This window comes from Leucogemmata humicola (genome assembly GCF_055379415.1).
In genome coordinates, this window is sequence record NZ_AP040875.1 from 3,507,165 (window position 1) to 3,622,507 (window position 115,343).

The window sequence follows — 115,343 nt, forward strand, 5'->3', positions numbered from 1 at the left end:
GGCGCTGTTCTGGTTGGGCCAGAGCGACATCTCCACACGCGACTTCGCGGCACTGTACGAGCGGCTGGCGCCCTTCTCGCTGCGCGAGCACTTCACATTCGTGGTCTCGCAGCGGCACGATGATGAATCTCTCACGAAGCTGATCGACATCGCCCAGCACGATCACGACCCTCAGGTTCGCAAGCAGGCGATGTTCTGGCTTGGCCAGTCCAAGGACCCGCGCGTTACCAAGTTCTTCCGGGATGTGTTGACACCCTGAGCTCGAGGCAGAGACCATGAGACAGTACATGTGGCACGCGCTCGCGATGGCCGTGACTGTGGTCGCCCCGATCAGCGCTCAGAGCGTCGCGAAAAGTGTGACAAGCGCCGACGGTCTCGTTCAGGTCATTTATCCGAGCCGGCCGGCAGCCTGCGGCGACGGAGTGTCGTTCATCGGCAATATTCTCGATCGCAACCAGACCTACGTCGATGGCGGCGTGTACTCGCGCGGAGGCAAGTGGAATTCGCAGCCGTGTGTGCACGGTCCCGCGCGCGTGGTTGCAACCGTGATCAGCGGCGAGATCACACGCCTGCGCGTCTACGTGGGACCCGTGCCAGCTCCGTCGAGCGACGCGCGCACGGTCAATGCGACAGCACGCGATGCCGCCGCGTGGCTCGGTGAACTCGTCAGCGCGGCGCCAAGTCGTGTCGCGTCACAAGCGGTGCTGCCACTGGTGATCGCCGATGGGCCCGAGCCGTGGCCACTCCTTCTGAAAGTTGCCCGCGACGGCAGTCGACCGCGCGAGGTTGGCCGATCGGCAATGCAATGGCTGTCGATTGGCGTGACTCAGCACCTTGGACTCGAAGACGCAAACGCTCGCGATAGCGACGAGGACCAGATGCGGGAACAAGCCGTCTTCGTTCTCTCGCAACGGAAGAAGGACGACAGCGTTCCCGAACTGATTGACGTCGCGAAGAACTCGAAGCATCCCGCGGCGCGAAAGGCTGCGATCTTCTGGCTCGGCCAGACCGGCGATTCACGCGCCGTTGAGCTCTACGCCGAGCTGCTCAGCCAGAAGTGATTGGTTAGACCAACAGCAGGAACGCGTCGTAGAGCGCGTGAGTCCACGCGGTGATCCCAAACCCGCGCAGCAGATAAAGCCCGCTGAAGGCGAGTCCGCTCAGCATTCGAAAGGTGAATGACTGCAGCTGGAGCGGGTCGCCGTAGGGACCGATGTAGTGGAACGCCGAGAAGATGAACGCGCCCACAATCGCGGCGAGAATCCCAGCGCCGCGATTGCCCCAGCCGAAAACGGCGCGGGCTCCTGCTGCGAGACCACTCACGAGCAGCACGCGGAAGAACAGCTCCTCATAGAGTCCCGCTCCGAGCGACAGCATCAGGCGCGTAGTCCAAGCCATGTTGCTCAGCGGCGTCACGCTGAGTGCGTGGAGCGAACCGAGCAACTTGACGGTCGTCAGTCCAATGACGATCCCAAAACCAGCGGCCAGCGCGGCCGACTCGGCAAACATGCCGACGAACACGATTGGCCGCGGCCGGTCGCCTGTTTGACGCATGTCGCGAATGACGAGCCCGACGCCGAGGAGCGCCACCGCCCCCATGAAAATCGCCGGACCGTACTTCCCCGCCACCGCGCTGAACGCCGAGCGGAGAATCACATCCGCGCCATTTCGCAGTTCGTTCCGACCAGGATGTGACAGGAGCGCCGCCAGACCCTCGTAGGCGAGCAGCAACGGCAGCGCAAACAACACGCTGTATCGAGGCGCACGACTGATCGAGAAGTACGACGTGCGGCGAGTCAGGGCTTTGGTAAAGGACGGCATCGGATGACCCTACGTGGCTCGAGCACGAGAAGTTCTGTTCGGTGGCCGCAGCCGAGCTCGGAAAAACGCACCGAAAACGTTGCGGAACCTCGGTTCGAGCGATAGGGTAAGAGTGTCGGTCGCGATGCTCGCGACACTTGGTTATGTCGAACCCGAAACCGAGGAGGTGATCTCTTGTCCAACGGAACACGTAACGGCAGGATCGCCGGAAGTCGCTAAGCTCCTACTGCTTGGTACGCCGGAAGCCTGCTAGTTCCGGTCAATGATTTTGAAGGGCCGCCGTGGTACGCCACGGCGGCCCTTACCGTTTCCGGGTGCTAGTGTCCCGTGCTGCCGAACCCGCCCACACGGCTGGTCGACACCGACACGCTCCCCGACTCGATCTCCAGCACCTCGTACCGCGCAAGCACCATCTGCGCGATCCGCTCACCGTGCTCGATCCGGATGGGCGCCGGCATCGGGTTCTTGACGATCACCATCCATTCATCGGGATAGTCGGAGTCGATCGTCCCGGGGGCGTTTGGAATCTGCAGCCCCTTCTTGAAACTGGTTCCGCTACGCGGCCGAATCTGCGCCTCGATCCCGACGGGAATTCTGGCCTTGAAACCGAGCGGGATGAGCGCCGTTACGCCACTTTGGAGCACGAAGCCCGTGGATCCGCCGGCGGTTTCTGGGGCGGCTTCCCACGTGCGTTGGCCATCGGAGCATTTGACTGTTCGCGCCTCGAGATACGCGCACAGATCGTATCCGGCTGAACCTTCGGTGGCGCGACGCGGTGGTTGGGCGTCGGCGTGCAGCAACTCGACGATGAATGTCATGGCGACAATGTAGGCGGCCGTACTTGCTTCGCGTAGCTCGTTCGCGATAGCGTCCGACATGCATTCATTCACTCGCCTGGCCGCACGCGCCGCCGTCGTCGTCACCCTCGCCGCCGTTGCGACACCACCAACCGACCCGCTGCTCGGCCCCGGCGTCTCGCGCGAGCTCGCGACGCGGCGCTCCGCGCTCTTGAGCAACGTTCGATACGATATGCGGCTGTCCGTGGCTGCGGGCGACACGGCGCGAGGTACCATCGTCGTGCGCTTCGCCGCAAAGCGATCAGCCGACGTCATTCTCGATTTCCGCGGACCAACGCTCTGGCGGGTTGCGGTGAACGGTTCAACGGCCGCGACGACGTTCAACGGCGCGCATCTCAAGATTCCTGCTGCGGCCATTCGCGCCGGCGAGAATCGCGTCGAGGCTGAGTTCACCACGCCAATCGCGCCGGCGGGAGCGAGCATCATTCGCTTTCGCGATGACAAGGACGGCTCGAACTATCTCTACACGTTGCTCGTTCCGTCCGACGCGAACCTGCTCTTCCCCTGTTTCGATCAGCCGGACCTCAAGGCGCGGCTCACGCTCGCGCTCACCGTTCCACCGAACTGGGTCGCGATTGCCAACGGAAAAACCGAGGGCGTCGACAGCACCGCCGCGTCCAAGACATTTCGTTTTCACGAATCTGATCCGCTCCCAACGTACCTCTTCGCGTTCGCCGCTGGCCCATGGAAGAACGTTGCCGCGGCTGGAGCCCGCACAAATCTCTGGGTTCGTGCGTCTCGCGCTCGCGAAGTCGAAGTTGATTCGCTTCAAGCGCAGGTTGGATCGGCGCTCGCGTCCCTCGAGAACTACTTCGGCGTTCGATATCCGTTCCAGCAGTTCCAATACATGCTCTCGCCGGCGTTTCCATTCGGCGGAATGGAGCACCCGGGCGTCACGATGTTCAACGAGGAGTCATTCATCTATCGCGAACCTCCAACACTGAACCAACGGCTAGGACGCCGTGCGACGATCTACCATGAAGTCGCGCACCATTGGTTCGGCGACGATGTCACGATGCGTTGGTTCGACGACCTCTGGCTGAAAGAGGGGTTCGCCACGTACATGGCGGCGAAGATGCAGGACATCGAAGCGAAATCGGACCCAGCCCGCGCGAACGAACCCAGCCCGTGGATGTCGTTCTACCTCCGGAACAAACCCGCCGCGTACGACGTCGATCAGACTTCCGGCACGACGCCCGTCTGGCAGCAGCTCGCCAATCTCGATCAGGCCAAGAGCAATTACGGCGCAATCGTCTACAACAAGGCGCCCGGTATTCTCAAACAGCTCAACTACCTCGTTGGCGATACGGCGTTCCGCGCTGGCGTACACGATTTCCTCATCGCGCATGCGTACGGTAACGCCACGTGGCAAGATCTGCTCACGTCGATCGGCAAAGCCTCGCATCGCTCCCTTGCCGACTGGGGACGTCAGTACATCCTCCGTCCGGGAATGCCGGTACTCGAACAGCAGGTCGACGTCGCCAATGGTAAGGTGAAGCGCCTCGTACTGATCCAGCACGCGGCGCAGAAGCTCTCCGGCCAAGGCGTCTGGCCGATGCGCACCGAAGTCGCGCTCTGGGCGTATGGCAAACTCGCCAAGTCCATCCCGGTCGAAATTCAGGCCGAAACGACCGTCGTCGCTGCGGCAGCCGGCTTGCCTGCGCCTGATTTCGTGTTCGCCAACTACGGCGACAACGCCTACGGCCTCGTCATGCTCGACGCACGGAGCACGCAATGGCTCGGCGCGCACATCGGCGACGTGAACGACGCATTCCTTCGCGCAATCCTCTGGGGCGCAATGTGGGACCTCGTTCGCGACTCACGACTCGCACCTGCCGATTTCATCGCCACGGCAATGCGCGAGCTCCCCAAGGAGAAGGACGAACAGATCGCAGCGGGCATCGTCTCTCGTCTCACGCGCGCCGCATCCACATATCTTTCTGACGCGCAGCAGTCAGCAACGATCGGGCGAATCGAAGCGCTGTTGCTCACTGGCGCATCGAACGCGCAGAGCAGTTACGGACTCCGCAAGAATCAGCTCGACGCCTTCATCTCCCTCGCGCGTACGCCCGAGGGATCAGCGCGCCTCGTCTCGTGGCTCGACAGCACATCGACCGCCGGCCTTCCGCTCCGTCAGCCAACGCGTTGGTCGATCATCACGCGACTCGTCGAGCGTAGTTCGCCTAGCGCCGATGCGCTCGTCGCCACCGAAATCCGTCGCGACACGACCGCCAATGGACGACGCAGCGCGTTCGTCGCCGGAGCCGCGGCGCCCTCGGCCACGGTCAAGCGCACCTATTTCGCCCGCTACTTCGCCGATTCCACGCTAAATGAAGACTGGGCGACGGCGAGCCTCCGATCGTTCAATGCGTCGGAGCATAACGCGCTGACGCTGCCGTATCTCACGCCGGCACTCGACAGTCTCGTCTGGATTCAAAAGAATCGCCGAATCTTCTTCCTCGGCTCGTGGCTCGGCGGCTTCATCGGCGGTCAGCGCACACCAAAGGCACTCGAGGACATCGACACCTTTCTCGCGCGTCGGCCGACACTGCCGCTCGACCTTCGGCAGAAGATTCTACAGTCACGCGACGATCTCGAGCGGACGGTAAAGATCCGCGCGAAGTACGCGTCCTCCGCGGCGGCTACCTCGTCGAACTAATGACCGTCGCGCCTCCGCGCGCACGCAATACTCGATCGCTACCCGGCGATCGCGACTGGCTCGTGTACGTCGTATAGAACTGCTCCGCCGTTTCGAGATCGCTCGGCGCCACATACGCCGGTCCGAGTCGACGCGCGCCCTCGAGTCCCAGCTGAAACAGATCGCGCGACGTCCGCGCGATCGCGGTGTCATCGAGTCCGTCGACGCCCGCCGTGCGAAGCAACGCCCTACTGTCCGCGGCAAGGAATGCGGCCTCGCGCGCTGAGTGTGCATCGTAGACGAGGCCGGCGATCAACACGATAGGCACGGCGAGCCACTCGAGCGCGATCGCGTCGCACGAGCGCACCTCAAAGTGTGCGCGTGGCCGCACCTCGGGAAACAGGGTTGTGAGATGTGTCTGCCACGCACGCTCCCCCTCCGCGACGTCGCTCATGTTGTCGACGAATGGCTCGCCACTTCTCTCACCGTGAAGGATGTCGTTCGCATTCAGCGCGAAGCGTGTATACGCAGCCGCCGGATCATCATCATCGGCCGATACCCCGGTGCGCGACGGATCGAGTGCGCGCCAACAATGCGCGCGGAAGCTACGGTGCCCTGAGTCCGCACCGAGATAGTGTGGCGAGTTGGCAAACATCGCGATGAGGTATGGCGCGAGATCGTTCAGCAACCGCCATCGCGCCAGCGGCGCCGTTCCGTGGTCCACCGACAACTGAATGGCCGCGGTCTGGCGCATCATGCGGATGCCGAACGGCCCGATGCGATCGAAGTACGCGGTCATGCGCTCGTACCGATCGACGTTCAACTGCAGCGGAATGTCGCGCGCATCATTGTGCGGATCGATTCCGATCGCATCGAGGCGAACGCCCTGCGACGCAAGCGCGTCGCGAAGAGGCACGATGATGCCGCGAAGCGACGCAACCAACGACGAAGCGCTGGCACTTGGCGCGCTGCTGATTTCGAGCTGGCCACCCGGTTCAAAGCTGATCGTCGAGCCGTCAGCGATCTCGAAACGCGGCACATTGCCATACCATGCGCGCTCGATCCAGCCGGCGCGCGACGCATACCGCCGCAGCCGCGTAATCAACCCGCGCTCGTCGTCGAGCAGGCTGAGTGGCCGATCCGTGGCCTCATCGATGACCAGATACTCAACCTCGGCGCCGATTCGATTTGCATCGATAACGTCGGGGCGAAAGCAGGCCGCCTCGACCCCATCGCGGAGCGCATCGAATCGCGCGCGAGAGAGGTTCTTCACGCCTGTGGCTCGAGAACTGAGAGCGCGAACCGCGCGTGACGATCGGTAAACCACTTAGCGATCCCCAGCCGCGCCGCGCCAGCCAATGATTCAACCGCTGGACGATCGTACTTGTAGCTGACCTCCGTTCGAATCGTTTCTCCCTCGCGCAGCGCGAGCGCTGGGATTCCCGGGATGTGCACGAGTTGCGCGCTCGTCGAGCGAAGGTGCATCTCGATTCGATGGGCGGAGTCATTGTAGAACGCGACATGCTCGAAACGCTGGGGCACGAAGTCGGCGCCAAGTTCCGCATTGATCACTCGAAGCATGTTGCGATTGAATTCAGCGGTCACGCCGGCGGAATCGTCGTACGCGGCTTCGAGCGTCTCGCGATCCTTCCGCAAATCGGTGCCGAGGATGAACTGATCTCCGGCGTGCATCTGTCCGCGCACACGACGAAGCAAAGCGACAGCTTGCTCGCCGTCGAAGTTGCCAATCGTACTTCCGAGAAATGCAAAAGACATCGGTCCGTCGAGATGCGCCGGCAAGTCAAACGCCTCGGTCAGATCGGCCACCAGTGGCCGCACGCGCAATCCAGGCATCTCGTGCTCGAGTGCAATGCGCGTCTCATCGAGGAATTCCTCGCTGACGTCTACAGGCACGTACGTCACGCTCGAGACCCGCGCGCGCATGGCGTTGAGCAGCAACCGTGTCTTCGCCGCACTTCCCGCCCCCAGCTCGATCAACGTTCGATGTCCCGCTGCCGCGAGTTCGTTGGCACGCTCTGTCAGAATCTCGCGCTCGGCGCGCGTGAGATAGTACTCGGGCAGCGCCGTAATTCGCTCGAACAAACGGGAGCCGTGTTCGTCGTAGAAATACTTTGGAGACAGCTCGCGCGGCGTGCGCGCCAAACCATGGCGCACATCCTCGAGCATCGTGCGTTTGCGTCGCGCTTCGCCGTCTGAGCCTTGCGAGTCGCCGAGGATCGGTTGGCTAGTCATTCTTGGCGCAACGCAGCCCACTGAAGATTTGTCGTCGAATGGGATAATCCCAATTGCGGAAGCTGTTGCGAATCGCCCCTGGTCGAGTCGCCCAGGACCCACCGCGCAACACCTTGTATTCGTTGCCGAAGAATGTCTGCGAGTATTCGGGATACGGAAACATCTCGTAGCCAGGATACGATTCGAAGTCGCTCGACGTCCATTCCCACACGTCTCCGATCATGCCGTAGCAACCGAGCGGCGACCAGTTCTTCGCATACGATCCGATCGGCGCCGTTGAAAACGACAGCTGATCAATGTTGGCGTGCGACGGCGTTGCCGCCTCGTCGCCCCACGGAAAGAGACGCATGCGACTCGCCGAAGCATCCCACCCCGCGGCGACTTCCCACTCGCGCTCGGTTGGCAGTCGCTTACCCGCAAAGCGCGCGAAAGCCTCTGCCTCGTGGAAGGAGACGTGACAGACCGGCTCGTCAGCCGCAACCGGTTTCTCCGCATCCATCGACCGCACACACCACGCGTCGCCGTCACGACGCCAATACTTCGGCGCATCGACCTTCGACTCGGCCAGCCACTTCTCACCTGCTTCGGTCCACAGCTCGCGACGCTGATACCCCCCGTCGCGCATGAACTCCAGGAACTCGCCATTCGTGACTGGATAGACGTCGATCGAGAACGGAGCAACGGTGGCCTCGTGCACCGGTCGTTCGTTGTCGTACGCGGCCGACCGATCGTGTGTCCCCAGTTGCACAGTACCGCCGGGAAAGCGAACCATCGCGCCACGATCCGCCGGCTTCGATCGCTGTTCATTGGGAAATGCATACGCCCGCGGCGCGCGATACGGCGCGCCCTGCTTCAGTTGTAACGTCTGAAGCATCGTCTCGTTGTGCTGATACTCGTGCTGCAGCACCATGGCGTAGACGTAGCCATCGCGCAGCAGTGGATTGTCGTCGGAGGGGCTCACCCTCGACATACGCTCCAGCACCCGCGATCGGATCTCTCCCATCAACTTGCGACACTCGTCGAGCGGCAAGAGCGCGAGTTCGCCCCGCACTCGGCGCGGATGCTCGAATGGATTGTAGATGCCCGGCATTTCGCCGAACTCCACTGGCCCGTCGAGGTTGCGAACGAGCCATAGTTCCTCGAAGTGCGCAATGTGGCCCAAGTCCCACATGATGGGACTCATCAGTGGATCATGCTGCCGATGCAGGTCCTCGGCGCTGAGCGGCTCGACGAGGTGCAGCGTGCGCGCTCGAGCTTCTTGGAGCTGCTCGATAAGTCGTTCGCGATTCATGACCTGCCGGGTTGGATCGAACGTTCGACGATCGCCAGTCCGGCGTCGACGGCAATGGCGAGCAGCGCCGCAGGGATCGCTCCTGAAAGAATCATGCGCGTGTCCGAAAGGGCGAGGCCGGCCACGATCGGCTCGCCGAGACCGCCCGCGCCAATGAAGGCCGCAAGGGTGGCCGTGCCAACGTCGATGACTGCTGCCGTCCGGACACCAGCCATGATCACAGGTGCGGCGAGCGGCAGACGAACCTGGCGTAGCACCTGGCCGTCCGTCATACCCAGCGCGTGCGCGGCCGAAACAGCCGACGGATCGGCATCGCGCACCCCGGTATACGTGTTCCGAACGATCGGATAGAGTGAATAGAGCACGAGCGCGACGAGCGCCGGCACGACGCCGATACCGAGCAGCGGTATCATGAACGCGAGCAAGGCGATGCCGGGCAGGGTTTGGAGTACACCGACGGCGCGAATGACACCTTCTGCACTCTTCGAAACTCGTTCCAACCCAAGCCCGAGCGGAATCGCGATCACGATCGCCACGAGTAACGAAATCGCCACGAGCTGAATGTGGCGCCCAGTGAGTCGCGCGATGGTACCGCGTTGCTCCCGGAGATAGTCCACGAATCCCTGCTGGCGACCCGCGTCGTACGTCTTCGCGTTCGTGACGGCGCCAGTCAGTCCGAGGGCCGCCAACGCATCGCGAGCAACCACACCGACCGGCGTCGCGTTGAGTTCGATTCGCTCGTTGAGCTGACGCATTGTCTCCGCATCCAGGCGGCCGCTCAATTCACCCAACGCGGCAATCGCCCGCGGATTGTTCGCCGACAGGTTGGCGCTCACCAATGCGGCTGCCTCGTACGGCGGAAAGAAATGTCGATCGTCGTTCAACACGACGAGTTTGTATCGCGCGATCAATCCGTCCGTGGAATAGCCGTCGATGACGTCGACCTGCCCTCCGGCCAACGCTTGATACTTCACCGCCGGCCCGAGCGATCGCACATCGTGGAAGCGTAGACCATACGCGGCCTGAAGGCCTGGCAGTCCGTCACGCCGCCCGGTGAAATCCGGAGTGAGTCCGGCGCGCAACGATCCTCCGACACGCGCGAGATCACTCAACGTCACGAGATGCAGCGAGTCGGCCGTCGCCTTCCGTACAGCGATTGCATATGTATTCTCGAATCCGAGTGGCGGGAGCCAACGCACACCAAAGCGAGATTGGAACTCCTTGGATACGCGCTCGTACACCGCCTGATCACTCGGCAACGGCGCTTCGCCCAGGATCGCGATGAGACCTGTTCCCGTGTACTCCGGATAGACGTCGATCGCGCCCGAACGAAGCGCACGAAACGCCACTTCGGTCGCGCCGAGTCCTGGGCGACGATCGACCGGCACTCCGCGCGCTTCGAGCAGCTGAGCGAACATCTCGGCCAGCAAAAACGATTCACCGAACGGCTTTGACGCCACGACTACGGGACGTGACGGCGTTTGGCCTGCGGCGCTGGACGCGAACAGTAGCAGAGCTATGAGTTTTCTCATATTGCGTCACTCAGTTGCCCTACTCTCGCCCGCTGCAACAGCGTCCGCACATACTCCGTCGCCGGCTCGGCTATCAACCCCGCCGGCGTCGCCACCTGTTCGATCTTCCCGCGATGCATCACCGCCACATGCGTCGCGAGCATGACCGCCTCGTGGAGATCATGCGTCACCAGCACGCACGTCGTGCGGAGCCGCGACTGGATAGCGGCAAAGGCTTCCTGCAGTTCTGAGCGTGTGATCGCGTCGAGCGCGCCGAAGGGTTCATCGAGCAGCAGGACCGACGGTTCACCGGCGAGGGCACGCGCGATCGCGACGCGCTGTCGCTGGCCGCCAGACAATTCACGCGGCCATCGATCGGCAAAACGCGCCGGGTCGAGACCTACGAGTTCGAGCGTGCGAGCTGCCTTCGCTGCCGCATCGGGCACGTCGTTCAGACGCAGCACGAGTTCAACGTTCCGTTGAACACGCCAATGGGGCAACAATCCGCCGTCCTGCGGCACATACCCGATGCGCCGTCGCAGTTGCACGGCGTCGACCGTGGCAATGTCGATGTCATTCGCGCAGATCTTCCCGCTGTCGAGATCGATCAGGCGATTGAAGCAGCGAAGAAGCGTGCTCTTGCCCGATCCGCTCTCGCCCACGAGTGCGACGCACGAGCCAGCGGGCACCTCGAGCGAAACGCCATCGAGCGCAACGACGTCGGCGAAACGCTTTGACACGTCGCGCGCGCTGAGCGCCACCGTTCCCTCGATCGGACTCGGCATTCGCGGAAGATCGGGGGGTTGGCTCGCACCGGGAAGCCCGCGGGACGAAAAGAAAGGGCGTGCCGCGAACGGCACGCCCTTGATTGCACTATTTCGAGAACTATCGCGTCTGCGACCCGGTCGTGACCACGGCGCTGCTTGCCGGCTCCACATGCTCGGCGTCGCGTCGGCCAACCCACATCGGTTCGATCACACAACGATCGAAGTCTGCGCCACGACAGGACGATTTTGCGTTTTCCTGCACCTGACGCCGCACGACGTCCGGATAGCTATTGCAATTCGGCGTATTCGTTCCGTTCACACAGCCGTTGTAGCCGAGCAGCGCTTTGCGCCACGCTCCCTCGCGATCTTCACCGCGATCGACCGCGCGGCCCGTCACCCACCCCAAAATGAAGATTCCATATTTGAGGTTCGTTGAATCCGTATGAATGTTCGTTCCGAACTTGCGCCCCAGAGTGCCGGCCCAGTGCTTGGGATAAACCTGCATGAGCCCAACCGCGCCGACATGCGACTTCGCCGATGACTTGAGTTCGTCGTTCTCGGTGAGCATTACGCCCAGCACGAGCGCAGGCGGAATGCGGCGCATATAGGCTTCGCGCACCGCGACGTCGGCCAGGGACCACGCGCGCTTCACACTGACGTGCCCGGTACGAAGCAGGTCCATCGCGAAAAGTTCGCGGTCGAGCAGGAAGCGCGGCGTCTTGAGCGCTACCTCAGCCGTTCGATGCATCCACGGCGCGCGGAGCTCTGACGAGTCCACGTACGGATGCTCGATGAGCTGCGCGCCAATCGGCTCGTGGCTCACGTAGAAGGGCCGCGAGATGCGCGTAGCGACAACGATGGCCGCCAGACAGCCGACGGCAACCGCAATCTGCGACAAGACGGAGCTCTTCGACGGAATAAACAACCTCCAGAGTCGGAGCAGCGGGGGCGACGGCGGGCCACTCTAGAGAGCGACCCCGGCGGTCCAAAACGGACCTATCTTTCATAACCGGGCACAGCAGCGGCGTTCTTTCGCGCGCGCCCAGGATCAGCCCGTCATGCGGCTGGCAGTTCCCTGCAGGCTGAAGCTTAGCGCGAAGCCACCCCCCGGGCAACCTGAACCGTGACAATTTCCCCGGTCCTGGCGGCACTATTTTTGTGATTCAGACCGCTTCCAGCGCGATCGAACCACAAACATCTCGCGCCCTTTCAAAACACTTCGCACCCATGGGGAGTTCCGTTCCCGTCAATCCCGCAGCCGACGACGCGCCAGAAATCCCGCCGCCGCGCCCGCGCCGCCCCAAGCGGAAGCGACGCGTCCAGCCCGGCGTCCGCTATGCCGTGATCTTCGGCACGCTCCTCGTGCTCGCTGTCCTCGCTCAATTCGCAGTGCACATGGCTCGCACGGATCCGCGCGATACACGCGCCATCGCCGAACGCGAGTTGGAACTCAACACGCTTCAACCAGGCGAACGCGTCATTCGTTCGGTCTCGGTCTTCAAGCGTCCCGCGATTAGCTACTTTCGCGCGACGCGCGGTCTGCTCGTACTCACCAACCGTCGTCTCCTGTACCTCGGCCTCGAGCCGCGTGACCTCCTCGCCGCGCCCGATCTCCCACCGACGTTCGAAGAACGCGACTTCGCGCTCGACACGCTCGTCCGCGTTTCCGCGGGAAGAACATTCTTCGGTATCGCAAAAGCGATCGTCATCGAAACGCCCAACGAATCGCTTCGACTTGGCGTCCCCTCCGACGTCTGGCCGAAAGCGGATCTCGTGATCGTCGCGATGGACGCTCGTCGAGAACGCGCGGTTGCTCAGGGCGCGGTGCAGCGCGCGTTCCTCGCGAAGGCCGAGGCGCAACGAAAGACCGCCGAAGTCGATCGCCGCAAACCGAAGTACTACACCGTGAAGAGGGGCGACGCGCTCGCCAACATCGCGGTCATCTGGAACACCACGCCCGACAAGCTGCGCGAATGGAATCGCCTGGCCGACAATCGCATTCGTGTCGGACAAGTGCTCATGGTCCGTCCAGCGCTCTAGTGCCTAGCGAACGGTCAGGCGCGCCTCACCGTCGAACACCACGCGCAATACGAACGCATTAGAGATCGTATATAACCGATCGACGCGTGCGTCCGTCACGGCGCCCGACAGTTGCAGGCCCGGCGCAAGGTCCCGATTCAACAACTGACCGATCTGGACCTTCAAGCGATCGATCTGCTCTCCCACCGCCAATCGGCCGTGCCCAGTGGCGTCGTCGAGCGCGTGTCGAATCCGCGGCGCACCGAGCGTGGCTTTGATACTCGACATCTTGCTGCTGCTGGCCAGCGTGTATCGAAGATCGCCGATCAGCACGGAGCGCGACGGCACATCGTACCCGATCCGGCCGAGCAAGAAGAACGAACCGGACATGCGTCCTTCCACCCCGACCTTTACGACCACGGTGTCTCCGAGTCCCCATACGGAGACATCGCCGACCTTGATGCCCTTCCCCGCAATTTCTCCCGACATCAATGCCGTTGCGCGACGGCTGAGATCCTCGAACGGAATCTCGATCTCGAGCGGGAGATGAATTCCCGACGGCCTGTTCGATAGCGTGAGCGACGGCAGCGGGCGCGTGTCCGCCGCGGGCTTTGAACCCACGACGACGCGCGGCCGCGCTGTCAATACGATCGCTGTGTTGACCGACGCCCCAGTTCCACTCAGCGCGCCGAGACTCACCGTCGCCGGTGCCATGGTGAGCCACACGGTCGACGCGGAATCGATCGCCATCGGACGCTGCATGGTTCGCCACAGCGAGTCTGCCGCTGGTTTCAGATCGGCCACGGCAGGAATGATCGAATCGAATTGCTGGCGCAGACGCGTCAACTGCCCGTCGATCAGGCGTTTTATCGTTGGTGTTGCGTCGACGCGCAGCAGCGTGACCTGACACGGATCGAGAATGTCTGGCGCGAGTGACGTTGAGCGCGTCGCCAACCGCCAGTCGTTGCGCCAGTAGACGCTCGTGCTCATCCGGAATTCGGCGCGTCGCATTGTCTCTGGCTCGTAGCCACAGCTTGCGATTCCACCAACGCCAGGCAGCGCAACGCGTGCGCGAAAGCGCAAACGTGAGAAGAGCGATATGCGATCGCCCGTCATGGCCAGATCGAGACTGTCGCGGCGATACACGTATTGATGACACACGAAGCCGCCCAGCGCGCTGCATTTTGCTCGATCGAGACTATCCGTAGGCGGAAGTACCGAATCGAGCCGCGCGCGCAGCGACGACATCGCGATCGTGATCGGAAGCACGATCGTTGCCGCCTCGGCCGGTGGAACTGCGACAGCCGTTCCTGGTGCGAGCGATGGAGTCGGAACTTCGAAGTGGCGTGAGCACGCGACCATGACCACCGAGAACAGCCACGCGAAACGCTTCATTTCGTCAGCGCGGGGACGATTCGCCCAACGCACTCGCCAAACCCAATTCGCCGAAACCCTTCGCGCTCGCAGTAGCCCCGCAGCGTGACTTCATCTCCATCCTGCAAGAACGCACGCGTCTCGCCACTCGGCAGCTGGAGTGGCTCGCTGCCGCGCCATGCACGCTCGAGCAGACAGCCACGCGATTCCTTGGTCGGCCCCGACACGGTTCCACTCGCAAGCAAATCGCCGGGCTGCAGATCGCACCCATTGCTCGCGTGATGTGCCACAAGCTGCGCCACCGTCCAGTACATGTCGGTGAACGCGCCTTTACTCACCAGAAACGGCGGCAGTCCGCTCGCGCGCATCTGCGCGGTCGAGAGAAGTACCTCGAGTGAGATCGCGATGCCGCCGCGAGCCGTATTCTGTTCGGAATGCAGATACGGAAGTGGTGCCGGATCACCCGTCGGTCGTTCGAACGCCGCGACGCGAAACGGAGCCAGAGCATCGAGCGTGACCACCCACGGCGACACCGTCGTCGCGAAATTCTTCGCAAGGAACGGCCCGAGCGGCTGATATTCCCACGCCTGCATATCGCGCGCAGACCAGTCGTTGACCAGACACAGGCCAAAAATCGCACGCTCCGCTTCGTCGATCGAAATCGGAGTGCCGCGCGCATTGCCCTCGGCGATGAACGCGCCGACTTCGAGTTCGTAGTCGAGACGACGACTCGGCGCAAAGGTTGGAGCGCCTTCGGCGCCATCGCGCGTCTGTCCCCACGGTCGTCGCACATCCGTTCCACTCGGTACGATCGACGACGCGCGGCCGTGATAGCCAATCGGCACCCACTTGTAGTTCGGAAGCAGTGGATTGTCCGGACGAAACATGCTGCCGACGTTCTGCGCGTGATAAATCGACGCGTAGAAGTCCGTGTAGTCGCCGATTGTCGCCGGAACCGATAGCTCGCAATCGGCCATCGGAATGAGGATCTGCGACGCCGCGCGCTCTGCCCGGCCCGACTCCGACGATCCAGCCGTCATAATCCTGCTGACTGCCGATCGCAGCTGCGACGCGGCGCTACGACCGAGTCGCATCAGCGCATTCAGCGGACCGCCCCCGCACTCTGCAACAATCGCCGACGTCGTCGCATCGAACAGCCCCGCGCTGGCGCACGCAACGACGTCAATGATTTGATCGCCAATCGCGATACCAAGTCGCGCGCTTTCACTCGAGCCGCGCCGCTTGAACACACCGAACGGAAGATTTTGAATCGGGAAATCGGTTACGGCGTCGTTCGCCGATTCAACCCACGATCGCAACTGCGAATCGGTCGTGCTGTCGATCATCGTTAGGCCGTTGCAAGTGTGCGGAGCTCATCTACCGGCTCGCGGAATGAGCACGATCCGAAGGACAGCGCCACCTGCCGACGCATAGCCGCGGCCTGGTCGGCGCTCACAGTGTGGCCGCGCCACGAGATGCTGCCGTCGTGAATCGCGAATGCATTCGCATCACGCTCCTCGAGCACGCGTACGGCAGTCGCATCGTCCAGCCCCTGCGCCATGAGCGCGCTCGCCAGGAAGACGTTCAGGTATCCGTACATCACGCCGCTCGGCGCATTCGGCTCGTAGGACAACCGATACTCCGCGCGAAGCGGGTGATGGAGTCCTGCGGTCGCTTTGAACGACACGCCGCCGTCGAGACAGCAACGGATGAAGCGAATGATGTCCTGCGCCGCTGGAATGGCCGACGCCGTGACACCCCCAGTGCGGATCTTGGCGTGCACTCCTGCGCGAGCGATCGCGGCGATCAGCATTGGATCGCCACCGCTACTCGCGAGCTCGACGAAGACGTCGAAGTCGCCCGCAGCGGCACGACCGAGTCGCTCGATTTCGTCTGCCTGCGACAGTTTGACCTCGAGCGAATCGATGACCGAATCGTTGGCGTGCGCGCGATTGAACTCACGCGCTTGAATCAAGTCGTTGTCGAGATCTGCGCCGAGCAAGGCGGTGAGACGCCACACATCGCCGCCCTGCTGTAGCCCCGCGCGCGCGTCGACATATTCGCCCAGCCGCGCGACCGGTAGCACGAACCGGCCGAGCATCCAGGCGTCGGAGTCGAAACGGTACTCGGCGTAGTTGCGAACGGCCGCTGGCATATCGAGCGCCGCAGGCGGAAAGAGCCCCGCGTAGTCGACGATGCCACCGAGCAGCGCCCGCAGCGCGCTCATTTGCGCAGCTTCTTTCGCGTCTTCACGATCGTGCCGCGGCACTTTGGCGAACCGCAGTGACACGCGTAGAAACGCAGATCTTCTTCGGTGTAGTCGGCGTCGTCCTCATACTGATAGTCATACACCAGCTCCGTACCGGCCGGAATGCTGCGCAGTGCCTCGAGCCAGATATGGCCGCGGGTGATGACCGCCTCGCAATTCGGATCGCACGAGTGATTGAGGAAGCGCGACTCGTTGCCCTCGAACGCGGCATCGACACATGTGCGGTCGTTCAGGACGAACAGGAACGTGTGGTGCTTCCGCATCGCTTCGTCGTCGTATCGACGATCAGCCTCGGGGTTGCTGATCTTCTCGCCGACGTATTCGATCACGCGAGTTCCCTTCGGAATCTCCTGACGTGCGAATCCGCCAAGTCCGTGAATCGGCGAGCGGCGCAACTCCATCCACTCGTTGACCGGGCCGGGTTTTCCCGGCTTCGATGGGCGCGCGCGCTTGGCCGCCGCAGGCTTTTTGGCTGCAACCGCGCGGCGAGTGCCCGCGGTCTTCTTGCTCGAGGATTTCGTTTTCTTTTGCGTCGCCATCGGGAGAGTCGTGAGAAACGTGCCGCGAAAAATACTCAGACGGCACCCGTAAATGCGACACGGGCGCATCCTTTACGAATGCGCCCGCGGCGTTCTCTCCCTCAACATCGATTAGAAGTCGAAGCGCAGTCCGGCGCTCAAGGCCCAGTTGTGCGCCGTATTTCCGGAAATCCCGAGGCCGGTTGCATCCTGAAAGTTGAACTTGCCGATGTAGTCCTTCGCTAGAAAGCGGAGTGCGATCCCTCGACTCACGGTGTAGTCCGCGCCCACGCCGATATTGCCGGCAAAGTTGGTCGCCTGCGTGTTGATCACCGACTCGTTGATGTCATACCGGATTGCGCCAACGCCCGCCTGGATGAACGGTGCAATGGGCATCGACTTCTCCGTCTCCGAGCCGAAGTTGTACTCGAGTCCCGCGTCGTAGATCAACATCGAGCTATGCCCCACCGACACGCCGCCGAGAATCGGAATCCCGACTTTGATGTCCGACGCGGTGTAGCCAAGGTTGCCGACGAGCGACAACTGCGGCGCGAGCGAGAGATTGACCTGGGTTCCGTACATCGGGCCAGGCGCGTTGCTCAAACTCGTTCCGAGCGGCCCAGAGAGATATTTGCCGAAGATCATGTAGCCGACGTACGGCTCGACGTGAAGCACTGTGCCGGAACCTGGCGCCTGTGCAACCGCGGGTAACGCCGCTAAGAGGCTCGCGATGAATGAGGCGAGCGCGAAGTAGACTCCACGAAAGCTGCGCATGAGAGTGAGAGCTGAGTGTTGGCCTGCGAAACCGCCTGCACACGCTCACAAGGCACGGGAAAGACCACCCGGCCGCGGCCTGGGGAAGTCATTCTAATCGCTGGGGTTAGCTCTTCAGCCGCTCCTGCACGTCATTCGCGATCGTCCGCTCGAGGGGACGCTTCTCCGTCCTCGGATGTAGCCGACTGGTCTTCCGGTATGGTCTCTGCATTTACGGCAGGCAACACAGACCAATCGACGAGCGAGAAATGAGCAAACTGCTGCGCGGACTTGCCGCGGGTTACGGCGCGAAGAAAATGGGCGGCGGATGCTTCAGCACCGTTCTCATCTTCATCATTCTCTGGTGGCTGCTCGGCCACTTCGGAATCTTCAAGTAGCCTTTCGCGGCGGTTTGATCTTCCAGCCGAATCGCTTCAGAGATACGCGACCGGAGGCGTCGACCTCGACGCCTTCGCGCTGAAGACGAATTCGCTGAGTGAGCCCCGACGAACGGCCGGCGCGCTCCAGACTCAAACGCCCCTGCGCATTGATGACGCGGTGCCACGGCAGCGCAGTCCCATCGCGCAACGCGCTGAGTGCATACCCAACCAAGCGCGCCTGCCGATCCAAGCCAGCAAGGCGCGCGATGGTTCCGTACGTCGTGACTTTGCCGCGAGGAATCTTTCGCACGGCAGCATAGATCCGCTCGTGCGACGTACGCTCCGGACTCACGACCCGACGGCAGCCGCCTCGCGGGACGACTTCCCGAGCGATCGAATCGCCGGCTTCGACGCCAGCCGCTCACGAATCAACGCCCGAACTTCCGCCAGCTCGGCGCCGTCGAGCTCGAGGCGCGGAGGACGCACGACGGCGTTCCCCTGACCAACCTCAGTCTGAACGAGCTTGATCAGCTGCACGAACTTCGGAACGGTGTCCAAGCGAAGCAGCGGAAGGAACCACTCGTACAACCGGCGCGCATCGTCCCAGCGCCCTTCACGCGCTGCCTCGAACACTTCCACCGACTCCGCCGGAAGCGCGTTCACCAGACCGGCCACCCAGCCGCTCGCACCCATCGGCACGGACTCGACGATCATGTCGTCCATCCCCGCGAAGATCACCAAGCGATCGCCATTCGCTTCGCGCACCGCAGTCACGCGACGAACGTCGCCGCTCGATTCTTTCACCGCATGCAGGTTGGCGTGCCGCGACAGCTCGCGCATCTGCGCCGGCGTCACGTCGGTCCCGTAAGCGATCGGATTGTTGTACAGCATGCACGATAGCGGCGTCGCGCTGATCACCGCCTCGAAATGCGCCTTGCTCTCGCGCCAATCGCCCTTGTACACGTAGGGTGGCAGCACCATGAGCCCATCGCATCCCACAGCAGCCGCTCGCTTGGCCAACGCGACGCAGTCGGCGGTGCTCAACCCTGCGATTCCGGCAATGACCGGAATTCGGTGGCCGAGGGCCCGCTTGCATGTTTCGAGAATGCTGATCTTCTCATCAAACGACAGGGTCTGCGCCTCGCCAAGCGAGCCGAGCGCAACGATCGCATTACACCCGTTGTCCGCGAGCCAGACGACGTGTTTCGACAATCGCGCGTGGTCGACCGAAAGGTCCTCGAGGAACGGCGTGGTGATCGCCGGGAACACACCCTTCCAGTCGTGTTGCTGCATGTCGAAACGCCCCCAGTGCGTTGGCTCGGTTCAGTCGCCATTGCCCAGCATCGTCGAGAGCTGGGTTGGCTGAATGGGCGGGCGGACCGAATCTCCAGTCCAACCCATGATGGATTCTAATGCGGCACCGCAGATTCGGCCCTGACAGGGCCCCATACCGGCGCGGGTGTAGAGCTTGGCCTGACGCGCCGACCACGCGGGATTCAGTTCGCTAAGCCGGACGTCTTCGCAGCGACAAACGATCGTATCCGGCTTGGCGAGCGCAGTCACCTCTCGACGAAGCGAGAATGCGTCATCGAGCCGCCGCGCGTAGCCTCGCAAGGCACGTCGACGCGAGAGCAACTGCTCCGGAATCGGCGAGCCGGTTGCGGCTCGCCCCGCAATCTCCCCCTCGACCAGCGAGAGTTCCACACCACCAATTCCCGTCGGCTCCCCTGCGCAAAACACGTCTCGAACTGTCGTTGCCTGCCGATCGTTCACGCTCACGGTTCCGCCGGAGACAGCACACCCAATGAGCCGCGCAAGTTCGGTATTCGGAACCAGGCCGAACGCAGCGCAGACGACGTCGCACTCGATCTCACGAGTCGTCCGGCCGTCGGTGAGCACCGCGCGCTCGACTCCGGTATTTCCCGATACACTTTCAATCCACGTTCCCGTCGCGTAGCGCGTCCGCACGAACGCCGCGCGCAATCGAGCGGCATCTGCGAGCATCGACGGACTCCGCCACAGCGACAGCGCGAAGCGCACGACACGAATTGCCGGGGCTTGCTCCGCGACCAGCGCAATCTCGGCGCCCGCCTGGCGGAGCGATGCCGCGACCGGAAGTAGCAATGGGCCCGACCCTGCAATGACCACACGTCGTCCGCGAAACGACATTCCTGTTTTCAAAAACGCCTGCGCACCACCAATTCCGAACACGTTCGGCAGCGTCCACCCTGGGAAAGGGAGAAAACGCTCACGCGCGCCGGTCGCGAGAATCAAACGTCCCGCCGCGACGTGCAACGGCCCATCCTTGCCGCTCGCCGTGACGACAAATCCGGCGCCGTCGGACGAGTGGACGTCGACCACGGACGTCCCAGTCAATATCTCCGCACCACTCGCGCTGAGTCGATCGTTCCAGCGACGCGCTTGCGCCGGCGGCGCCTTGGACACGCTCGGCCGCCAAATCTGACCGCCCGGTCGCGTTCCCTCGTCCACCATCAGTACGCGCGCACCCTGCTCCGCCGCACCACTCGCGGCGGCAATCCCCGCAGGCCCGCCGCCAACGACGAGAACGTCAACACGGAGACGGTCCTGAGTCATGGCGCCTCGGATCGAATTGCCGTGGTGTCGACCTTCATTCCCGGCACGACAGTCGTCAGACACGCGCGTTGATGCGCCGTCCCGTCGATGGTCACCCGACACTCGTAGCATACGCCCATTCCGCACAGCGGAGCGCGCGCTTCTCCAGTCTCCGATCGGCGGAATCCAACGATTTCCGCGTTGAGAAGTACGCTCGCAACGGATGCGCCGGCCATTGCAGCAACGCGGCGATCATCTACGACGATCTCGACGGTCTCGGCGGTCATGCGCTCTCCTCTGACGCGTGCTCAGCGAGCGCGCGCGACGGCCAGAATGGCGACGGATCAATCGCGGGTACGCGACCGCCAACCTGATCGGCGATCAACTGCGCCGTCGCAAGCGACGTCGTGATTCCGAGACCCTCGTGTCCGGCGGCGACCCAGAGTCCAGGCACGCCTTCCCACGGACCAATCAATGGAAGTTTGTCAGACGTGGCCGGCCGAAATCCCGTCCATGAGCGCAGGATTGAGAGATCTCGCAATCCGGGAAGAAACTCCACCGCGCGCGCGAGCATTCGCCGCAGAATGTCGTGATTGATCGACCCGTTCCAACCAACCAACTCGCGTGAAGAACCGATGAGCACCTGCCCAGTCGAACGTGGCTGCACGTTGAACGCGACAGATTCGTTGGTCATTACGTGCGCACTCGTGAGATAGCCGAGCTCGACGAGTTGATGCCGGCAGAAACGCGGATATCGATCCGTGATCGCGAGATGCCCCTTCCGCGGTACGATCGGCAGCCCAGGCGTGAGCAATCCTGCCGACGGGCCTGCGGCGTTCACGACGACATCCGCATGCAGCGTTTCTCCGTTGCACCGAACGCCGTTAGCGAGGATCTCGCGCACCTCGACGCCTTCCCTGAGCTTCGCGCCGCGGGCAATAGCAAGCTCGATCAAGCGGACCGTCACACCTGGCGGATACACGACGCTGTCGCCCGGCACGCGAAGCGCGCCGACGAGACCCTTTCGCAGACTCGGCTCGGCATTGCCGAGAGCATGCTCATCGAGAAGCTCCGTTTCGATTCCCGCCGAGGCGTATACACGCTGCTTGTCGCGCACGGCGTCGAGTTGCGCCGTGTCTTCGGCGACCCACAGCGTGCCACACGCGTCGATTTCTGCGCGTCGATCGAGTTGGGAGCGCAGCTCAGCCCAGAGCTTGGCGGAATACGCGGTGAGTGCGAGCTGCTCGGGCGAGTCATCCATCGCAACGACGTGGCCCATTCCCACAGACGTCGTCCCGGCGCTGGCGAACGACCGTTCGAGAATCGTTACGTGCCAACCGTCGTTGGCGAGAGCCGCCGCGCACGCCGCACCAACGATCCCCGCTCCGACGACAATCGCCTCGGAGCGTCCGTGCGCAGTCACGACCGGCCGATGCCCAGTCGAAATGGATCAGCAGGATCGAAACGGAGTGTCGCCTCGCCCGTCACGAATGCCTGTCCGCGAATGTGCGGAATGAGGTCGCCGTTCGCCCCCTCAGTCAGCCAGCCGACGAAGCGGCTGCCCGTAATGCTTTCCTGCCGCCACTCTTCGCCAACGCTGAGACGCTTTCGTGCGTGCAGCACCGCCATGACCGCCGACGTTCCCGTTCCGCACGGCGAGCGGTCATATTCGCCCCCCGAGCATAGCACGAAGTTTTTCGCGTCGGCGTCGGAGCGCGTCGCCGGGCCGGACACTTCGATGTGGTCGATCGGAACACCGCCCGCCGGCTTGGTGGCCGTGATGGCATTCTGAATGGCCTGCGTGATCCGCGTCAATTCGCCGACATGAGACATCTCTAACGGAGAATCCAGGTGCGTCACGAAAAACCAGTTGCCGCCGTATCCAACGTCGCCCACGACTCGACCCAAGCCAGGCACATCCACAGCGACGTCGAGCGCATGACACCGCGCCGCGACATTCTCGATCGTCACCGAACCGTCGGCGTTCAACTCGGCAGACACCGTCCCGACCGGCGTGTCGAAGCGCGCCACTCCGGCGGACATCTGACCGAGATGCGCCAGCGTGCGCACCACGCCAATCAGGCCGTGGCCACACATGCCCAGATACGTCTCGTTGTTGAAAAAAATTACGCCCGTGAGCGAATCAGCATTCACCGGCGGCGTGAGCAGCGCGCCGACGATCGCCGCGTGCCCGCGCGGTTCGCACACGACCGCTTGACGGAGATGATCGTGTCGCCGGCGCAGATCCTCGCGACGCTCTTCCATCGTCGCGCCGGCCGGCTGCGGCCACCCGTCGACGACCACGCGAGTCGGCTCGCCTTCGGTGTGCGAATCAACCACACGAATGGTCGTCGGCGTTTCGCTCATGGGTTGATCTGTACGGTCCTGATCTCAGTGTAGAACTCGCGCGCAGCCGGCCCCTGCTCGCGGCTGCCTGAACTCGAGCCCTTGACTCCACCAAACGGCGCGTGCGGATCGACGCCGGTCGTGTCACCATTCACGCGCACCATTCCCGCATCGATGCGATCGATGTACCGCAGCGCGCTCGCGAGGTCGCGAGTGAACAACGCCGCGCTGAGTCCGTATGGCGTCGAGTTGGCAATCGCGATCGCCTCGTCGAGATCATCCGCAACGAACGACGCCAGCACCGGACCGAATAGCTCGCGCTGCGCGATGGCCGAATCGTGTGACGCACCTCGCACGATCGTTGGCGGGACGAAGAAGCCGCGCGCGAACGCATCGGTCTTTGGCACTTCGCCAACGTAAATGCACTCGGCTTCCATCTCATCGAGCGCGCGTTTGATCGACGACCGCGAACTGTCGCTGATCACCGGACCGATCGCTGCCGTCGCGTCCGTGACGGGTCCGATCGGCAACGCCGCAACCTGCGCGCGCAACTCCGCGAGGAACGCGTCTTCGATCTGGCGCGCAACGACGACTCTGCTCGTCGCCGTGCACTTCTGTCCGGCGTAGCGCATTGCGCCACCCGCTGCGAGGGCCGCGGCTTGGCGAAGATCGGCATCCGGCATCACGATCGCGACGTTCTTGCCGCCCATCTCAGTCTGATACCGAATGTTGCGCGCGGCCGCCGCCGCAGCGACGCTCGCGCCAACCCGACCTGAACCGGTGAAGCTCACCGCACGAACTGCATCCGCTCCGATGAGCGCCGAACCGACGTTGGCCCCCGCGCCGAGAACAACGTTGAATACCCCGCGAGGAAGGCCCGCCGCCTGCGCGCATTCAGCAAGCACGATCGCCGACTGCGGAGACATCTCCGACGGCTTGAGGACCACCGTGTTGCCGAATGCGATCGCTGGAGCCGCCTTCCACAGTGGAATTGCCACTGGAAAATTCCACGGCGTGATCAGCGCCACGACGCCGAGCGGCTGGTGTGAGCTGAATTGCAACGCGCCCGCAACCTGCGCCGGGATCACATCGCCAATTCCGCGAACTGCTTCGCCCGCGTAGTACCGAAGAATCACTACGCACCGCCCCACTTCGCCGCGCGCTTCAGCGATCGGCTTTCCGACTTCGCGCGTCAGTAGCTGCGCCAACTCCTCCGAACGCGCGGCGATTGCGCCAGCCCACTTGTGCAGGAACTCCGCGCGAGCAGGACCGGTGGTCGCGCGCCACGTAGGATACGCAGCGCTGGCTGCCGCTACAGCTGCGGCAACATCGTCGATGGTACCCGCGGGGACGTGCGCGAGCACATCCTCCGAGTCCGATGGATTGACGTCAGCGATCCACGAATCGGACTCGCTGGCTCGCCAATCTCCGTCGACGAAATGTTTGAGACGAGCGGGGGCGCTCACCGGGTGGTGAGCGGCGGAGCCGCGGCGGCACCGCGCTGCTGCTGCAGCAGGCCGAGAAGAGAGCTACCCGCCCCGAGGATATGCGTGCGCATCAACGACGACGCCGAGGCCGCATCCTTTTCGCGAACGGCATTCGCGATCGCGCGGTGCTCGTCGTTGGCGCGTTGACCACCATGTGTGAGCAGCACCTGCATTCGGAAATATCGATCGCTGTGCTGATGCAGTTTCTGCAGAACACCCATTGTCAGATTTCGATTCGCTGGCGCATAGAGCGCCGCATGAAAGTGCCAGTTCAACGGACCCCAGCGCGTCGCCTCGCCGGTGAGCAACGCGTCCTCGAATTCGTCGAGAACATCCACAGCGCGATCGAGCTGCTCCGCGGTCATCTTCGGGATGGCTCGCGCCAATAGGTCGCACTCGATTTCCGCGCGCAAATCGAAGAGCTCGTCGATTTCATCGAGGGACAAACTCGACACGACGGCACCGCGATGCGGACTGAACGTGACGAGTCCCTCCGCCTCGAGCTGTCGAAGCGCCTCACGAACCGGAATTCGACTCACGCCGAGATCGTCGGCAAGCGCGTCCTGGCGGAGTGGCTCACCCTCGGGGTAACTACCACGAAGGATCCTCTCACGCAGCGCCTCGACGGTCATGCTCGCGATGGTCTGCCGCTGAATCGGCGTCACGCCTGCGCGCGAGCTGGACGGTGTCATCGAAAAAACTGGTGTTGCTGGGGCGTCGGGGGCCAAACGGCGGGTCATCCTACTCCACGATTGATGTCGAGGATACGGCCGGATACAGTATCCTCGACGTTATACACTAGCAAGCTCAAAAAGGATGTTCTTTACACGCGCCACGCCCTATCCAAGGCACGGTTCCCGTGGCATCGTGTACACTGGTCCGACACACGTCGCTCGTGCTCTCTCCCTGCCTCCCTTCCTTCCCCTCACCGGACAACCATGCAGGCACCTTCGGACGCCACTGGCTTTAGCATCGCTGCACTTGGCGCACGCGACTGGCTGTTCATTGCGCTCGGCCTCGCTACCGCAGGCTACCTGGCGGTGCTGGCCCGCGCCTACAAAGCGCTGCCCGTCTCCGTCATCGCCTTTATCTCGAACTTCTTCGACACACTTGGCATCGGGTCGTTCGCAACGACGACGTCTGCCGTCCGCTACTTCAAGCTAATCCCGGATGAGCTCATTCCTGGCACCCTCAACGTTGGATACGTCGTTCCAACGGTGGTCCAGGCGTACATCTACACCCAGCTCGTTCCAGTCGAATCCAAGACGCTGATCTCGCTGATCGCGGCCGCCGTCCTCGGCGCATGGCTCGGTGCCGGCGTCGTTTCGTCGTGGCCGCGCCGGAACATTCAGCTCGTCATGGGTATCGCGCTGATCATCTTCGCCACGATCATGCTGCTCGGTCAGCCGCAGATCGGCCTGCTCCCCGTCGGCGGCGACGCGCTCGCTCTGACTGGTGGAAAGCTCGCGCTCGGCGTGCTCGGCAACTTCGTGCTCGGCGCTCTGATGCCGGCAGGAATCGGCTTGTACGGCCCGTGCATGATCCTCATCTATCTGCTGGGAATGAAGCCCACTGCGGCATTCCCGATCATGATGGGTTCGTGCGCGTTCCTCATGCCGCTCGCCAGCGTCCGCTTCATTCGTGCGGGCACCTACGCCAAGAACGCTGTCATCGGCATGTTGATCGCCGGAATTCCCGCCGTCTTCGTCGCCGCACTCATCGTGAAGTCGCTCGACCTCGCCACGGTGAAGTGGCTCGTCGTCGCCGTCGTCGCATATGCTGCCATCAGCCTGCTTCGCGCTGCTCGTCGAGAGAAGGACGTCGCCAGTCGCGCGACGTCCGCGGAGGCACAGCCGGCGGTCTAGGCCCGATGCATCACTCGGTTGATCGCCAGTAGAACGCGATCGAAGTCCGAGATCTCCTGCCCGAGTTGTTTCCGACCGGACGCCGTCAGCGTGTAGTACCGCGCTCGGCGTCCGGTTGGCGTTTGTCCCCACTCGGACGTCACCCAGCCTTTTTGTAGCAGACGTTCGAGCGCCGGATAGAGCGATCCCTGCTCTACCTGCAACACTTCGTCGGACAGCTTCTCGATGTGTTGCGCGATCGCATAGCCGTGCAACGCGCCAAGTGTGAGTGTGTGCAGCACGAGCATGTCCAGCGTGCCTGGAAGCAGATCACTGCGCGATGAGCCCTTGGGCATGTTTAGTCTCCTCTCATCGCGATAGTTGGGTCGAGACGCGTCGCGCGTCTGGCAGGAAAGAACGACGCTGCCATCGCTACCGCCGTGAGCAGCACGATCGTCGCACCGTACGCCAGCGGATCCGTCTGCGCCGTGTCGAACAGCAAGCCTTTGATCAACCGGCCGCCGGCCCACGCGCCAAAGCACCCGAGCGCCAAGCCGAATCCGGCAAGAGTCAACGACTCGCGAACGACCAGCGATGCGATCATCTGGTCGGTCGCCCCGAGCGCCTTTCGCACACCCATTTCGCGAGTGCGCTGAGAGACGCCGTACGCGATCACTCCATACATGCCGATGGCCGCGAGCACGAGTGCACAACCCGCGAACACTCCAATCAGCGTCATCGACAATCGGCGCGGGGCGAGCGTGCCGGAGATGAGATCTTCAACGAGCCCAAAGTCGCGCGCACCCTCTGCTCCGCTGCGCACCAGACGCGGATCGATCGCCATGATCGCCTTCTGCAATTGCGGAACTGATCGCGCGCCATCCCGAGTGCGTATCACGAACGATCCCCACGGCCACGTCTCGAGCGTATACGGCACGTACACTTCGGGGCTTGGCGGCGTATCCTGACTCGTTTGATGAACGTCACCCACGACGCCCACCACAATGCCCGGAAGTGGTTGCCCAAAATCCGCTCGTGCCTGCGATGATCGGCGCACGGTGATCCGGTGACCGACTGCATTCTCGCCGGGCCAATAGAGCTTGGCCATCGACGCGTTGATCACGAAGCTTCCGCCGGGTGATCGCATGTCGTCATCGGTGAACCAACGCCCGCCGACCATCGACATCTTCATTGTCGGGAGATAGCTCGCAGAGACGGTTCGATAGAACACCTGTCGCGATGCCGTGTCAGTGCCCGTACGTCCTTCAACCTCGACCGGGGTCGGCATTGCTGCTGCGCCAAACGGAAAGTGCTGGATGAACCCTGCGTTCACCACGCCAGGCACTGTTCGCGTAGCATCCATGATGCGCGTGTACAGCGCTGCCGCGTCAGCCGGCGTCTTGTACACGCCCGACGGCGCCGTGATCATCACGGAAATGAGATCGTGCGGATCAAATCCAACATCGACCGCCGCTGCACGACGAAAGCTCTGCAGCAATAGCCCCGCGCCGACCAACAGCATCAGTGCGAGCGCAAACTGAATCGTCACCAGCACTCGGCGCAGTCGCGACTCTGAACGAAGACCCACAGAACCGAACGAGCCCGCGCGAAGCGTCTCGCCGCCAGTCGGTCTCGTCGCCCGCAACGCCGGCCAGACTCCGCAGAGCAGCGCGGTGAACAGCGACGCGACGGCCGCCACGAGCAGCACGCGATGGTCGATGCTCAACTCTTCGGCCCGCGGCAACCGACCTGCGGGCAGTTTCTTGGCAAAGCTCACCGCTACCGTAGCGATCACTGTTCCGAGGCCACCTCCGACTATCGCGAGGATCAGACTCTCCGTGAGCAACTGACGAACGATCCGTCCTCGGGATGCGCCGAGTGCGCTCCGCACCGCCAGTTCGCGTGTGCGGCCAGCGACGCGCGCGAGTAGAAGATTCGCGACGTTGGCGCATGCAAGCAGCAAGACCGCGGCGGCCGCACCGGCGAGTGTAAGCAGCATCGGCTTGATGTTGCCAATGATCTCGTCGCGCACCGAGTACAGCGCCGGCGCCCATCGCGCTTGCTCGGTCGGATACGCCGATCCTAGTTGCGCCGCGATCGTTGCCGACATGGCAACGGCGCGCGCCGAGTCGATGCCCGGTCGAAAACGTGCGAGCGTCCGGCTGTCGACGTGCAAGCCGCGCCGCGTGAGTATTTCCTTATGCCTGTACTGTGACAGTGGGCGCCAGAGCGCCGCGAATCCTGGATACTGCGCGCCGGCGGGAAGCACGCCAACCACGGTGGTTGGAATGCTGTCGATTGCCACGAGACGGCCAACGATGTTGGGATCGCCGCCGAAACGCTGTTGCCACAGGCCATACGCCATCACGACCGCCGGCGGCGCACCATCGCGCTGATCCTCCGCGGTGAGAACCCGCCCAAGGATGGGGCGCACAGCGAGCAGCGGGAAGAACGACGAGTCGACGAAGCCCGCCAGCGCCCGCTCGGTCTTGTCACCGACAGCGATCGCCACGCCGTCGCCTCGCACGAACGACAGGCCCTCGAACGCTTTCTGCATGCCAGGGTCGCGCTGCCAATCTGCGACCGTCGGATACGACGGCGGTCGAAAGCCGCCGCGATCGTCGCGCTCGAGCATCACAGCGAGTGCGCCGGCATCGCGGAACGGCAGCGCGTGAACTAACACATGGTCGACGACGCTAAGCACGGCAGTCGTTGTCCCAATGCCGAGTGCAAGCGTGGCAATCGCCACTATGGCGAAGCCGGGCGACCTGCGAAGCGATCGGAAGAGATGCGTCGCGTCGCCACGGAGCGCGTCCAATCCGCCGAGTCCAGCCGCCTGGCGCGTCTCCTCGCGAAGATACGTCGCGTTCCCAAAGCGGCGCCTCGCGGCCCCTTCGGCGTCGGGATGCATGGCTCGGTTCTGCTGAGTCGCGTCCAGCTCGACGTGGAAACGCATTTCGTCCTCGAGCGCGCGATCGTATTCCGTGCGTCGAGTCCACACTCTCAACCGGTGGCGAATTCCGTCGATCAGTGACATCGGAGGCTCGGGAAGGACGTATATGTCGACTGCCTACCTATTATAGGTAGACTGTCGACATATGCGCAAGAGAGCGCGCGTTACCCGAGTTCGCCCTCGGGATCCTTAGTGGCAGAACGTTTTGACCTGGTCGGCCACGTATGGCCGGAGCTTGGCGAGATAGTCCAGATACTGCTTCGCGGCGTCGGGCGCTGCGGCGCCCCCGCTCACCAGGTTGATCTCCGCCTCGGTCAGCGAAGAGTCCGCCAGCTTCGAGAGCTCGCAGCTCTTCGTGGTCGGCGCCTCGGTCGCGGCAGACTGCCCCACTGACAGCGCCGACGCCCCCAGAAGGAAGCGCGCCTCGGCGGTCGGGGCGAGGCGTGCGGCCAATGCGAGAAATCTCATCGCGCGCTGGAACTCGTCGCGCTTTTGCGACGCCGTCGCGGACTTGAACAACGCGTTTCCGCGAGCCAACGCGAACTGCGCCGCCGTGGCAGGATCCTCGCCGTGCGACGGCGCGCTCTCGATCGCCACGAACGCACTGTCGACCTGGCCCGCGTCCATTTCGAGCTGAGCGAGTTGCAGAAAACCGTGCGGAAGGCGCGGGTTGGCGACGAGTGCACGCTTCGTTTCGGCCAAGGCGGCAGCAGCGTTCCCAGAACTCTTGAACGCCTGCGCCGCCATCACGTGTATCTCCGGACTGTCAGGAAACGACGCCAGGCCCCGCGGGAGCGCTGCGTCGCTCTCGCTGCGAAGCATTTGCAGATACGCCACGTACAACGGCGCGTCCTTTGGAAACTTTGCCACACCGACTGCTGCCGTCGCCAGCGCGCGCGACGGCTGACTATCGGCCCGATACGCATTCGACAACCGCGCGTAGAACTCCGGTTCGGCCTGAGTTGCCGCATCGCGACTGAGCAGTTGCTCACCAACGAGTACGGCGCCCTTCCAATCGGACGTGGCGAGGTGCACGAGCCAACGCAGCTTCAACAAGACGAGATTGTCGGCATGCTGCGTCGTCGCGCGATCGATGAGCGGCTGCGCAATCGCAGCATTGCCCTCGCGCGACAGCGCATTCACCACCGTCTCTGTCAGGTCTTCGTTCGTCGAGTCTGTGGAGAGAAGCTTGACCCACGCAGGCGCGGCCAAGCTTCCCTTTCCCGCGCGATCGAACGCCGACGCGAGCGCTTCGAGCGCCGCAGGGTTCATCGGCGCGTTTTGCAGCGTCGCCTGCGCAACGGCAATGATCGTGTCTGGCGCGACGTCGAGCTTGGCGAGCGCGTTGAGTAGGCACACACGAGCCGGGACGGCGCGCGAATACGCAGCAATTGCGGCCGCCGCGGCCACCGCCGCTTCGTTGGCTTTTCCGTCGCGAAGCAGGTTCTCGCACTGACGCAACGGAACAAACTGTCGTCGCGCGGCGATGACTTCCTTTGCTGCAGCCTCCGCGGCGTCGTTGACGGATGCCCCTTCCGCGGTGATTGGCTGCATCAGGCGCAGATCGCGAATCAGCGTGAGCGACAGCGCAACGGTAACTCTTCCCTCGCCGCGCGCGACGCTGCCCGTTACGCGCTCGTCCGCGCGAAACTTCTTGGCCATCTCGCGGAGCTCGCCGTCGCTGAGGACGACGTTTTCCTCAAAGCCGGAGAGCCGAAGCCAATCGTCCAGGTCGCCCGCGGACACCATGCGGAGCTCACTCCTCTGGAACGCTGACGCAACGCGCGACCGCACCACGTCGGTCGCGCGACCCGCCAGGCCACGATCGGCGCCGGCGAATGCCGGCACCACCATGATCTGCGTCGTAAATCGTTGCTGCGCGCCGGCCGTGGCGAGCGCCGCGAAAACAAAGAGTGCCGCTACTCGGAACCGCATCGCCGATAAACGCAGCTCGAGGTGGGATCCGGACGAGGCCCATGCCTCGCCGGCGAGTGACGAGCAAGATACTGCCCGACCACGGTCTTCGGCCAATCGGCCCACGCGCGACGGCGATCCTTGACAAGCGACGAGCCCGCACACGGTGCGGGCTCGCGTTTCCATCGTTGGGACGCGTCGATGAGTCTACTTCACCACGATCTGGCCAGACATCACGGACGCTCCGTGAATGCTGCAGTGATACTTGTACGTGCCGGGCGCGGTGAACGTCCGGGCAAAGTCGCCAGCGTCTTGTGTCTGCGACACGATGTTGCTCCCGTCGTCGAACGTAATGTTGTGCGTGGGACAGCTACTCGAGCCTCCCCCACCGCCATATCCGTCGCCGTATCCATCAGCGGTACACGTCGCCCACTTCCACGTCACCGTGGTTCCCGTGTTCACTGTGACGGCGGTTGGATTGAACGCCGTGCCAACGAGGTTCACGGTGTTTGGCGTCACCGGTGGCGCAGACGGTGGATTGTTGCCCGTCGTTGGCGACGTACCATATCCGTCCCCGCCTGCTCCACCACATGCAGCGACGGCGATCGTCGCCAGCGCCACGCGAAATAACTGTTGCTTCAACATGCCTTCCTCCGAGCAATGGCCGATTCGACCGACAAATCGCATCTGCTCCGAAGAAGTTCCTCCGCCGTTCGCCAGCGATCAGCAGACTTGAACTACCGTCCTGGAATCGGGGCGCCGTCGGGCGGAAACGCCTGGCGTCGGCAGACATCGACTAGATAACTAGTTGACAGCCTGGTCAGCCCGTTGTAGGATCGACTATACAATTAGTCATTGATTGGCCCCCTCCCGCCGATTGTGGGGTGTGCCTCGAAGATCCGGTCCGACGCAATCGAAACATCTTGTCTGCCAGGTACGGTATGACAAGCAACCCTCTCGGCCATAACGCTCTCTAACGGAACGGCGCTTGGTTTCGCGCCGACGAACGTCGCGACCACGCTGGCTCAACGCCGAACAATTACTCGCGCATGAACTCGACTTGCCCCCCGCTAGTCCGCTCCAATCCGCTGACATGCAGAATTGCGCGCCGCGCGGTCGTCGCGTGTGCCATGGCGCTTGCTAGCGGCCTTGCCTCACCGGCGAATGCGCAGTCGGTGAGTGTGGCCGGACCTGCGGAAGTGATTCGCGGACGGATCACGAGCGATTCTGGCAAACCGCTCGCGGCGACGGTCATCGTTACGCGCGGCCCCGACCGGCTCACGCAGCAGACGACCGCCGACAGCAACGGCGTGTATAGAGTGCGGTTCGATCCGGGCACCGGCGACTACCTCGTCTACGTGAGCGCCACGGGCTTCCGTGCCGCGCGCCGACGCGTTCAGCGCCAAGGATCCGAGACCGAGCTGATTGCGAATTTCACACTCGCAGTCGACCTCACGCTTCTCGCCGCCACACGCGTCAACGCCGATCGGCCGGTTCGGGCGACCAATCCGGTCGGACCCATGCAGGTCGAGACGGGAGCATCTGAACGCTATAGCGACGGAGTGAATGGCCAACTGCCTCCCACACTCGCGGGAGATCTGAGTTCTCTAATGGGCACACTGCCCAACGTCACGATGACTCCGGGCGGACCTTCCATTCTCGGCTCCGGCCCCGGATCGACGTTGACGACGCTCAACGGGATGGCCACCGGCGCCGCGAGCGTGCCACGAGCGGCGCGCACGGAGACGCGCGTTACCGGCGCCACCTACGATGCCACACGCGGCGGCTTCTCCGGTGCCAACGTCGACGTCCGCCTCGCCGCCGGGAATCGCGGTTATCAGCAGCGGAACGCGTTTCTGACGGTCAATCCCCGATCGCTCCAGTTCACCGATCCAACGTCGCGCGCACTCGGCGCCACGAATGGCGGGTTCCGCGCTAGCGCCGGCGCCGATGGTGAGATCATTCGTGACGCGCTGACGTACAACGTCTCGATCGACTTCGTCCGCAACGCAAGCGACCCGGCGACACTGCTCAATGGCGGCGGCGACGTCTTTCTGCGAGCCGGCGCATCGCCCGATTCCGTCCAGCGTCTCGTATCAATCGTAAATCCGCTCGGCCTGGCGTTGACCAACTCGAGCATTCCACGTGTGCGCCAACACGACGGTTTCACATTTCTCTCGCGCTTCGACGACACGCGCGACACGCTCGATCACCGGATGCTCACTGCGTTCGGGAGCGTCAACACCGACGGCGCACAAGGCTTCGGGGTTCTATCTGCGCCGTCCACGTCCAGTGAGCGCCGCCAGCGTTCGTTCGGCGCACAGTACGTTCAGGACAACTATGTTGGCCCTGGCCGGCGCGTGCTCAATGAAACGCGGCTGTCGGCGAGCGCGAGCGGCACGAGGACAACGCCGTATCGGCAAACACCCGCTGCCTCGGTGCTCCTGCGCTCTGTCGATGCCAATGGCGGTATCGACGTCAGCAACGTTCAACTCGGCGGCGGAGCAGCCACGGCAAGCAATAGCTCGACCTGGCTGGCCGACGGCGCCAACGAGACGACGTGGAATCTCGGCGGACGCCGGCATCATTACAAAACGCTCCTGTGGGCCCGCGCGGATGGAGTGCGTCAGGAGTCGCACGCCAACGAACTCGGATCGTTCGCGTTCAACTCGATTGCCGACCTGAGCGCCGGGAACCCGAGCTCGTTCACGCGAACGTTGTCGCAGCCGGTGCGGCAGGGTAGCACGTGGAACACCGCTGCCGCATTCTCATACGAATACGCGCCAACCGCCTTCTTCAGCACCATCTCTGGGTTGCGCGTCGAGGCCGACGGTTTCGCGAGCACCCCTTCGGCCAACCCCACGCTGCAGAACGCACTCGGCGTACAGACTGGAGTCGCGCCGACGCGCGTCCATCTGAGTCCGCGGCTTGGCTTCAGCTACCGGTACAACCGCGATCGCGACAACACCGGCGGCCTCATGCAGAATCAGGTTGGCCGCTACCTTCGAACGCCGACCGGAACGTTGCGCGGCGGCATCGGTGACTTTAGAGATCTCCTACAGCCGGGAATCATCGCTGATGCACGCGCAAACACCGGCTTGCCTGGTGCAACCTCGTACCTGTCCTGTGTCGGCAGCGCGGTCCCGTCGCCGAATTGGGCAAACTTCTCGTCGGCGACGTCAACGATTCCATCGGTCTGCGTGGACGGCAGCGGCGCCCTTGGCGAGCTCGCTCCGCCAGTGACGCTCATCTCGCGGTCGTACGACGTGCCGCATAGTTGGCGCGCGTCGCTCGACTGGGGATCGAACTTCAACCGATTTCTCGTTCAGGTGAGTACGCTCGCATCGTATGATCTCAACCAACCGGGGATCGTCGACGCGAACTTTGGCGGCGCCCAACGCTTCACGCTACACGACGAGGGCAACCGCCCAGTGTTCGTGCCGCCTGCGTCGATCGACGCGGCCAGCGGATTTGTGTCGGCGGCGAGTGCGCGCCTCTCGAGTCAATTCGGCGCGGTCAACGAGCGCGTGAGCGATCTGCGCGGATACGGCGGCCAGATGACGATCCGCGTCTCGCCCGATTGGCGGTTTCGTGGAGGATTTCCGCTCTACGGATCGGTCGGCTATACCCTGCAGTCGATTCGGCGACAGTACCGCGGGTTCGATGGCGCTGCGGTCGGCGATCCGCGCGCGACAGAATGGGCGCCGAGCAACAATGATGCGCGCCATGTCTTCGTCCTCGCAGTTGGAACGTCGAATTCATATCTCGGTGCAGTCACGCTCTCGGCGCGCACGCAATCGGGCTTGCCGTTCACACCAATCGTTCAGGGTGACGTAAATGGCGACGGACGCTCGGGCGATCGGGCATTCATTCCGAATCCGGCGGTAACCAGCGACGCCTCCCTCGCGTCTGCGCTGCGCACGCTGATCGCGAACGGGTCGTCGACGGCGCGTGAGTGCGTCAGCGCAAACCTCGGCCGTATCCCCGAGCGCAACGCGTGTCGTGGGCCGTGGACCGAGTCGCTGAACATGCAGTGGGCCCCGCGACTACCACAGAAGTTTGCGCAGCGCATCACGACAACGGTCTATCTCCAGAACGTGCTCGCGGGCGTCGATCAGGCCTTGCATGGAAGCGCAGGCTTGCACGGCTGGGGATCGCCGGCGGCGCCCGATCCAGTGCTCCTCGTGCCGCGCAGCTTCAACGCAGCAGCCCAGTCATTCCGCTACGATGTCAACGCTCGCTTTGCGGATACCAGACCGGGCCGCACACTGCTCGCCGATCCGTTCCGGCTGATGGTTGATTTCTCGGTGAACCTGACGGTCAACCCCGACCTGCAACAATTGCGTCGCGCTGTCGAACCCGTCAAAGGCCTCTCGGGCTACGTACGCCGCGGCCCCGATTCACTGGAGGCGTTCTACCTTCGACAGACGTCGAGCATCCACAAAGTACTATTGGCGCAGTCTGATTCGCTTTTTCTCACGAGCGCACAGACCATATCGCTGCGTCGCGCCGATTCGGCGTTCGCGGCGCAGGTTCTGGCGATCTACGAGCCGCTCGCGCAGGCCCTCGCCAAAGGCGAGGGCGGCGCCGGCAAGGCCGAGCTCGACCTGGTGACGTCGACGCAGAAGGCGTACTGGAAGGTGTTCTGGCAGCAGCCTGACATCGCCGATTCAATCATCACGCCGGCGCAACGACAATTGATGCCGGTCATGCTCAATCTGCTGAGCGTTCCGAAGGAGTCGCGGCAGTTTGCGCAGTTCCGGTTTGGAAGCCCCGTCACGCTGCCCCGTCGACCAGCGCCTGCACCGGCGATCACGCCCCACGACTAACAAGGCGTCGCCAGGAGACGGCAAAAGAAAAGCGGCCAACTGCAATGCAGTTGGCCGCTTCGAACATCACATTTCCTGGGAATAGCAGGGGTGGGACTCGAACCCACGACCCCGGCATTATGAGTGCCGTGCTCTAACCACCTGAGCTACCCTGCCAGAAACAAACCGGCCGGCCCTCTCGGACCGGCCGGTAAATAGCGGGGGCGGGATTTGAACCCGCGACCTTCGGGTTATGAGCCCGACGAGCTACCAGGCTGCTCCACCCCGCGTCAGTCTGAGTAAAGTATTCGAGCCCCATCGAGAGTCAACCCGCAACGCCATTCCCGACGTGACCATCGCGTCCGGAAGGCCGTCATTTGCCTAGCGCCCAAGCCTTTCCCTCTTTTCGCCGGACCCTTCTGATATGGCCCTCCAACGGCAACTGGCGGCACCGACCTATCTCGTCGCCTTTGCGCTCGCCTGCATCCCGCCGATCGACGCCGTGATGCAAACGCTTCCCATGCGAATTCACGACCCGCGCTGGCGCTTCGGCGCGTTTGGCCTGCTGAGCAACGCGATGATGCTCCCCGTTGTCGGGCTCCTCATCGCGTTCGTCGCCGCGGCGATGTTCGATCACCGCCTCCTGCAGCGCACGCTCGGGATCGTTTCGCTGACGATCGCTGTCGTGGCCGCCGGAGCCCTGATCATTTTCGGGCTCGATGCACTTCAAGTGCGTCAACAGGTCCAGCCCCCACAGCAACTCGCCTTCCGCGTTGCGAGCACGACGGCCGTGACCAAGGCACTACTTGGCATCATCACGCTCGGGGCCTTTGGGCTGGCGTCATTCAGCGGCCCACGATTGCGCCGAGAAAAAGGACAACGCCCGGATCTCATCGTGGGACGGAAGATGGCGGGCGTGGGACAACGGGCACCTGCACCAAGCGAACGAATCGCCGAAGGTGAGCCAGCCGCCGAAGGGAAGTAGCTCACTACGAAACGGACCAACCTGCTGTACGCGCGACTAGTTCAGCGCTCCGACCGGCACCTCGGGTTGGTTCGCGCGACGTCCTTTGACGACAAAACCGACAACGACGAGCAGGCCAGTTCCGAAGAGCACGAAGGTTCCGGGCTCGGGCGTCGCGTAGACGAATTCCTGAACACCGCTGTTCGGTGACGCATTCCTGTCGGTCAGGATATGAAAATCATCATAGAAGCCAGCCGCCTGCTGCGAGTACTGGGTGTTCGCTTGATTGATCCAGTACCCCGTGCTGTACATGTTCGGGTTCGACGTATCGAAATTGCCCACGACGTCGCCCGCTGCAGCAGTCTTGTACGTCAGTCCATTCTGATTGCTCGTGATTGACCAGATCGCGGTCTGAATCGCCGTCGACAGCGTCGGATCCGTCGCAGGATTGGTCGGATACTTGGACGTCAGCCACGCCACCTTCTCGTACGCCGTGAGCGCGTCCTGCAACGAGTAGTACCCGTTGCTACCGTCCCGCGTGCTCGTGAGCAACGACAAATTCGAAATGGCCGCGCCCAAGCTGGTGCTGATCGCGGTCCACGTTTCGTTGATCATCACGTCGTGAAAGAAGTCGACGCAATTCAGCTGCTGTAGGCTTCCGTTCACGGTCCCTGAGTAAGGACTCATGTAGTAGCCAAACGCCGTCACGGCACCGCCGCCTGGTGCGTTCGGCGCGGTCAGGGTCGCCGTGACCTGCTGTTGGGCACCGGCAGACACTCCGGCCAACATCGAAAGGCCGGCAAACGTCGCTGCAAGTCGCAAACGCATAGGTGGGATGGGTGGGAAGCGAATGGTTTCCTGGTCGGGGTGGACCAGCTTTTCACATCGGACTGAAGGCAAGTTTCGGTCCGATGATCAGTTCGCTTGATGGGGCTCCCACGCAGCGTAACGTTTTGTATAGCATGGATATAGCATGCTGTAAACAAACATCGCTACGGTGCTTTATTGGCCCGAATGTCGGGTTGGCGCAACACGATGTTGCCCCGTCGGCTCACTGGCCGACGTTAGCCGCGAACTACGCGACTGCGAGGTCGAGCCGGAACGAGAAGCGCGTTCCCTTCTCCGGCGACGTCTCTACCTTCAGCGAGCTTCCCATCGCCTCGAGGACGGTGCGACAGATAGCGAGCCCGAGACCCGCACTCGAGAATCGGATCCCCACCGATCCCGGCCGGAAGCCATCGAATAGCATGGCCAGCACAGCGTCGGGAATGCCATGGCCCGTGTCTTTGACCCAGAACTCGACTGTCGTCTCATTGAGCTCGATGCAGCCGATCGAGACGGATCCCGCATCGGTGTAGCGGAGCGCGTTCGATGTGAGATTCAGCAGAATTCGGTTGATCGCCGACGGGTAGCCAATGCGCCCGTCGACCTGCGGATACGTCACGTGCAGCGGCAGGTTCTTCTCTTCGCCGATCGGCTGCACGATCGCGCAGACGTTGAGAATCACTTCCGTCATCGAGAACGGAATCGGCCGACCGTCGACGAGACGTTCACCGCGCACCGCGTCGATCAGATCCGATGAGAGAGTGCTCAAGCCCAGCGCCGCGCCGTAGACGAGACCGAGTTGCCGCTCTTGAATCGGCGACACTCGTCCGCTCTGTCCGCGACGAATCGTGTCGACGAGAAAGAGAATTGACGACATTGGCGATCGCATGTCGTGCGCAATCTCTACGACCGCATTGACCGACTCCGCGCCCGCCAGCCGCGCCACGAAACGTCCGGTCGCCGTCGACTCACTGCGGCGAATGACTTCCTCGAGCGCGGCAAAAATCGCAATCGTCTCGCGACCATCGGGCACGTACGATTGCATCGACAGCGCCGCGATGAATTCGGATCGCAGCACGTCGATGTATCGCCGTGGAACGTTGCACCGCGTGTCGTCGCCCGGCTCGACCACCGATCCGGGCGCCAGCGACGGAATCAACTCGACGATACCGTCGAGTTGATTCTGGATTTCGTCCGGCGTCTTCCCCTCGGTTTCCGAGAGAATACGCGACGAACGAATCGACGCTTCGCTGAGAGCCCGGTACACCAATGCCGACAGCGCGCCGCCAACAGACGAACGCAGCGAGCTCAATCGGGTACGAACGTCGATTGGTCGGACCGGTGCCGTACTAGGAGCAAAGGTGCCAAGGCTGGCAGACGCGAGGGATGGCGACTCCGACGAAGCGGACATCTAGCGTCATACGGGCGACGCATCACCAGCGTCGCGACGGAAGCCATGGCGCTGGAGCAACCGATACAACGTCGTTCGGTCGACGCTCGCCAATCGCGCTGCCCTGGAAACGTTGCCCGAGGCGCGAGCCACGAGCCGCGTCACGTACTCCTCTTCGAAGTTCGCGAGCACGTGTTCCTTGGCCAGGTGATACGCATTGTCCAACAGCGACGGCGATACCGAGGTAGACACCTCGCCGTGGCTGTCGCCGCGCGCCCATTCCTGATCCATCGGAAGATTGTCGATGCCAATCTCCGTATCCGGCTCCGCCAGCACGACGAGATGCTCGATCACGTTTTGCAACTCGCGCACGTTACCGCGCCACGGGCGCGACATCAGGAACTCGAGTGCCGACGAGCTGAATCGCGGCATGGAGTCGCGCGACGAATGATGCCGGTTCCAGAACTGAACCAGGAAGTGATTGGCGAGAATCGGAATGTCTTCGACGCGATCGCGAAGGGGCGGAAGCGTGATTCTGACAACGTTTAGACGATAGTAAAGGTCCTCTCGAAGAAGCTTGCCCTTGATCGCCTCTCGCGGATCGCGATTGGTCGCCGACACGAACCGAACATCCACCACCGCGTCGTGCTGCTCGCTACCGACGCGACGCACCACGCCGTCCTGAATCACGCGCAGTAGCTTGGCCTGCAGCGCCAACGGCATTTCCGTCAATTCGTCGAGAAAGAACGTGCCGTTGTTCGCGACTTCGAGGAGACCGACCTTGTCGCGATCGGCGCCCGTGAATGCACCTTTCCGGTGTCCGAACATTTCCGACTCGAGCAGCTGCTCGGGCATTGCCGCGCAATTGATCGGTACGAGACTGCGGCCAGCGCGTCGGCTATGCTGATGAAGGAACTGAGCGATGAGTTCCTTACCAGTTCCGCTCTCGCCAACCACCATCACCGACGCATCCGTCGACGCAACCTTTCGCGCGAGGTCGACCGCACGACGGAACGACGGCGAGGCGCCGAGCAGCGTGATCTTGTCGCTGTTTCCATTCCGCTCGAGCAATGTGTCGCGCGCTGTATCTTCGTCGCGGCGCGCGAGCACCGCATGAGCCGCTCGGCCGAACAGCACCTGAAGGTGCGTTCCAGAGAACGGCTTCGGGATATAGTCCCACGCGCCCAAACGAAGCGTCTCGACGCTCGACGCAACGCTCGGATTACCCGTCATCATGACGACGATCGTATCCGGACGAATGTCCAGGGCGGCCTTGAGAATCTCCACGCCTGAGACCGGCGTCATGCACAGATCGCACAGCACGATGTCGAACTGGGAGCGCCGAAGCATTTCGATCGCTTCGTCACCGCGTCCCGACACGGAGACATTGTAGCCCTCGACCTGGAGCAGACTCGCGCAGCCCTCGCGCAACGTCCGATCGTCGTCGATCACAAGAATGCGAATGCTCGACCGGTGCTTGGTCGATACGGTCACCGGGTCGGAGAATGCCTGTTCATCGCCCGAATGGACGAGCGACACTCCGGTGTCCGAAGAGCGCCCCGTTGGGGCGCTGGTTGGCGAATAAAGTCCGAACTCTGCCCGCGCTGATTTCATCGTAGACCCTTCATCGGGTGACCCACCCCGCCGTGTGTTTAGTGAGCGACGTCACAATAATATTGTGTCGGCGACTGTTGATGCAACACCACAGCAATCGGTGGGGCGACAATGCAACACCTGTCGGAGAGACATATTGCCTCTCCCAGGTTCAGGGCGCAAGCTCCTGTAACATTGTTTGGCAGTTGAATCTGCGCGTTAGGACCCGCCGGAAAAGTACACGGCGGGGCGCTCGATTCTGCGACGGGCCTGTCGCGATCGCGCCACGGCCCGGTAGAAAATTGACGAACTCTACGGCGTCAACTCGGCAAAACCTCGTCGAAGTTCACGGCGATCGAGTCGAATCCGCCCCGAGGGGCGCTAGCCAGGGCCGTTTCGGCCCGACGAACCAGTTCACTGGGAATAATATTCGCAGCGGCCAAATTCGATACGGCGCAGTACCCAGCCCTCAGCGATGACGCCCGATGACCATTGCGGGCCTTTCCACCGCCCTCGCCCATCGCCTGCTGCAGACGGTCAATCAAGCGCTGAACGCCCGCCACGTCGGTGTCAGGGGCCAAGATTGCGACCCTGGAGCCACCGAGGTAACCAAGGATGTCCGATCGCCGCGCCTGCGCGCGGCAAACGTCCGTGATCTCGGCCAATGCTTCCGTGGACTGCTCCGGCGTGTGCGCGGCCCCAAAAGCATCGTTCATGTCGGGAGACACGACGACGCAGGCAATCGCTTCGCGCTTACGCAGCGCCCGCGCCCCGAGCTGCTCCACCCAGTGCTGCAGACCATACTCCGTGTAGAGACCCGTCAACCGATCAAAGAGGGCCTTGGAGCGCACAGTCTCGATTTCGTGCCTGGCGCGAACAAAAGTGCCCAGCTTCGCCAGGAGCGTTTCGACGTCGACCGGCAGCGTACAGTAATCCCATGCGCCCGCCGCGTACGCCGCCGCGCGCACACGACTCGCGTGCTGCGCAGCCGCAGTGATAATGATGGGCGTAGAATGGTTGAACAACGGATCATCGCGGAGCGCGCGGGAAACGTCCACCGCACCAATATCCGGCAACGAATCGTCAAGGAGCACCGCATCCGGGTTTGTGCGCCGGGCAATCTCGAGGGCGCGACGGCCAGACTCCACGCGAAGGACGGTGTAGCCGTTCGACTCGAGAACATTCTCGAGGGATCGGCCTACCCACTCGCCTCCACTGGCAATCAAAACGAGCGCAGCCTGAGTCTGGGACTCGGTCATCGTAGGTTCGAAAAACGCGTTCGAAGGAGAAGCTGAATCGAGAACACCGGCACGACCCTGCCCATCACCTGCCCGAAGGCCCCGCATTCCGCTATTCAACAGCTACGCCACCGCTTTTGAGGGAAGCACACCCGCTGATCGCGCGTACCACTCCAACGCCTCCGCGAGACCATCGGTAAGTCGATAAATCGGCTCGTAGCCGAGCAGCCGACGTGTATCACTGATATTGGCCGAGGACAGACGGATGTCGCCCTGGCGAAAGCCTTCATAGATCGGCGAGGCATGCTCCACCGACGGAACGATCGGTCGCAGCCCGTTCTTGATCGACGTAAACAGCTCGTTCAACGACGACGTTTCGCCGCAGGCAACGTTGTACACGCGGTTCACCGCCTGGGCATTCGACGTCGTCGCCGCGAGGATATTCGCCTGGGCGACATTCGCGACGTGACAGAAGTCGCGGCTCGTTTCCCCATCGCCATAGATGCGGCAGGGCTCATTCTGCAGAAGATTCGCAACCCAGCGCGGAATGACCGCGGCGTAGGCGCCGTTCGGATCTTGGCGACGGCCGAAGATATTGAAGTAGCGGAGCCCGACGATCTCCGAGCCGAACGAGCGCGCAAAAGACATCGCGTACATCTCGTTCGCGGCCTTCGTCGCGGCGTACGGCGACAGCGGGCGGCTCAGACGATCTTCGGACAACGGCAGCTCTTCGGAATCGCCGTAGACCGCGCACGACGACGCATACACGACTCGCTTTACACCGGTCTCACGCGCCGCAACGAACATGTTGAGCGTGCCGTCGACGTTCACTGCGTTGCTCGTGATTGGATCGTCGAGCGAGCGCGGAACCGACCCGAGGGCCGCTTGATGAAGTACGTAGTCGACGCCAGTGCACGCCTTTCGGCAGGTTGCCAAGTCGCGAATATCGCCCCGGATCATCCGAAAGCGCGCGGCGCCTCCGGGCACGGCGGCGAGTACGTCGTCGATGTTGGCCTGATAGCCGGTCGAAAAATCATCCAGACCCACGACCGTTTGCCCGAGCCCCAGCAGGGTCTCGAGAAGGGTCGATCCGATAAAGCCTGCGACTCCAGTTACGAGCCAGACGCGCGGGTTCGCCGCTAACTCGTTTCGTAGTACCTGGTACGGACTCTGATTCATCGGTCTCATGTTTCGAGCTCGGCTTCGAAGCTCCAAGTGTTTGGGCGCTGCGTCGTAACGCGGGATTGGAGGCGCGCCCGAAGCCACTTGGTGCTGGTGCGGTGTCGTAAAGCATCGATCAATCGGCAGACAGCCGCCTCAGCCCGGCTGCCGAAAGCAGGTTCTATTCCCGGCACGTCAGACGGGAGATTGCCGCTAAACGCAACATCGACAGGCGCTTGGGTCCGAGTAGCTCTTCCCGGAAAATGGGAGGCCACGCAGAACTGTCGCGGTGGCGCGGCAAGACTGTTGAGGAGACACGACAGAACGCCCGGCGTGTGCCGGCGCTATACGAACGGTCGAGCGAGTGGTGCCAGCGGCGGTAAAACACGCCGCCGACACCGCCCACGGACTATGGGACGATCGTGAGTTGCAATCCGATACTGCGCGTCGAGGGCAATTGTCCCATTTCGACTCCGCGCAGTTGGTACGGGCTAAACACCGTCTCGGGATCGACGTTCGGAATCTTGGACCACGTATACAAATTCCGGCCGATCAGCGATGCACGAACGCTCTCGAACGGCAGCGAGGCCACTCCGGTGGGAATCGCAACGCTGAGACGCGCTTCACGAACCTTGAAATAGCTCGCGCTATACAGCCACTGGTCGGGAATCGCCGCCAACGCGTGGTAGTAGTCCTGTGTCGACACGTGCTGCGTATTGGCCTTCCCTGTCGCATCCACGCCGGCAATCAGCAAACCAGAATCGGGGCGGAAAGCGGTGGTCGCGAGCGTTCCAGCGTAACTTCCCGACAGGTTGGTCCCGCTGAACACCTGACCACCAAGATGCGCGTCGGCCACCGCCGTCAGGCTCACCCAGCGATAGCGCACGGTGTTGCTCAGGCCAACGACCCAGTCGGGTTGGCTCGTCCCGAGTTGCTGTGGCCCCGAGGCCGAATCAGCGACAGGAAGGCCGTTCCGGAGAATTGGCGCACCGGTCGACGAACGCAGCATCCGCCGCCCCATGAACACGCCTAGGGGCTGTCCGGCGCGAGCTTCAACGGTCATTCCCCAGAGCGCAGGGCCGAGCAACACCGACGAAGCGGAACCGTAGAGGCGATCGACCTGGTTCGAATTCTTCGCCGCATTTGCCGCGATGTTCCAACCAAAACCATCCTCGCCGTCGCCAAACTGGGCCGACAGGCGCGCTTCGATTCCCTGATTCGTGACTTCGGCCGCATTCGTCGCCTGCAGTGCCCCGGTCGTCGCGTTCGCGACCGGAAGAATCACATTCGACGTTTGCTCATGATAGATATTTAAACCAAGACCGAGGCCAAAACGCCGGAATCCAAAGTCGGCGCCAGCTTCCATTCCGGTCGTCATCTCGGGGCTGAGACCCGCGCTTGGTACGAGCAAGCCCGCGCCGATTGGCGCCACCGCGCCCGTCGGTGTCCGGCCGGCGAACATCGTTTCGATTCCATATGGCGTGACATCGGGTGCATCACGCCACCACGAGCCATGCACCACGGCCGACGTCAGCTTGCTCTCCGGCCCCTGCGATCCCATCGCTCGGGCCAAGTCGAACGACCCACGAACCGACGGCAACAGCGCGGTCGCGCTCAAGCTCGGAAGAATCGACACCCACTCGTTGCGCACGGTCGCCTGAATCCCGGCGCCATTGGCGAAGGCGAAACCAGTTTCGCCGAACACCGCCTTGGTGCTGGAACTCGCCTGCCACGCGGCGGGCGACGGGACTCGCGCGGTATCGGGCGCCCCGGCCGACGGCAAGTTCGCCGCTGAATCTAGACCAGCGGTGCGCACGTGCTGCGACGTCGAAACGACGTCCGCACCGCCACCCACCGTCCAACGGACACCGTTCTCCAACGTGCGCTTGGCATCGAGCCGCAGGCCGGCGCTGTTCTGCTGCGACCCTGCTTCGTCGCCCTCGGAGCCACCCTTGGAGAAATTGCCCGAGCCAGTATAGAACGGAAATCCGCCCTGCCAGCCCGACGCGAGACGAAACAGCCTGCCATCGCGGTAGTAGTCCACACCACCATCCGCGGTTGCGCTGAGCCACGGCGCAAGCGCAAATGTCGCCGTGCCACTGCCCGCGAGGTGATACCGGCGCGAGTAATTGGTATCGAGCAACGAGAGGACGTACGGATTGTTCTGGCCAGTGTAATTCCAACTGATCTGCCGCCCGGTTGCATCACGCAGATGCTTCCGAAGCGAATCGGTATCGACCTGCCGTCCCATGCGCGTGAACTGGAAGACCGGATTACTTTCGCCAAACCCAGTCCCCGGTGCGTTGTCGTTTTTCGTCTCCACGCCAAGTCCCGCCAGTGAGAGCTCGAGGCGCTTCGTCGGCTGAACAGTCAGTCGGACGGACCCATCCCGGCGCTGAAGGCTGTTCTCAGGCGTGATTCCAGTCGTCGTGCGGTTTGCTCCCGCCACGCGGAACGAGGCCACGTCGCTGCGCCCCTGCATCGACACCGTCGTATTCGACGTCCGACCCGACTCGAAGTAGTTCTCGACGTTACTGGCTCGAGGTCTCCACAGGCGAACATCTGCCTGGCCGGGTTCGGTATAGCTCGCCTGCGCCACAGCACGCCCGTCGAGCGCGGGACCCCAGCTCTGATCAACAGCGTCATTCACACCGCCGCCACGGCCATTGAAGAACTCGAATTTTCCGTTCAGGCCCTGGCCATAGGAGTTCTGAAATGCCGGCAGACGAATGAATGATTCGTTGGTGATGGACTGGCTCGCCGAGACGCCAAAGTGCGGGCCACCCAGCCCACTCTTCGTCGTGACCGCGATGACTGAATTTGCGCCTCGACCGCCATACGCAGCCGCAGCATCGGCGCCAGTCAACACGCGAACCGATTCGACGTTTGACAGGTCGAGATCGGAAATCGAACTGCCGTAGTCGAAGCCGCCCAGGCCAAAGCGCTGCGCCGCCGACGCAAACACGGTGTTATCCATGCGAAGCCCGTCAACCACGTAGAGCGGCTGGCTCGAGCCAAGTACCGACCGAGGACCACGGTAGATCAATTGAGCCGATCCGCCCGGGACCGACGCCGGAGACACACTGAGGCCGGCCACGCGTCCAACCAGTACACTGGGTAGATCCGCAGGTCCTGCCACGTCGCCAATTTGGATGACGTCGCGCGTCGACGGCTTCGCTGCAATCAGTTCCTCGCGCGATCGGCGCGCCGTATCTGCCGCCACTGGAGACGTTGGAGACGCTGGAGACGTCGGAGACACTGCTACCGCAGCGGGCTCCCCGGCGTTGGCGACGACCAAGTCGAAGTCCTGCACAATCGGTTCGCCCACCAACTCGATGCGCGCCGACTTCGGAGTGTATCGGAGACGACGATCAGCCATCGTGGCGACAACCGTCACCTGCTGCCCATGCACATTCGCCGACGAGATGAGGAGGCTGTATCGGCCATCCGCGTTCGTCGTTCGATCGATCTTGAGCTCATCGATTCTGACGTGCGCGCCGGCGAGCGGCAGCCCACCCGAGGTGACGTGACCGGTGACCGCCACCGAACGCTGAGCGAGTGCGCTCGTCGTCGATAGCGCCGTGAGACTTACGGCGACGCCAAGAAGCTTGAAGAGCGCCGCGCGATTCATACGATGGTTCACGGTGTAACTCCGATGACGACGTACCGTGGGGTCAGTTGTAGCGATGGGGTGTCAAAGCCGAGTTCTCCAACGGTGTTACGTCCCCAACAGGCGACGAAACCATCGGTCGTAACGCCGCAGGTCTGTTGGAAACCCGCGCTGATCGAAGCAAACCGGAATGTCGAAGCAACCTGCGTTGGGGTCCCGCGCGACGTGGTCGTGCTGTCTCCGAGCTGCGCGGACGAATTGTCGCCCCAACAGAACGCACGACCGTCGCTCGCCAAACCGCACGCGTGCGCCGCACCGACGCTGATCGACGCGAATGTCGGCGCGTTCGGGTAGTTGGTCGGAACCACCGCACCAGCGTTGGCTCCCCAGCAGTAGGCGGTACCGTCCTGGGTGAGACCACACGTCCACGTCGAACCAGCGCCAAGCGATTTCCAATGAAGTCCGCCAGAAACAGCGGTTGGCGAACGCCGGGTCGTCGTCGTTCCATCGCCGACCTGACCGTTCGCGTTCAATCCCCAGCACACCGCGGTTGCGTCGGTGGTGATGCCGCACGAGTGCGACGCACCGCTGGTCACCGCGTTGAACTTGAAGCCGCCGAATACCGGTTGCGGAATGTTCTTGCGGCTCGTGCCGTTGTCGCCGAGCTGCCCCGTGGTGTCGATGCCCCAGCAATACGCCGAGTGATCGTTCGCGAGAGCGCAGTTGTGCTGTCCACCTGGACTCACCTGGAGCCACGCGATATTGCTCTGCAGGCGCGTCGGGACATAGTTGGTGGTCACCACGCCGGTCGTGTCGACGAAGGCGTTGATTCCCCAACAATAGATGGAGAGATCCGTTGCAGTGCCGCAGAAGTGCGCCCCCGCACTTCCACCGACAACACTGGCGAAGTGAATTCCGCCTTTCGTGACGGTCGGCGCGGATCGAGTTTTCGTGGTATCGCCGGTTCCAATCTCTGGAGGCTGACCGAAGCAGCTCGCGATTTGATCGTTCGCAGTCGTACAGGTAGCCGTCTGCGTGGTTGTCACCTGCGGCGCCGAGAAGCGCACCGACGTTCCCGTCGCGGTGGCGTGAAGGACGATCTTGGCCGCTTCTACGGTCACGATGAGCTGCTGGTCACCAGTCGCGTCGCCAAGCGTCCACACGCCCGGACTCGCTGATCCGTCTGCGGCCGTCGACACCACGCCATTCGCGACGCGACCGTTACCGGTCGGCGAGAACGTGACGGGAACGGCCGCGCGCGGCTTGCCGGCGGCATCGACCAACTTGATTGACGGCACGACGGGGAGTGCGGACAGGATGCTGCCCGTTTGCACGTCGCCCTGCACGAGGACGAGCGCCGGATAGGCGTTCACGGTGAACGTCGTCGCGTTGTCTTTCACCCACGCGATTGCCGTACTGTCCTGGCCTACGACCGTTGCGGTCACGACGTTCTGCGCAGCCGTGGCGCCGAGCGTCCATTTGGCTGCGGCAATTCCATTCGCCCCAACCGTGACGAGAGCCGGAGCAGCGGGCGAAATCGTTCCACCACCAGCTTTGACTGCAAAGGCAACGCGCGCGCCAATCGCGGGTCCGCCGTTCAGGGTCGTCACCGCAACGCGAATCGAATCGAGCAAGCTTCCGCCGGGCGACACTGCGACCGGCGGATTGAATTGCACCGCGGCAACCTTTGCTGGCCCCTCCCAAACGACGTGGATCTGCACTCCGCCAGACGTCACGCCGAGGGCAGATGCCGTTATGACGGCGACTCCGGTGTCGCGCGCCGTGAGCTTTCCGTCCGGTCCGAGCGATACGACCGAATCGACGGTGCTCCGCCAGGCGAAGGGCACTGCCGTCACCTTGTTTCCGGTGTCGCGCGCCGTCGCGGTCAGCGTCAAAACGGTTCCGCGCTCCAGCGATCGACTGCCTCCGTCGATAATGATGGAAGCCAATCGCAGTGTCGGCGGATCTGGGTTCGCGACGTCGCCGCCGCAGCTTCCGGCCAGGAGACTTGCCGCGAGCATCGACAGCGCAACGCGACTGGAACTAAATGACGGAATTGAGCGTAGACGCATTTCTAACTTCCGCCATTTCAACGACATGGCGTGCTCCGAAAGTCTGAGGAAGGCAGGACAAGCTGGCTCATCGGGAGATGAGTATCGGCTGGTAGCCAGCGTTTATTCTCGACAATGATTCAGACAACTCTAGAAATCAATCGTAGTGGGCGGGCCGCGAAATCTCCACGCGACACCGGGCTCATCGGGCGCTTTTTGTGCCTCGCGTCACTTCGTGCGGTCCGTAACGTAGATTCTCGTAGTGCGTCTTTGTTTCGGACTCGCAGCATCTGCTGGACGTTTCGAAATCACGTTGTTGTCGGCGATGAACTGTTTCGCCATCCGGATCGCGTCACCGTAGGAACGTCCTCCTCCCTGTCCCATATCATGTTTTCGGTTCGTCCGCGTATAGCGGCGTTTGTCGTCGCGATGAGCGCCACCGTAATCGCTCATCCCACGCACGCGCAGACCCCAGGGGTCCGACTCCCCGACGCGACTCGCGCGCAGCTCGTAGCCAAGCTCAAAGCCGCAGATAGCCTTGGCCGCCGCGAAGAGGCATACCTGCTTCGCACACGGCTTCGCGACGGCGACTTTGAAGTCGGCGACAAAATTTTCGTTAGCTACGAAGGCCAGGGCTTGAACAAGCGCGACACGCTTCTCGTTCAGGCAGGCCGCATCATTCAGCTCGGCGAGCCAATGGGCGACTTACATGTCTCCGGCGTGCTTCGCTTTGAGCTTGGCGACAGCATCCGTGCCCGCGTCGCGGCCAACTTTAAGAACGAAGTGGTTCACGTGGCGCCGCTGGTTCGGTTGTCGCTATCCGGCGCCGTGAGAGTGCCTGGCTTCTATAGCGTGCCGCCCGACGCGCCGCTGAGCGACCTGATCATGCGTGCCGGACAGGATCCGAGCTCGGATCTTTCAGACATCGTCATCAAGCGCGGCGAAACGATCGTGCTGTCCCGCGCCGACGTTCAGGTCGCGCTCAGCGACGGTCTGACGGTCGAGCGACTCAATCTCGATCCGGGCGACGAAATCGTGGTTGGCCGCCGTCGATCGATCCCCTGGGCGACGATCATCCCGGTTGGGCTCAGTGTCGTTACGACGCTCCTACTGATCATTGGGAAGCACTAGACCGACCGATCATTTGATGATCGCTCGCCACTATCTGGATCTCATTCTCAATCGGTTCGTGATTTCCCATGTCTGACCCGCTCCTGCCGACCCACGCGTTGGCGCCATACAACGAGACGCAGCTCCAGCCCTGGCAGGATTTGCGTCCCGCCAGCCCGGCGCCTGCACCGTCGCCGCTCGATCGTCCAATCGCGGCCATTCGCCGGTACAAGTGGCTGCTGATCGCCATCGTACTTCTGGCGACCGGCGCAGGCGTGGCCGCCACTCGCGTCATCGCGCCTCAATACGAGGTGCAAGCGAGAATCATGATTGCGTCGGACAGCCCGATGGAAACGCGGTCGGGACCCATTCGCGCATCCGGGCTGTTGGCGCCGGACGACTGGTCGACGCTTCTGCGAAGCGGCACGATCTCGGACGCCGTCGTGCGTAAGCTGTCGCTGTTTCTCCAGCCGGCGAACAAGGCCGATGCGCCGCTTTTCCGCGGCTTCGAGACGACAGAGATGTTCGTTCCAGGCAAGTACGAGTTGGATATCGACAAGGATAACCGTCGATGGACCTTGCTCATGCAGCCGTCTGCTCGCGCGGTAGACAGCGGCGCGGTCTCCGACTCTGTCGGACGTCGACTCGGCTTCCAGTGGGTTCCTAGCATTCCTGCGGGCGGGAGCGGCGTTCAGAAAGTGCGATTTACGCTCTCGACTCCGCGTGAAACAGCACTCAAGCTCACCGATCGCCTGGGAACACCACGCCGGCCGGAGAGTAACTTTTTCCTGTTGGTGCTCCAAGACCCGAACGGTCCGCTCGCTGCGAATATCATCAACACGTGGGCGCGAGAGTTCGTCGATGTCGCGACCAAGCTGAAGAAGCGAAAGCTCACCGAGTACGCCGCGACGCTCGAGGCCCAGGTCCACACGGCCAAGACGGCACTCGATAACGCGGATCTTCAGCTCTCCACATTCAAGGTCAACACCATCACCCAACCGCGCGAAGGTGGAAGTCCGATCGCTGCGGGCGTCACGGAAACGCGCGACCCGGTGATGAAGGACTTCTTCGATCGCCAGATCGAAGCGGAAGGCCTGAAGCGCGACATCCAGATGTTGCGCGCCGTAATGCCGTCGATCGACAGCGTTCCGACCGAAGCACTTCTTCAGGTTCGCGCCGTCGCGACGAATCCCGCTGCCGAGAACCTGCGCAGTGCGCTGACCGAATATCGCATGCGACAAGGTCGGCTCGACACGCTGCTCACGTACCTGACCGAACAGAATCCTCAGGTGAGGAACGTTCAGGCGCAGATGACCACCCTGCGTCGCGAGAAGATTCCCCAGACCGCTCGGCAGCTGTTGCGCAGTCTCGAAATTCGCGCCGAGGACGACAGCGTTCGTCTCGCTAGCGCGACACAAAACCTTCGACAGATTCCAGAGCGCACCATCGAAGAGGAACGGCTCCGCCGAAATCGTGATGGCGCAGCAACGCTGTTCATCAACCTGCAGAGCCGGTTCGGCGAGGCGCAGCTCGCCGAAGCCAGCACCGCACCAGACGTCGCCATTCTCGATTCGGCCATCGCGCCGTTAGCGCCGGCCAAGAATACGGCGCCAAAACTGATCTTGATGGCGATCATGGCGGGCCTCGGTTCGGCCATCGGCCTCGCGCTCTTGCTCGATCGACTCGATAGCCGTTTGCGATACCCCGAACAGGCAACGGATGAACTCGGGCTGGCGATCGCCGGCACAGTTCCCCGGTTCCCGAAGCGCGGCGTCGATCAGAATTCGCCCGAGCAGATGTTCCAGTTGATCGAGGCGTTCCGTTCGTTGCGCATGAGCGTCGCGAATTCGCAGCCCAGCGGGCCGATTTCGATCGCTATTTCGAGTCCGTCGCCGGGTGAGGGCAAGTCGCTGATCTCGGCAAATCTGGCAATGTCGTTTGCGGATGCCGGGCTGCGGACAGTGCTCGTCGACGGTGATACTCGTCGGGGCGTGCTGCACGAGATGTTCGCGTTGACGGGAAAACCCGGATTGACCGACTACCTGTCTGGATCGGCCAACCTGTCGACCGTGCTCCGCCCGACCGCGCACGAGTCGCTGAACGTGATTGCCTCCGGAACGCGTCGCCGTCAGAGCCCGGAGCTTCTGACCTCGGCGAGACTTCCAGCGCTGGTGGCTGAACTACGCGGCATGTTCGATGTCGTGGTATTCGACACGCCACCGCTGGCAGCTGGAGTTGATGGTTACTCTATCGCGTCGGCGACGGGTAACCTCCTCGTGGTTCTGCGCGTTGGAAAGACGATGCGCAGGTTGGCTGCGGAGAAGCTCCGCATGTTCGAGCGACTGCCCGTCAACGTGGTTGGAGCTGTTCTGAACGGCATCGGCCTGGACGGAGCCTACAGCTACTACGGGTACGTGCCTGGTTACGCGGCCACGGACGAATCGGAGCAGACTGACCTCGTTCGAAGGACCTGATCGATCGGCCGTACCCAAGGACGGACAGAACAACAAAGGGCGAGTTTGACCACTTAAGGTCGAACTCGCCCTTTGCGTTGTGATCTAAGTCGAAATCTAATGTGACGTAGGTTGCATTCGAGATCTGCTGTCCTGGTGTTGCGACCGTACCGACATCCTGTGGAGCGCGCGCAACAGACTAAGGCACGTGTAAAAAATGATGCCATGTTAAGTAATCGCGTAACTCGTTGTTATTACACAGCTTACACTCTCTGTGCCACTCCGGAGTCCGTAGCACGGGCACTGCATAGGACCGCTTCCGAAAACGCGGCGGAAACGCTCGTCGCGAAACTGATTCGGCCCGACGGAGGGGTTAGGCAATGGGTACAGCGGTATCGCAATTCAATACGTCCCGGTCATCGCGCGGCAATGCGTTCCAATACGGCGCGGCCGGCGCGTTCGCAGATGTAGCCCTTGAGATCGTCGCAACGCCTTACGCTGACGCGCCGCTGGCGTTGGTCGAGGCAGACGAGGTCCTTCCCGGTGAGCGCTCGGAGTTCCTGAGCCGCGCCGTAAACCTCTCGGTTGCGCTCGTCGCGCTCGTCCTGGCGGCGCCGCTGATGCTCCTGGTGGCGCTCGCCGTGTGGGCGACGTCGCCCGGACCGATTCTCTACTCGCAGGTTCGCGTTGGCGTTGACCGCCGGTTCCGGTCGAAGCGGTCGTATGACCGCCGAGGCTATGACCATGGCGGCCGCCTCTTCAAGATGTACAAGTTCCGCTCGATGCGCGTCGATGCCGAGGCTGATGGCAAGGCGGTGTGGGCACAGAAGAGCGACCCGCGCACCACGATGATCGGCAAGTTCCTGCGCAAGACGCGCCTGGACGAGCTCCCGCAGTTCTACAACGTCATCCGTGGCGACATGAACATCGTCGGACCGCGTCCAGAGCGTCCCACGATCTTCGCACAGCTCCGCGAGGACATCCCACAGTACGCCCAGCGTCAGCGCGTCAAGCCGGGCATCACAGGTTGGGCCCAGATCAACCAGTCGTACGACTCGTGCCTTGACGACGTTCGCAACAAGGTCCGTTTCGACCTGGAGTACGTCGCCCGCCAGAGCGTTGGCCACGACCTGCGTATCATGTCCATGACGCTTCCCGTCATGCTGTTCCGCAAGGGCGGCTGGTAAGCTAGGCTGCGGTTGTAGGTCGCTCGACCTGGAGGCCGGTGAAGTCAGCGGTGGCGCCCCGAGACGCCCACCTCTGAAACCTCACCGGCCTCTCGCAGTCTGTATCCGATGAAGATCACTCACCTGCTCGCGCCGGCGGCGTTTGGCGGCCTGGAACGCGTCGTACACTCCCTGGCGGTCGCGCAGCAGGCCCGTGGCACCGAGGTGTGCGTCGCCGCGCTCCTCACACCAGGGCGTCCAGAGCCCGCCCTGCTCGACGGCCTGAGGCGCGATGGCGTGCGTGTCGCACCCATCACGACCCACCCACGCAACTACATCGAGCAGATCGCTGCCGTTCGTCGGCTTTGCCGGCAATCGGGAACCGAGGTGTTGCATACGCACGGATACCTTGCCGACCTCGTCGGGTGGTTCGCCTGTCGATCCGGCGGCCCGCCCATTGTCTCGACGGCGCACGGGTTCACCGGCAATAGCCGACGTAGCAGGTTATACGAACGGCTGGACCGGCGAGCGTTCCGTCGGTTTGACGCCGTGGTCGCGGTCTCGCGCAAGCTCGCCGACGATCTGGCGAGCTCCGGTGTCCCGCGCCGGCTGATCCATACGATCGTCAACGCTTGGGGTTCGAACACACCGTTTCAACCGGCAAACGCTGCAAGAGAGAGTTTGGGAGTGCCCGCGGGATTATTCAGCATCGGCTGGGTCGGTCGGATTACCGCCGAGAAGGGGCTGGACGTGCTGGTGGACGCCCTGCCCCATCTTCGTGACCTCCCCATTCGGGCAACCATCCTCGGCGACGGTGCCGATCGAACCGCGTTGACGCAGCGTGCCGACTCCCTGGGACTCGCCGATCGTATCACCTGGAAAGGGGCGACCGCGGGTGCCGCACAGCTGTTGCAGGGCCTCGATGTACTCGTCATTAGCTCGCGGACTGAGGGGACGCCGATGACACTTCTCGAGGCGATGGAAGCAGGCACCCCGATCGTGGCAACGGCCGTCGGCGGAATACCCGACGTGATCTCTGACCAGTACGGCCTTCTCGTGCCGTCGGAGAATCCCCAAGCGCTGGCCACGGCGATTCGAGCGGTGTACGACGATCGGTCGGCAGCCGCGGTCCGCGCTCAGAATGCGAAAACACGGTTAGAGACCGCCTTCGCCGTTGAACCCTGGCTGGATCAATACGAGCAGCTGTACCTCTCGCTCCGCACCCAAGTCCATTCCTGAAATGAAGATCCTTCCCTGGATCCTCCTCGCGCTCCCGATCGTACTGGCGGTGTACGCCTACGCTCTGTACCCGCTGTTGCTCCGTCTGCTGCCGCGGCCGACGCCTCAGATCCCGGCGTCAAAGCCCGGAGATCAGCTCCCGATGGTGAGCGTCGTCGTTCCCGCGTACAACGAAGAGGCGCAGATTCGCGGCACGATCCAGTCGTTGCTCAACCAGGATTACCCGGCTGATCGCCGTCAAATCCTGATCATCTCTGACGCGTCGAGCGACCGCACGGACGACATCGTCCGCGAGTACGCCAATCAGGGCGTCGAGCTGGCACGGATGCCATCACGCGTCGGTAAGACGACAGCGGAGAACACGTGCTGCAACCGACTAGTCGGCGAGATCGTGATCAACTCGGACGCCTCCGTTCGAATGCGTCCACAGTCGATTCGCTTGCTCGTTGCGGCAATGGCCGATCCGACGGTGGGCGTCGCGTCAACGCGCGATCTCAGCGTCGCGCCGGGCCACGCTTCGGCGAATGAGACGGAGGCCGGCTACGTCGGATACGAGATGCGCGTTCGCCAGCTGGAAACGCTGGCCGGCGGCATCGTCGGCGCTTCCGGTTCCGGATACGCAATTCGACGCGCTCTGCATGACATTCCTCTCCCCGACATGTTGAGCCGCGATTTCTCGGCGGCGCTGACGGCTCGCTGGCACGGGTACCGCGCCGTGTCAGTTGACGATGCAATTACGGGTGTGCCCCGTACGACTTCGCTGCATCACGAGTATCGCCGAAAGGTGCGCACCATCAGCCGCGGCATGGACACCCTGTGGCACTGGCGCAGACTTCTGGACCCGATGCGTGTGGGATCGTTCGCCTGGAAACTCTGGAGCCACAAAGTCGCCCGCTGGATGATCCCCGTCTCGGCGATTCCGGCGACGTTGGGCTTGATCATGCTTGCACCGACGTATTGGTGGGCACAGCTCGGACTCGTTGGCGCCGTACTGGGAGGCGTCGTCATCGCCACCGCCTGGAACTGGCCGGCCGGACGACGCATGCCTGGCCTGCTCTCGATTGCAGGATTTGGTCTGCTCGCGAACGTCGCCGTTATTCACGCCGTGTTCCGCCTGCTAGGCGGTCACGTGGATCACGTATGGGAGCCGACCCGCCGCGCGACACTCGCCCAGCAGGTCTGAGGTACGAGAGCATTGATGAATCGCGTCGCGGCAATCGCGCGAGGAGCCTAGGATGACCACGACCGCCGCACCAGTCGCGACCGGAACCAACACCGCCGCGTCCGGCGCCACCAAACCAGGGAAAGTGGCGAACCGCATCGCCGAACTCGACGTGCTGCGCTTCATCGCTGCAGCGTCGGTCGTGGTTTACCACTTCACATATCGGCCGATGCGCCATGGCGCAGTCGACGAACAGTTGTTCGGCGGCCTGCAGTCGGTGAGCCGGTTTGGATACCTGGGCGTCAGTCTGTTCTTCATGATCAGCGGTTTCGTGATCCTGTGGAGTTCGCAGGCACGATCAGCGGGAGAGTTCGTCATATCGCGAATTGCTCGCCTCTATCCGTCGTTCTGGACCGCGGTGGCGCTGACGACGATCGTGCTGGCGATCGGCGGCGTCGATCGGATCTCCGCAAAAACGTTCCTGCTCAATCTCACGATGGTACCCGGCGCCCTCGGCGTGGGGTACGTGGACGGCGTGTACTGGACGCTGTTCGTAGAACTGAAATTCTATTTCCTTGTCTTCATAATCCTCATGACAGGCTCGATGAATCGCGTCGAGACCTGGTTAGCGGTCTGGCTCGCTGCCTGTGTGGTTGCTGCAACCGGTTTTGCGCCACGGGGGTTGGGTTCCTTGGCACTCTATCCGTACGGGCCATACTTCATCAGCGGTTGCATCCTATACCTGTTGCGTGCACGCGGACGGTCCGTCGCGCGGTTGGCCATGCTCGCCGTGTCGTGCGTGCTCGCGGCACGATATGCCATTCAGCAGCAGCCTGACTTCTTTCAGAATCCCACGCCTGCAACCGGCTGGATCGTCGCGTCGGCAATCGTCGCGTTCCACATCGTCTTTCTTGCGGTCGCTCTCGTTCCCAACATGCTCCCCCCGTCGCGTTGGGCCTACACGATTGGCGGGCTGACGTATCCGCTCTACCTGCTCCACAATCGAATCGGAAAGACGTTGGGCGCTCACCTGCCCGACCAGTGGTCGCCGTGGGTGTCGCTCGCCCTGGTATCCGCGGCAATTCTGATTCTCTCACAGATCGTTGCAGTTATCGTCGAGCGTCAGGCTTGCTCAGCGTTCCACAAATGGCTGTTGCGCGTGTGGAGCCGCGTCCGCCTGCGTCGCGTCGCCGCAGCGGCGTAGCCTCCGTCAGCGACGCTACACCGCGCGTGCGCTACCGCGCGGTGCCGATTCCAGCGAGGCGAAGGGCGAATCCGTCCAGCGTCATGCTTGCCGGAATATTGAGGCGCGGGAGGGCAAAACGATTCGCTCCACTCGTAGGCGTGAGCCAGCCGCCGTCGACACGGAACGCCCCTCGATACCCCGCTGCGGACGCCGCGCGTTCTACGAGCGGCGAATAGAGCCCGTACGGATACGCGATGCAATCGATCACCGAGTCGAATCGCTCGCGCAGCCAAGCCATCGGGCGGTTCATCTCGGACTCAAGTTCGTCGGCCGATAGAACACTCAGGTTTCGGTGCGACCAGGTGTGCGAGCCAAGCACTATCCCGGGTTGGCTCGACGCGTATCGGATCTGTTGCTCGGTGCCGATGCGGAGGTGCCGCGCCGACGCCTGTTCTGCCGCAGCACTGAGCCCAGCCCACGCGAGGACGAGTTCTCGATCGCCGCGTAGCGTTTTGAGCGCGTGATCTCGATTGGCTTCAGGAACCGCGCCGGCGTCTGCCGACGCAATTACATCCCACCACGGAAGCTGTCCGATCAGCCCCGGGGTGACGAACACCGTCGCCGGAAGCTGTCGTCGCACGAGTTCGTCGAGACCCGCGGTGATTGCACCGTCATACGCGTCATCGAACGTGATTGCGACGCGCGGCTTTCGCGACTCGTTCATCAACGGATCGAGCACCGCGTCTAGCGGAACGACATCATAGCCGTCGAGCAGAAGATCCAGCTGTCGAGCGAACTCAGTCTGAGCGATGTGCAGACTGCGATCCCCGCCGGGTTCGCCGCCAGTCGGTACGACGTTGTGATAGGCGAGGATCAATGCACTTCCGCGACGGCGGGCGCGAAGTACTGGCAAAACACCTGAGCGCGCAATCGCGCGCTCAGCCAATCGTTTGAGCCGGGGGTTCATGTCGACCGCGCGTTAGCGCGCTGCTGCCGGTTTCTTTCGAGCACCCAGTGTTGAGAGCTTCGATTCGAGATCGGCCAGCCGCTCATCCCATTCAGGCGCGCGCTGTTCGTACAACCGACGAACGTCGCGCTGATAGCGCGGCAGATCGCCGAAGAGCGCGCGAATCTTGGTCTCGAGATCGCGTGCGGTTCCATCGGTGTACACGGCGCCAGAGCTGAAGAACTCACGCAGCGCCATCGAGTCGCCGAGGATCAGCGGCTTGCCCATTCGCGTACCTTCGTAGCCGGCGCACACCAACGTGGCTGGCCGCACCGACACGGCCATCACGGCATCGCACCTCGCCATGAGAGCGAAGTATTCCGCGTCGGTCACGAATCCCGTTTGAATGAAGTTCGCCGGAGCGGTCGCGGCGACGTCGGCGTACTTCTTCTTCATGCGCCCGGTTATGCGAACAACGACCTCGCCCTCGAGATGCCGGCACGCCTCGATGGTCGCGGCGATCGGCTCATCGTCAGCCCACGACGCAGCAAATAAGATTTCCTTTGGTGCGTTCGGAGTTTTTGACTGGGCAGCCGAGTCGACGTCGGGCGGCTCCGGAAATGGATCTGGAAGCACGAACGGTGCGCCCCCGACCGCGCGGACGTATTCGGCGAGTTCGTCGTTGGTGACGATCGTCATGTCGGCATTTCGCAGACTGTAGCGACTCAACCATTCGGAGAGCTTGGCCTTGAAGCCTGCAGTTTGTCCGGACAGAAAGCCGAAGTTGCTATGGCGGTCGACGACGAGGGCGTAGCCGAGTGGCTTTTTCAGAAAGCTCGCGAGAGCGGCCAGGACCATTGACGGGTTCTGAACGAACACCGTTTGACCTCGCCGCCGGCTCAGTTCGCCAACCGTCTCCGCAATCGAGACGGGGTACCGGCGCCAGCTCTTGTCGTCAGTGAGGCAAAGGAGGAGCTTCGCGCGTACGCGGCCGGAGAGGGATAGCGATCGGCGCTGCTTCTCCCACGCGATCCAAACCCTGTCCTGACGCACTGGCGGGTCCACGGGCGCGATCTGGGCATTTGCGCGAGATGGGCGCACGGCGAGCTGTTCCGATGTCATGGTCGTGGTCGATGGGCCCTGATGCTTAGCGGCCACAGCCTGAACCGCTCGAACGAGCGAAACGGCGCCGAGGTGACCTCGCTGAAAAGGAAATTGCCACGGTGTCACCAGGCCGAAAAGGCCGCGCCTCCCAAGGACGCGACAGCGTTGCCCTCGCAACGCTGTCGCGTCCTTGGTACAGGCGTATACCATTAGTTGCCGGGTAGGCCAGACCGGCGTGACGCCTCGCTATCTTTGATTGGCCGCCTCTGACAACCGTTGTCAGGAGCGCAATCTGAGACCCGACTCGATGACAGGCTTCCAGTCTCGCGCATTCGGTCCGAGCGCTCCAGTGCCAGTTGGCGCGCGCCCAGGGCCTCACAATGGAATGGCCAGTGCCAACCCGCCGATGGCGCAGCCGTACGCGGGGTACCGCGTCGGTCGTCCGCGCGGACGCGCGATACCCGCCGCGCTGGCGGGACCGCTGAAATTCGACCTGTTGCTCATTGCAATCGTCGGAATTTTGGAAGCGGCGGTCTGGCGGCTGACCGACTTCTATCCGTTTCTGAGCGCGCTGCACCCCGCGATGATCGCGCAAGGCGCAGCGCTGGTGCTGTTCGTGATGGACCGCGATCCACGACGCGTATTTCGACCGCTCGAGAGTCGCATTACGAGAATCGCGCTCGCGCTCGGGTTCTTGATGTGTTTGTCCACGCCGTTTTCGTTATGGCCTGGATACAGCGCGACATTCGTGACGAAGGACTATCTGCCAAGCATCTTCATGATGCTGATCATTGCCGCCGCCGTACGAGGCGTCGAAGATGTCGAGCGATTGGTCCTCGTTCAGGTAATGGGCTGCGCGGCATTCTGCGCCATCGTCATTGCGCGCTTTCAGGTTGATTCTACGGGACGCCTGAGCAACCTCGCGTATTACGACGCGAATGATTTCGGTATGCTCTGCGTTTGCTCCCTGCCGCTGTCCATCTATTTCATCCGGAGACCGGGATCGACTGCACTGCGCATCTTCGCCGTGGCCGCACTCGGGCTCGCGATGATTGGCACAGTTCGATCAGGATCACGCGGCGGATTCATCGGACTGATTGCGGTCACAGCGACGCTTCTGATCACCTTCCGCTCCGTCCCCGCGAGAGTTCGTGTCGGCGTCGTGGTTGGAATCTTCGTGCTGCTGTCTGCGGTAGCGAGCGACCAGTATTGGGATTTCGTCAAAACGCTCACGCATCCGAAGGACGATTACAACTGGGCGGGCAATTCCAATACGGGCCGCGTGGAGGTCTGGAAGCGCGGCATCGGATACATGTTCTCGAATCCGTTCCTTGGCGTTGGCCCGCAGGTGTTCCCCAAGGCGGAAGGCGTGCTCTCGCCGCAAGGTATTCAGGCCGCTGCAGACGGTACGGGCAAGGTCCCGTGGATGGCTGCGCACAACTCCTACGTCCAGATCGGCGCAGAACTCGGGATTTTCGGGTTGCTCGGGTATCTCATGCTCCTCGGGTCATCGTGGGGTATGCTGCTCAAGATCGGTAGGATGCCTGACCAGGCCAACGGTGTGCCCAATCCATCGCCGGGGCTGGCGCAAGTTCTCCTCGCGTCGCTCATCGGATACATCGTCTGCGCATTCTTCCTGTCGCAGGCGTACGCCGGATACCTGTATAGCATGCTCGGTATCATCCTGGGCTTGGGAAAGCTGAACGGCGTCGATCAGGTCATCTCGAAGAAGGTTCGCCGCGTCATGCGCGGCGGAGCGGCGCCACCACAATTCCGGCCCACTGTTCCGGCGCCGGGTGCCGTTCGGCCGACGTTGTAAACTCGATGCGCTTTCCAACAACTCTCGGCGGGGACGCCATGCATCCTCGCCGAGTTTTTAGCGAACTGTCATGACAGTTCCATCACGGCGCATCCGTGTGCTTCAGGTCGTTCTCGACCTCGAAGCTGGCGGCTTGGAGCGACTCGTCGCCGACATGGTCCGGCGGCTGGACCCGGCCAAGTTCGACGTGCATCTCCTCGCGATCCGGTTCCTCGGCCGATACGCCGAGCGCCTCGACGAGCACGGGACGCTGCACACGGCTCCGCCGATGTCTCGGTGGTCGATGATTCGGCCGACCGCTCTCACGCAGTTGATCCGCGAAATCGCACCCGACGTCGTTCATTCGCATAGCGGCGTCTGGTACAAGACGGCGCGAGCGGCACGCGCGGCGGGCGTTCCGTTCATCGTCCACACAGATCACGGCCGACGCGTTCCGGATCCGTGGATTGGGCAGGTCACGGATCGATTGGCGTCGCGTCGAACCGATGTCGTGCTGGCAGTATCGAGTGCGCTGGCGAATCAGCTCGAGACCACGATCGGCGTGGATCGGAAGCGAATTCAGGTGGTGCTGAATGGCGTAGACACCGAACGGTTCTGCCGCAGGCCTGACGATGGTTCGTTGCGCGCGAGCCTGAATATTCCGGCCGACGCCCCGATCATCGGGAGCCTCGGGCGATTCGATGTCGTCAAGCGATACGATCTCATGATCGAGGCATTCGGCCGGCTGCGCGATCGGTGGTCCGCCGACATGGGTCCGCCTCCCTTTCTCGTCATCGCGGGAGAAGGACCTGACCGACCAGCCCTCGATCGCGCACTCGCCGCAACGTCGCACGCCGACGCCGTGAAGCTGCCGGGCTGGGTATCGGCAATCGCCGAGCTTCACGCCGCCTTGGCCATTTTTAGTCTTTCCTCAAGTAGCGAGGGGACGTCCGTGAGCCTGCTCGAGGCGATGAGCGCCGGCATCTGTCCCGTTGTCACTGACGTTGGGGGCAACGGTGCCGTACTCGGGCCGTCCCTCGCTCATCGCCTGGTGCCTTCGGGCGACTCCGGGGCGCTCGCCGCCGGCTGGTATGACGCGCTACGTGACCAACAAAGACGCAGAGCCGACGCAGATGCCGCGCGAGCTCGTATCGAAGAGACGTTCAGCCTCGCGTCGATGGTGCACTTTCACGAGGCGCTCTATACCGGCGGCCTGAAGGGCACAACCAAGGCGTAGCAAGCCGAAACAGATTCGGACACGAGCGAAAACGGGCCGTCTGCGGAATCACCATTGGTGCGGTGACAGCAGACGACCCGTTCTCATTTTGCGGTTCCTTCCGCTGAACGGCGCGTCGTACCGACGTAGAGCCGTTCAGCGAAACTCGATGGAATTCCCTGCCGGTGTTACCAGGCCGGGTTCGTGCTCCACACTTTGATCTGACCCCAGTTGACCGACATGATGTGGTCGGGGCCCTGGTTCATGTTGTTGCCGAGGTTGATCGCGTTGATCGTACCCTGGCCTCCAGTGGCGATGTTGGTGCTCGAGTAGACCTTCGTGCCGTCCAACCAGATCTCGTGCGCACCGTTCGATCCGCTCGTCGCGATCTTCGAGTGAATCCGGATGCGGTGCCACTGGTTGTCGTGATAATTGTTGTAGACGAAGTTGTTGTCGCCGTCGCCCTGGCCTGGCGCGGTCGGATCCCAACGCGTGCCCAAACCAGCGTAGTCGTTCTTGAGCGAGAAGCGGTTGCCCGGCGTCGTCGTCAGGAAGATGAACTTGTAGTCAGGGTTCGACGCGCAGTTCCACGCCGCCGGTGCCTTCGTCGTGAAGTTCGTCGAGAACTTGACGTAGAACTCGGTCCACACTTCGGTGAGGTTCGGCGGAAGCTGGAGCGTCTTCACGATGTAGAAGTCCGAGCAGCGATTCGCGTCGGGCTGAACGCCCGTTGCGTTCGTGCGATCCGGCCACGTGTACTTCATCGACTGCTTCGACGAGCCGGCGCCAACATCAGCGACGCCCGTGGTCTGGTCGAGCGTGATCAGGTTCCACTGTCCCCATGGACCGCCCTTCTCCTCGGCACCGTAGATGTTGCGCGGATCGGCGTGAAGGTTCGCGGTCGATGAGTAAGTGCTGAAGTCTTCGGTCAGAATCGGAGTACCCGCTCCACCGCCAGCACCCGACGTTCCAGAGCTCGCAGCAGTGATCGTGACGGCAGCGGTGCCCGTCTTGGTCTCGCTGGTCGCCGTGATCGTCGCTGTTCCCGCCGCGAGACCACTCACCAAGCCGGTCGAGTTCACCGACGCGACGGCCGTGTTGCTGGAGCTCCACGTGACGGTACGACCGGTGAGCGCATTGCCGCTCGCATCGCGCGTTGCTGCCGTTCCCTGCGTGGTCTGACCAGCCTGGATTGATGCAGAGGCGAGCGAGACCGCGACAGTCGCTACCGGTACCGGAGCTGCTGCGGTGACCGCTTCAGAAGCCTGTCCGCTCTTGCCTTCGCTCGTCGCTGTGATGGTTGCGCTGCCAGCGGCGACGCCCGTCACCACACCAGCCGAGCTGACCGTTGCGACCGCTGCGTTGCTGGAGGTCCACGCTACCGCGCGGCCCGTGAGCGTGTTGCCGCTCGCGTCGCGCGCCACTGCCGTAGCCTGCGTCGTCTTGCCGGCGACGATCGACGATGCTGCCATCGATACGGCGACCGACGCGACTGGAACTGGCGCCGGTGCGGTGATCGTCTCCGCAGCCTGCCCCGACTTGCCTTCGCTCGTCGCCGTGATGGTCGCGCTGCCAGCGGCAACGCCCGTCACGAGACCCGACGAACTCACCGTTGCGACGGCCGTGTTGCTCGAGCTCCACGTGATCGTGCGGCCCGTGAGCGTGTTGCCATTCGCGTCGCGCGTCACGGCGGTGCCCTGCGTGGTTGCGCCCGCAACGATCGACGATGCCGCCATGGACACTGCGACCGACGCCACTGCAACCGGCGCGGGTGCGGTAACCGAGATCGGCGCCTGACCGTTCATTCCTTCCGACGTAGCGACGATGCTTGCCGTGCCTACACCAGCCGACGTCACCATACCGGTGGCCGAAACGCTCGCGACTGCAGAGTTGCTCGAGCTCCACGTGATCGTGCGCCCCGTGAGCGTGTTACCTGAGGCGTCGATCGTCTTGGCGCTCGCCTGGGCCGTCTGACCCATCGTGAGCGAAGATGCCGGGAGCGAGACGCTGACCGCGGCGACTGCTGCGGGCGCCGCCGGCGGCGGTGTCGTCGCCGAGCTTCCGCTGCCGCAACCGATCGGCTGCGTGCTCACGACGAAGTTGTCGAGCGTACGAACGTTCGCGGCAGGTGCGCCAGCGTTCGTGTACTGCTCGAGAAGAATGGCGTTCAAGCCGTATGCGTTGTACGAACCAACCCAGTTGAGTCCCGTCTTTTTCGCCGACGGCTGTCCGTTCACCGACAGATCGAAAACACCGTTCGACTGACCAGCGTCGTTCAACTTGACGTGGAACTCATAGCACGCCCACTGACCAGCGTGCGCATTGTCGTCCACAGTGGCAGAAGAGCGTGTGCCGCCCAGCCATTGGAGATTGTTGAAGTCGTTGTAACCGACCGTGGTCACGGCGCCAGCCGAGTTCACGCCCGTTGCCGGATCGAGAAGCAGGTAGCGCATGTCGGTTTCATCCGACCAACCGTGCGCGATCATCGCCTGGCTCCAGTCCGACTTCGCGAGAATCATCGCGCGCGTCAGCTTGCCTGGACCGTCGCCGACCCATCCAGCTTCCTTCCGAACGAAGAAGCGCCAGTAGAGTTCGCGATAGTTCGCCGTGCCGGCGTCTGCCGGACGGAAGGATGTGCTTGGCGTACGACCGAAGGCCAGCTTGAGGCTACCAGCGCTCGTCTGTCCTTTCGTGTACGTCGCGCGCATTCCGACCGATCCGCCCATGCCGGTTGCGTTGGTGCGAACGAACTTGCCGCCCGCATTGTCGTATTCGAAGTACTTCGCGGTGCGATCGCTCTCGAAGTCGTCGCAGAAAATCCAACCGGATCCCGGCGCCGCGCATTCGTTCGTCGCAACGGTGCCAGCGGAACCCGAACCGGTTGAACCCGCGGCGACGATGGTGATCGTCTTCTTTCCAGAGATACCGTCGATGACGGCCTGGATGTCCGCGGAACCAGCCTTCACCGCGGTGACGACTCCGGCCGTCGACACAGTCGCGACGGCGGTGTTCGACGACGACCACGTCGGCGTTTTTCCGGAGAGTGCGTTGCCGCGCGAGTCGAGTGCCGTTGCCTTCGCGGCGGACGTGTGTCCGACGGCGAGCTGCGTCGAATCGACGCTAACGGTGACGGACGAGGTGGACGACGACCATGGTAGCCGCAGGGCGGACGCGCTGTCTCGCGGTGCAATGGTGTCGCTGGAATTCTCCGAGCAACCCAAGCCCGCTGCGCACAGCGCAGCCACGATGGTCGAGGTCACGCGGGAAATCCGCGGGATCTTGAACATGTTACTTCTCCTTCAGTTGGAAGTTCGGCGGCCCGACTGGCGTGGCTCGGAAACCCGAGCGGTAGCCTCGTAGCTTTGCGTCCCCGCCTTTCGACGGGTTTGCCGTTATCGGCTTCCTCTACCTTCCGAGGAGAAGCCATGACATCAACATCGAGGAGCGATGATCATTCGCTAACAACGTCATCATCGTCCCTCTGCGAAACTAACGCAAAACACCTGAAACTGGTAACAAATGTTTTGAATCGTGCGCGAATGTGATAATGCTCATGAGCACTCAGTGATGCATATCACGTTCGGTGTAGATCAATCGCTCAACACGTGCCGAATTGCCGTCTCGCGCACATCGCCTGGTGCGCGGACTCGCAACATGTACTCGCGTTTGCCGTTTTGGTTCGCCTCAGCTCGGCAGTTTTTATTGGCTCAGCTCGCCACGAGCGGGGGTCGTCGTGGCGGGGGGTGGGAACGTGCGATCGCGATCTACCTTACACGACGCGGACGAGCTGATGGACTCGTCCGCGTCAACTACCATCGATCACCAGCCTGGGTATGCGCTCCAGACTTTGATCTGTCCCCAGTTCAGCGACATGATGTGGTCGGGACCCTGGTTCATGTTGTTGCCCAGGTTGATCCCGTTGATCGCCGTCTGGCTAGCGGTGGAGATGTTCGTGTTCGAGTACACCTTCGTGTTATCCAACCAGATCTCGTGCGCGCCGTTCGATCCGCTCGTCGCAACCTTTGAGTGGATTCGAATTCGGTGCCATGCGTTATCGTGGAAATTGTTGTACACGAAGTTGTTGTCGCCATCGCCCTGGCCAGGCGCGGTCGGATCCCAGCGCGTTCCAAGTCCCGCGTAGTCGTTCTTGAGCGAGAAGCGATTACTCGGCGTCGTGAGGAAGATGAATTTGTAGTCTGGGTTCGACGCGCAGTTCCATGCTGCAGGTGCCTTCGTCGTGAAGTTCGTCGAGAACTTGACGTAGAACTCGGCCCATACCTCGGTGAGGTTGGGCGGAAGGTTGAGCGATTTGACGATGTAGAAGTCCGCGCAGCGCGGCGCGTTCGGCTGAACACCAGTGGCGTTCGTGCGATCGGGCCACGTGTACTTCATGGATTGGTGCGACGTGCCGGCACCAACATCCGCGACGCCGGTCGTCTGGTCGAGCGTGATCAAGTTCCACTGACCCCACGGACCACCCATCTCCTCCGCGCCGTAGATGCCGCGAGGATCCGCGTGAAGATTGGCCGTCGTGGTGTACGTGCTGAAATCCTCGGTGAGAATCGGCGACGCAACCGTGCTGCTGCTCACGGTGAGCTGCGCGGAGCCGCTCTTTCCTTCGCTCGTCGCGACGATGTTTGCAGCGCCAGCCGAGACACCAGTGACGAGGCCCGACGTCGACACGGTCGCGACCGCCGAATTGCTCGAACTCCACGTGATGGTGCGACCGGTGAGTGTGGCGCCGGTTGCGTCCTGCGTGGTGGCGGTGGCCTGTGCGGTCTGTGTGAGCGCAACCGTTGACGGCGCGACGACGACATTCACCGTCGAGACCGGTGCCAGCGTTACCGTCATCGGCGCCGTGCCCACCTGCCCTTCACTCGTCGCGTTGACACTCGCAGTGCCGACGCCCACACCAGTGATCAGACCAGTCGCGGAAACAGCAGCCACGCTGGAGTTGGTCGACGTCCACGTGACGGTGCGGCCGGTCAATACTGCGCCGCTGGCGTCGCGCGTTGTTGCGGTTGCTTGAAGCGTCTGATTGGTGGTGATCGAACCAGAGCTGACGGCGACACCAACCGTTGCGACCGGCACCTGCGTGACCGTCACCGTGACTGCTTGCTGTCCCGACTTCCCTTCGCTCGTCGCGGTGATCGTCGCCGTACCAGCGGCGACACCAGTCACCACGCCCGAACCAGAGACCGACGCGATCGCGGTATTGCTCGAGTTCCACGTGATCGTGCGGCCAGTGAGCAGCGTCCCGCTCGCATCGCGAGTCGTCGCCGTGGCCTGCGTGGTGGCTCCCTTCACGATCGAGTTGGAGAGCGAAACCGCCACGGTGGAGACTGGCACCACGGGGGCGGCCGTAACGGTGATGGAAGTAGTACCCGAGACCGAGCCAACGCGAGCCGTGAGCGTTGTCGAGCCGGCGGCGACCGCCGTATACGCGCCGCTCGACAGAATCGTCGCGACAGACGGAGCACTGCTCGTCCATACGATCGTCTGGCCGGTCATTGCGTTGTTCGACTGGTCGCGGACCGTTGCACGTGCGAGTGCGGAATTGCCAACGCGAATTGTGCCTGAGTCCGCCGCGACCGTGATGGACGTGACGACCGGGGTCACAGGTGTTGACGGAGAGCCCGCCGGCGGACTCGCTGGCGGCGCAGCCGGCGGAGCAGGACTCGACGGCGGAGCCGAGGGCGGAATAACCGCAGGCGCCGGAACGACGATGATCGATGCTGTATCGGCCTTTCCTTCGGCCGCCGCCCAGACGATTCCCGTTCCAGGGGCAATTCCCGTTACGACGCCGGTCGTCGAAACCGACGCAACCGCCGCCGGCGAGATACCATATGTGATGGTGCGGCCGGTCAACGGGAGCCCCTGACGGTCATACGTAACGACGGCCGTTTCGAGGCTCTGTCCGACGTAGACCTGCGCAGTCGCGGTCAGTCGGATGCTATTGATCGGAGTAGTGAATACCGTAATCGTCGCGCTCGCCGACGTTCCTTCGACAGTGGCGGTGACAATCGCCTTTCCAGCTCGAACCGCGGCGACTCGACCGCTGCTCGACACGTCGACGACGGTGGTGTCGCTCGAAGACCACGTGATGGTGCGATCTGACAAGACGTTGTTCGCCGAGTCGCGAGCGACACCAGACGCTTGCGTTTGCGTTCCGACGAGCAGCGAAGGCGAGGCAATCGTCAGGTCGATTGTCGCAACGGGGGGGCGAACGAGCTCAACCGTAATCGGCGCGGCGCCGGATACTCCGTCGCTCATCGCCGAAATCGTCGCGATACCGACCGACATCCCCGTCACGACGCCAATCGGCGACACGTCGGCGACGCCCGGATTGCTCGAACTCCACGACATGGCTCGGCCAGTGATCGGCGAACCAGTCGAATCCATCGCAATGGCCGATGCCTGCGTGCTCATACCGAGCGACAGACGTGGCGAATTCAGATTGACAGCGACTCGCTTGACCGCCAACACCGCGGGCGGGGCAACGGTCGCCGTGGCAACCGTGAGCGAGGCGCTTCCAAAGATTCCTTGTAAGCCGGCGACCAGCGTCGCTGTACCCGGCGAAACGGCGCCGACGATGCCGGTTGGCGAAATCGTGGCGACCGACGTATTCGAGCTGCTCCAGGAGACCGCTCCGGAGCTCGCGGTCAGACTGTGCCCACCGTCATCGAACAGAATGGCCGTGGCGCGGGTTGTATCACCAACCTGCAACGAAGCGGATCCGAGCGACACCGTGATTCCCGCGAGCGCCGGAGTGTTCGGCGATACGCGCGAATCGCTCGCACACGCTGCCACGACCATCAACCCGAGAAGGGATTTGCGGATAGGGCTGCGCATCAGAGGGAGTTCGAGTTCACGCTCGCCCTGGGCCGAGGATGTTGCGAGGCTGGGCGCCCAACGGGCCGCGAAATACCGCGTCGAGTTTACGGCGCGTCGCGTTCTGGTGCTATCGACCGCGTCACACATCAGTGGTGATCCATTCCACAGTTTGTGCCGTTCCGCTTTTCGTGAAAGTTTCGTATTTACTCTTGTTACAACTAGTAGCGGCGGCGTGTCCCTCGAGTATCGGACGCACGCGTCCGGTTCGACAGAAACACCGTTCATTCCAGCAGGTGCCTCCGGGCGCGAGTCAGCACGGGGGCATTGATGGTTCAACGAAGGGCAATTGAAAGGGCGTCGGGGAGCGGCCTGCCCCGTGACGCAAAGATCCTACCCAGAACGATGACGCTAAAAAATTTCCTTCTTCGACCGCTGGAACTACGGCCCGTTCGGCGACTGCTTGCGCCAGGGCTTCGCGACGCGATGCCAATCTTCATGGGGCATCGCTTCGCACAACCAGAACTCAACGTCGAAGGTCATTCCCCTGCGGCACTTCGCCGCGACCTCGCCTTTCTTCGGCAAGAGGGATGTCGCCTCGTCTCGCTGCGCGACCTTCCGCCCTCTGCGAACGGAAACCGCGATGACGCCATTTCCATCGCATTCACCATCGATGATGGTTACCGCGATTTTCTGGACGTCGCACTGCCGATTTTCGCCGAGTTTGACTGCCCCGTCACCGTGTTCATCGCGACGGGTGTCGCTGGCGAGAACCTATGGTATTGGTGGGACAAGATAACATATGCGGTCATGGCCTCTCCGCGTACTGGCATCGACCTAAGAAATGAAAATTCTACGAAACTTGTTTCGTTGAATTCGCCCGCGGCTCGCGTTGCCGTCGCCGAAACGCTGATCGAACAAATGAAGGCGCTGCCCGAAGCCGCCCGTCTTGCACAACTCGAGCAACTCGGCACCATGTTCGACGTCGACGTCCCAGTGAGCCCACCGGCGTCGTTTCAGGTGATGAACTGGAGCGACGTCGCGACGTGCGCTGCGAGTGGATTGGTCACCTTCGGTCCGCACACGATTACACACCCGGTGCTACCAACGACGTCCGACGCGCAGGCGGAAGAGGAGATCGTCGGATCGTGGACGGAGCTCCAGCGACGGTGTGCAGCTACGGTTCCGATTTTCGCCTACCCAACGGGGGCGTCCTCGCCTCGCGAGGTGGAAATTCTTCGCAAGAGCGGTATGTGGGGCGCCGTCACGACGGAGCCGCGCTACTCAGGCAAGCGGCCCTTCACTCCTGCCGCCGGTAGCGAACGCCCGTTTCTTGTTCCTCGCTTCGCGTATCCGAGCGATTCGCGCGAGTCGCTCGAGTTCTTGCAGATCGTCGGCGGATTCGAACACCTCAAAATCGCCATACGCGATCGACTACGATCAGCCCGCCACTAGCAGACACGTTCGTCGCTAGTCTCGCGTCAGCAGCTCAACGATCTCATCGCGCTCGCGCACCGTGAGCAGCGAATGCGTCGGAAGCGTCCACAGGTCGGACGCGAGCATTCGTGCGCCGGAACAGCGCGCTTGGTTGGCGACGATTCTGGGTTTCAGAGGATCGAGCTCGTCCAAACTGATCGGATAGCTGCGTTCGATTCCCAAACGCCGCGCGTGCGAACTCGTGCACGCTCGTGCGAGCTCGCCCCGAAGGAGAATCGGAAGTCGGAGGTAGCCCGGCGTGGAATCGGCACCAATACGAATCGTCGACAGGTCAGTCCGCTGTGGGAGACGTGACAGCAACGCGCGCGCGTTCTCGCGGCGATGACCCGCCTCTTCTGTTGACGCTCGGCGATTCGCGACGACGGCAGCAGCCGCTGCGGTGGTCATCGATGACGGCGACGTCGGCGCGTGATACGTCGTCGTGCCGAGACCGAGTCCAGGAATCGCGCGCGGAATTCCGTATAGAGCGGGCCGACCCAACACCCACTGCGCCGCGGTCGCCGCGAGTGTCGTCGCTTCGCGCTTGCGTCCACTCGGCGTCGTCTCTGCGACGCTTCGACCGAAATCGTTGCGCAGCAGAACAGCGCCACCGTTTCCGCCCGTCCAACCCTTGCCGCGGCCAAAGCTCAGCGTGCTGATGCTGGCGAGCGTTCCCAGCTTGCGCCCCATCCAGGCGGCACCATGACACTGTGCAGCGTCCTCGATCAAAATGGACCCAGTTGGCTCCGCCATCTGGACCAGCGCCTGCCAATCGACTGGAATTCCGTAGAGCGGCGCCACGACGATCGTGCGCGCACCGGCGTCGAGCGCGAACTGCAGCGACTCGCGGTTGGGAGCTAGCGTGTCCGGGTCGATGTCGTAGAGAACGACGCGTACATTCGCACCGATGGCGGCGGACCCCATGTCGAAGCAGCTAAAGGCCGGGATCGCCACAGGCGAATCGGCACGACGGCCCCGCTGCGCGATCGTGATCGCGAGTTGGAGCGCCTGCGTTCCGGAGCCGCAGAGCACGGCCGAATCAGCAGAGTAGTCCTGAAGGAGCGACGTCGACAAACGCTCATGCGGATCGCTCGATATGCCGACGACACTTGCCGCGGCGCGCGCGATCGCGCCGAGGGAAATCGGCGAATAGGCGGCGAGTTGATGGCGCGCACCCATGCGTGCGATGCCTCTCGGACTATTCTATGGAAGGTGGCGCGAAAGCAGCGGCCCTACGCGATTCGCGATCGCCACGGGAAGTCTGCTCCACACAGCGGTCGCCACGCGAAAGACAGGACGATCTGGGGACGGTGCGCCCGCATCCTCTACCCGCGACCACGTTGGCCAGGGCAGCGCAACGTCGTGCCCGCCCCATTGAAGTTTGAACTTGTGCGTCGCGCCACCCGGAGTGCATCGCCCAAAGTTGAACTCACGCGCACCTCGGCGAATGGATTCCTCCATGCACTCCGCATAGAGGGCCATGTTCGGTGAGAATTTGTTGAATTCTCTCAGCGATGACGCCCAGACGATTTCGACTTCGCTGCCCCACATGAGACAGCATCCGGCGGCAGCGGGCTCACCCTTCGACGTACGCACCGTCGTGAAAATCACGCGATCGCCAAACGTGGCGGCGAGCTGCTCAAAGAATGCACGCGGCAGAACGGGCGTACCGAGGTCGCGCATGTTCCGCGCAAATACGTGGTAGAATGCGCCCAGCTCATCGGCTCCCGAGCGCGCCGACATTCCTTCCTTGGCCGCGCGACGGATCTGGCTCCGGAGCTTGGCGCGGAAGGTTTTCTCCCAGAGCAGTTCAATGCTTTCCGGGAGCCCGAGAATGACGGTGATCTTTCGATTCGTCGGCTTCACCGGGCCGGGTTGTTCACTACGCGACCGAAGCTCGAGCAAGTCCGCGCCAGTCCGGTCTGCCTCAGCAACCGCATGCTCGACCAGACGGCGACGCGCGGCGTCGTCTCCGAGCGGGCCACCGTCGTTGAGAAACGGAATAGACATGAGGTAGTGGCCGAACAGGCTCCGCACGCGGAACAGCGGCAGAACTCCGCGCCACGCACCCTTCGCGTCGACTGCGACGAGATAGAGCGGCTCGTGACGGAGAACTCCGCCAAGGACCTTTCGCCAACCGGCAAGGTGGGAGAAGGTGCTTCCCGGAACCGACGCCACAAACCGATCCCACTCCGCCATCGACGAGTCCGTGAGTACCTCGACGCGGAGTTCGTCCGGAGCCGTCATCTTCTCAGCGGCCACGGCAAAGCCGTGCGCAACCGTCGACTGGTGCTGCCGATCGCTCATTGGGCGAGCCGGAGCGAGGGCGAAGCGCGGCGGTCCTCACGACCGAGTTGCAGGGTCGCGCTGATGGGCTGAAAATGAAACGTCGATAGCAAACGTCGAAGGCGAGGAGCGGTGCGACGAAGACCGGTATAGTGGCGGATGCGCGTTTTGAGATTGACGGCAACACGCGGCTGCTCAGGGTCTACTTCCCATGGATGGATATAGATGGTCCCCGGCGCGCCGCGAGCTTCGGCGGCAGACAGCGCGCTGGCGACCAAGGCGACGGGAAAGAGTCGCAGATAGGCGCCGCCACCGGCCGGAAGCACCTTTCCCGCGAGCTCGATCGTAGCGGGCGGCAATTCATTGAGTTCCCCCGCTGGACGCCGGAGGACGTGCGGATCTCGCGCTCCGCCGTCGAAGCCATAGCCCTTACGACGAACGGGAAAGAGACTCGAATCGTAGCGATAGCCTTCTTCGAGGAGAATATCGAGCGCCCATTCCCCGCCGCGCACAATCGAGAAGCTTGGCGCGCGATACCCGTAGACGGGCGCGCCCGTGATGTCCTCGAGAATGGCTTTCGAGTCGCGCACCGATTCACGGAACTGTTCCGGCGTGAGCGTCGTGATGCGCTCGTGTCCCCACCCGTGCGACGCCATCTCATGCCCAGCGGCGACAATGTCCGCAACCAGCGAACGATGGCGCGACGCAATCCAGCCGAGCGTGAAGAATGTTCCGCGCGCGCCAGTTTCGGCCATGAGGTCGAGAAGCAAACGCGTATTGCGCTCGACACGACTTTCCTGGCTGTCCCAAGCCGATCGAGCGATATACGGCTCCATCGCGGACACCTGAAAAGCCTCTTCGACATCAACGGTAAAGTGATGCCGAATCGGACCGGGAGCTGACGACCTGTCGATCAGAGCGGACGTCACCGAGCTGCGACGGTGGAATGATTCACGGTGACTGACGATACCGCGGCCGGGGCAGCGTGGCATCGATAGAGATCGACGCGGTACAACCGATAGTCGAAGCGCGGCCGCTCGAACGAATCGACGATCTTGCAATGATCCGAGAGCCAAGTCGCAATCACGCGACCGTCATCGCCCGAGACACCATATCGCTTCACCCCGACCACGGCCCACATGTCGGACTCGGCGGCGATGGTACGATTGAGATATGCAGAGTCTGCGCGCCATTCATACCCTCGAACCTTCGGCGCGTAGTACTGCTGCAAGACCGTTGGCCACACGAAAGCGGCAACGTTCGGCGCGTCCTTCGTGATACGCGCATACGCAGGACGGTAGTCGTAGCGTAGGCCGTCCGACAGGAATGAAACGATCGACGGCGCGCTCCCCGCCACCAGCACGAACATCGCAACCGACGGCCACGACACGGACTCCATTCCGGCGCTTCCCAGCGTCACTGCAGCAGCCGCCGCGATGAAGATCAGCGGGAGCATTCCGACGCCGTAGTCCGCGTAGACACCGGTGCGCGTGGACGCGATGAACAGCAGAATGAATGACACGACCACGGCGCTGATCGCCATGACACCAATGCGTCGGTACGACGCTCGTCGTGCAAGCAAGAAGGCCCCGAGAATCGCCGCGACGAATACGGTGACCGTCATCCAGTCGATCATCGCCGGCAAAAGCCGAAGCGTCGCACTCAGGCCGCGGCCGCCAACGTTGGCCATGGCGGAAGAACGACCCAGCGAGCGCAGCACGAGCATTTCCGTCGCAAGCAACGCGAGGAACGGAAACCATAAAAACGTCCAGGCGCGCCGGCTCGGCCATCTCCAGCCGAGTGCGCCAGAGGACGTCACGAGCGCGAGACCGAAGACCGCGCCAACCGTCGTGATGAGGAAAGACGGATGCGTGAGTGTGCCGACCATCAACACAACGAGCGTGAGCAGATAGCTACGCGGCGAGTCGGAGTCGTACGCCTCGGTCAGAGCCCAAAGGGTGAGCGCAGTACATAGATAGACGAGCGAGTAATACCGTGCCGTCGAGGACGCATAGAGATGCCAGGGCGATATCGCAGCGAGGAACGCTGCCACGAGACCGGCATTCGCACCGAGCCAGCGCTTCCCTACTCTCCACGTGGCCCACAGGCCAACGGTGCCGAACAGCAGCGGCAGGAGACGCAGCATGAGCGGCGTGCCCGGCAGAAGCTTGAGCAGGGGGTGCTGCAGCAAATAGTAAAGCGGTCGCGAATCGATTCCGGGGAGAAGCTTTGTTGCGAACAGATCGCGCGATTCAAAGATCGTGTATAGCTCGTCTTCATCGAACGGAAACCGCACGGCGCAGAAGAGCCGTAGCACGAAACCCAAGACGATGATCGCAACTCCGATCATCGTCTCGTTGGGGGTGCGCGTTGGCGCAAACGAATGCGCGGCGGAACGCGTGGGCTGACCGAACGCGCGATCAGTCATCGAGGCCGATTGAGACGTTGCCACGACCTACGACTGGCCGGAGGCGCCGTGCGCGAGCACAGCGCGAGCGCCGCTCGGCCGAATGCACGCGTTGTAGATGCGAACGAGATCCAACCCCGCCTTGATGAAATCGCGACCTTTGAGCTTCGATCCCTTCACGTCGCGCCATTCAAGGAGAGGAAACTCGTAAATCGTGCGTGACAGCGGGCCCGGCTCGTAGCGCGACGAGAGCGCGCCGTAGCGCGCGATGATCTCGACGTCGAAAATCCATTTCGACAGGAACGGGGCGCCAAGGACCTGTTTGAGTTTCGGCGACGCACGAAAGAGCTTCGCGCCGCACTGCGTGTCGTAAACAGGGAGCTGAAGCGTGAGCGATGCGGCAGTCGCGAACGCGCGACCAGCATAGTGTCGGGCCGCAACACGCTCAATGGTTCGGCCAAGCAGGCGGACGCGCGAACCGATGATCATTTCGAGCTCGGGACGCTTTCGGAGCAGCTCGATGAACGGCGGCAGGGCGTCGAACGGGGTCGCGAGGTCAGCGTCCCAAAAGCCAATGAACGTCGTATTGGATTCGAGCGCGCGAAGCATTCCGCGACGGACGGCCTCACCCTTTCCGGAATTCTGCTCGAGATCAAAGACCGTAACCCGGTCGGGCGCCGCGCTGCGCACGTCGTTCAGGACGCGGAGCGTGTCGTCGCGACTCCCGTCGTTGACGAGAATCAGCGCGATGTCTGGGTTGGCCGCGACAAACGCCTTGAAGGTGGCGACATCCAAGCGAGCGGCTTCGTTGTAACACGGTACGACTAGGGTTGTCGCCGACATATTTGCCTGACCAGACACGCTGAACTATCAGAGGAATGCAGCGGGGGAATCCCGCGTGGTAGACGAACCAGACCTGTGCGCGGTACGTGGGCGCCCAGGTGTTGCGCTCATCCTGAAACTAGGCTCGGCGCTCCAGAGTCGGTGACGCCAAGACTGGAACCGCCGATTCTTCGCGCGCGATTGTCCGAGCGACCATTTCACCCACGGCTGCGCACCCATCCACCGTGAAGTGAAAGTGGTCGTAGAAGTTTCGGGCGCTCATCTCCATTCCTGAACGCAAATCAACGTGCAGGGCGCCCATCTCATCGGCCACCTGGGCCGAGCGGGCGTCTACCTCGCCCATGAGTTGGAACAGCGCTTCGTCGGAATAGAACTCGCTGACGGGCTCACGGAACGCTTGGCCAACTCCACCGTGCCAGAACAGCGCCTGCTCTTCCGGCGTAAACGCCTCCTTCTGAAACCAGGGCTGCCGCGCAAGGACGACAATCGGTGCCTTTGCCTGACACATCGCCACGACGTCCCGGAGGTATCGATCGAACACCTCGAGCACGATTCGCGTGTCGCCTGGGCTATGGCGCCATTTCTGGGCGTTGAGGCGCATTTCGCGCGCGCGATGAATCCACGAGCCGCGCCCCGGAATGAAGCGCGGGCGGAACCGCAGGCGCGGATCGAGCCGGCGCACCACTTCGGCGAGGCCGGACTGCTTCGGCCGCCACTGGAATTTCCGCTCGGGATTCTGATCAAAGCAGTTGGCGGCGGTCATCATCACGACCGGACGGTCCGGAGGCCCACCGGCCTCCATCCAACGAACGACGTCGCTCGCGCCCACCATCAGCACGATGGCATCCAGGCGCTTGTAGTTCGGAAGCACTTTTTCAAAGATCATCCGAAGGCTTCCGATATCGACGCCGGACTTTCCAATGTTTCCGACGTGAACACGATCAGCACCGAGCCGGGCCAAGCGGTCAGGAGCGTTGAGGCGCTGCTCTAGAACGGCGCCCCAGTTCGTTGTTTGGTCGGAGAAGTAGCACTCGACGGAGCTTCCACCAGCGATCACGACTCGGAAGAGACGACCGACTTTCGGAACCGGACCGCCGCGTTCGCCATCCGAATTGATCGCAAGGTCGATCCTTTTTTCGATCGTCGGAAAGAGCGTGGGATCGGGATGGAGGTAGCCGGCCGCCATTGGCCGACGGACATAGTGTTTGCTACGCCGGAGCAAATAGCGAGACATGAGCTCCAGCGCGAGTCCAATCGCGACGACGACCGCCAGGCCGAAGACCAATCTGACGAATTGCTGCATTAGGCGCGCGCGTTGAGAATGGGCATGCGCTTCAGCGCATCGGCGATCGGTACATAGCGATCATTTCGATACACGAAGAGCACCCATAGAGTGGCAAAACCAGCAACGAAAACGACTCCGGCAACAAAGAGCTGAATGAATCCATGGACGTCGGCCCAGTAGCGCATCAACCACAGCGCACCGGCGGCCAGTACGGCGCCGACGAGAGCACGCGACGCCACGTATCCCAGGTATTCCGAAACGCGAATCTCGAGCGACCGGCAGGTGATGTAGAGCAAAAATCCGGCGTACAGCACATTGGGAATCGCCGTGCCGTAGGCGACACCGTTTAGCCCCAGCGGCTTGGCAAGGACGATGCTCAATCCGAGGTTGCCAAGGGACAGCGCGAGAAACCCGATTGTCGGTGCCTTGGGACGCCCCAGGCCCATGAGCAGCGGAAGAGCGACGCCACGCATCGGAAGAAAGATGAGGTTCGCGACCATCAGGATTCGAAGCACGTCACCCGAGGGCGTCTCGAACGAAGGGCCGACCCACCACGCGATGAAGCGCGGCCCCAGGAATACGAGGAAGAGTCCCACCATGAGCGTCAACGAAAACGTGATCTTCGACCACTTCAGGAAGACGACTCGAAGCTCATCCATCTTGCCCTGCGCCTCGAGCTTCGTGGCCATCGGCATCACGACTGCGCCGATCGCGATCACGAACTCCATCATGTAGGTGGCCAGGCTTCCAGCCACCGAGAAATACGGAATGTCCCCAACGGGGCGGAATGCAGCGATGACGAGCGAATCGGTCTGAAATGCGAGCTGGCCGGCCACGTTGAGCACCAACACGAACACGCTGAACGAAAAGATCTGGCGAACCATTCCGCGATCGAAGTCGGTGAGCCTGATGCGGATCGTCGGATATCGCCGGCGAACCACGGTCATGGCGACAGACAGTTCGAAGACCAACGCCATTCCAAGAACGGCCGCTAACCAGACAATCGACGCGTCGATGGTGAGGAAAAGCACCGTGAGGCCAGCACGCAGCAATAGGCTGGCGATCTGAATCCGGTTCTTCACCACGAAGTCGTCGTGGGCGGACATGATCCCGTAGGGCAGCTGTCCCAGGAATCCGCCCGAATAGGCGAGGACCGAGAGTGCGAACGCCGCCTGGGCTCGCGATCGGAATTCTGGCGGAATGTCGTACGCCGTGCTGAACACGATAAAGAGCACGGTGCCGACTATGAGGGCACCTACTCCGATGAGCAGGTAAAGCCCGAGGCAGCTACCGATTGTTCGATTCAGGGCCTCATCGTCGCCTCCCGCCGTGTACTTGGCGACGAAGCGAACGGTCGCCATGGGTACTCCCAAGGCGAGCAGTCCCAGATAGCTCGTGAGCGACGTGATGAGCAACCAGGTGCCGTACTGATCATGCCCAAGCTTTCCGATCGTGAACGGCAACAGAACGAAGGCCGACGCGATTTGAATCGCCGTCAAGATCCAATTGGAACTAACGCTTTTCAGCACGCCGTACGAGGTCTCCTCAGCCCGCCTAGTTGGGTCCGTTTCACACGCCGGGGCCACTTCCCAGCATCGCCCGATTCGAACGGAACCTTAAAGCAACTTAAGGCAAGGTAACGACGGTCGACGCTGGTTTGTGGTCACGGTATCGCGACAGTCGTGGCCGACCGGATCTCTAATCGGCACCTGATCTTAGCACCCCACGTTCGCTGCCCGCGGAGACCGAAGCGTGAGTCCGCCTGCACGCGCTTTGGTGTTCACGATTGTCCCCGGCTTCATAACATTTTCGTATTCTTAGTTGCCGGCCTCTTGCGGAGTATTTCAGCGCGCCGGATGGTTGGTTGGCACCGGTGGCGAACTGTCCCTGGGCGAACGCTCCCAGGCGAGAATGTCATCCGCCCAAGCCGCGCACCACGATCTCCGAATGTGCGAAAGCGGCATTAGGAGAGTCGAATTTGAACGTACGGTGGTATTCGGTGACGTCGCCGGATCACCGACCCTGCAGCAACCGCAGTGATCCAACGCCCGGGGGGGCGTTCGAGGACTGTGGACCCGACGGAGAGCGCCAATTGCTGACGTGAGCAACACTGGAACGTAAGGAGAAGGACATGAGGGCCGCACCAGAAGGACCCATCGGCGTTGAGCAGACCTCAACGCCCCAGGACTCGGTCAACCGCCGTATCTACCACTCCAGAGAGATCGTTCGCGATTACCTCTGGCCTGAGCTCGGGCGAACGGAGGCAATGGCCCTCCTCGCCTATCAACCGGCCTTCGCCAATCGCGACGTACTCGATCTCGGCGTCGGGACCGGACGGACGACGCGCTTCATCGCTCCGCTGGCCCGCCGGTACGAGGGCATCGACTACTCGCCGGCCATGGTCGACTACATGCGCGAGACGATGCCAGAGATCTCGATCCATCTCGGCGACATGCGCGACCTCCGGCGGTTTGGCCCGCACAGTTTTGATTTCGTGTTCGGCGCCAACAACGTCATATCCGCCGTGCCGCACGAGGGTCGGCTGCAGACATTCGCGGAGGTACACCGCGTCCTTCGCATTGGTGGGATTTTCCTGTTCAACGCCCACAATCGGCGATACCGCCTCGCGACTCGGGGCCCGCGGCTGCGCTTTTCACGCAACCCAGTGACGCTCGCCCGAAACACGATTTCGTACGCACGGTCGGTGGTCAATCACGCGCGCGTCGGCCACCTCCGACGGATCGAGTCGAACTTCGCGCTGCTCAATGACGTGGGTCATGAGTACGCGCTCTTGCACTACTACATCGACCGGAACACCCAGACTCGTCAGCTCGAAGAGATCGGCTTCCGGCTGCTGGCGGTGTTCAATGAGTCTGGAAAGCGACTCGCCGCGGGCGACGCCGACGAAGACAGTTCGTCGTTGATGTACGTCGCCGAACGAATCGACGACTCAGTCGCCTGGGGGCGCTGAGTCCGGAGCCGGACGTCGCGTGGCGTTCCAGGCGCGGAGCCGATTGATGATCCACATCTTCGGATTCGGCATGGACGACTCGAGCCACACCAGGTGTCGGCGTCCCGTTCCGAGAGACTCCTTGTATCGCGCCGCCTCGGACTCCCCAGCGAGAAAATCGTACTCCGTTGCGTCGCCGTCCAAATAGCCTTGGATGGCGAGTGCGTGAGCAACGAGACCGGGCTTGAGCCGATTGTCTTCTGAATACTGGAAGCCGGACTGGTAGAAGCTGATCCGTCCGCGGTACACGAGGTTGTAGAGCGCACCGACGAGCACGTCGCCCGAGAGAACTCGCACGATTTCGACCGCAAAATCGCCGGTTCCTTCCGGTCTCAATGCGTATTCTCCGATGAGCAGTTCGTGGAATCGCGTTACTTCAGGGGTAGCAAATGCGCCGGGAAGGCCACGCGCTTTCCAGCGTGCGTCATGCAGAGTTCTCAGATCGGCGAACGCCTGAAGGGCCTCGGAAGGCGTTGGCGCCGTAGTGACCTCGAGCCGGCCCGACGTCTCTTCGTAGAGTCGAATGCTCCGCCGAATCTTCTCACGGGTGTTGCGTGAGAGGACGCTCAAATACTCTGACTTCGCACTCCGAAGCTCGTCGAGCGTGACGAAGAGATCATCGCTCGAAAAGCCCTCGCTGACCCCGCGCTCCGGCCACGCGGCGCGGATTGCGTCGGCCGCGGCCACTCGGAAGCCCGACAAAACCAGGGAATCGACGCGCCGCCGCCGCATGTGCGCTACGAGGTCGGCCGAGAGCTTAGCCTCGACGTCAGGTATGCACAGGAGCATGTTGTGCTCTGAAGCGAGCTGATTCTCGCCAGTCGCGTTCAGATAGGCCCGCCGAACGCTGAACGGCCCGCGACGCTCGATGCGAATCGTCAGCAGACAGGCACCGACGCAGTCTCCTCGTTCGTCGCGCCAAACGAGGGCCTCGGGCCGCAACCGCGCGCCGAAGACCTCGAGCCACGCCTTGATCCAAGGTGCGCTCACGAACGCGGATGCGTCGCTCCTCACGTCGAGGAGCGCAGTCCAATGCGGCGCGATCCTCGACCACAGATCGGAACTGTACGGCAGGACTTCGAACTTCGTCATCCGAGTTGAGTGAGACAAAGGCAGCGGCTCGACGCGGCCGTACGATGGGGCTGCGTCGCGCTGCGCGCGAGACGGCGATTCGCTCCGCTCGCGCGACGGTTGTTGCGGCACAATTGAACTCGCTCGCCCCATATGGTGAAACCCATCAGAGAGTCTGAAACACCGTAGGATTCATCGCTTCGTCTAACCGACCGCGCTCGTGGCCGCGCGAGTTGGTCAAACTCCAGCGGGGCGGATGGTGATACCGGTTCCGCCCGCATCGTCGTCCGGCCGAGGCCGGTGCGAGGATTCTGGGAATGGTCGCGCACCTCGGGGTGGGATAGCTCCGGTGCGCCGCGTCGATTTTGCGAATCTTGCCTAGTCTGCCGCAGGAAAGCTTCGCCCGCCTCGGCAAGAATGTCAATCACATTTTGAGAGTGATGCCGATCCTGTACCCCGTTGTCACGAAAGCGGTTGGATGTTCTCCGCAGCGGAGTTTGCATGGGCCCGGATATGAGCAAAAAATGCGTCGCGGCGCCGCAACAAAACGGCGAAGAAAGTTGACAGATCGCGTTCGATTTCAGCGCCATCTGTTCACTGGAGCGTTGCAGTTCTGACCGCTAAGAACGGGCCAGCTGCAGGTGAAAGGCCTCCGCGCGAACCACGGAAGTGCTGATCTGCTATGATCTTGCCGATGCTTGTGATACCTCGTACGTTTCTCTGTTCCAAGAGATGCGCCATTGCATTGTTCGGACGTTCCGACCAATGGCGGGTGCGAAAGCTTAATCAGCGACGCTCCACTCTTGTTCTGCATGATCCCCTCCCCGCAGCACCAGGCCCTCATCGTCGGAGTCGATCTCGTCCACGTCGGTGACGTGGCCGAAGCGATCGCGCGCTTTGGCCGGCGGTACATCGACCGGCTTTTCACGCCCGGCGAGATCAGCTACGCGACCGGCGCAGAAAACCCGCCAACGGTTGCCGAGCGATTTGCGGCGAGATTTGCGGCGAAAGAAGCCGCTCTCAAGGTCCTTCGCCCGACGCCAAGTGATGCGATTTCCTGGCGCTCCATCGAGATATGCCGCGCTCCCGAAGGGTGGTGCGACGTCATTCTCCACGGAACCGCCCAAGAGCTCGCCGAGCGACAGTGCGTTCACGGCATATCGCTCAGTATGAGCCATGAGCGCGACTACGTGGTCGCAACTGTGGTTGCCCATCGGGCGATTCAAGCGTCGAAGGGGTGCGCCGGGGATGAAAGCACGTCCGTCCTGAGCCAAAACGAACAGACAGACCAGTCAAGAGGAGATGCAGCAGTGGAGGAGTTGATCAGAGCCATCGTTCGTGACCATGGACGCCTGAGCGTCGATGTCGCGAGCCTGTCGAGCGAAGCAAGCCTGTACCAAGCCGGCCTGACTTCACACGCTAGCGTCAACCTCATGCTCGCCCTCGAAGATCAGTTCGGGATCGAGTTCCCCGAGCGCCTGCTACGGCGCCGGACGTTCGAGACCATTGCAGGCATCGCAAGCGCCGTCGCCGAGTTGAAAGGCGGCCCGATTAGCGCCGCCTGATCCGGAGACGAATTAGCCATGGCACAAGAAGGTTCCGCGACGGCCCGCGCATCTGCGCCCAGCGGTCATAGCAGCGAGCTTCGCGCACGCAGCGCAAGCACCGATCCAGTCGCCATCGTGTCGGCGATCGCCACCGAGGTGGTTGGCCCGGCCGCCGGCAAGATCGACCGCGAGGCCGCATTCCCGACCGAGGGAATCAACGCGCTCCGCGACGCGCGCCTTCTCACCGCCCTGGTTCCGACCGCAAACGGTGGCCTCGGTTGTACGATCTCTCAGGTTGCCGAGATGTGCGAAATACTCGGCGAGTCCTGTGCGAGCACGGCCATGATCTTCGCGATGCACCAGATCCAGGTCGCGTGCATGGTACGGCATCGCGGAACGTCGGCCTTCATGGACCGATACATCGAGGAACTCGTGGAGCGCCAGCTCATTCTGGCCTCTGCGACATCCGAGGTGGCGGTCGGCGGCGACGTCCGTTCCAGCGTCTGCTCGGTCGAGCGCACTGACGGCAACTTCCGCCTTCGCAAACAGGCGCCCGTCATCTCGTACGGCGAATACGCCGACGACATTCTCGTTACCGCACGCCGACAGCCGGATTCGCCGCCGAGCGATCAGGTGATGGTTCTCGCGCGCCGAGCTGGGACGACGCTCGAACGCACCGCAGGCTGGGATGCGCTCGGATTCCGAGGCACCTGCAGCTGCGGGTACATCCTCGAGACGTCGGGCACCGTCGATCAGATCCTGCCCGACGCGTACGACGACATCTCGAGCCGAACGATGCTCCCCGTATCGCATATCCTGTGGAGCTCGCTGTGGCTCGGCATCGCGACAGACGCGGTGAATCGCGCCCGTCTCTTCATTCGCGACGCGGCTCGAAAGAAGCCTGGCTCGCTCCCCGCGGGCGCGACGCGTCTGGCTGAGGTCGTCGCGCTATTGCAGTCGATGCGCTCGGGCGTTCAGGACGCCGTCGCCACGTACGAATCGAAGTACGACGACGCCGACGCGCTGACGTCGATCGGGTTTGCGCTGCGAATGAACAATCTGAAGGTGCAGTCCTCAAAGCTCATCGTCGACGTAGTTGCTCAGGCATTGACCGTCTGCGGAATCTCGGGGTACAAAGCCGATTCCAAGTACAGCGTCGAGCGGCATCTGCGCGACGCGTACGGTGCCGGCATCATGATCAACAACGATCGAATTCTCGGCGCGAGCGCCTCGATGCTCCTGGTTCACCGCGAGGAGCTCTAGCCTCGCGGTTCGGTTCTGCCCTCTGTTCGCTCTGTTCATCGCATCGCCTCCCCAGTCCTCCCGGAAGCACGGATGTCACTTTCTAAGAACGCGCCCGAACGTGTGTCGAACGCGGCGCTCGAGCAGGCTGCCGATCCATACGCGGCGTACATGCAGGCCCTCGTCGCCGAAGGCCTGCTCATCCCGTCGGGCGTGCCTGGTGTTGTCGGACGCGGCGGTGTGTTCGAAGACGTGCTTCAGCGTTTCGACGCGTACGTCACACGAGTGGGTGGCAATGACGGCGCGACGGTGATGCGCTTCCCCACGCTGCTTCCGCGCGCGCACTTCGAGCAGAGCGGATATCTCAAGTCCTTTCCGCATCTCGCCGGCACGGTCAACAGCTTTGCGGGTGACGAGCATGGACACGCGGCCCTCTTGAAATTGCTCGATCGCGGCGAGAACTGGGCGACGACGTTCTCGCCGACCGACGTCGTGCTGACGCCCGCCGCGTGCTACCCGGTTTACCCGACCATGGCGTCACAGACGCTTCCAGCGGAGGGAAAGCTCGTCGACGTGTTGACGGTCTGCTTCCGCCATGAGCCGTCGAACGATCCAGCACGCATGCAGATGTTCCGGCAGCGCGAGTATGTGAGAATTGGCGATCCTGCCTCGGTCCGCGCGCATCGCGACCTATGGCTGGAGCGCGGCCAACAGATGCTGAAGGACGTCGAACTCCCCGTGCATGCCGATGTCGCGAACGACCCGTTCTTCGGGCGCGCCGGAAAGCTGCTCGCGGTGAGCCAGCGCGACCAGGCGTTGAAGTTCGAACTGCTCGTGCCGATCTGTTCGCACGAAAAGCCAACGGCGTGCGTGTCGTGCAACTACCACGAGGATCACTTCGGGCACGCCTTCGACATTCGGCTTCAGGATGGCTCGCAGGCCCACACGGCGTGTGTTGGCTTCGGGCTCGAACGCATTACGCTCGCCCTGTTCCGTTGGCATGGGTTCGACATCAGCCAGTGGCCAGCGGGCGTGCGCAGGACGCTCGGGTTCTGACGCGATGGCGTCTGTTCTCGGCCGGACCGAGCAGGAGGCGTACAGGTCGCATGCGCTGCACGATGACGAGCGGACGTGGCCAGAGACGAACTGCTATGTAGATCTGTGGATCGAGGTCCTGCATGCGCAGGGTCTCGATCCAACGGCCGCGCTTCCCTTCACGCTCGGGCTGGATTTCGAGGGCGATCAATACACGTTCTTTAAATTCTCCCTCGACGAGCTGTGGCAGCTGTATGGTGTCGAGGTGCAGGAGCTCAACGTGTGGCGCCCGCTGGTGGAGGCGGCCGCAGAGCAGGTTTCGCTCGGCCGCTTCTTCATGCCGGAAATCGATTCGTACTACCTGCCGGATACGGCGGGGATCACGTACAAGATCGATCACGGCAAGAGCTCGATCGCGATCGACTATATCGACATCGAAGCACGAACGATGCGGTATTTTCACAACCGCGGTTATTACACACTGTCCGGCGAAGATTTTGCCGGAGCATTTCGTCTCGACGAGCATGCGCCGGCGCCCGGCGTTCTGCCGCCGTACGCCGAGATCGCGAAGCTCGATCGTGTCGTGCGCCGTCCACCCGCCGAATTGGTTGCCGAGTCGCTGCAACTGCTGCGTCGCCATCTCGCGCGTCGCCCGCGACGGAATCCAATCGCGGCTCATCGCGAGCGCTTCGCCCGCGATCTCGAGTGGCTTGCCACGGAACCATTGGAGGTTTTTCACCTCTATGCGTTCGCGACTGTTCGCCAAGCCGGCGCCTGCTATGCGTTGACCGCGAGCTATCTCCGCTGGCTGGAAGAGCACGGACAGACCGGCCTGGAGCCGGCTGCCGCGGCGTTCGACCGTATCTCGACATCGGCGAAGACCACGCAGTTCAAACTTGCGCGAATGGCGAATCTCAAACGCCAGGTCGATGTCGGCCCGCTCATCGCAGCAATGGAAGAGGCGTGGGACGAAGGAATGTCCCGCCTCGTCGACTACTACGGTGACTAGGCCAGGGACGGCGTCGGCGACTCTTTCTCCGCGCGTTCCAGGCCGACCGCGCCTGCACGCTGTGAGCACTCACGATCGTCACGCACTCACCGATGGGTGGGAGTATTGCGGCGTGAATCCTGGCGCCGTCGAGGCGCCGAGCGGCCTCGATACGATCGATACGTGCTGGCGATCTGCTGTCGTTCCGGGAACCGTGGGGACCTCGGAGCGGTGTCACGCAGGAACGGCATTCGATCTCGAGCACGTCCCCGACTACGACGCGCGCGACTGGTGGTATCGATGTCATTTCGATGACGACGCGTCTGCTTCGTCAAGAGACAGTGTCGCCGTGCTCTGCTTCGACGGACTCGCCAGCATCGCCGACGTCTGGTTGAACGACCGCCTCATCTTGTCGTCGAGCAACATGTACGTGGGGCACGAAGTCGACGTGTCGTCGGTACTCACGAGCGTCAACACGCTCGTGATTCGGTTCCGATCGCTACGAAAGGCGCTCGATGCACGTCGGCCGCGACCGCGTTGGAAGACCAAGCTGGTCGAGCACCAACAACTCCGCTGGCACCGAACGACGCTACTCGGACGGATGCCGGGCTGGTCGCCTCCTGTGCGCGCCGTAGGCCCGTGGCGTGGCGTAGCCATCGAGCGACGATCAGTCGTCGACATCATTGGCGGTGACGTGGCAACGCGTGTGACGGAAGGCAGCGCTCAGATCGACATAGCGCTCTCGTTGCGCGCCCTCGGCAATCACACGATTCGCGGCGCATTCGTCGACGTCGAAGGTCAGCGCACGGCGTTGTCGGTCTCGCAGAGCGATTCCGGAACGATCGACGTCTCGGGACGCGCTCAGCTTCCTCACGCTGAACTGTGGTGGCCGCACACGCACGGCGAGCAGCCGCGCTATTCAGCGCGTGTTACGTTAGAGACCGCCAATCAACCGATCGAGCTCGACTTTGGTCGCGTTGCATTTCGGCGGATCGATCTCGACGAGACGAACGAGGGATTCTCGTTGTTGGCAAACGGGACGGCGATCTTCTGCCGCGGCGCCTGCTGGACGACGCCAGACATCGTCTCGCTCGGCGCAACGTCGAATGGATATCGCCAGTTACTGACGCTCGCGCGTGACGCCGGGATGAACATGCTTCGCATTGGCGGAACGATGGTCTACGAAGATCAGTCGTTCTACGATCTGTGCGATGAGCTCGGGATTCTGGTGTGGCAGGACTTCATGTTCGCGAACATGGACTATCCTGTCGGCGATGCATCGTTCGCCGAAAACGTGAGCGCGGAAATCGAGCACCAACTTGGTCGCCTGCGTCGCCATCCATGCATCGCTGTACTGTGCGGAAACAGTGAAGTCGAGCAGCAGGCAGCGATGCTAGGTCTCGACCGCGAGAACTGGAGCAACGCGCTCTTTCGGGACCTGTTGCCGCAGATGACCGAGACTCACATACCCGGCGTGCCCTACTGGCCGTCGAGTCCGGCCGGCGGACCACTTCCCTTTCATGTCGATACGGGCGTGGGACACTACTACGGCGTCGGTGCCTATCTTCGCCCGCTGGAAGACGCACGACGGAGCCGCGTTCGCTTCACATCGGAATGCCTTGGTTTCTCGAACGTTCCGTCGCCGGCGATCGTCGATGCATTGCTGCCGAATGGTGAGGCGCCCTTTCATCATCCGAAGTGGAAGGTTCGCGTTCCGCGCGACCACGGAACCGGATGGGACTTCGAAGATGTGCGGGACCACTATCTGCACGAGCTCTTCGCCGTCGATCCGATGCCGCTACGCTATGCAGAGATGGATCGCTATCTCGCGCTGTCGCGCGTTGTGACGGGAGAGGTGATGGGCCGGACCATCGGCGAGTGGCGCCGAAGCGACTCGACGTGTCGTGGCGCCTTGGTGTGGTTTTACCAGGACCTCTGGGCCGGGGCTGGCTGGGGCGTAGTCGACGCGACCGGCCAACCCAAGGCCGCGTACTACGCGCTCAAGCGCGCAATGCAGGCCGTCTCGACCGCGATCACGGACGAGGGCGTCAACGGCCTCCACATTCACGTGGCCAACGACGGCCAGGTCGCGCTCGAGGCGCGGCTGCGAGTGTCGCTGCTACGAGGGAGCGCCACCGTTGTCGCTGAGGCAATCGCACCGATCAGTGTCGCTGCGCGATCGGCAACGTTCGTCGTGGCAGACGCTCTCCTCGGCCATTTTCGCGATCCCGCGTATGCCTATCGGTTTGGCCCTCCGGGTCACGACGTAGTCGTCGCGACGCTGATCGATGAAGCCGGTGGAACGATCGGCGAGGCATTTCACTTTCCGCTTGGGATGCCCAGCGAGCGAACCGACGCACCGCTCATCTCCGGTGAGGCCACGCGCGTCGACGACGATACCGTGTCGATTGCACTGCGAGCCGAGCGGTTCGCTCAATCAGTTGCGCTCGACGCGGGCGACTTCACTCCCGACGACAACTACTTCCACATGGCACCGGGGAGTGAGCGCCGAATCCTGGCGCGCGCGCGATTCGCGGGTCGCCGGTTCGACGGATTCGCGCAGCCGCTCAATGCCTATGAGGGAATTCGAATTGCGCTGTCGCAGGGAACGTCGGCCGTGGAGGGAGCGGTATGATTGCCTCCACTCAGCGCGACAGCGGAAAGTCGGCGAGACTCGGACGCGCAGCGACGTTTGGCCAGCCATTGTATTTCGGGCCAAGCGACCGGAGGGTGCTCGGATACTTTCACGCACCAACCGGCCCAGCGATGCGCGATTGCGCTGTCGTCCTCGTCGGGTCACTCGGCACCGAGACCACGGGATCGCCGCGGTCGTTCCGTCACTGGGCGGAACACCTGGCTGCCAAGGGTATTGGCGTCATCCGATTTGATCATCACGGTACGGGTGATTCGGGTGGACGCGAAGACGATCCGGCGCGGTTGCGCGCGTGGATAGACGGGATTGGTGACGCCATTGACGCGGTCCGCGCGAAGACGGGCGTCCAATCCGTCGTACTCGGCGGAGTGCACTTGGGTGGCACTCTCTCGATCGCGACCGCTCTGGAGCGCGGCGACGTCTCGGGACTCGTGCTCTGGGCGACCACACCGAGCGGAAACGCCTTCTTGCGAGAAGGGCGCGCCTTTACTCGTCTGCTTCCACCAAATGCCGTGTCGGCGCTGCCAGAGGGAGCGGAGCAGATCGGAGGACTTGGGTTCGACCAGGAGACAGTCGCGGCGCTCAAGGGCTTTGACCCGATCGCGGCAGGCGGGGACCTCAGGATCCCCGTGCTTGTGCTGCCTCGCGAGGAATCGACGAACGACGCGCAGTTCATCGAGCGATTGACTGGTCTCGGGGCGTGTATCCAGCGCGTAGTCGCTCCTGGGTACGCAGCGATGATGGAAGATGCGCATAAGGCTCTCGTGCCCACGGCCGTGATCGATGCGTCGGCCGAATGGATCGCGCACACCTTTCCGCTGCAAACCAACTCGAACGCCATGACTCCGGTGGAATCGGAGTACGAACGGAGCCTCGAGCTGGCACCGCCGCAGCGCGAGCGGGGCGACGCGAGTCCGGTGCCGATTGCCGAGCGTCCGATTCGCTTCGGCGACGGCGACCAACTATTTGGCGTGTTGACGCGGCCGTTGCGTTCTCCGGCGCGACGGACCGGAATTCTTTTCGTCAATGCCGGCGCGGTCTCACACGTGGGTCCGAATCGCCTCTATGTGTCGCTCGCACGCCGCTGGGCGTCGCTGGGCTACATGGCGCTGCGCATGGATATCGCGGGGATCGGGGAGAGTCTCACGCCGCCGGGTGCGGAGGAGAATCACTCGTATCCGTCGCATGCGGTCGCGAATATCTCGAGCGGACTGTCGGCGCTGCGCGAGAATGGCGCGGAACAGGTAATCCTGGCCGGATTGTGTTCGGGGGCGCACGCCAGCTTTCATGCGGCGCTGTCGCTCGAGGGAATCGATGGGCTGGTACTGATGAATCCCATCGTTTTCTACTGGAAGCCCTCCGATCCGCTGGATCCGGGTGCGTGGATGAACTACGTGGAGTCGCGTCACTACAAGCAGGCAGCCCTGCGCTGGCAGTCGTGGGTGCGACTCTTTCAGGCCAAGGTCGACGTCCTGAATCTGGCCCGCGTAGGAGTAACGCGGGCCGCAGAGGTAGCGCGTGCCAAGCGAGAGTCGTTCTTCCGGCGCTTTTTCGGCGCGGCAGGTGCATCGGAAAATGCCGCCCGGGATCTTGGACGAATCGTGGACCGCGGCGCGCGGGTGCTCTTATTCTTCAGTGGTGGGGAACCGGGGTACGATTTTCTGACCCTGAACTATTCCCGCGAGCTCAGTCAATTGCGGCGATCGCCCGCGTTCGAGCTGCACGTTCTCAAAGACGCGGACCATACGTTCACGGCGCCGGAAGCACGGGCGCGCGCAGAAATCGAACTGACAGAGCACTTGCTTGAAAATCATCCGTAATGTCGGCTTCTGTATCCACGCATAGTATTTCGTCGGGAACTCGCTCCACGGCGGTAACCGAAAGCGAACGCATTGCGCCGCTCGATGGGCTGCGGGCGATCGCGATCATGCTCGTAATCGCGCACAACGCGGGCTCGGTGGATGGAGCTCTGAGCAGCATTCCGCTGAAGGCGTGGGCGATCGTTTCGAATGCGGGATGGGCCGGCGTTCAGCTCTTCTTCACGCTATCAGGATTCCTCATCACGAGAATCCTGCTCAACAGCCAGGGGAGCGAAGGATGGCTGCGCACGTTCTACGCGCGACGCGTCCTCCGGATTTTTCCGCTCTACTACTCGCTGCTCGGGATCGTTTTTTTCGCGGCGCCGTTCATTCACCTGCTCGCTCCACTCCACACGGCTGGCACGCGAAGCAGTCTCTGGTACTTCGCCTACGCGTCGAACTGGATCTCGCCGTTCGGGAATCTTCCAGCGAATCTCCCTCACCTCTGGTCGCTGGCGGTGGAGGAGCAGATTTACCTCGTATGGCCATTGCTCGTAGCGTGGTTCGACGAGTCGGCGCTCTCGGTCATCTTTAGCGGAATGGTGGTTTCCGCGCTGATCGTACGATTGGCCGTTCATGCTCTGTTCACGACGGCCATTGCCAACAACGCGGCGTACACCTTCACCTTCGCGCGGTGGGATGCGATCGCGTTCGGTGCGCTCGTTGCGATCGTGATGAATCACCAGCGCGCGAGAGCGTTCGCGAAGCAGCATTTCGCCACCGTGTTCGGCGTTGCCGCCGCGACGCTCGTCGCGGCCACCGTGTGGAACCGAGGACTGCCGCCCGAGGGAAGGATGGCGGAAATCGCGGGGCAGCCGCTCGTCGGCTTTCTGTCCGCAATGATGGTGCTGTATTGCGTGAACGGTGGCCGAGCGTCGATGGGCCAAGCGCAAAACCCGTCGATGATCGCGCGCATGCTGTCTGGCCCGTTTCTACGGATGATCGGGAAGTACAGCTACGCGATCTACATCTTCCAAACACCGGTCCACGAACTGCTCATCCAGCACGAGCGCACATGGATCACCAGTGGGAGCGACACGCAGCGTTTCGTGGGCCACGTCGGGTACACGATGGCCGTGTTTGGCATCTCGTTGGGACTCGCCATGATCTCGTGGCGAACGATCGAGCAACCGTTCCTATCGCTCAAGCGCTTCTTCCCTACTCGACCGGGACGACGCGCTCGGGGCGATGCGATGCCCGCTATGGGAGAGCCCGCGCCACTTCCTTGATCAGGCGCGCTGAGATGTCGGACCCTAGCACGTTCGCATCGGCTTCGGCCTTGGCAACGTCAGTGGTGCTCGCGGGAATCGGAACGACGACTCTGACGAGCGACTCCTCGGTGTGTCCGGCGAATGCCGCGTCGCGGAGCAGGTTCGCTTTCACTAGGTATTCGCTCGCCACGACGCGACCGCGCCCCTGGTACCAGTAGTACACCACTGCCGTGGCGCCCTGATTCTTGAGGACATACCGATTCACGATGTGCGTGGCACCGTCGACTGAAACGGGCGCTGTGCCCGCCGTGAGTACTTCCCATCCGGCGCCCGGGAGACAGTTTCGCGGCGAGTGAATGGTTTGCCCCTGCGTCTGTCGCTCGTAGTACGAAACGAAGGTCGTGAAGGCAGCAACCGAATCTCGCCAGAACACGCGCGCCACGTAGTCGCTCATTCCGGCGACCTGACGCTCCTCGTCCGAGAGACGTTGGTCCTCGACCCGATAACCGTCGACGCGCGGAAGTATTCCAGTCAGCGGCGCCTTGAGCGGAACCGCATCCTGCGAACGCGCGTTCCAAACGAACCCCGTGCCGAGCAGAAAGACCAACGCCGGCAAGTAGAGACGATAGTTACGCATCGACTGGTACTCCACGGTTCCGCCACGCCGATATCCGACGTTCGCCCGCTGCCCCAATCCATGCGAGAACGCCGAGCGACGTCAGCGAAACGAGGAACAGCAGCCAGCCTTCGGTGAGGTGCATGAAGCCCTTTCCGAGATCCGGGCTCACGAAGAACACGAGAAAGCCCGTCATGAACACGCGGAAACCGTTGACGACGATTGCAATCGGAATCGCGAGGGCAACGAGTGCTACACGTCCAACGAGCGTCTGTAACACGAGTGCGCTCATCAACACACCGACGCTGAGCAGCGCGGTGAGCGACCGAAGTCCGCTGCATGCCTCCGTCACGAACAATTCGTGGCCGGGCAACCGAATGACATTTCCTGTGAGCAATACCGGAACCTGACGCATCTGCAATAGCGCAGCGCCCATCTTCGACGCTCTGAACTGCAGCGGCAGCGCGAGCGCCTGCGTTACGAGTTCCGGCAATGGAACGCACAGGCAGGCGAGCGTGAACGGCAGCCACCAGCGAATGAGCTGGCGGAAGCCGAAGTGAAAGACCGTCAGTCCGCCGAGTGCCATGATCATGGAGCAACGCATGGAGAACACTTCGGCGGCGAGGCCGGCGGCGCATCGAATCGCGACCGCGATGACGATCATGGTGAGCCCGAGGGCGTGGCTCGGTCGAGCGCCAGGACGAATGCCTTCCTTCCAGGCCAGCCAAACGGCTACGGGCGCGAGAAGCAGTCCGTGGCCGGCTTCGGGAACCGTCCACCAGTCGTGCGCGAGATCGAACGCCTGACGCCAAAACAGCGCGACGAAGAACAGCCAGGTGATCGCATCTGGAATTCGTTCGGCGGTCCATAGGGACTCGAATCGAAACCGCCCGGACAACTGAGCGATCCGACTACCGATGCCGGTGGCTGGTGCCCCAGCGGCGTTTACTTGGGATTCCATCAGGTGTCGGATCTCGATACGGGCCAAAACCGCGGTCGGTGGGCGACCGAGTAAAAGTATCGTCCGTACCGGTGCAAAGGTTGGGCAGACGGTATCGATTCGACCAGTCTGGCGACCAGAACAGTGCAGCTAGCGCCGCTAGGGTCTGCTGGCGGTTCCCACGCTGTCGGCGAAGCGGTAGAGCAGCTCTTTATCGCCACGGACCATCCCGAAGACTTCCCGCGCGAGCCGCTCCTGGGTGGCCGGGTCCTGTAGGACCGCGGTCTCGTACCGCTTCAGCGAGTCGACAACCCGCTGCAGGGAGTCGATGGAGCGACCGATCTTCGCCGCGTCACGCTTCTGACGAACGAGATCGGTCGTTCCGAACTCTCCTCCCTGAACTGCAAAGGCAATGGCGCAGACCGCGACTGCGGCCAGAATGATCCGCTTGATCAGCGCCGCGCCACTAGATGCCATACAAGGCGCCGCCGGGGAACTCCGCGGCACCACCGAGTTGCTCTTCGATACGAAGGAGCTGGTTGTACTTGGCCACGCGATCCGTGCGACTGGCGGAACCGGTTTTGATCTGTCCCGCACCAGTTGCGACAGCCAGATCTGCGATGAACGTGTCTTCGGTTTCGCCCGATCGATGCGAGATCACCGAGAGGTAGCCCGCAGCACGACCCATCTCGATCGCCTCGAGCGTCTCGCTCAACGTGCCGATCTGGTTGACCTTGATCAAAATCGCATTTCCAACACCTGCCTCGATGCCGCGAGCAAGGCGCTCGGTGTTGGTGACGAACAGGTCGTCGCCGACCAGCTGGCAGCGATCGCCGAGTGCGCTGGTGAGCTTGGCCCACCCAGCCCAGTCATCTTCGGCCAATCCGTCTTCGATCGAGACGATCGGATATTCGTTGATCCACTGCTCGTACAGGTCGACCATGCCCTGTGCGTCTCGCTTCCCTGCACCGCTCTTCTTGAACGTGTAGGTGCCGTCGACGAGCAACTCGCTTGCTGCGCAGTCGAGCGCGAGCGCGATCTCCTTGCCGGCGGCATAGCCAGCCGCGTCGATCGCCTCGAGGATGACTTTGATTGCTTCCTCATCGTCGCGCAGATCCGGCGCGAAACCACCTTCGTCGCCGACGCCGGTGGCGAGCTTCCGCTTGACGAGCACCTTCTTGAGCGCGTGGAAGACTTCCGTGCCCATGCGCAGCGCCTCGGCGAACGTCTCAGCGCCGATCGGCACGATCATGAATTCCTGAAAGTCGACGGTGTTCGTTGCGTGCGCGCCGCCGTTGAGAATGTTCATCATCGGCACCGGCATGACGCGGGCGAGCGGTCCACCGAGATAGCGATACAGCGGCAAGCCAACAGACTGTGCTCCGCCGCGTGCCGCCGCCAGCGAGACCGCGAGGATCGCATTGGCGCCGAGGCTCGACTTGTTCGGCGTTCCATCCAGCTCGATCATCGCACTATCGATTCCGAGTTGGTCGGTGATGTCGCAGCCGCGCAGTGCCGGGGCGATCGTTTCCTCGATGTTCTGGACGGCGTTCTGCACGCCCTTGCCGAGAAAGCGCTGGGCGTCGCCGTCGCGCAGCTCGACGGCTTCATGCTCGCCCGTGCTCGCGCCGCTCGGAACCGCCGCGCGACCCATCATGCCGTTGGACAGGATGACGTCGGCTTCGACGGTTGGATTGCCGCGACTATCGAGAATCTCGCGGGCCTTGATCTCGGAAATGGTAACCATCGATCCCGTAGTGAAAGTGGTGCAAAGTGGTGCGTAGATAATAGCGATTTCCGGCTCGATATGAGACGGAAAATTCTTTCGCTACTCCCCGACCGCTCGCTCCGACGCAATGGGGTGTTCGGCGGTTCCGATGGCGTAAATCGACCGCATCTCGTCGGCCATGTGCTGCCAGACGCCCGACATGAGCTCGCGGCGGTGGTCATACGCAAAGCCGACTGTCGGAACGGGGTCGAGGAAGTGCAAATCGATCGGTCCAGAACGAATCCAGAACGAACCCTTGGGCATGACTTCGCGCGAGCCGTGGATAACCGTCGGGACCACGGGCGCCTGGGCCGCAATCGCAAGGACGAACGGTCCCTTCTTAAACGGACGGAGGTGGTAGTCGTCGCCCCGGGTGCCCTCGGGGCACACGATCACACAGCGCCCCCGCTGCACCTCGGCCGCCGCAACGCGGTACGACTCGAAGGCTTGCTTGCGATTCTCGCGCTCGATGAAAATGATCCCAGCACACTCCGCGGCAAAACCGAACAGCGGGATTTTGCGGAGCTCGGACTTCGCCACGAAACTGCACCACGGGACCTCGACGGCGAGCGCAAAGATGTCGAACCAACTCACGTGATTGGCAATGAAAACCGCCCCGTGAGGCTGTACCAAATGCTCTCGACCATGGACGCGCACGCGCACGCCTGCGGCGCGGTTGATCGCGCGGGCCCAGAGGCGAATACAGCGAGCGTAGATCGAATTCGCCGCCTGCGGGATACGGATAAGGCGAGCAACGACCACGACCGGCCCGAGCAGCAGCGTCATTATCGACGCGACCACGGCAACAAAGAGAGTACGCATTACCGAGAAAAATGATCGTGGCCGCGGGCGTTGGCCACGGCAATTCCGCGAACGTCGACCGTGCCCGGCGTTCCACTGAGCACACGTCCGATCCGTGTGAGCGGCAACTGAAAGCGCGCCTCGAACGTTGCGACATCGAAAGGCGTCGACGACGTAACTAGCAGCTCGTACTCTTCCCCGCTCGTGGCTGCGACGTCCGCGGCAACGCCGTTCACGCATGGAATATCGCTACCGAAGATCTCGATGGTCACTCCACTCGCATGGGCCACGTGGCGAGCGTCGGCCAGGAGCCCGTCCGAGATATCGATCGCGGAAGACGCGCCATGATCGGCGAGCCATCGCGCCTCGAGCAGCCGCGGCACCGGATGCGCGAACCTTTCGCGAAACGCGCCCGGTGTCTCCGCAGCCAACAAACAGCGAACGGCGCTCGCCGGTCCGCCGAGCCGGCCTGTCACGTATACAGAGTCACCGGGCTTGGCGCCGCCGCGCATCAGCGGCGCGAGTGCAGTACCGAACGCGGTCGTCGTGATCGATAGCTCGCTGCCATCGGTGAGATTGCCGCCGAGGATGTGCGTGCCCGCCAATTCAACAACGTCGCCAATACCCGTCGCCATCTCGTCGAGGTGTTCGCGCCAGTGAGTCGGAACCGCCATCGCCACGAGGATGCCGAGCGGGCGCGCGGCCATCGCGGCAAGGTCGCTGAGTGCGGCAGCGACAGCGCGATACCCAATCTCACGCGGCGAAAGCCAGTCAGCTTTGAAATGACGATTCTCTATCGCGGCGTCTACGCTGGCGATCACCGCGTCGCCGCGCGGGATCTGCACCACCGCTGCATCGTCGCCAATACCAACAGCGCGCGGCCCCCAGGTGGCGAGCATTCGCCGAATGGCGTCGAATTCAACGCCCGGACCGAGCGACGAGTTGCCTGTCATGAGGGCGACGCGAGATCCGCGAGTTCGCCGAGCACCGGATATCGCCCAACTCGGCGATCGAAGCTCCAGCTATCGCGCAGCTCCGACACGACGTCGTCGAGTGAAATCCCGCGAACGCCGCCGCCCGAGGTTGGAATTCGTTCCGCGGCGCGGCCATGAATCCACGCGGCGATCGCGCCGGCAACGAACGCATCATCGAGCTGGGCGAGCAGAGTGCCGGCGATGCCACTCAGCACATCGCCGCTACCTGCCGTCGCGAGTGCCGCCGTTCCTGCCGCGCTGACTAGCCGGCGTCCGTCGACACTCGAAATGACGGTTGGAGTTCCCTTGAGCAGCACCGCCGCGCCCAGCTGTCGCGCGAGTTGCTGTCCGGCATCGAACCGCGACGCGAGTACTTCGTCGACGGTCTGACCCGAGAGTCGACCGAACTCCGCCGGGTGCGGCGTGATGAGGGCGGCGCGGTTGCCGAGCAACGTCGCGAATTCGGCGACTCGACCCTCGAACAGCGTGAGTCCGTCGGCATCGATTACGGTCGGGCCGTTCCAGCCACGGAGTGAGCGTTCTAGCAACTCGCGACTCGCGTCAGAGCGACCGAGTCCTGGGCCGATGACGACACAATCGGCCCACGACGTGACTTCGCGTCTAAAGGTCTCGTCGTCGCGCGGCCAGGGTGCTGCCAGTGCCGCAGGCTCACTCTCTTGGATGACCGGAAAGCTGTCGTCCGACGCCACGATCTTGACCATGCCAATGCCACTGCGCAGTGCCGCACGCGCCGCAAGCACGGTCGCGCCAGCCATTCCTTTCGCGCCGCCAACGATGGCAAGTTTCTTTCGAGTTCCCTTATGAGCACTCGCCGGAATCGACGGAAGTTGCGACGCCACCCAGCTTTCATCGACGAGCAGAGGGGCGCCGTCCTCGAGCGATGCGTGGCCATCGAGTCCGATGTCGAGCACGACGACGTGCCCGCTCGCTTGGCGATCCATCGTATGCCCGCGTTTCACCGTCGCGAAGGTGAGCGTGAGGTCAGCGGCGATCGCGCACGTCGCCGCAATGCCGGTCGTGGCATCGAGGCCACTCGCGACGTCGAGCGCCACCATCGTCGCTCCACGACGCTGCATCGCATTGGCGCGATCGATTGCATCCGCGATCGTCCCGCGGGGGTTCCCGCTTCCGCCGGTGCCGAGTAAGCCGTCGATGACGATTCCCTCGCCACGATCGAGGTCGCTTGGGACCGGCCCTGTGACGACACTTGCCGCGTCGATGACGCTTAACGCGAGCGATCGTTCGGCAATGGCGTCAGGCGTTTTCGCCGCGACGGGCTCGATGACTCGCACGCGAGCGCCGAGGACCGCCAGCGCGCGCGCGACGACCCACGCGTCGCCGCCATTGTTTCCCGGACCGGCCAACACGAGAACGCCCTCACCGAGCTTTTCACGAAACCGGAGTGCGATCTCCGCGGCAGCGGCAGCACCGGCGCGCTGCATCAGTGCTCGCGAAGGTACGCCCGCAGCGATGGCCGATGCGTCACGCGCCGCCGACTCCGAGCTGGTGACGACGCGAATGAGGGGACGCATATGGCGCGGTGGTGGATCGACTATTTCTGCGATGTGCCGACGGTGCGACCGTAACTCAATTCGCCGTTGTCGATTCGGATATTGAAACCGCATTCCGGGTTGCTACACGCCCACGCCTTGTACGTAATTGGCGCTCCGTCGCGACCGTAGTCGCTCAGCGGCAGTAGAGCCCCTGTATGACACTTTCGGCACTCGGGCCACTCGATCGCTTTGTCCATGTACCCCACCTCCCGTCACCACGTCGACCGCCGCAGCGAGACCGTCGCTGCGACTACACTTTGCGATCGAATTTTTTAGGAAACTGTAAGAGCCCCCGACCACGGGTACTCGCGCTGAAACGCCTGATCGAAGTCGAATACGTCGGCGAATTCTTCGCGAGTGTCGGTGGGTTGGCTCATCAACAACTCCAATTCGACCAGTGTAAACACGACATCACCGATGTCGGCGCTGCATCGAAGGCCCCAGTGCTCGAGCACCAAGCCGGCCATGACGCCAAACCGATCGAGCGCGAGATCTCGGCAGGCCAGCGCGAGCTCCTTGCCCGTGATGTGACGACGCTCTTCGAGGCGCTGTTGGCAGTATTCGAGGGCCGAGAGCACGAAGAGATACGCGCGCTCGTCGAACCGCGGCTCTCGGAGCCGAATTCGGTCCATGATCCCATCGCGAAATGCCAACTCCGCCACGCGCCGCCTCGAATACTGGGGTGTAAACACGGCGGAAACCCACTCCCAACCCGCCGACGTCAAGAAAATGATGATGTGGCGCCCGCGCCACAACTCCCCCAAAGGACCCGAGGGGCAGGCGCCGTGCCGTGGTGTCTGCTAGATTATCGGACGAGGCTCAACCTTACCAGCGCGCGCCGCTCGGTCTGTTGCGGCGCTTTTCATATCCTTCGGTCCCGACGGTGAGATGAAGCGCGCCTTTAAGTACGACGTTGCAGTGTCAGCCGCAGACTTCGACGCGCTCGCCGTGACCGAACTCAAACGGCGGCTCGAGCAGCGCTTGTCAAAGCCGGTGTTCACGGTCCCCAGAGCCAAAGACGGGCCGCGCACCGACGACGCCGCAATCGAAAAAGCAATCGAGAAGGATTCGCGCGTTCTCGTCGTGCTGTATCAGCGACTATGGGGAACGACGCCCTCCAGCGAACCGGAAGCCGCAGCCGTCAAGGCTCGCATCGGGAAGCTGAAGCGCAAAGACGTGCTGATCGTTCCGCTCGATCCGTCGGCGCCGCCAGCATGGCTCAAGGGCACGATCGTTCATTCATCGGGATCGCCTACGGGCGGCGCCGTGATCGATGCAATCATCGATGCGGTCGACGAAGCCGGTGGAACGCCCAAACGCATGACGGACGCGTTCATCGCTGCACGAGCTGCGGATGATGAACAGCGCGCACGGGCCCGCACCACGTTCCTCACGTCGCAGCGCGCACTCACACTGATCAACCGCGAGCTCGATTCCCTCTCGGCGGCAGTGCTCCGTCTGTGCGAAACACCGGGAACGCTCCCGGCAGGTCTCGCGGCAAACGTGCGCCGTACACCGGACCGATACACCGTTCAGATCGGACCGGTTGGCCTGAGCTTTTCGTGGATTCGCGGCCGATCAAATTCGATTGCCGACGGCCAACTGCTCGTCATCGAGTGGAGCGGACAACTTGGCGAGCAGCACGCGCCAGCCGATCCACGCAACGCGATGCCGGCGCTCGAGCACGTGCTGCAGCCGCACGCCACCAGTCCTGAAGACTGGCAGTGGCGGCGAGCCGACATCGACCTCTGCTGCTACACCACGCGCGATCTGGCGGAGCAGTGCGTCGCGTCCGTGGTTCGACGACTACCGGTCGCCGTCGCGGTTCAGGAGTAAAGCGGGAACGCGCGAGCGAGAGCAACGACCTCGCCGCGCACGCTCGACAGGACGCTCTGATCTTCGGGCTTGGCCAACACCCGATCGATCAACGCGGCGATACGCGCCATCTCGGCCGGTCCCATTCCACGCGTTGTCACAGCCGGCGTGCCGACGCGAATTCCGCTCGTCACGAATGGCGACTGCGTTTCCTTGGGCACCGTGTTCTTGTTCACCGTGATAGCCGCCTCGTCGAGCGCGGATTGCGCGATCTTGCCAGTGAGTCCGCGGTTGCGGAGGTCGACCAGCATCAGGTGATTGTCCGTTCCACCTGAGACGATCTCGAAGCCGTGCGACACGAGTGCCGCCGCGAGTGCGCGTGCGTTGTCGATGATGCGCTGAGCGTACGCCTTGAACGACGGATCGAGTGCCTCCTTGAAGCACACTGCCTTGGCAGCGATGATGTGCTCGAGCGGCCCACCCTGACTGCCAGGGAACACCGACTTGTCGATCGCCTTCGCGTGTTCGGCCTTGCACAGGATCAAGCCACCGCGTGGACCACGCAGCGTTTTGTGCGTCGTCGTCGTCACGACATCGGCATGAGGAATCGGCGACGGATAGACACCGCCGGCGACGAGCCCCGCAAAGTGCGCCATGTCGACCATGAAGATCGCGCCGATTTCCTTTGCGACTTCAGCAAACGCGGCGAAGTCGACTACGCGTGAGTATGCGCTGTAGCCAGCAAGTACCAACTTCGGGCGATGCTCGCGCGCCTTTCGACGAACGTCATCGTAGTCGATGAGGCCCTCGTCGGTCACGCCGTACGACACGGCCTTGTACAACATGCCGGAGAAGTTCACCGGCGAGCCGTGCGTGAGATGTCCGCCGTTCGATAGATCCATCCCGAGGAACGTGTCGCCCGGTTTGAGAAAGGGCGTCATCGCGGCATAGTTCGCCTGCGCACCGGAATGCGGCTGCACGTTGGCGTGATCCGCGCCGAATAGTTGCTTGGCGCGATCGATCGCCAACTGCTCGACCTTGTCGACGACCTCACAGCCGCCGTAGTAGCGCTTGCCCGGCAATCCCTCAGCGTACTTGTTGGTGAGGGGCGAACCCATCGCCTCGAGTACAGCCGGAGAGACGAAGTTCTCGCTGGCAATCAGCTCGAGTCCGTCCTTTTGTCGTCGCGTTTCTTCCTCGATCAGCGACGCGATATCGGGATCGGTTTCGCGCAGCGCATTGCCGGGCGAACACAAGCTGTGCTTCGTCCAATCACTCATTGCGGGGCATCCTGGGTTTCGATCTTCTCGACGCGACGGGCATGCCGCCCGCCCTCGAAGGGTGTTTCCAACCACGTATTGAGAATACTCATCCCCTGCTCTTCCGACACGAAGCGTGCGGGAAGGACGAGTACGTTCGCGTCGTTGTGCTCGCGAGACAGCTTGGCAACCTCGGGACTCCACGCCACGGCCGCCCGCACGCGCGGATAGCGGTTGGCCGTATAGCTCATGCCGAGTCCGGTGCCACAGAGCAACACACCGCGCGGCGCATCTCCATCGGAGACGCGCCGAGCGAGCGGATGCGCGTAGTCGGCGTAGTCCGTCGACTCCTCGCTGTTCGTGCCCAGATCTTCAACGACATAACCAAGCTTCGTCAACGCACGCTCGAGCTTTTCTTTCAGCTCGAACCCTGCATGGTCCGACGCAATCAGAATTCTCTCGCTCATTTGTTCGGCCACTGCGGCCACGTGCGGACCATCGAGCCAACCGCCTGAATACGCTGCTCGGCCAAACGGTCGGCGGCGAGATAGGTCGGGATCTTCTCGGTCCGGGCGATCTCGAACACCTTGCGAATCGTGTCGTAGATCTCGTCAGCCTTGCGGAACGACCGCGCCGACGTCCAACCAGCGAGTTCGCTGTAGACGTTGATCACGCCACCGGCGTTGGCAACGTAATCTGGCGCGTACAGGATGTTGCGCTTCTCGAGTTCGTCGCCGTGACGTTCTTCGAGGAGCTGGTTGTTCGCCGCACCAGCAACGATCTCGCACTTGAGCTGCGGAATCGTACGATCGTTGATGATCGCACCGAGCGCGCACGGCGCGAAGATATCCGCCTGTACGCCGTAAATCTCTTCCGAGCCGACGGCGCGTGCACCGAATTCGCTCGACACGCGCTTCACTCGCTCAGCGTCGATGTCGCTGACGATCAGCTTCGCGCCCGCCTCGTGCAACTCCTTGGCGAGGTAGTAGCCGACGTGCCCGCAGCCTTGAAGACCGACTGTCTTGTTCGTGAGATCGTCCGATCCCCACCGCTCACGAGCCGACGCCTGGATCGCACGGAACACGCCGTGCGCGGTCACAGGCGACGGGTCGCCCGACCGACCAGCGAGACCGCTGACGTAGTCCGTCTCCATGTGGACGTAGTCCATGTCCGCCGTGCTCGTGCCGACGTCTTCGGCGGTGATGTACCGACCACCGAGGCTTTCGACGAAGCGGCCATGCGCGCGGAAGATCATTTCGCGATCGGCCGTTTTGTTGTTGCCGATGATCACCGACTTGCCACCGCCAAGGTTCAAACCAGCGACGGCATTCTTGTATGTCATGCCTCGCGCGAGACGCAGCGCGTCGACGATGGCTTCTTCGTCGGTAGCGTAATTCCAAAAACGCGTACCGCCGAGGGCGGGGCCGAGAACCGTGCTGTGCACGGCGATGATCCCGCGATATCCAGACGCCGAATCCTGACAGAGCACGAGTTGCTCGTGCCCCATGGAGGCGATCGTGTCAAAGAGTTTCATTAAAGAGGTCTCAGGTCTCTGGTCTCAGGTCTTGGGAACTGCAACTGCGCGAGCGGAATTACGTGTGTGAGTACAGCTCTCGCGCGATGACGATGCGCTGAATTTCCGAAGTGCCCTCGTAGATCTCGGTCACCTTCGCGTCGCGGAACAGGCGCTCGACGGGATAGTCCTTCACGTAGCCGTAGCCGCCGAATATCTGAATCGCCTGCGTCGTCACCCACATGGCCGTTTCGCTGGCGAGCAACTTGGCCATGGAACTGAATTGCGTGATCTTCTCGCCGCGATCCTTGGCGGTCGCGGCGGCGTGCAGCAGCGCGCGCGCCGACGCGACACGCGTTGCCATGTCGGCCAGCTTGAACTGCATGGCCTGAAATTCTTTGATCGGCCTTCCAAATTGCTTTCGCTCGGCTGCGTATGCAGCGGCAGCACGCAGCGCTGCTTCGGCGATGCCGACGGACTGCGCCGCAATACCAAGCCGGCCATTGTCGAGCGACTGCATTGCGTAAATGAATCCGCTGCCTGGCTGACCGAGCAGGCGGTCGCCGGGAACGCGCATGTCGGAGAAGTGCAACTGCACCGTCGGCGACGCGCGGAGGCCCATCTTGTCTTCCTTCTTTCCAACGCTGAACCCCGGAAGGTCCGGCGTGATGATGAACGCGCTGATGCCGCGGGCGCCGCGACGATCGTCGGGGGAATCTGTGCGAGCCATGGCGAGAATCACTTCGCCCTTCGTGCCGCTCGATACCCAGGCTTTCGTGCCGTTCAGAATCCAATCGTCGCCGTCCCGCACGGCCTGCGTGCTGAGCGACGCGGCGTCAGACCCAGCTTCAGGCTCAGATAGCGCAAAGGCGCCCAGCAGTTCGCCGCGCGCCATTGGCTTGAGAAAACACTCTTTCTGCTTCTCTGATCCCCACTTGAGCAGCATCTGCGTCGGCAGCGAGTTGTGCACCGACAGCATGACGGCGACCGACGCGTCGACGGTGGCAATCTCCTCGAGCGCCACGAGGTACGTGAGCGTCTCGAGCCCCAGACCGTCGTACTGCTCGGGGATCATCATGCCGAGGAAGCCGAGCTGTCCAAGCTTGCCGACGAGGCTCGGTTCGAAGAACGCATCGCGATCCCACCGTTCAGAGTGCGGCGCAATCTCCGCCGCGGCAAACTCGCGCGCGACGGTCTGAATTGCGCGCTGCTCTTCGGTGAGTGGGGTGAGCGCCCAGGACATTTAGCGCGAAGCGGAAAGTGAGAGGCAGGCGGCGGGAGGAACTGGCCGGCTAGTAGGCATAGAAGCCGCGCTTCGTTTTGCGACCGAGCCAACCAGCGGCAACGTACTTTCGCAGCAACGGGCAGGCGCGGTACTTCGGGTCACCGAGTCCGTCGTGCAGCACGTCGAGAATCGCCAGGCAGGTGTCGAGGCCAATGAGATCGGCGAGGGCGAGTGGCCCCATCGGGTGATTCATCCCGAGCTTCATCACCGTGTCGATCGCCTCGGCCGTGCCAACGCCTTCCATGAGACAGTAGATCGCCTCATTGATCATCGGCATGAGAATTCGGTTGGCGACGAAGCCCGGATAGTCCTGCACTTCGACGGGCGTCTTGCCGACCGACTTGCTGAGCTCGAGAACGAGCGCGGTCGTCGCGTCAGACGTGGCCAGGCCGCGAATGACTTCGACGAGTTGCATGACCGGCACGGGATTCATGAAGTGCATCCCGATCACCTGCTCGGGACGTTTCGTGCGCGCCGCGATGTCGGTAATCGAGATGGAACTCGTGTTCGTGGCGAGAATCGCGTTCGGATTCGCCAACGCATCGAGCTCGGCGAAGATCTTGAACTTCAGATCGCGATTTTCCGTCGCGGCTTCGATGATGAGCGACGCGTCTTTCGCTGCGGCAAGCGATTGCGCTGTCCCCACACGACCGAGGATGGCGTCCTTGTCAGCTGCCTGAAGCGTTCCCTTCTTGATCTGTCGATCGAGATTGCCGGCGATCGTGCCCTTGCCGCGCTCTAACGCGTCGGCCGACACGTCGATCATCGTCACGTCGAAACCACTCTGGGCAAATACGTGCGCGATGCCATTGCCCATCTGTCCTGCACCGATCACGGCCACTCGTTCGGCCATTGCGCTCTCTCCCGGTCGGTCGTGTAGTCGTCGTTGGTCGTTCGTCGCGCGTTACGACTGCTGTGACGGCGCGCCGTTCGACGTTGGTTGTCGCGTTCGCTTAGAACGATAAAGCAGGGCGATGCCGGCACCCATACCGAGCGCGGCTGGAATTCCACCTTCTGGTCCCCAGTCGCCCCCGGTTGCCCAATCGGGCCCCGCATCAACATAACGGTACGAGGGAGCCTCGAACGGGTAACCGCTCACCGACGCGTGAAACACGGCCGCCATCATCCAGTTCCATGCGAAATGGGCCATCCACGCGGCGTAGAGACTGCGTGTGGCGTATAGCACGGTCGCGAGGAAAACACCCGCCAGCGTCACCAGCCCAACCGACTCAGCCGTTGCGCCGTTGTTCGCCAGGTGGAGTAATCCGAAGCCCACGCTCGTGGCGAAAATCGCCCATTTCCAACCCCACCAATCGCGCAACACGGCCAGGATGTAGCCGCGAGTCATGAGCTCTTCGAGCAAGGCAGCGGGCAGAAGCACCAGCGTGATTCGAAGCATCGCGCCCCACCACGACCCGCCGCCGCTCGTCATCTCGCGAAGCCACCCGCCCGCAATGAGCCCGAGGATTGGCAGGCCAATGCACGCGGCTCCGATCAGGAAACCGAGGACGAGCAATCGCGGTTTCGCCGCGGCGCCGTCGAGCCAGACGTCGCTCCACGGACGCTTGTCGATCATTCGAAGCATGACCGCCGTTCCGCCGAGCAAACCAATTGCCTCGACCCACGACTGGTTGCTCACGCCTCGAACGCCAATGAGGTCGAAGAGCAGCGTGATGATCGGTCCGACGATTACCGCCGAGACGATCAGCGACGCGATACATACAAGACAAAACAGGGCGATTCGCCACGGTGCGCGAATCGCCCCTACTTCCGAGATGAAGAGTGGCTGAAGGTTCAAGCGTCGCGCTTGACCGACCGCGGAGTGGTGATCACCGCGGCAAGCCACGCCTTGATCAGATCCAGCGCGGCAAAGGGCGTGACGCCGAGTTGCACTGCGCGACTAACGCTGCCAGACAGCACCGAGAGCTGCGCAATACCGCCGAGGAAGATCACCGCGATTCCAGCCACACCGGCCAGCGTACGACCGGTCAGACTCGTCGCGCGTCGCGATAACGCGCCAGCGACGACTGCTGCGGCAGGATACGCCAAGAGATAGCCGCCCGTGGGCCCGAAGAAGCGCGCGATGCCGGGCGCACCCATTGGCGTGAAGACCGGCAGTCCTGCCGCTCCCGCGGCGAGATACAGCACCATGCTCGCAGCGCCTGCAGCGGGACCGAGCCACATGCCGGCAAGAATCACGAGCATCGGCTGCAGCGTGACCGGCACCGGCGTGAACGGCAGCGGAATCGCGATCTGCGATGCCGCAGCAACCGCTGCGGCAAAGCCAACCACACCGACTGCGGTGATTCGCGACGAACGCGAGGCGGATTGAGCGAGTGTCGTCATTGTCAGTTCACTCGGGACACACTGAGTGCGACGGCGTCACCGCCGCCCAAGCACAGCGTGGCGAGTCCGCGCTGCGCACCACGATCCTTCAACGCATACAGCAACGTCGTGAGCACGCGGGCGCCACTCGCGCCGATCGGATGACCGAGGGCAATTGCGCCGCCGTTCACATTGACGCGATCCCAATTCCAGTCGAGACCAGCGCCATCGGCGAGCGCCTGCGACGCGAACGCTTCATTCGCTTCGATGAGATCGTAGTCGGCGATGGTCGTGCCGCTCTTCTTCATCAAATTCTGAACAGCCTGAATCGGCGCGAAGAAGAGATCCTGCGGCTCGGTGGCGCCCGTGGCGTACGCGTCGATGCGCGCGAGAATGGTCAGCCCGTGCGCGAGAGCGAATTCCTCCGACGTCACGACGAGCGCTGACGCGCCGTCGTTGAGGCTCGACGCATTGCCCGCGGTGACGGTGAGATCGTCGTTCTTCCCTTCCTTGCTCGGGAACGCAGGGCGGAGTTTGCCGAGCGTATCGGCCGTGGTGTCTTTACGCGGACCTTCGTCGGTGTCGACGGTCGTAGGACCTTTGCGCCCGGCAATGAGCACCGGCGCGATTTCATCCTTTAACTTGCCCGCGTCCATCGCGGCGATCGCTTTCGCGTGGGACTTCGCCGCGAATTCGTCCTGCGCCTGTCGCGTGACGCCCGCCTTCTTCGCCGTGTATTCGGCGTGGCCGCCCATGTGCACGTCGCAGAAGGCGCACCAGAGACCGTCCTTGATCATGCCATCGACGAGCATCTGATCGCCGAGCTTCACGCCGCCGCGCATTCCATAGTTGTAATAGGGCGCGTTGGACATCGACTCCTGTCCGCCGGCCACGACGACCTGACGATCGCCAGCCTTGATGGACTGCGCGGCGAGCATCACTGCTTTGAGACCCGAGCCGCACACCTTGTTGATCGTGAGCGCCGACACCGTGGCGGGAATGCCCGACTTCAGCGCGGCCTGACGCGCCGGCGCCTGGCCAACGCCGCCCTGAATCACGTTGCCCATGATCACTTCTTCGATCGTTTGCGGATCGATGCCAGCGCGCTGCACCGCGGCGCGAATGGCGACGGCGCCAAGCTCCGGCGCGGTCAGCGGCGCGAGCGCGCCGAGAAATTTTCCAATTGGCGTACGTGCGGCCGAAACGATCACGGCCTGCCGCGATGTATCCGTCATTGTGGCTCGAGCTCCGAGTCGGATGTCCTGCGGCCTGGGAACCTCTGTCGCCGCACCTCGAAAGCTAAGGTCGCCGGGGAGACCCGGGGAGCCGGTTTCGCTATCTCAGGGAATGAAGGTCCAGACCACGATGAGCGGTCGCGCGGCGCTCGTTTGGCCGCCCGGGGCAAGCGCGCCGGGTCCGCTGCGCGTCATGTTGAATTCGGTCGGTCGCCCACGACGATAGATCTCGATTCCTACCACGAGATCGGCCGGATAGTCGCGAACGTCTTCGTAGTCGAGCGGCATGCGGTCCATCATCACGTCGCCGCTATGGATGCCGTATCGCGAAAGAAGGTCTTCCAGCTTGTCGCGATGCAGCTTCATGATCTCTGCGCGATCGATGAAGTCACCGGACAATCCCGAGTGCACTCGGTCGAGGTAGCCGACTCGGTTGAGTTTCTTCGATACGCGATCGACCGACATTTCGGTGATCACGACTTTCGAGAGCAGTCGCGACGTCGGGTCCATCGGGAATACGTCACCAATGGCGCCGGTATCGGCCGACACCACGCCTTCGAGCGGCGCGAAGCCGATGCGGCGGATCTGCAGGAGATACTTCCCTTCGAGCAGCCGCCGAACGATGAAGCCGCCGGTGGAATCGCTGACGACCAATCGGGTTCGCGTGCTGTCGATGAAGACCTCGAGCGAATCCCCGCCACGCCGTGTGCGAACGGCGCGGCTGCTGTCGACGAAGAGAAGTCGGACGTCCGCGCTTCCAACGGGTGTGCTGTCGATCGAACTGATGATGTGTCCGAGGAAGCGTCCGGTCGGAACGCGCGCGGTGTCGGGCGTTTGCGCAGCAGTCGATCGAGCGAACACGGCGAGCAGACCACAGAGAACGGCCGCACTACCGAGCAATCGGGCGCGCAACGGCTGACTCCGGAGAGAGGTAGCCACTGTATACAATCGAATGGACGGTTTCGCAACTCGGCCGTTGACAGCCAATGCGTCCGAATAGATGTTCTATCCAGACTCTTAATGGAACATCTCGGATGAGCGCCTCGCGACTTCCTCTCCTCAAAGGCACACTCGACCTGCTCGTGCTCCGCGCCCTCAGCTGGACGCCGATGCACGGCTTCGAAATCGTCTCGTGGCTCGAACGCGCCGGCAATAGCTCGCTCGATCTCGAGGATTCGGCGCTCTATCAGGCTGTGTATCGACTGGAAGAGCGTGGACTGCTCAAGGCCGACTGGGGCGTGACTGCGAACAACCGGCGCGCGCGGTACTACTCGATCACCACACCCGGCCGCGCGCACCTCGCTGCGGAAACGCAGAACTGGATGCAGTACGCCGGAACCGTGACCACCATCCTCACGACTGCGGGCGAACCTCAGCCCGCAACGGCAACACCGTGATTCGCGACGGTATTCGCCGCGCGTTCCGCATCATTGGCGGCGGACGGCGCACGTGGGAGCGCGACGTCGAAGAGGAGATCAAGCTCCACCTCGCACTCCGCGCCGAGCAGCTCGTCGCCAACGGGGCGTCGCCAGACGAGGCGCTCAATGAAGCCGTTCGCCGATTTGGCCCACTCACCGAATCCAAAGCGCGGCTGCTCGACGCTGCGCGCCACCGGGAACAACGAATGCAACGCGCGGAATACATCGCCGATCTTCGCCAGGATCTCGCCTTCGCACTTCGAACGCTGCGACGACAGAAAGGATGGACCGCGATAACGATGCTGACGCTCGCCCTTGGCGTGGGCGCAAGCACGGCGGTGTTCAGCGTCGTGAGCAGCTTGATGCTGCACATGCTTCCCTACCCTGGCGGCAGTCGCCTGGCGTTCGTGTACCAGCAGCCAACGATCGGAAACAACACGGGTATTTTCGTGACGATCACGCCGTCGGCACCGGTGGTTCGAGCGTGGAAGCAGGGTTCGCGCAGCTTCGAAGCGCTCGAAGGATACTCGGGCTCGGAGATGGACATGCGCACGACTGGCAACCCTGCCACGCTGAATGTTGGGCGCATCGAGCCGACCTTTCCGACGTTCGCCGCACAGCGACCAATTCTCGGCCGAATGTTCGACGCGAGCGACGTCGCGGTAGGCGGGCGAGTCGCAATGCTTGGTGAAGGACTGTGGCGCAGTCGCTTCGGCGCCGACGCGAAAGTGATTGGTAAGGCAATCACGCTCAATGATTCGCTGTACACCGTCGTCGGTGTGCTGCCGGCGTCGTTGCAATGGCCGCTGATCGGCAGCCCGGTGCGCGACGTGTGGTTGCCGCTGGATCTTCGCGACGATAAAGCCGGAATGATGGTGATCGGACGAATGCGCCCGGGCGTGAACGCCGAGGGAGCCGCGCGCGAGCTCGACTCGCTGTTCGCCCGCTCGGCCGGGTTCAGCGGGAACACCATTCCCTTCCAAGCGGTCGCGATGCCACCGTCGCGACGACTACCGTATCGCGACTCGCTGGTGATGCTGTCGTTCGCCGTGGGATTGGTCCTGCTCATCGCCTGCGCGAATGTTGCGCATTTGCTCATGGCGCGTTCCTCGAGCCGTCGTCGCGAGCTCGCGATCCGCGCGGCGTTGGGAGCAGGGCGCGGGCGTGTATTCCGACAACTGCTTACCGAGAGCGTGCTGCTCGCCGTCACAGGCACAGCGATTGGAGTGCTTGTCGGATGGCTGGGACTGAAAACGCTCGTCGCACTTCGCCCACCGTCGCTATCAACGCTCGAGCGCGCGCATCTCGACGGCACGACGCTCGCCATCGCAGCAATCGTCGCTGTCGTTACGGGAATCGCGTTTGGACTGCTTGGCGCAGTGCAGTCGGGCCGTCATTCTGCGAACGAGTCGCTCAAGTCGGGCAACACGCGCGTCGCCGGTGGACGGTCGCGCACGCGCACGTTGCTCGTCGTGAGCGAGATGGCGCTATCGGCAACACTCGTTGTTGGCGCGACCATGCTCGTGCGGAGCGTCATCAATCTTCAAAACGCAGACCTCGGCTTTCAGGCAAAGGGGCTGTACACACTCAACCTGTCCGGAGCAAAGCAGCGCTACGGAAACGCCGCGGCCAAGGGTGATCTACTGCGCACCGTCGCGACGCGATTGGCGTCGATGCCCGGCGTGAAGTCTGTCGCCCTCGCATCCACACCTCCATCGTGGCGGTCGTTCAGCGTCGGTCGTTTGGAAATCGAGGGCGAGACACCGTCCACCAAGGACGCCACGTCGTTCAACGACGTGAACCAGATCGGGAGCGGGTACTTCTCGACGATGGGTATTCGACTCGTGCAGGGCACGACGTTCACCGACACCTCGGCGGGCGCGAATCAGGTGATCATCAACGCCGGTTTTGCAAGAAAGCACTGGGGCACGGCGTCGGCTGTTGGGCACAAACTCCGTGTCGTCCAGAAGCAGAGTTCAGCTCCCTGGTTGACGATCGTCGGCGTCGCGGAAAATGCAGCCACATCGGGGCCGATGAGCGAATCGTCGTCGCCGTACCTGTACACTGCCGCAGCGGACAGCAACGCCAGCGCGATCCTGCTGCGAACGGAAGGCACAGCGAATCCACTCACACCAGTGCAATCGCTCGTTCACTCGATCGATGCTCAACTCACGCCGGAAGTGCTGAGTGTCGAACATTCAATCGCGCAGTCGATCGCCGCACCGCGCTTCGTGATGTTGCTGCTCACCGTGTTTACCGTACTCGCGTTGGCACTCGCGGCGATCGGGCTGTACGGCGTGATGGCATATGCTGTCGCAGAAAAGACGCGCGAGATCGGAATTCGCGTGGCACTCGGCGCAACACGTGGTCGCATCGCGCGCACCGTGATCGTGGGTGGAGTCGTGGTCGCGATCGTTGGCGCGATCATCGGAATCGCCACCGCGGCATGGGGAACAAAGTTGATCGAGAGTCAGCTGTACGGGGTTGCACGCTCCGACTTCGTGTCGTTCATCGCAGCCGTGGTCGTGCTGCTCGGTGCCGCGGTGGTGGCGTGCATCGTCCCGACTCGTCGCGCACTCGCCGTCGATCCGATGACTGCCATTCGCGCCGACTAGCGATCGAACATCACGGGTTCGGCTATCTTCATTCGATTGGCTCTCGCACCACTCGAATGAAGGTCCGCTCCAGATGCTGCGGGAGCGGCCGGTCACCCCGAGGTTGATCGCGTGATTCGTGTTTCTGGTCTGTGGTTCTATCCGCTCAAATCTGCCGCCGGGATCGAGATCGACGCGATGGAGCTCGACGACCTCGGCCCACGCTTCGACCGACGGTGGATGTTGATCGATGCCGACGGTCGTTTCATCTCGCAGCGCGAGCGTCACCGATTGGCACTCGTGACGACCGAGGTGGTCGATGGCCGTCTTGCGGTGCGTGCACCGCATCAGTCCAGATATGTCGTGCCAAACGTCGATCCGAGCGCCGAGCGAATCACGGCGACGATTTGGGACGACGAAGTCGAGGTCGTGCCCGTGGGCGCTGAAAGCGATGCGTGGTTCAGCGACGTTCTCGAAGCGCCGTGCCGCGTCGTCTATTTTCCCGACGACTCAGTGCGCATCGCCGATCGCACCTTCAATCCAGACGGCCGCCAGGTGGGTCTGGCCGACGGCTTTCCGCTGCTCGTCATCGGTGAGTCGTCGATCGCCGAGTTGAATGGGCGCATCGTTGCACGCGGAGGAACGGCGCTGCCGATGAATCGGTTCCGCCCGAACGTGGTCGTCGAGGGCAGCGCACCATGGGCAGAAGATTCGTGGCGAACGATTCAGGTCGGCGGAGAGTCCGGCGTTCGGCTTTCGATTGTGAAGCCGTGCGCGCGCTGCGCTATCCCGACGATCGATCAGACGACGGCGGCGCGAGGAAAGGAACCACTCGCGACGCTCGCCACCTACCGACGAGGACCGGATGGCTCGGTTTTCGTCGGACAAAACGCGATACACGATCGACCCGGAAAGATCCGGGTCGGCGATGAGGTGGCGGTGCTCAGCGCACCACCACTCTAGGCCGGAACCACCTCGGCGTGCGCGGACAGTGTGAGCGTCCGCGATGAATTCTCGCCAACGACGCGCGACACGAACTCATCAAGCAACACCGAGTTCGGCTTTTGCTCCTTGCCCGCGCCGCGCACGTTCACCGCGACCGTGCCGAGCTCCGCTTCGCGCCTTCCGACGACGAGCATGTACGGCACCTTCATGCGTGCGCCTTCGGCAACGCGGTACTTGAGTGTTTCGGATCGCGCGTCGAGATGTACGCGCACGTTCGCATCGTGCAGACGCTTGGTAACCTGCTCGGCGTATTCACGATAGTCATCGGTAATCGGCAGCACGCGGACCTGCTCTGGTGCGAGCCACACCGGAAACGCGCCGGCAAAGTGCTCGATCAGAATCGCGATGAAGCGCTCGAGCGACCCACTCACCGCGCGGTGAATAATTACGGGACGGTGCGCGCTGTTGTCCTCGCCGACATAAGTGAGGTCGAAGCGCTCAGGATTGCTGTAATCGAGCTGAATGGTGCCGAGCTGCCACGGACGTCCGATCGAATCGGTTACGTCGAAGTCGATCTTAGGTCCGTAAAACGCGCCGTCGCCCTCTTTCAGCTCGTACTCCATGCCGGTCGACTCGAGCGCAGCGCGCAGCGCCGACTCGGCGCCTTCCCACATCTCGTCGGTGCCGATGCGGACTTCGGGGCGCGTCGCAAATTTCAGCTTTGCCGTGAGGCCGAACGACTGGTAGTACTCGAGGATGAACTTGACGAGGAAATGCACCTCGTCCTTGATCTGATCCTCGCGCAGGAAAACGTGACAGTCGTCCTGCTGAAACTGACGCACACGCGTGAGCCCAGACAGCGCGCCTGTCACCTCGTTGCGATGCAACACGTCGAACGTGACGTAGCGAAGCGGCAGTTCGCGGTATGAATGCTTCTTCGATTGATACAGCAGGTAGTGCGACGGACAGTTCATGGGCTTGAGCGAGAAGTCGTGCTCACCCGTCTCGTTGTCGAGGACGAGAAACATGTTCTCCTTGTACTTGCCCCAATGCCCAGAGATTTCCCACAGCGCCTTGTTGTAGAGGAGCGGTGTTTTGATCTCGTGAAAGTCGTCGCGCTGACGCTCGCGAATGAAGTCGTTGAGCGCGTTGAAGAGCACCGTCCCCCGCTCCGTCCAGAACACGGCGCCGGGTGCGAACGGATGCATCATGAACAGGTCGAGCTGCTTGCCGACCACGCGGTGGTCGCGCTTCTTCGCCTCTTCGATGCGGAGCAGGTACGCGTCCAGCTCTTCTTTCTTGAAGAAGGCTGTCCCGTAGATGCGCTGCAGCATCTGACGCTTCGAGTCGCCGCGCCAATAGGCGCCGGCGGTGTGCGTCAGCTTGAAGTGCTTGAGCCGAGAAGTGTCGGGCACGTGCGGGCCGCGACACAGATCGATGAACGGACCGTCCGTGTACGTCGAAATGATCTCGTCCTCGCCGAGTTCGGAGAGGCGTTCGAGCTTGAGCGGATCGTCGACGAAACGCTTCTGCGCTTCGGCGCGACTCACTTCTTCGCGGACGAACGGATACTTCTCGGCCGCGACTCGCCGCATCTCGTTCTCGAAGGCGGTGAGGTCTTCGGGCGTGAAGGGCTGTTCGACCTCGAAGTCGTAGTAGAAGCCGTCATCGATCGACGGACCGAACCCGATCTTTGCTTCGGGACGCAAACGTCGAACGGCGGTCGCGAGAACGTGGGCTGCGGAATGCCGCAGCACGTCCAGCGATCGACCGTCGCGGTCGGTGAGGACCCGAAAGCTTCCGCCCGATCGGAGCGGAGTAACCAGGTCCTGAATGGTGCCGTTGATTTCCACTGCAACGGCGGCCTGCAGTAACCGTTCGCCGATCGATCGGACGACGTCGGACGGCAGGGTTCCCGGCGCCACGGTGCGCTCGGATCCGTCGGGGA

91 protein-coding genes, 2 tRNA genes, 1 pseudogene and 1 riboswitch (2 of these 95 cut by a window edge) are annotated in these 115,343 nt (G+C 62.7%); of the genes and pseudogenes, 30 read left to right on the forward strand and 64 right to left on the reverse strand.

Features of this window, described 5'->3' with window-relative positions; all coding sequences use genetic code 11:
- On the forward strand, positions 1-259 hold the end of the coding sequence (locus AC6H4Z_RS14865) for a HEAT repeat domain-containing protein (RefSeq protein ID WP_497542741.1). It extends 482 nt beyond the left edge of the window; 259 of the gene's 741 nt are visible here — the last part of the coding sequence; its start codon lies off the left edge, out of view; the stop codon is at positions 257-259.
- A 16-nt stretch (positions 260-275) separates the two neighbouring features.
- On the forward strand, positions 276-1,061 hold the full coding sequence (locus AC6H4Z_RS14870; protein WP_497542742.1) for a HEAT repeat domain-containing protein: 786 nt from the start codon (positions 276-278) through the stop codon (positions 1,059-1,061).
- Between the two features lie 4 nt (positions 1,062-1,065).
- On the opposite strand, the gene AC6H4Z_RS14875 is transcribed toward AC6H4Z_RS14870, so the two are convergent.
- Both AC6H4Z_RS14875 and AC6H4Z_RS14880 read right to left on the reverse strand, forming a co-directional pair.
- Positions 1,066-1,821, reverse strand: a complete 756-nt coding sequence (locus tag AC6H4Z_RS14875) for a CPBP family intramembrane glutamic endopeptidase (RefSeq protein ID WP_497542743.1) — start codon at positions 1,819-1,821, stop codon at positions 1,066-1,068.
- 317 nt (positions 1,822-2,138) lie between these two features.
- Complete coding sequence (locus AC6H4Z_RS14880; RefSeq protein WP_497542744.1) at positions 2,139-2,699, reverse strand: dUTP diphosphatase; 561 nt, start codon at positions 2,697-2,699, stop codon at positions 2,139-2,141.
- Between AC6H4Z_RS14880 and AC6H4Z_RS14885 the strand changes: the two genes are divergently transcribed.
- Positions 2,698-5,337 (forward strand): M1 family metallopeptidase, encoded by a 2,640-nt coding sequence (locus AC6H4Z_RS14885; protein ID WP_497542745.1) that lies wholly within the window; start codon positions 2,698-2,700, stop codon positions 5,335-5,337. The genes AC6H4Z_RS14880 and AC6H4Z_RS14885 overlap by 2 nt on opposite strands.
- Here the strand turns inward: AC6H4Z_RS14885 and AC6H4Z_RS14890 are convergent.
- The 6 genes from AC6H4Z_RS14890 to AC6H4Z_RS14915 form a co-directional block, all read right to left on the reverse strand.
- Entirely contained in the window at positions 5,321-6,589 is a 1,269-nt protein-coding gene (locus AC6H4Z_RS14890; protein ID WP_497542746.1) for a glutamate-cysteine ligase family protein, read from the reverse strand. The genes AC6H4Z_RS14885 and AC6H4Z_RS14890 overlap by 17 nt on opposite strands.
- On the reverse strand, positions 6,586-7,569 hold the full coding sequence (egtD, locus tag AC6H4Z_RS14895; protein ID WP_497542747.1) for an L-histidine N(alpha)-methyltransferase: 984 nt from the start codon (positions 7,567-7,569) through the stop codon (positions 6,586-6,588). Before egtD ends, AC6H4Z_RS14890 begins: the two co-directional genes overlap by 4 nt.
- Positions 7,562-8,860, reverse strand: coding sequence for an ergothioneine biosynthesis protein EgtB (egtB, locus tag AC6H4Z_RS14900; protein WP_497542748.1), 1,299 nt, complete (start codon positions 8,858-8,860; stop codon positions 7,562-7,564). The genes egtD and egtB overlap by 8 nt, the downstream gene beginning before the upstream one ends.
- Positions 8,857-10,392 carry a glycine betaine ABC transporter substrate-binding protein gene (locus AC6H4Z_RS14905; protein ID WP_497542749.1) on the reverse strand — a complete coding sequence of 512 codons (1,536 nt, stop codon included), beginning with the start codon at positions 10,390-10,392 and terminating at the stop codon, positions 8,857-8,859. Before AC6H4Z_RS14905 ends, egtB begins: the two co-directional genes overlap by 4 nt.
- Complete coding sequence (locus AC6H4Z_RS14910; RefSeq protein WP_497542750.1) at positions 10,389-11,156, reverse strand: ATP-binding cassette domain-containing protein; 768 nt, start codon at positions 11,154-11,156, stop codon at positions 10,389-10,391. Before AC6H4Z_RS14910 ends, AC6H4Z_RS14905 begins: the two co-directional genes overlap by 4 nt.
- Before the next feature lie 100 nt (positions 11,157-11,256).
- Positions 11,257-12,036 (reverse strand): transglycosylase SLT domain-containing protein, encoded by a 780-nt coding sequence (locus AC6H4Z_RS14915; protein WP_497542751.1) that lies wholly within the window; start codon positions 12,034-12,036, stop codon positions 11,257-11,259.
- Positions 12,037-12,365: 329 nt separating this feature from the next.
- On the opposite strand from AC6H4Z_RS14915, the gene AC6H4Z_RS14920 reads away from it, so the two are divergent.
- Complete coding sequence (locus AC6H4Z_RS14920; protein ID WP_497542752.1) at positions 12,366-13,178, forward strand: LysM peptidoglycan-binding domain-containing protein; 813 nt, start codon at positions 12,366-12,368, stop codon at positions 13,176-13,178.
- A 3-nt stretch (positions 13,179-13,181) separates the two neighbouring features.
- Here AC6H4Z_RS14920 and AC6H4Z_RS14925 read toward each other — a convergent pair whose 3' ends face one another.
- The 5 genes from AC6H4Z_RS14925 to AC6H4Z_RS14945 all read right to left on the reverse strand — a co-directional run bounded on the left by AC6H4Z_RS14925 (position 13,182) and on the right by AC6H4Z_RS14945 (position 18,092).
- Entirely contained in the window at positions 13,182-14,552 is a 1,371-nt protein-coding gene (locus tag AC6H4Z_RS14925; protein ID WP_497542753.1) for a DUF4403 family protein, read from the reverse strand.
- Complete coding sequence (gene fahA, locus AC6H4Z_RS14930) at positions 14,549-15,877, reverse strand: fumarylacetoacetase (protein WP_497542754.1); 1,329 nt, start codon at positions 15,875-15,877, stop codon at positions 14,549-14,551. Before fahA ends, AC6H4Z_RS14925 begins: the two co-directional genes overlap by 4 nt.
- Positions 15,878-15,879: 2 nt before the next feature.
- Positions 15,880-16,758, reverse strand: a complete 879-nt coding sequence (locus AC6H4Z_RS14935; protein WP_497542755.1) for a hypothetical protein — start codon at positions 16,756-16,758, stop codon at positions 15,880-15,882.
- The gene (locus AC6H4Z_RS14940; RefSeq protein ID WP_497542756.1) at positions 16,755-17,339 is read right to left on the reverse strand and encodes an SET domain-containing protein; all 585 of its coding nucleotides are present in this window, start codon (positions 17,337-17,339) and stop codon (positions 16,755-16,757) included. Before AC6H4Z_RS14940 ends, AC6H4Z_RS14935 begins: the two co-directional genes overlap by 4 nt.
- Positions 17,340-17,450: 111 nt before the next feature.
- The gene (locus AC6H4Z_RS14945; RefSeq protein ID WP_497542757.1) at positions 17,451-18,092 is read right to left on the reverse strand and encodes an outer membrane beta-barrel protein; all 642 of its coding nucleotides are present in this window, start codon (positions 18,090-18,092) and stop codon (positions 17,451-17,453) included.
- Positions 18,093-18,340: 248 nt separating this feature from the next.
- Here AC6H4Z_RS14945 and AC6H4Z_RS14950 point away from each other — a divergent pair, with 248 nt between their 5' ends.
- The gene (locus tag AC6H4Z_RS14950; protein WP_497542758.1) at positions 18,341-18,469 is read left to right on the forward strand and encodes a hypothetical protein; all 129 of its coding nucleotides are present in this window, start codon (positions 18,341-18,343) and stop codon (positions 18,467-18,469) included.
- Here the strand turns inward: AC6H4Z_RS14950 and AC6H4Z_RS14955 are convergent.
- Genes AC6H4Z_RS14955 through AC6H4Z_RS14990 form a run of 8 tightly spaced genes read right to left on the reverse strand, consistent with a single transcriptional unit; the run spans position 18,462 to position 25,550 of the window.
- Positions 18,462-18,803, reverse strand: coding sequence for an MGMT family protein (locus AC6H4Z_RS14955; protein WP_497542759.1), 342 nt, complete (start codon positions 18,801-18,803; stop codon positions 18,462-18,464). The two genes, AC6H4Z_RS14950 and AC6H4Z_RS14955, sit on opposite strands and share 8 nt — an antisense overlap.
- The gene (locus AC6H4Z_RS14960; RefSeq protein ID WP_497542760.1) at positions 18,800-19,744 is read right to left on the reverse strand and encodes a dihydrodipicolinate synthase family protein; all 945 of its coding nucleotides are present in this window, start codon (positions 19,742-19,744) and stop codon (positions 18,800-18,802) included. The genes AC6H4Z_RS14955 and AC6H4Z_RS14960 overlap by 4 nt, the downstream gene beginning before the upstream one ends.
- A gap of 30 nt (positions 19,745-19,774) precedes the next feature.
- Entirely contained in the window at positions 19,775-21,046 is a 1,272-nt protein-coding gene (locus AC6H4Z_RS14965) for an FAD-dependent oxidoreductase (protein WP_497542761.1), read from the reverse strand.
- A complete protein-coding gene (locus AC6H4Z_RS14970) occupies positions 21,043-21,312 on the reverse strand; it encodes a (2Fe-2S)-binding protein (RefSeq protein WP_497542762.1) in 270 nt (89 codons plus the stop codon). The genes AC6H4Z_RS14965 and AC6H4Z_RS14970 overlap by 4 nt, the downstream gene beginning before the upstream one ends.
- Positions 21,309-22,448, reverse strand: a complete 1,140-nt coding sequence (locus AC6H4Z_RS14975) for an NAD(P)/FAD-dependent oxidoreductase (protein ID WP_497542763.1) — start codon at positions 22,446-22,448, stop codon at positions 21,309-21,311. Before AC6H4Z_RS14975 ends, AC6H4Z_RS14970 begins: the two co-directional genes overlap by 4 nt.
- Complete coding sequence (locus AC6H4Z_RS14980; protein ID WP_497542764.1) at positions 22,445-23,392, reverse strand: proline racemase family protein; 948 nt, start codon at positions 23,390-23,392, stop codon at positions 22,445-22,447. Before AC6H4Z_RS14980 ends, AC6H4Z_RS14975 begins: the two co-directional genes overlap by 4 nt.
- Positions 23,389-24,837 carry an aldehyde dehydrogenase family protein gene (locus AC6H4Z_RS14985; protein WP_497542765.1) on the reverse strand — a complete coding sequence of 483 codons (1,449 nt, stop codon included), beginning with the start codon at positions 24,835-24,837 and terminating at the stop codon, positions 23,389-23,391. The genes AC6H4Z_RS14980 and AC6H4Z_RS14985 overlap by 4 nt, the downstream gene beginning before the upstream one ends.
- A complete protein-coding gene (locus tag AC6H4Z_RS14990; protein ID WP_497542766.1) occupies positions 24,834-25,550 on the reverse strand; it encodes a GntR family transcriptional regulator in 717 nt (238 codons plus the stop codon). The genes AC6H4Z_RS14985 and AC6H4Z_RS14990 overlap by 4 nt, the downstream gene beginning before the upstream one ends.
- Positions 25,551-25,796: 246 nt before the next feature.
- Here AC6H4Z_RS14990 and AC6H4Z_RS14995 point away from each other — a divergent pair, with 246 nt between their 5' ends.
- Positions 25,797-26,723 carry a sulfite exporter TauE/SafE family protein gene (locus AC6H4Z_RS14995; protein ID WP_497542767.1) on the forward strand — a complete coding sequence of 309 codons (927 nt, stop codon included), beginning with the start codon at positions 25,797-25,799 and terminating at the stop codon, positions 26,721-26,723.
- Here AC6H4Z_RS14995 and AC6H4Z_RS15000 read toward each other — a convergent pair.
- From AC6H4Z_RS15000 to AC6H4Z_RS15015, 4 genes are all read right to left on the reverse strand, one after another.
- Positions 26,720-27,058 (reverse strand): PadR family transcriptional regulator, encoded by a 339-nt coding sequence (locus AC6H4Z_RS15000; protein WP_497542768.1) that lies wholly within the window; start codon positions 27,056-27,058, stop codon positions 26,720-26,722. The genes AC6H4Z_RS14995 and AC6H4Z_RS15000 overlap by 4 nt on opposite strands.
- Before the next feature lie 2 nt (positions 27,059-27,060).
- Positions 27,061-29,739 carry an ABC transporter permease gene (locus tag AC6H4Z_RS15005; protein ID WP_497542769.1) on the reverse strand — a complete coding sequence of 893 codons (2,679 nt, stop codon included), beginning with the start codon at positions 29,737-29,739 and terminating at the stop codon, positions 27,061-27,063.
- Between the two features lie 105 nt (positions 29,740-29,844).
- Positions 29,845-31,590 (reverse strand): hypothetical protein, encoded by a 1,746-nt coding sequence (locus AC6H4Z_RS15010; protein WP_497542770.1) that lies wholly within the window; start codon positions 31,588-31,590, stop codon positions 29,845-29,847.
- Between the two features lie 186 nt (positions 31,591-31,776).
- Positions 31,777-32,214, reverse strand: coding sequence for a cupredoxin domain-containing protein (locus AC6H4Z_RS15015; RefSeq protein ID WP_497542771.1), 438 nt, complete (start codon positions 32,212-32,214; stop codon positions 31,777-31,779).
- A 485-nt stretch (positions 32,215-32,699) separates the two neighbouring features.
- On the opposite strand from AC6H4Z_RS15015, the gene AC6H4Z_RS15020 reads away from it, so the two are divergent.
- Positions 32,700-36,398, forward strand: a complete 3,699-nt coding sequence (locus AC6H4Z_RS15020) for a carboxypeptidase-like regulatory domain-containing protein (RefSeq protein WP_497542772.1) — start codon at positions 32,700-32,702, stop codon at positions 36,396-36,398.
- Between the two features lie 82 nt (positions 36,399-36,480).
- On the opposite strand, the gene AC6H4Z_RS15025 is transcribed toward AC6H4Z_RS15020, so the two are convergent.
- Together AC6H4Z_RS15025 and AC6H4Z_RS15030 are read right to left on the reverse strand one after the other, a co-directional pair.
- Positions 36,481-36,554 (reverse strand) — tRNA-Met (locus tag AC6H4Z_RS15025).
- Between the two features lie 39 nt (positions 36,555-36,593).
- Positions 36,594-36,667 (reverse strand) — tRNA-Met (locus tag AC6H4Z_RS15030).
- A gap of 134 nt (positions 36,668-36,801) precedes the next feature.
- Here AC6H4Z_RS15030 and AC6H4Z_RS15035 point away from each other — a divergent pair.
- Positions 36,802-37,362, forward strand: coding sequence for a hypothetical protein (locus AC6H4Z_RS15035; RefSeq protein WP_497542773.1), 561 nt, complete (start codon positions 36,802-36,804; stop codon positions 37,360-37,362).
- 36 nt (positions 37,363-37,398) lie between these two features.
- Here AC6H4Z_RS15035 and AC6H4Z_RS15040 read toward each other — a convergent pair whose 3' ends face one another.
- The 7 genes from AC6H4Z_RS15040 to AC6H4Z_RS15070 form a co-directional block, all read right to left on the reverse strand.
- Positions 37,399-38,169, reverse strand: coding sequence for a PEP-CTERM sorting domain-containing protein (locus AC6H4Z_RS15040; RefSeq protein ID WP_497542774.1), 771 nt, complete (start codon positions 38,167-38,169; stop codon positions 37,399-37,401).
- Positions 38,170-38,416: 247 nt separating this feature from the next.
- Complete coding sequence (locus AC6H4Z_RS15045) at positions 38,417-39,577, reverse strand: sensor histidine kinase (protein ID WP_497542775.1); 1,161 nt, start codon at positions 39,575-39,577, stop codon at positions 38,417-38,419.
- A gap of 6 nt (positions 39,578-39,583) precedes the next feature.
- Complete coding sequence (locus tag AC6H4Z_RS15050; protein WP_497542776.1) at positions 39,584-41,095, reverse strand: sigma-54-dependent transcriptional regulator; 1,512 nt, start codon at positions 41,093-41,095, stop codon at positions 39,584-39,586.
- A gap of 374 nt (positions 41,096-41,469) precedes the next feature.
- Positions 41,470-42,408 carry a GGDEF domain-containing response regulator gene (locus AC6H4Z_RS15055; RefSeq protein ID WP_497542777.1) on the reverse strand — a complete coding sequence of 313 codons (939 nt, stop codon included), beginning with the start codon at positions 42,406-42,408 and terminating at the stop codon, positions 41,470-41,472.
- A gap of 102 nt (positions 42,409-42,510) precedes the next feature.
- Positions 42,511-43,575 carry an NAD-dependent epimerase/dehydratase family protein gene (locus AC6H4Z_RS15060; RefSeq protein WP_497542778.1) on the reverse strand — a complete coding sequence of 355 codons (1,065 nt, stop codon included), beginning with the start codon at positions 43,573-43,575 and terminating at the stop codon, positions 42,511-42,513.
- 382 nt (positions 43,576-43,957) lie between these two features.
- Positions 43,958-47,191 (reverse strand): TonB-dependent receptor plug domain-containing protein, encoded by a 3,234-nt coding sequence (locus AC6H4Z_RS15065; protein WP_497542779.1) that lies wholly within the window; start codon positions 47,189-47,191, stop codon positions 43,958-43,960.
- The gene (locus AC6H4Z_RS15070; RefSeq protein ID WP_497542780.1) at positions 47,188-49,230 is read right to left on the reverse strand and encodes an RCC1 domain-containing protein; all 2,043 of its coding nucleotides are present in this window, start codon (positions 49,228-49,230) and stop codon (positions 47,188-47,190) included. The genes AC6H4Z_RS15065 and AC6H4Z_RS15070 overlap by 4 nt, the downstream gene beginning before the upstream one ends.
- A 366-nt stretch (positions 49,231-49,596) precedes the next feature.
- Here AC6H4Z_RS15070 and AC6H4Z_RS15075 point away from each other — a divergent pair, with 366 nt between their 5' ends.
- The 6 genes from AC6H4Z_RS15075 (at position 49,597) to AC6H4Z_RS15100 (ending at position 57,543) form a co-directional block, all read left to right on the forward strand.
- Positions 49,597-50,340 (forward strand): polysaccharide biosynthesis/export family protein, encoded by a 744-nt coding sequence (locus AC6H4Z_RS15075; RefSeq protein WP_497542781.1) that lies wholly within the window; start codon positions 49,597-49,599, stop codon positions 50,338-50,340.
- A gap of 68 nt (positions 50,341-50,408) precedes the next feature.
- On the forward strand, positions 50,409-52,793 hold the full coding sequence (locus AC6H4Z_RS15080; RefSeq protein ID WP_497542782.1) for a polysaccharide biosynthesis tyrosine autokinase: 2,385 nt from the start codon (positions 50,409-50,411) through the stop codon (positions 52,791-52,793).
- Between the two features lie 359 nt (positions 52,794-53,152).
- Positions 53,153-53,959 carry a sugar transferase gene (locus AC6H4Z_RS15085; protein ID WP_497542783.1) on the forward strand — a complete coding sequence of 269 codons (807 nt, stop codon included), beginning with the start codon at positions 53,153-53,155 and terminating at the stop codon, positions 53,957-53,959.
- 108 nt (positions 53,960-54,067) lie between these two features.
- A complete protein-coding gene (locus AC6H4Z_RS15090; protein WP_497542784.1) occupies positions 54,068-55,177 on the forward strand; it encodes a glycosyltransferase family 4 protein in 1,110 nt (369 codons plus the stop codon).
- A 1-nt stretch (position 55,178) separates the two neighbouring features.
- Entirely contained in the window at positions 55,179-56,360 is a 1,182-nt protein-coding gene (locus AC6H4Z_RS15095; RefSeq protein ID WP_497542785.1) for a glycosyltransferase, read from the forward strand.
- A 52-nt stretch (positions 56,361-56,412) separates the two neighbouring features.
- Positions 56,413-57,543, forward strand: a complete 1,131-nt coding sequence (locus AC6H4Z_RS15100; RefSeq protein WP_497542786.1) for an acyltransferase family protein — start codon at positions 56,413-56,415, stop codon at positions 57,541-57,543.
- Positions 57,544-57,574: 31 nt separating this feature from the next.
- On the opposite strand, the gene AC6H4Z_RS15105 is transcribed toward AC6H4Z_RS15100, so the two are convergent.
- Positions 57,575-58,492: a polysaccharide deacetylase family protein gene (locus AC6H4Z_RS15105; protein WP_497542787.1), complete on the reverse strand. Its 918-nt coding sequence runs from the start codon at positions 58,490-58,492 to the stop codon at positions 57,575-57,577.
- A 12-nt stretch (positions 58,493-58,504) separates the two neighbouring features.
- A complete protein-coding gene (locus AC6H4Z_RS15110; protein ID WP_497542788.1) occupies positions 58,505-59,785 on the reverse strand; it encodes a glycosyltransferase in 1,281 nt (426 codons plus the stop codon).
- A 175-nt stretch (positions 59,786-59,960) separates the two neighbouring features.
- Here AC6H4Z_RS15110 and AC6H4Z_RS15115 point away from each other — a divergent pair, with 175 nt between their 5' ends.
- On the forward strand, positions 59,961-61,394 hold the full coding sequence (locus tag AC6H4Z_RS15115; protein ID WP_497542789.1) for an O-antigen ligase family protein: 1,434 nt from the start codon (positions 59,961-59,963) through the stop codon (positions 61,392-61,394).
- A gap of 70 nt (positions 61,395-61,464) precedes the next feature.
- Positions 61,465-62,610, forward strand: coding sequence for a glycosyltransferase (locus tag AC6H4Z_RS15120; RefSeq protein ID WP_497542790.1), 1,146 nt, complete (start codon positions 61,465-61,467; stop codon positions 62,608-62,610).
- Positions 62,611-62,777: 167 nt separating this feature from the next.
- On the opposite strand, the gene AC6H4Z_RS15125 is transcribed toward AC6H4Z_RS15120, so the two are convergent.
- Together AC6H4Z_RS15125 and AC6H4Z_RS15130 are read right to left on the reverse strand one after the other, a co-directional pair.
- Positions 62,778-65,849, reverse strand: coding sequence for an Ig-like domain-containing protein (locus AC6H4Z_RS15125; protein ID WP_497542791.1), 3,072 nt, complete (start codon positions 65,847-65,849; stop codon positions 62,778-62,780).
- Between the two features lie 50 nt (positions 65,850-65,899).
- Positions 65,900-65,990: riboswitch (cyclic di-GMP riboswitch) on the reverse strand.
- A 418-nt stretch (positions 65,991-66,408) separates the two neighbouring features.
- Positions 66,409-69,441, reverse strand: a complete 3,033-nt coding sequence (locus AC6H4Z_RS15130; protein WP_497542792.1) for a beta strand repeat-containing protein — start codon at positions 69,439-69,441, stop codon at positions 66,409-66,411.
- Positions 69,442-69,825: 384 nt separating this feature from the next.
- On the opposite strand from AC6H4Z_RS15130, the gene AC6H4Z_RS15135 reads away from it, so the two are divergent.
- Positions 69,826-70,875 (forward strand): polysaccharide deacetylase family protein, encoded by a 1,050-nt coding sequence (locus AC6H4Z_RS15135; RefSeq protein WP_497542793.1) that lies wholly within the window; start codon positions 69,826-69,828, stop codon positions 70,873-70,875.
- Positions 70,876-70,890: 15 nt separating this feature from the next.
- On the opposite strand, the gene AC6H4Z_RS15140 is transcribed toward AC6H4Z_RS15135, so the two are convergent.
- The 7 genes from AC6H4Z_RS15140 to AC6H4Z_RS15170 form a co-directional block, all read right to left on the reverse strand.
- Entirely contained in the window at positions 70,891-72,075 is a 1,185-nt protein-coding gene (locus AC6H4Z_RS15140) for a DegT/DnrJ/EryC1/StrS family aminotransferase (protein ID WP_497542794.1), read from the reverse strand.
- A gap of 24 nt (positions 72,076-72,099) precedes the next feature.
- Complete coding sequence (locus AC6H4Z_RS15145; protein WP_497542795.1) at positions 72,100-73,203, reverse strand: FemAB family XrtA/PEP-CTERM system-associated protein; 1,104 nt, start codon at positions 73,201-73,203, stop codon at positions 72,100-72,102.
- Positions 73,200-74,111 carry an XrtA system polysaccharide deacetylase gene (locus AC6H4Z_RS15150; protein WP_497542796.1) on the reverse strand — a complete coding sequence of 304 codons (912 nt, stop codon included), beginning with the start codon at positions 74,109-74,111 and terminating at the stop codon, positions 73,200-73,202. The genes AC6H4Z_RS15145 and AC6H4Z_RS15150 overlap by 4 nt, the downstream gene beginning before the upstream one ends.
- Positions 74,108-75,610: a glycosyltransferase family 39 protein gene (locus AC6H4Z_RS15155; RefSeq protein WP_497542797.1), complete on the reverse strand. Its 1,503-nt coding sequence runs from the start codon at positions 75,608-75,610 to the stop codon at positions 74,108-74,110. The genes AC6H4Z_RS15150 and AC6H4Z_RS15155 overlap by 4 nt, the downstream gene beginning before the upstream one ends.
- A 27-nt stretch (positions 75,611-75,637) precedes the next feature.
- Complete coding sequence (locus tag AC6H4Z_RS15160; protein ID WP_497542798.1) at positions 75,638-76,432, reverse strand: glycosyltransferase; 795 nt, start codon at positions 76,430-76,432, stop codon at positions 75,638-75,640.
- A gap of 118 nt (positions 76,433-76,550) precedes the next feature.
- Positions 76,551-77,735: an SGNH/GDSL hydrolase family protein gene (locus AC6H4Z_RS15165; RefSeq protein WP_497542799.1), complete on the reverse strand. Its 1,185-nt coding sequence runs from the start codon at positions 77,733-77,735 to the stop codon at positions 76,551-76,553.
- A complete protein-coding gene (locus AC6H4Z_RS15170) occupies positions 77,735-79,303 on the reverse strand; it encodes an oligosaccharide flippase family protein (RefSeq protein ID WP_497542800.1) in 1,569 nt (522 codons plus the stop codon). Before AC6H4Z_RS15170 ends, AC6H4Z_RS15165 begins: the two co-directional genes overlap by 1 nt.
- 545 nt (positions 79,304-79,848) lie before the next feature.
- Here AC6H4Z_RS15170 and AC6H4Z_RS15175 point away from each other — a divergent pair.
- Positions 79,849-80,688, forward strand: coding sequence for a class I SAM-dependent methyltransferase (locus AC6H4Z_RS15175; RefSeq protein WP_497542801.1), 840 nt, complete (start codon positions 79,849-79,851; stop codon positions 80,686-80,688).
- Here AC6H4Z_RS15175 and AC6H4Z_RS15180 read toward each other — a convergent pair.
- Positions 80,668-81,819: a GNAT family N-acetyltransferase gene (locus AC6H4Z_RS15180; RefSeq protein ID WP_497542802.1), complete on the reverse strand. Its 1,152-nt coding sequence runs from the start codon at positions 81,817-81,819 to the stop codon at positions 80,668-80,670. The two genes, AC6H4Z_RS15175 and AC6H4Z_RS15180, sit on opposite strands and share 21 nt — an antisense overlap.
- Before the next feature lie 791 nt (positions 81,820-82,610).
- On the opposite strand from AC6H4Z_RS15180, the pseudogene AC6H4Z_RS15185 reads away from it, so the two are divergent.
- The 8 genes and pseudogenes from AC6H4Z_RS15185 to AC6H4Z_RS15220 all read left to right on the forward strand — a co-directional run.
- A pseudogene (locus tag AC6H4Z_RS15185) lies at positions 82,611-82,949 on the forward strand (4'-phosphopantetheinyl transferase superfamily protein); the annotation flags it as partial.
- 18 nt (positions 82,950-82,967) lie between these two features.
- A complete protein-coding gene (locus tag AC6H4Z_RS15190; protein WP_497547053.1) occupies positions 82,968-83,363 on the forward strand; it encodes an acyl carrier protein in 396 nt (131 codons plus the stop codon).
- Between the two features lie 18 nt (positions 83,364-83,381).
- Positions 83,382-84,608, forward strand: a complete 1,227-nt coding sequence (locus AC6H4Z_RS15195; protein WP_497542803.1) for an acyl-CoA dehydrogenase family protein — start codon at positions 83,382-83,384, stop codon at positions 84,606-84,608.
- A gap of 72 nt (positions 84,609-84,680) precedes the next feature.
- Complete coding sequence (locus AC6H4Z_RS15200; RefSeq protein ID WP_497542804.1) at positions 84,681-85,643, forward strand: amino acid--[acyl-carrier-protein] ligase; 963 nt, start codon at positions 84,681-84,683, stop codon at positions 85,641-85,643.
- Between the two features lie 4 nt (positions 85,644-85,647).
- Entirely contained in the window at positions 85,648-86,631 is a 984-nt protein-coding gene (locus AC6H4Z_RS15205; protein ID WP_497542805.1) for a DUF1839 family protein, read from the forward strand.
- Between the two features lie 61 nt (positions 86,632-86,692).
- On the forward strand, positions 86,693-89,245 hold the full coding sequence (locus tag AC6H4Z_RS15210) for a glycoside hydrolase family 2 protein (protein ID WP_497542806.1): 2,553 nt from the start codon (positions 86,693-86,695) through the stop codon (positions 89,243-89,245).
- Positions 89,242-91,083, forward strand: coding sequence for an alpha/beta fold hydrolase (locus AC6H4Z_RS15215; RefSeq protein ID WP_497542807.1), 1,842 nt, complete (start codon positions 89,242-89,244; stop codon positions 91,081-91,083). The genes AC6H4Z_RS15210 and AC6H4Z_RS15215 overlap by 4 nt, the downstream gene beginning before the upstream one ends.
- On the forward strand, positions 91,083-92,351 hold the full coding sequence (locus tag AC6H4Z_RS15220) for an acyltransferase family protein (RefSeq protein WP_497542808.1): 1,269 nt from the start codon (positions 91,083-91,085) through the stop codon (positions 92,349-92,351). Before AC6H4Z_RS15215 ends, AC6H4Z_RS15220 begins: the two co-directional genes overlap by 1 nt.
- Here the strand turns inward: AC6H4Z_RS15220 and AC6H4Z_RS15225 are convergent.
- The 8 genes from AC6H4Z_RS15225 to AC6H4Z_RS15260 form a co-directional block, all read right to left on the reverse strand.
- Positions 92,323-92,970: an exosortase C-terminal domain/associated protein EpsI gene (locus AC6H4Z_RS15225; protein WP_497542809.1), complete on the reverse strand. Its 648-nt coding sequence runs from the start codon at positions 92,968-92,970 to the stop codon at positions 92,323-92,325. The two genes, AC6H4Z_RS15220 and AC6H4Z_RS15225, sit on opposite strands and share 29 nt — an antisense overlap.
- Positions 92,963-93,910, reverse strand: coding sequence for an exosortase/archaeosortase family protein (locus tag AC6H4Z_RS15230; RefSeq protein ID WP_497542810.1), 948 nt, complete (start codon positions 93,908-93,910; stop codon positions 92,963-92,965). The genes AC6H4Z_RS15225 and AC6H4Z_RS15230 overlap by 8 nt, the downstream gene beginning before the upstream one ends.
- Positions 93,911-94,048: 138 nt before the next feature.
- Positions 94,049-94,366, reverse strand: a complete 318-nt coding sequence (locus tag AC6H4Z_RS15235; RefSeq protein ID WP_497542811.1) for an FtsB family cell division protein — start codon at positions 94,364-94,366, stop codon at positions 94,049-94,051.
- Complete coding sequence (eno, locus tag AC6H4Z_RS15240) at positions 94,356-95,636, reverse strand: phosphopyruvate hydratase (protein WP_497542812.1); 1,281 nt, start codon at positions 95,634-95,636, stop codon at positions 94,356-94,358. The genes AC6H4Z_RS15235 and eno overlap by 11 nt, the downstream gene beginning before the upstream one ends.
- 81 nt (positions 95,637-95,717) lie before the next feature.
- On the reverse strand, positions 95,718-96,479 hold the full coding sequence (locus tag AC6H4Z_RS15245) for a lysophospholipid acyltransferase family protein (RefSeq protein ID WP_497542813.1): 762 nt from the start codon (positions 96,477-96,479) through the stop codon (positions 95,718-95,720).
- Positions 96,479-97,411, reverse strand: a complete 933-nt coding sequence (gene thiL, locus AC6H4Z_RS15250) for a thiamine-phosphate kinase (protein WP_497542814.1) — start codon at positions 97,409-97,411, stop codon at positions 96,479-96,481. Before thiL ends, AC6H4Z_RS15245 begins: the two co-directional genes overlap by 1 nt.
- Positions 97,408-98,985 carry an NAD(P)H-hydrate dehydratase gene (locus AC6H4Z_RS15255; protein WP_497542815.1) on the reverse strand — a complete coding sequence of 526 codons (1,578 nt, stop codon included), beginning with the start codon at positions 98,983-98,985 and terminating at the stop codon, positions 97,408-97,410. Before AC6H4Z_RS15255 ends, thiL begins: the two co-directional genes overlap by 4 nt.
- A 293-nt stretch (positions 98,986-99,278) precedes the next feature.
- The gene (locus tag AC6H4Z_RS15260; protein WP_497542816.1) at positions 99,279-99,638 is read right to left on the reverse strand and encodes a Minf_1886 family protein; all 360 of its coding nucleotides are present in this window, start codon (positions 99,636-99,638) and stop codon (positions 99,279-99,281) included.
- Between the two features lie 256 nt (positions 99,639-99,894).
- Between AC6H4Z_RS15260 and AC6H4Z_RS15265 the strand changes: the two genes are divergently transcribed.
- Positions 99,895-100,842 carry a hypothetical protein gene (locus tag AC6H4Z_RS15265; RefSeq protein ID WP_497542817.1) on the forward strand — a complete coding sequence of 316 codons (948 nt, stop codon included), beginning with the start codon at positions 99,895-99,897 and terminating at the stop codon, positions 100,840-100,842.
- On the opposite strand, the gene glyA is transcribed toward AC6H4Z_RS15265, so the two are convergent.
- From glyA to AC6H4Z_RS15310, 9 genes are all read right to left on the reverse strand, one after another.
- Positions 100,833-102,101, reverse strand: a complete 1,269-nt coding sequence (glyA, locus tag AC6H4Z_RS15270) for a serine hydroxymethyltransferase (RefSeq protein ID WP_497542818.1) — start codon at positions 102,099-102,101, stop codon at positions 100,833-100,835. The two genes, AC6H4Z_RS15265 and glyA, sit on opposite strands and share 10 nt — an antisense overlap.
- Positions 102,098-102,547, reverse strand: coding sequence for a ribose 5-phosphate isomerase B (rpiB, locus tag AC6H4Z_RS15275; RefSeq protein WP_497542819.1), 450 nt, complete (start codon positions 102,545-102,547; stop codon positions 102,098-102,100). Before rpiB ends, glyA begins: the two co-directional genes overlap by 4 nt.
- Positions 102,544-103,614 carry a Leu/Phe/Val dehydrogenase gene (locus AC6H4Z_RS15280; protein ID WP_497542820.1) on the reverse strand — a complete coding sequence of 357 codons (1,071 nt, stop codon included), beginning with the start codon at positions 103,612-103,614 and terminating at the stop codon, positions 102,544-102,546. Before AC6H4Z_RS15280 ends, rpiB begins: the two co-directional genes overlap by 4 nt.
- Before the next feature lie 58 nt (positions 103,615-103,672).
- Positions 103,673-104,836 carry an acyl-CoA dehydrogenase family protein gene (locus AC6H4Z_RS15285; RefSeq protein ID WP_497542821.1) on the reverse strand — a complete coding sequence of 388 codons (1,164 nt, stop codon included), beginning with the start codon at positions 104,834-104,836 and terminating at the stop codon, positions 103,673-103,675.
- A gap of 49 nt (positions 104,837-104,885) precedes the next feature.
- On the reverse strand, positions 104,886-105,731 hold the full coding sequence (locus AC6H4Z_RS15290; protein ID WP_497542822.1) for a 3-hydroxybutyryl-CoA dehydrogenase: 846 nt from the start codon (positions 105,729-105,731) through the stop codon (positions 104,886-104,888).
- Between the two features lie 51 nt (positions 105,732-105,782).
- Complete coding sequence (locus AC6H4Z_RS15295; RefSeq protein ID WP_497542823.1) at positions 105,783-106,676, reverse strand: CPBP family intramembrane glutamic endopeptidase; 894 nt, start codon at positions 106,674-106,676, stop codon at positions 105,783-105,785.
- Positions 106,673-107,224, reverse strand: coding sequence for a biotin transporter BioY (locus tag AC6H4Z_RS15300; RefSeq protein WP_497542824.1), 552 nt, complete (start codon positions 107,222-107,224; stop codon positions 106,673-106,675). Before AC6H4Z_RS15300 ends, AC6H4Z_RS15295 begins: the two co-directional genes overlap by 4 nt.
- Before the next feature lie 2 nt (positions 107,225-107,226).
- Entirely contained in the window at positions 107,227-108,438 is a 1,212-nt protein-coding gene (locus tag AC6H4Z_RS15305; protein ID WP_497542825.1) for an acetyl-CoA C-acetyltransferase, read from the reverse strand.
- Between the two features lie 105 nt (positions 108,439-108,543).
- The gene (locus AC6H4Z_RS15310) at positions 108,544-109,377 is read right to left on the reverse strand and encodes a peptidase associated/transthyretin-like domain-containing protein (RefSeq protein WP_497542826.1); all 834 of its coding nucleotides are present in this window, start codon (positions 109,375-109,377) and stop codon (positions 108,544-108,546) included.
- 95 nt (positions 109,378-109,472) lie between these two features.
- Here AC6H4Z_RS15310 and AC6H4Z_RS15315 point away from each other — a divergent pair, with 95 nt between their 5' ends.
- The 3 genes from AC6H4Z_RS15315 (at position 109,473) to AC6H4Z_RS15325 (ending at position 113,413) form a co-directional block, all read left to right on the forward strand.
- On the forward strand, positions 109,473-109,835 hold the full coding sequence (locus tag AC6H4Z_RS15315) for a PadR family transcriptional regulator (RefSeq protein ID WP_497542827.1): 363 nt from the start codon (positions 109,473-109,475) through the stop codon (positions 109,833-109,835).
- Positions 109,832-112,471, forward strand: a complete 2,640-nt coding sequence (locus AC6H4Z_RS15320) for an ABC transporter permease (RefSeq protein WP_497542828.1) — start codon at positions 109,832-109,834, stop codon at positions 112,469-112,471. The genes AC6H4Z_RS15315 and AC6H4Z_RS15320 overlap by 4 nt, the downstream gene beginning before the upstream one ends.
- A 111-nt stretch (positions 112,472-112,582) precedes the next feature.
- Complete coding sequence (locus tag AC6H4Z_RS15325; RefSeq protein ID WP_497542829.1) at positions 112,583-113,413, forward strand: MOSC domain-containing protein; 831 nt, start codon at positions 112,583-112,585, stop codon at positions 113,411-113,413.
- On the opposite strand, the gene thrS is transcribed toward AC6H4Z_RS15325, so the two are convergent.
- On the reverse strand, positions 113,410-115,343 hold the 3' portion of the coding sequence (gene thrS, locus AC6H4Z_RS15330; protein WP_497542830.1) for a threonine--tRNA ligase. It continues 40 nt past the right edge of the window; only the last 1,934 of its 1,974 coding nucleotides appear in the window; its start codon lies off the right edge, out of view; it ends in the stop codon at positions 113,410-113,412. The two genes, AC6H4Z_RS15325 and thrS, sit on opposite strands and share 4 nt — an antisense overlap.

Excerpts from the sequence above, each read along its gene's own strand:
- AC6H4Z_RS15225 (WP_497542809.1), bottom strand. The coding sequence starts at position 92,970 with ATGCGTAACTATCGTCTCTACTTGCCGGCGTTGGTCTTTCTGCTCGGC.
- AC6H4Z_RS15215 (WP_497542807.1), top strand. The coding sequence starts at position 89,242 with ATGATTGCCTCCACTCAGCGCGACAGCGGAAAGTCGGCGAGACTCGGA.
- AC6H4Z_RS14965 (WP_497542761.1), bottom strand. The coding sequence starts at position 21,046 with ATGACTCAGGACCGTCTCCGTGTTGACGTTCTCGTCGTTGGCGGCGGG.
- AC6H4Z_RS15180 (WP_497542802.1), bottom strand. The coding sequence starts at position 81,819 with ATGACGAAGTTCGAAGTCCTGCCGTACAGTTCCGATCTGTGGTCGAGG.
- AC6H4Z_RS15230 (WP_497542810.1), bottom strand. The coding sequence starts at position 93,910 with ATGGAATCCCAAGTAAACGCCGCTGGGGCACCAGCCACCGGCATCGGT.
- AC6H4Z_RS14910 (WP_497542750.1), bottom strand. The coding sequence starts at position 11,156 with ATGCCGAGTCCGATCGAGGGAACGGTGGCGCTCAGCGCGCGCGACGTG.
- AC6H4Z_RS15235 (WP_497542811.1), bottom strand. The coding sequence starts at position 94,366 with ATGGCATCTAGTGGCGCGGCGCTGATCAAGCGGATCATTCTGGCCGCA.
- egtD (WP_497542747.1), bottom strand. The coding sequence starts at position 7,569 with ATGACTAGCCAACCGATCCTCGGCGACTCGCAAGGCTCAGACGGCGAA.
- AC6H4Z_RS14885 (WP_497542745.1), top strand. The coding sequence starts at position 2,698 with ATGCATTCATTCACTCGCCTGGCCGCACGCGCCGCCGTCGTCGTCACC.
- AC6H4Z_RS15120 (WP_497542790.1), top strand. The coding sequence starts at position 61,465 with ATGACAGTTCCATCACGGCGCATCCGTGTGCTTCAGGTCGTTCTCGAC.
- AC6H4Z_RS15280 (WP_497542820.1), bottom strand. The coding sequence starts at position 103,614 with ATGAAACTCTTTGACACGATCGCCTCCATGGGGCACGAGCAACTCGTG.
- AC6H4Z_RS15305 (WP_497542825.1), bottom strand. The coding sequence starts at position 108,438 with ATGACGGATACATCGCGGCAGGCCGTGATCGTTTCGGCCGCACGTACG.
- AC6H4Z_RS15195 (WP_497542803.1), top strand. The coding sequence starts at position 83,382 with ATGGCACAAGAAGGTTCCGCGACGGCCCGCGCATCTGCGCCCAGCGGT.
- AC6H4Z_RS15040 (WP_497542774.1), bottom strand. The coding sequence starts at position 38,169 with ATGCGTTTGCGACTTGCAGCGACGTTTGCCGGCCTTTCGATGTTGGCC.
- egtB (WP_497542748.1), bottom strand. The coding sequence starts at position 8,860 with ATGAATCGCGAACGACTTATCGAGCAGCTCCAAGAAGCTCGAGCGCGC.
- AC6H4Z_RS15135 (WP_497542793.1), top strand. The coding sequence starts at position 69,826 with ATGACGCTAAAAAATTTCCTTCTTCGACCGCTGGAACTACGGCCCGTT.
- AC6H4Z_RS15100 (WP_497542786.1), top strand. The coding sequence starts at position 56,413 with ATGACCACGACCGCCGCACCAGTCGCGACCGGAACCAACACCGCCGCG.
- AC6H4Z_RS15055 (WP_497542777.1), bottom strand. The coding sequence starts at position 42,408 with ATGACCGAGTCCCAGACTCAGGCTGCGCTCGTTTTGATTGCCAGTGGA.
- AC6H4Z_RS15260 (WP_497542816.1), bottom strand. The coding sequence starts at position 99,638 with ATGGACCGAATTCGGCTCCGAGAGCCGCGGTTCGACGAGCGCGCGTAT.
- AC6H4Z_RS15035 (WP_497542773.1), top strand. The coding sequence starts at position 36,802 with ATGGCCCTCCAACGGCAACTGGCGGCACCGACCTATCTCGTCGCCTTT.
- AC6H4Z_RS14920 (WP_497542752.1), top strand. The coding sequence starts at position 12,366 with ATGGGGAGTTCCGTTCCCGTCAATCCCGCAGCCGACGACGCGCCAGAA.
- AC6H4Z_RS14945 (WP_497542757.1), bottom strand. The coding sequence starts at position 18,092 with ATGCGCAGCTTTCGTGGAGTCTACTTCGCGCTCGCCTCATTCATCGCG.
- thiL (WP_497542814.1), bottom strand. The coding sequence starts at position 97,411 with ATGACAGGCAACTCGTCGCTCGGTCCGGGCGTTGAATTCGACGCCATT.
- AC6H4Z_RS15205 (WP_497542805.1), top strand. The coding sequence starts at position 85,648 with ATGGCGTCTGTTCTCGGCCGGACCGAGCAGGAGGCGTACAGGTCGCAT.
- rpiB (WP_497542819.1), bottom strand. The coding sequence starts at position 102,547 with ATGAGCGAGAGAATTCTGATTGCGTCGGACCATGCAGGGTTCGAGCTG.
- AC6H4Z_RS15285 (WP_497542821.1), bottom strand. The coding sequence starts at position 104,836 with ATGTCCTGGGCGCTCACCCCACTCACCGAAGAGCAGCGCGCAATTCAG.
- AC6H4Z_RS14970 (WP_497542762.1), bottom strand. The coding sequence starts at position 21,312 with ATGACCGCCGAGACCGTCGAGATCGTCGTAGATGATCGCCGCGTTGCT.
- AC6H4Z_RS15160 (WP_497542798.1), bottom strand. The coding sequence starts at position 76,432 with ATGTCGGCGACAACCCTAGTCGTACCGTGTTACAACGAAGCCGCTCGC.
- AC6H4Z_RS14935 (WP_497542755.1), bottom strand. The coding sequence starts at position 16,758 with ATGAGCGCGCTGCGGGCGCTGCTCGGTGGCATCGTCGACTACGCGGGG.
- AC6H4Z_RS14875 (WP_497542743.1), bottom strand. The coding sequence starts at position 1,821 with ATGCCGTCCTTTACCAAAGCCCTGACTCGCCGCACGTCGTACTTCTCG.
- AC6H4Z_RS15000 (WP_497542768.1), bottom strand. The coding sequence starts at position 27,058 with ATGCCCAAGGGCTCATCGCGCAGTGATCTGCTTCCAGGCACGCTGGAC.
- AC6H4Z_RS15005 (WP_497542769.1), bottom strand. The coding sequence starts at position 29,739 with ATGTCACTGATCGACGGAATTCGCCACCGGTTGAGAGTGTGGACTCGA.
- AC6H4Z_RS15010 (WP_497542770.1), bottom strand. The coding sequence starts at position 31,590 with ATGCGGTTCCGAGTAGCGGCACTCTTTGTTTTCGCGGCGCTCGCCACG.
- AC6H4Z_RS15060 (WP_497542778.1), bottom strand. The coding sequence starts at position 43,575 with ATGAGACCGATGAATCAGAGTCCGTACCAGGTACTACGAAACGAGTTA.
- AC6H4Z_RS15245 (WP_497542813.1), bottom strand. The coding sequence starts at position 96,479 with ATGCGTACTCTCTTTGTTGCCGTGGTCGCGTCGATAATGACGCTGCTG.
- AC6H4Z_RS15315 (WP_497542827.1), top strand. The coding sequence starts at position 109,473 with ATGAGCGCCTCGCGACTTCCTCTCCTCAAAGGCACACTCGACCTGCTC.
- AC6H4Z_RS15075 (WP_497542781.1), top strand. The coding sequence starts at position 49,597 with ATGTTTTCGGTTCGTCCGCGTATAGCGGCGTTTGTCGTCGCGATGAGC.
- fahA (WP_497542754.1), bottom strand. The coding sequence starts at position 15,877 with ATGATCGACAGCACGACCGATTCGCAGTTGCGATCGTGGGTTGAATCG.
- glyA (WP_497542818.1), bottom strand. The coding sequence starts at position 102,101 with ATGAGTGATTGGACGAAGCACAGCTTGTGTTCGCCCGGCAATGCGCTG.
- AC6H4Z_RS15090 (WP_497542784.1), top strand. The coding sequence starts at position 54,068 with ATGAAGATCACTCACCTGCTCGCGCCGGCGGCGTTTGGCGGCCTGGAA.
- AC6H4Z_RS15145 (WP_497542795.1), bottom strand. The coding sequence starts at position 73,203 with ATGAGCGATCGGCAGCACCAGTCGACGGTTGCGCACGGCTTTGCCGTG.
- AC6H4Z_RS15200 (WP_497542804.1), top strand. The coding sequence starts at position 84,681 with ATGTCACTTTCTAAGAACGCGCCCGAACGTGTGTCGAACGCGGCGCTC.
- AC6H4Z_RS14960 (WP_497542760.1), bottom strand. The coding sequence starts at position 19,744 with ATGCAGCAACACGACTGGAAGGGTGTGTTCCCGGCGATCACCACGCCG.
- AC6H4Z_RS14925 (WP_497542753.1), bottom strand. The coding sequence starts at position 14,552 with ATGAAGCGTTTCGCGTGGCTGTTCTCGGTGGTCATGGTCGCGTGCTCA.
- AC6H4Z_RS15045 (WP_497542775.1), bottom strand. The coding sequence starts at position 39,577 with ATGTCCGCTTCGTCGGAGTCGCCATCCCTCGCGTCTGCCAGCCTTGGC.
- AC6H4Z_RS14905 (WP_497542749.1), bottom strand. The coding sequence starts at position 10,392 with ATGAGAAAACTCATAGCTCTGCTACTGTTCGCGTCCAGCGCCGCAGGC.
- AC6H4Z_RS14950 (WP_497542758.1), top strand. The coding sequence starts at position 18,341 with ATGAGCAAACTGCTGCGCGGACTTGCCGCGGGTTACGGCGCGAAGAAA.
- AC6H4Z_RS14940 (WP_497542756.1), bottom strand. The coding sequence starts at position 17,339 with ATGGCGACGCAAAAGAAAACGAAATCCTCGAGCAAGAAGACCGCGGGC.
- eno (WP_497542812.1), bottom strand. The coding sequence starts at position 95,636 with ATGGTTACCATTTCCGAGATCAAGGCCCGCGAGATTCTCGATAGTCGC.
- AC6H4Z_RS15130 (WP_497542792.1), bottom strand. The coding sequence starts at position 69,441 with ATGCGCAGCCCTATCCGCAAATCCCTTCTCGGGTTGATGGTCGTGGCA.
- AC6H4Z_RS14870 (WP_497542742.1), top strand. The coding sequence starts at position 276 with ATGAGACAGTACATGTGGCACGCGCTCGCGATGGCCGTGACTGTGGTC.
- AC6H4Z_RS15110 (WP_497542788.1), bottom strand. The coding sequence starts at position 59,785 with ATGGTATACGCCTGTACCAAGGACGCGACAGCGTTGCGAGGGCAACGC.
- AC6H4Z_RS15140 (WP_497542794.1), bottom strand. The coding sequence starts at position 72,075 with ATGGGTGCGCGCCATCAACTCGCCGCCTATTCGCCGATTTCCCTCGGC.
- AC6H4Z_RS15070 (WP_497542780.1), bottom strand. The coding sequence starts at position 49,230 with ATGCGTCTACGCTCAATTCCGTCATTTAGTTCCAGTCGCGTTGCGCTG.
- AC6H4Z_RS15115 (WP_497542789.1), top strand. The coding sequence starts at position 59,961 with ATGGCCAGTGCCAACCCGCCGATGGCGCAGCCGTACGCGGGGTACCGC.
- AC6H4Z_RS15105 (WP_497542787.1), bottom strand. The coding sequence starts at position 58,492 with ATGAACCCCCGGCTCAAACGATTGGCTGAGCGCGCGATTGCGCGCTCA.
- AC6H4Z_RS15080 (WP_497542782.1), top strand. The coding sequence starts at position 50,409 with ATGTCTGACCCGCTCCTGCCGACCCACGCGTTGGCGCCATACAACGAG.
- AC6H4Z_RS15020 (WP_497542772.1), top strand. The coding sequence starts at position 32,700 with ATGGCGCTTGCTAGCGGCCTTGCCTCACCGGCGAATGCGCAGTCGGTG.
- AC6H4Z_RS15085 (WP_497542783.1), top strand. The coding sequence starts at position 53,153 with ATGGGTACAGCGGTATCGCAATTCAATACGTCCCGGTCATCGCGCGGC.
- AC6H4Z_RS15155 (WP_497542797.1), bottom strand. The coding sequence starts at position 75,610 with ATGACTGATCGCGCGTTCGGTCAGCCCACGCGTTCCGCCGCGCATTCG.
- AC6H4Z_RS15265 (WP_497542817.1), top strand. The coding sequence starts at position 99,895 with ATGAAGCGCGCCTTTAAGTACGACGTTGCAGTGTCAGCCGCAGACTTC.
- AC6H4Z_RS15015 (WP_497542771.1), bottom strand. The coding sequence starts at position 32,214 with ATGTTGAAGCAACAGTTATTTCGCGTGGCGCTGGCGACGATCGCCGTC.
- AC6H4Z_RS15165 (WP_497542799.1), bottom strand. The coding sequence starts at position 77,735 with ATGCAGCAATTCGTCAGATTGGTCTTCGGCCTGGCGGTCGTCGTCGCG.
- AC6H4Z_RS15290 (WP_497542822.1), bottom strand. The coding sequence starts at position 105,731 with ATGGCCGAACGAGTGGCCGTGATCGGTGCAGGACAGATGGGCAATGGC.
- AC6H4Z_RS15220 (WP_497542808.1), top strand. The coding sequence starts at position 91,083 with ATGTCGGCTTCTGTATCCACGCATAGTATTTCGTCGGGAACTCGCTCC.
- AC6H4Z_RS15190 (WP_497547053.1), top strand. The coding sequence starts at position 82,968 with ATGAGCCATGAGCGCGACTACGTGGTCGCAACTGTGGTTGCCCATCGG.
- AC6H4Z_RS14980 (WP_497542764.1), bottom strand. The coding sequence starts at position 23,392 with ATGAGCGAAACGCCGACGACCATTCGTGTGGTTGATTCGCACACCGAA.
- AC6H4Z_RS15095 (WP_497542785.1), top strand. The coding sequence starts at position 55,179 with ATGAAGATCCTTCCCTGGATCCTCCTCGCGCTCCCGATCGTACTGGCG.
- AC6H4Z_RS15175 (WP_497542801.1), top strand. The coding sequence starts at position 79,849 with ATGAGGGCCGCACCAGAAGGACCCATCGGCGTTGAGCAGACCTCAACG.
- AC6H4Z_RS14990 (WP_497542766.1), bottom strand. The coding sequence starts at position 25,550 with ATGACACCGTCCAGCTCGCGCGCAGGCGTGACGCCGATTCAGCGGCAG.
- AC6H4Z_RS14880 (WP_497542744.1), bottom strand. The coding sequence starts at position 2,699 with ATGTCGGACGCTATCGCGAACGAGCTACGCGAAGCAAGTACGGCCGCC.
- AC6H4Z_RS14995 (WP_497542767.1), top strand. The coding sequence starts at position 25,797 with ATGCAGGCACCTTCGGACGCCACTGGCTTTAGCATCGCTGCACTTGGC.
- AC6H4Z_RS15255 (WP_497542815.1), bottom strand. The coding sequence starts at position 98,985 with ATGCGTCCCCTCATTCGCGTCGTCACCAGCTCGGAGTCGGCGGCGCGT.
- AC6H4Z_RS15300 (WP_497542824.1), bottom strand. The coding sequence starts at position 107,224 with ATGACGACACTCGCTCAATCCGCCTCGCGTTCGTCGCGAATCACCGCA.